Raw genomic sequence first — 111455 nt, 5'->3', positions numbered from 1 at the left:
CGCTTGGGTAGGTCGCAATGCCGCGCCCCTCGATGACGCCATTGGCCCAACTGCCCTCATAGCTTGACTTGTCGGGGTAGGTAATCTTGCCCTGCCCATTCGCCAAATCGGCCACCAATTGCCCCACATAAACAGAACCGTCCGGGTAAGTAACTGTGCCCTCACCCTCAATCCGCCCGTCAACCCACGGCCCTGCATAAGCAAAGCCATCCGCGCGTTTCAAGCTGCCCTGCCCGTGACGCTGGTCGGCTTTGAAACCGCCGTCATAGACGTCACCGTTGGTGTATTTCATGCGCCCCTGACCATCACGCGCGCCTGCAATAAGCGTCCCCGTGTAAGTATCACCGTTGGCACGGCGTTGAACGCCTTCCCCCTCCATCTGGCCCGCGATCCAGCCGCCCTCATAGGTCAGCCCGTCCGGCATCACCAACTTGCCTTGCCCTTGGCGCATGCCACCTGCCATGTCTCCCTCATAGCTTGCCCCATCTGGATACGTGATCGTCCCCCGACCACCCTTTACTCCGGCGATCCACTGGCCCTCGTAGCGGTAGCCGTTCGGGTTCACCATGACGCCAAACCCGTGATGCTGCGCATTCAAAAATTCGCCCTCGTAGCGCACTCCATTGGCATAAACGGCAATCCCGCGCCCGGTAATTTTGCTTCCCGCCCAGTCGCCTTCATAAGTCCCACCGTCGGCAAAAATTATCTTGCCAAACCCCTGCGGCTTCCCTGACGTAAACTGCCCCTCGTAAAGTGACCCATCGGGAAACCGCGCGGACCCCTGCCCGCTGATTTCCCCGTTCACCCAATTGCCGGAATACTCATAGCCATTTGGCAGACTGAAAATCCCCTGCCCATGCCGTTTGCCCTCTTTGAAGGCCCCCGTATAAATGCCACCGTCCTCGTACTGCTTGGTGCCTGTGTCCTGCGCAAAAACAGGGAAGGCAGCAAGGCCGAGGCAAAACAGGGATACAAGACTTAGACGCATGGGCAGGTCTCCAAACTGGCATTTCGCCCGAAGCCTAGTGGAGCGCCCCATGCCTGACAAGCAATCCCGCCAGACTTCTTTGTGCAACAACAAGGCTGGAAGCCCATAAAACATCATGCGCGCCGCAGGCGCCCCGTTTGATCGGCTCACCTTCGCCTCTTTCCCTTCGCTGCGAGTCTGCTAAATGTTGGCGGACTTAAAAGGACCCCATCCATGAGCGACCAATTCCGCCTAACCCTTGCACAACTAAACCCAACCGTTGGCGATTTTGCAGGCAACGCCGCCAAGGCGCACGACGCATGGAAACAAGCCAAAGACGCTGGCGCGCAGATGGTGGCCTTGCCCGAGATGTTTATCACCGGATATCAAGTGCAAGACCTAGTCCTCAAACCCGCCTTCACCCAAGCGGCAATGGCAGCCGTCGAGCAACTGGCACTCGATTGCGCCGATGGGCCAGCCGTGGGCATTGGCCACCCGCTGCTCATCGACGGGGTGCTCTACAACGCCTACTCCATTTTGGACGGCGGCAAAATCAAAACGCGCATGCTCAAGCACGAGTTACCAAATGATGGCGTATTCGACGAGCGGCGGCTCTACGCCCATGGCCCGCTTAGCGGCCCCTACTCCATTGGCCCGCTGCGCATCGGCACACCCATTTGCGAGGACGCGTGGCATGAAGAGGTCTGCGAAACCCTCGCGGAATCCGGTGCGGAAATTTTGCTGGTGCCCAATGGCTCGCCCTACTATCGCGACAAACTCGACACCCGCATGAACCATATGGTGTCGCGTGTGATTGAGAATGAAATGCCGTTGGTCTACCTCAACATGGTCGGCGGCCAAGATGATCAGGTTTTTGATGGCGGCTCCTTTGTGCTGAACAAAGGCGGCAAGCTGGCCCTGCAAATGCCCGTTTTCGACGAAGGTATCACCCATGTCGATTTCACGCGCACCGCAGACGGGTGGCACGCAGTTGAAGGGAGCAAGGCGTCCCTGCCCGACGACTACGAGCAAGATTACCGCGTCATGGTCGAGGCCCTGCGCGACTACATGCGCAAAACCGGCTTCAAACAGGTTTTGCTTGGCATGTCCGGCGGCATTGATTCCGCGCTGGTCGCGGCCATCGCCACAGATGCGCTTGGCGCTGACAATGTGCGCTGCGTGATGCTGCCGTCTGAATACACGTCCGAGCATTCACTGGAAGACGCCAGTGAAGCCGCCGAACTGCTGGGCGCGCGTATTGATACCGTTTCGATTGCAGGGCCACGCGCCGCCGTGACGCAGGCTTTGGCCTCTCTCTTTGAAGGCACCACGCCCGACACGACCGAGGAAAACATCCAGTCCCGCCTGCGCGGCGTGCTGCTGATGGCGCTATCCAACAAGTTTGGCGAAATGCTGCTGACCACCGGTAATAAATCCGAAGTTGCGGTCGGCTACGCCACAATCTATGGCGATATGGCGGGCGGTTATAACCCGATCAAAGACCTGTATAAAATGCGCGTATTCGAGACCTGCCGTTGGCGCAACGCCAACCATCGCCCATGGATGATGGGACCGGATGGCCCCGTGGTGCCGCAGCGTATCATCGACAAACCGCCCTCAGCCGAGCTGCGCCCTGACCAGAAAGACGAGGACAGCCTGCCGCCCTATGAGGTGCTTGATGACATCCTCGATCGCCTCGTGGATAAAGATCAATCCGTGGCCGAAGTGGTCGCAGCGGGCCATGATCGCGCGGTAGTCAAAAAGATCGAACACCTGATTTATATCAGCGAATACAAGCGCTTCCAATCCGCCCCCGGCCCGCGATTGACCGACAGCGCCTTCTGGCTGGATCGCCGCTACCCCATTGTCAACCGCTGGCGCGATGACAGTTAGTGGCGGCAAAAACGTCCTGATCCTAGGGGCCTACGGGCTAATCGGGTACGGGATTACGAGGCACCTTTTGGCAAGCGGCCACCACATCACGGGGCTTGGGCGATGCCCTGAGACAGCTCACAAAGTACTGCCGAATATTACATGGCACATTGCCGATGTTGCCTCGCTCACCTCTCCCTCGGACTGGGACAGCCTGCTCAGCGGGCAAGCTGTCGTGGTGAACTGTACCGGTGCGCTGCAAGATGGGCTGGGCGACAGTTTGGAGGCCCTCCACCACCACGCCGTTGCCGCCCTTGCCCAAGCCTGCGCGGCGAATGATGTGCAACTGATCCAAATTTCTGCTGCGGGTGCGACCCTTGATGCACCCACCCGGTTCCTCACGTCAAAGGCGCGCGGGGATGCTGCGATCAAAACCTCCGGGGCGCAGTTTCAGATATTTCGCCCCGGACTTGTTCTTGCGCCGCATGCCTTTGGCGGCTCAGCCATGTTGCGAATGTTGGCAGCCGTCCCGCGCATTCAGCCAATGGCCATGGGCGACGCCCCGATCCAAACCACCTCGCTTGCCGATATTGCTTTGGCGGTCGATGCCGCTGTGAACGGTAAAATACCATCCGGTTTCATCGGTGATCTGGTCGAGCCCACTGCCCATCCGCTTCGGGACGTGGTGTCCCAGACGCGCAATTGGCTGGGTTTCGGCACCACCTATCGTGAGGTTGCAATCCCCAACATCATCACAATGCTATCTGGAAAAATTGCCGACGGCCTGTCCCTGTTGGGCTGGCGTTCACCGCTGCGCTCCACCTCCCTCGTGGTGCTACGCAATGGCGTAAAAGGTGACCCAAGCGCATGGAATGCTTTGGGGTTGCACACCATATCACCGCTAGCGGAAACCCTCGCGAAAATGCCTGCGACAGCTGAGGATCGTCTATTTGCACGCATGTCATTACTGATGCCGCTCCTTGTGGGAACCTTGTTTTTCTTTTGGTTGGCTTCAGGGTTAGTTGGCTTGGCCAATATCCAAACCGCTGCCCTAACACTTGAAAATGTAGGCTGGCCCCACGCCTTAGCAATAGCCAGTGTCGCATTTTGGGCCGTGGTCGACATCGCTGTTGCCTGTGCCATAATTGTGCGGAAAACCGCTAAATCTGCCTGCTGGGCGATGATCCTTGTGAGCCTGATATACCTTGTGGCCTCGACCCTGTTCACCCCACATTTATGGGCTGATCCGCTCGGACCGTTAATCAAGATATTCCCCAGCATTGCACTGGCCTTGGTCACCCGAATAGCCCTGGAGATCCGCTGATGGAGTGGCTTGATCTGCTGCGTCTTGCCCATGTTCTTGGGGCCTGTGTTCTGATCGGCACAGGCGCGGGCATCGCCTTTTTCATGCTCATGGCCCACCGCACGGGCAACCCTGCCATCATCGCGCACACAGCCTCTGTTGTGGTGATCGCAGACACGCTTTTTACCGCCACCGCCGCCATCTTTCAGCCAATCACGGGAACGGCGCTTGCATGGGCGATTGGTTGGCCATTTGACGAAGGCTGGCTTGCCCTATCCTTGATCCTATATGTTTTCATCGGCATCTTTTGGATACCCGTCATATTCATCCAGATCAAAATGCGTAACGAGGCCATCAAGGCCGTAGAAACCGACCACACCCTAAGCCCGCGCTATCACAAATTATACAAGGTCTGGTTTGCCTGTGGCGTTCCCGCCTTCTTAGCAATTATTGCCTTGCTCTGGCTGATGTTAAGCAAACCTCCAATCGGCATCTAACTGGCGACCCCACGCCCTTGTGATTTGTCTGGCCCTGTCTAGTTTGGCACGAGTTCGTGCATGACCTATTCAAAACCCTTACTGACCGCCGCCCTTATCGCCCTTGCCAGCCCTGCTGCTGCCTGCGGAGCGGATACCGATTGCGTGCTGGGCGAGCGGACCTACCGCGTTGCAATGCCCGAAGGCCATGATGGTGCAACACCCGTCGGGGCGATCGTGTTCTCCCATGGCTATCGCGGCACAGCGCGGGGACTTATGCGCAATGGTAATTTGCGCCGTGTCATCTCGGATATGGGGCTAGCCTTCATCGCGCTGAAATCGAAGGAGGACGATTGGGTCCTGCCCAATTCGCCACGCCATATGGACAGCAGCGGTGCGGACGAATTCAACTATGTGGATGCGGTGATTACAGATGCTTCGGCGCGCCTCCCGATTGATACCGACCGGATGATGGCAACGGGCTTCTCTGCTGGTGGCATGATGACGTGGAACCTTGCTTGCGCGCGGTCCGATCTGTTCGCAGGGTTCGCCCCGATCTCTGGCACGTTCTGGTTGGAACCGCCTGCGAATTGCGACGGGCCAATTGCCAGCATCGTCCACTTTCACGGGGACAATGACCCGACCGTCCCGCTAAACGGGCGGCCAATTTTGAACACGCATCAAGGCAAAGTGTCTGACGCGCTGGACATGTACCGCAACTATGGCGCGTTCAAAGCGGCACAGCCAAACAGCACCAACCGGCTAACCTGCAAAAACAGCAGGAACGCGGCGGGCGACGTTTTGGACTTTTGCATGTTCAAGGGCGGCCACAGCTTTCGCAGTGAATACCTGCGTTATGCGTGGGAGAGGTTCGAGGCGGCCGGAAAACTCTGACCGCCTCGCTTGGTTACAGCATCATCTGATAGCTCATCGGCACATATTCGAACCCGTCATCCTTTGTGGCGACATAGCCCATGGCGGGAAACGGCATGTGATAGCCCACCATCGCAACACGGTCAGCGGCCAACATTCCCAGCACCTTGCGGCGTGATTTGGCCGCTTGTGTCTTATCCATATCAAAGCGCACCTCCCAATCGGGTTTGGCCAGTGACCAAACAGGGTGGTTCGCGAGGTCCGCGATCAGCATCAACTGCGCGCCATTGCTCTCGATCATATAACCCATATGGCCCGGGGTATGCCCCGGCGCGTCCATCGCGGTGATGCCTGACGCAACCGCCGCACCGCCCTCGATCATTGTCATTTTCTCAGACAGCGGCGCGACCTTGGACTTAAACCCTTTGTTGTCGGCCTTGGACCAGTGATTATGCTCGACCGCGCCCGTAATGTAGGATGCGTTTTTGAAGGTCTCCTCGGCGCCGTTCATCAGCCCGCCGATATGGTCGCCATGCATGTGGGTGATGACCACTTTATCCACCTGATCCGTGGTGTAGCCTGCGGCTTCCACCGCGGCGGTGATACCTTTAGCGTTCAATCCGGTATCAAATAAGATCACCTCAGAGCCGGTATTGATTAGTGTCGGCGTGAAGAAAAATTGCACCTTATCAACGGGCAAAAACGCCTCTTGCGAGGATTTGGAAAACTCCTCCGGGCTGACATTCATTCCGAAAATACTTTGCGGGTCCTCAATGGACGACGTGGCCGCCAACAAGGTCGTGACTTCGAACTCGCCAAGCTTCACCCGGCGGGATTTGGCAATATCCATGCCTTTCATCTCGGCTTTGGCGGTGGCTACATGCGGCAAAGCCGCCGATAGCGGCAGGCTGGCCCCCATGGTCAGGGCCGCGCGTCTGGTCATTTTCATTGGGGAAACTCCTTTGTGGGAAAGTCATGCAGGCAGCAAACACCCCTTTGTGATCCAAGGCCAATCAAGAGGAGGTGAACACCTGCGCATATGGACAAATGCGGGGCTTTGTGGTTCACGACCTCCAACCCCAGCAAGGACCGCCCCATGACCATCACTCGCTTCGCCCCCTCGCCCACCGGCTATATTCACGTAGGCAACCTGCGCACTGCGCTGTTTAACTACCTGATCGCACGCAAAGCTGGCGGGCAGTTCATCTTGCGCCTTGATGACACCGACCCAGTACGCTCAACCCAAGAATATGCCGATGGCATCAAGGTTGATCTGGAGTGGCTTGGTATCGAGTGGGACCGCGTCGAGACGCAATCCTCGCGCCTAGACCGCTACATGGCTGCCGCCGACGCGTTGCGCGCCAATGGTCGGTTTTACGAGGCGTTCGAGACTCCAACCGAGTTGGACTTGAAGCGTAAAAAACAACTCAACATGGGCAAACCCCCAGTCTATGACCGCGCAGCACTGGACCTGTCAGACGCAGAGAAAGCCGCCCTACGCTCCGATCGCGGCACCGGAGTATGGCGTTTTAAGCTGGACCAAGAGCGTATTGAATGGGCTGACGGCATTGTCGGCAATATTTCTATCGACGCGGCATCGGTATCTGATCCGGTGTTGATCCGCGGCGATGGGCAGGTGCTTTACACGCTGGCATCGGTTGTGGACGACACCGAAATGGGCATCACCCATGTTGTGCGCGGCTCCGATCACGTTACCAACACGGCGACGCAAATCCAGATTATCACCGCTCTTGGGGGCACGGTCCCCAGCTTTGCACACCACTCACTTTTGACCGGACCACAGGGCGAGGCTCTCTCGAAACGCCTTGGCACGCTTAGCCTGCGCGACTTGCGCGAAGCCGGTGTTGAGCCGATTGCGCTGCTGTCGCACATGGCGCGCCTTGGCTCTTCTGACCCGATTGAGCTGCAAACTTCCATGCAAGACCTTATCGACGGGTTTGATCTGTCTAAGTTTGGCGCGGCCCCGACCAAGTTTGACGAGCAGGACTTGTTCCCCCTGACCGCGCGCCACCTGCATGGCCAAACTGCTGAGCAAGTCAAAGCTGACCTTGATGCATTGAATATCCCCGCCGATCAGCAAGAAGCGTTCTGGAATGTTGCCCGCGAAAACATCACCACCCGCAAGGATATCGCAGGCTGGTGGGATCTGTGCCTGAACGGTGCCGACCCGGAGATCGACGACGAGGACGCAGATTTCGTGAAAGATGCGTTGGCGCTGCTACCCGATGGCCCCTACACCAACACCTCTTGGTCGGAATGGACCGGAGCGGTCAAGCAAGCATCCGGGCGCAAAGGGCGCGGGCTGTTTATGCCGTTGCGCAAGGCGCTCACAGGCATGAACCACGGCCCCGATATGGGCTCACTGATGCCCTTGCTGCAAAAGATCAAAGCAAAAGGCTAACCAAAACATCTCCGCTGGTGGCTGCGCTAGCATAGCAAAAAAGCCTCCGGCGGGAATGTTTTCGCAAGATGAAATACACAGTGCCAAACAAAAATGGAGTGCGCCGTGAGGCGCTCCTTGAGGTCAGGTGCCGCTCACCCAGGCTTGCAGTAGGGCCAGAGCCGCGGGGCTGTCCCACTCGGCCTCTCCCTGCATTCGGCCAATTTCCAGCCCATCAGGACCAATGAGCACTGTCATTGGCAGCCCCGCGCCGCCCATGTCGCGGATCAGGGCCATTTTAGGATCAAACAGCTTTGGTAAATGTTTGATATCCTTTTTCACAAAGAATTTATCAATTGCAGGTCGGGCATTGCGCCCTGTCGCGATTGTCACAACCTCAAAATCAGTGCCTCCCAGCGTCGCATCAAGACGTTCCAGTGACGGCATCTCTTTCACGCAAGGCGCGCACCAAAGCGCCCAGAAGTTCACAAGCACATGTTTTCCACGGTAGCTCGATAAATTTACGGTCGCCCCATTTGCATCCGTGAAACCAAGCTCAGACACCGCGCGCGGCTTTGCATGGAAGCGAATTTGGCCCAAATCACCCTGCGCCAGCGCGATCAGCGCCCCCGTATCTGCAACCACAGGGTTTGCACCTAGGGCTAGGCCCGCGTATAGCACCAAGAACTTCAAATACCGCATTTCACTTCTCCAAAGAGCCAGCCAATGACCGACCAAACAAAAGACGCATCTAACGCCATGTGGGGCGGGCGCTTCGCCGCCGGTCCAGACGCCATCATGGAAGCAATCAACGCCTCCATCGGATTTGACCAGCGTTTCGCCCGCCAAGACATTGAGGGCTCCCGCGCACATGCCGCCATGCTTGGCGCCAAAGGCATCATAACGGGTAACGATGCAAAGACGATCAGGGAAGGCCTCCTCACGGTCTTGTCAGAGATCGAGACCGGAAAATTCGCTTTTTCGACTGCTCTGGAAGACATTCACATGAATGTGGAGGCACGTTTGCGCGAAATTATCGGCGAGCCTGCCGGGCGTTTGCATACTGGACGCTCGCGCAACGATCAGGTCGCATTAGATTTTCGCCTATGGGTGCGCGACCAGATGGACGCCGCGATTGAGGGCATAAAGGCCCTACAAACCGCTTTGGTCGCACAGGCCGAGGCGGGCGCGGATTGGGTGATGCCCGGTTTCACCCACCTGCAAACCGCGCAACCCGTGACATGGGGCCACCACATGTTGGCCTATGTCGAGATGTTGGGCCGTGATGCCTCGCGTTTCACAGATGCGCGCGCGCGGATGAACGAATCGCCCTTAGGTGCGGCAGCGCTTGCAGGCACCTCTTTCCCGATTGACCGTGACATGACCGCCGAAGCTTTGGGTTTTGACCGCCCTGCCGCCAACTCTTTGGACGCAGTGGCAGATCGGGACTTCGTGCTGGATTTCCTCAACGCCTCCTCCATTTGCGCCATGCACCTGTCGCGCTTGTCCGAGGAGTTGGTAATCTGGTCCTCCGCCCAATTCCGCTTTGTGACACTAAGCGACAGATTTTCCACTGGCTCATCCATCATGCCACAAAAGAAAAACCCGGATGCGGCAGAGTTGATCCGCGCCAAGGTTGGCCGCATTTTTGGGGCCAATGTGGCGTTGATGATGGTGATGAAGGGCCTGCCGATGACCTATTCCAAGGACATGCAGGAAGACAAAGAGATGACGTTCGACGCCGCCGACAGCCTGATGCTGGCGCTCGCAGCAATGACGGGCATGATGTCAGACATGACTGCAAATAAGCCAGCGCTGGAAAAGGCCGCCGCATCCGGGTTCTCCACCGCGACCGATCTGGCCGACTGGTTGGTGCGCAGCCTGAATATGCCGTTCCGTGAGGCACACCATATCACCGGCGCATTGGTTAAGCTCGCCGAGGACAAAGACTGTGACCTGCCCGACCTTAGCCTTGCCGACATGACCGGAGTCCATGCCAAGATCACTAAGGATGTGTTTGATGTCCTTGGGGTGCACAACTCTGTCGCAAGCCGGACGAGCTATGGCGGCACTGCCCCTGACAATGTTCGCGTCCAAGTTGCCCGTTGGAAGGAAAAGCTGGTATGAAACATGTGATAATTATGGCTACCGCGCTCCTATTATGTGCTTGTGGTGTAGATGGTGAGCCGAGCACGCCAGAGCCTGTTGCAAAGACGACTTCTGGCATCACAATAAGCGGCCAAGCCAAGACGGGTGTTCGCAAAAAGTGGTAACACTGCGTAAAGTCGCTAAAATAGGCAATCCACCGCTGTCACTATCGCTTGCCAATAGACAGCAACACAGGTGAAGTGAATAAAGGCTGCACGTAACGTGCCGCTTGAAGGGTAATTGAGACCATGGAAAAAATTCCGATGACCCCTACGGGGTACAAAGCGCTGGATGGCGAGCTAAAGCACCTCAAGGTGGTAGAGCGTCCAGCCATCATTGTCGCCATCGCCGAAGCGCGTGAGCATGGCGATCTGTCCGAGAATGCCGAGTACCATTCGGCAAAGGAAAAGCAGTCCTTTATCGAGGGGCGCATCAAAGAACTTGAGGGCATGATCAGCCTTGCGCAGGTCATAGACCCTGCCACCTTGTCTGGCACGATCAAATTTGGCGCAACCGTCAAGATGATCGACGAAGACACCGAGGAAGAGAAGGCCTATCAAATCGTAGGTGAGCAAGAGGCCGATATCCATAAGGGGCTGCTTAATATCAACTCCCCTCTAGCACGCGCATTGATCGGCAAAGAAGAAGGCGACAGCGTCGAAGTGAAAACCCCCGGCGGCACTAAGGGCTATGAAATTTTAGAGATTAAATACGCCTGAAGGCGGCAGCAAGAGCAACACAGACATGGCAGATCAGCAGCAAGAAATCATCACCGACAAGCCCTTGGATCTGGGGGTATACGCCCGCCCTGATCGAGGGCTGGCAGCGGCGGATATTATTGCCATCGCCCTCTCGGTTATATGGCTCTTGTCGGTTGCAGTTTATTTCCTCGTCCTCACCCCTGCGCAAGAAACCACACGCGGCACCTTCCTTGTGGCCATGTTGGCGATTTTCTTGCCAATTGCACTGATCTGGATTGGGACCACAGTGGTCAAAACCGCCCGCGTCATGCGCGAAGAGGCCTCGCGGCTGCAATCAGCCATCGACGCTATGCGCCAAGCCTATGTTTCACAGGCCCAGACCTCTGGCATGGGTATTAAGCCCGCCGTGGAGCGTAAGCTTGACGAAATTGCAATCACCGCAAAACAAACCCAAAACACCGTCGCCACTTTTGCCACATCGCGCGAAACGACGGTAAGCCCGCCTGCGCCAACCCAGCCAGCACTGATCAAACCAGGCATCAGCGCCGACAGCCAACCGACACTGGCCCTTGGCACCCCATCCGAAGTTATGAGCCCACCCCTTTCTGTCGACGACTTCATCGGTGCGCTCGATTTTCCCGAAGACGAGAATGACATTGAGGGCTTTCGAAAATTGCGCCGCGCGCTGGCCGATCACGAAAGCTCTAAGCTGGTACGTGCCTCGCAAGATGTGCTGACCCTGCTATCGCAGGACGGCATCTACATGGATGACCTGAACCCTGACCGCTCGCGCCCCGAGTTATGGCGTCATTTTGCCAATGGGGATCGTGGCCCAGCAGTGGCTGGCATTGGCGGCGTACATGACCGCTCCAGCCTTGCGTTGGCCTCGGGGCGAATGCGCGCGGATGCGGTGTTTCGCGACGCAGTGCACCACTTTTTGCGCCAGTTTGACAAAACATTCGCCCGCTTTGCTGAAACCGCAACAGATCAGGACATCACCAGATTGGCCGATACGCGCACCGCCCGCTGCTTTATGCTGCTAGGGCGGGTGACTGGCACCTTCGACTAGTCAATTTTTCGCACCATTGTAGTGGCCTTGCGAAACTTGAACACCCGGTGCAACGGCCATGTATTTACCTCTCCACATGGCTCGAATCCTTGGCGCTCATACAGTGCCCGCGCCCGTGGGTTGGTGTCGATCACATCCAGCCTGACTTCTTGCAGACCCTCTTGCTTTGCCCGCTCGATGATTGCATCCAACAGGGCCGATCCGACACCTTGGCCGCGCGCATCCGCGTCCACAAAGATGCCGTCCATAAGCAGTTGTCCATCGGCCAAATCACGCTCTAACTGATCCAACAGCACGCCGCGCCAAAGCCCACCCAAAAGACCATATATAGCTGTTAAATCAGCCAGTTCACCACCAACCAGACCACCATCAGCAGTCTTAAATCCGGCGACGCCCAGCAAGTGATCCCCCTCAAGAGCGCAAATCGAAAACTGTGGCTGCAACACGGAGGACACAAATCTGAGCGCCTTTTCCTCCGGCCCCAGAACCATCCCTAGCTTGTCTGAGAACGCGCCCCAAAACAGCCGCGCAACAGTGTCGCGATACTGCTCCTCAAAACCCTGAACGATCTTCATCAAAGCCCAAAACTGCCATAGGGAATGTAGCGCACCATATCTCCGCACACGATATCCACCGCCGCGTCTGGCAGCTCTACTAACCCGTCTGACCAGCTTAGCCCCGAGATGCGGCCCGAGCCTTCCGAGGCGAACACCTCCACCGCGCCATCGCGCATTCGGGCGCGTAAATATTCCCGCCGCCCCGATTTTTTACATTTCTCAAAGGCCGCTGGCACCATGAACCCCTGCGGCGCGGCCCACGCCGCCCCCGCCAATTTCAAACAAGCCGGCCGTGCAAAGATCAACGCACACACAAACGCCGCCACTGGATTTCCCGGCAACCCAAGCACCGGCACGCCTTGCCACAGAGCCAACGCCAGCGGGCGCCCCGGCTTCAGTGCAATACGCCATGCCTGCAAATTCCCGCTCTCGCGCAGCAAAGCCGAAACGTGATCTTCATCACCCGCCGAGGCCCCACCAGACGTCAAGATCACGTCGCACTGCCCGGCCGCCAGATCAAGGCGCGCTCGCAACGTCGCGCGCTCGTCGCCCACATGACCTAGGTCCACGGCCTCAAAACCCCATGCCTGCGCCAGTTGCAACAACATCGGGCGGTTGGCATCATAGGTGCGGTCAGACGGAGCTTTCTCTGACGGGGCCACCAACTCGTCCCCCGTGGATAAAACGCCCACGCGCAACCGCTGGAATACAGGGACGCGATCCACCCCCAAAGCCGCCAACAGCCCCACATCTTGGGGCCGTACAACATGGCCCGCCGCGAACACCTGAGCACCCGCCACCACATCTTCACCCGCCTTGCGTGCATTCGCGCAGGCGCGCACCGGACCGCGAAATGCCACATGTGTCGTGGTCACAGTGCAGTCCTCTTCCAACACGACGCTATCAACGCCATCCGGCAATATCGCCCCAGTTAAAATCCGAATAGCGGAGCCTACGGGCACCGCTCCCACATATGCCATCCCAGCCGCTGCTCGCCCAGTGACCAGTGGTAAAACCTGATCGCCCTCGCCAGTTGCCACATGCGCAAACCCGTACCCATCAACCGCAGAATTTGGTGCTGGCGGGTTGGAGCGCCGCGCCACCACAACATCTGCCACCACGCGACCAACCGCCTGATCATGTGGCACAACTTCGATGTCTACCACCGGGGTCAGCGCCCCCTTCAGGCGATCCAGCGCCTCATCCACCGGCGTCCAAGTCACCCCAGCAGGCAGTGCAAAGCAATCGTCGCGCAGCTTCGGCGGACGCGGGGATTTCGCGCGCTTCATTGCAATCTCCATTTTTGCGTCTGCTCCAACACCAGCAATTCAGCCTTCAGTATCAGCATTTTCTACCCTCCAAGCCCAACGCGCTTTAGGATGAAATCAGCGATGCCCACGGTGTCATCCAAATGCAGTACAGGCACCCCGACGTCCGGCGTACTGTCGCTGGCTACCGCTTTGATTGTCTTATCGCCGGGCGCTATCAAAGGCTGCTCGGTCACCGCGCGGTGCGCTTCAATCTTGTCGTGGTTTTCGCGCTTGTACCCTTCGACCAAAATCAAATCCACCGGATCCAGCTTGGTTAGCAACTCCTCCATCTTAGGCTCGCTTGCCTCGCGAAGCTCGCTCATTATGGCCCACCGGTTTCGCGACGACAAAATCACCTGAGATGCCCCCGCCGCCCGGTGGCGGTAGCTGTCTTTACCCTCGTGATCCACATCAAACGAGTGGTGTGCGTGCTTGAGCGTCGAGACCGTCAGCCCCCGCTTGGTGATCTCTGTGACCAGCCGCTCCATCAAGCCAGTTTTGCCGGAATTTTTCCAACCAGTTACCCCGAAGACCTTCATATCATCCCCTCTGCACGCGTCATATCCTCAGGCGTATTCACATTGAAAAACGGATCAATGGTATCGACCGGGAACTGCGCCGTGACGCTGCCATGTTTATCGCTCCAAGCCACGACCTTACGCACGCCGTCTTTCAAAGCGGCACGCAAGTCCTCGCGCAGACCAACGGGCCATATTCCAAACGTTGGGTGGCGTGACATGCCCCGCGTCGGGTCCGGTGTCGCGGCCAAAGCAATCGGCGCATCTTCCGCAGCGAGGATCAATCGTGGCACCAGATCACAGGGGAAAAACGGCGTATCAGCCGCGGCGGTCACAATATGAGTATGGCCGCGCTCCGCCGCCCAATCCATGCCCGCCAGAACCCCGGCGAGTGGGCCCGGAAAACCCGCCACGCTATCGGCAATCACGCGCAATCCGTAGTCATCAAACCGCGCCGCATCCCCGTTCGCATTCAATGCCACTTCCGCCACCTGAGGCTCTAGGCGTGCGATCACGCGTGCCAATAACGTCTCCCCCCCCAAGGGCAATGCCCCTTTGTCGCCACCGCCCATACGGCGCGCTTGGCCGCCTGCTAGAATGACCCCTGCTGGCTGTTTCATCTGACGGCCTCATCATGCCATTGTACCATTTGATTGAAAGCAGTCATCGCAATATCCTGCGTCTCGAACGCGTCAATCGGAACCGGAAGCGCAACCGCGCCAGTACAAACTACGATAGCTCGTTTGCCTTTCACGATAGCATCGACGTCGCTCCACGCCATTCGCCACTCACTTTTCCCGCCCGCAAATACAAATTCCTCTGCACTAATTGAGAGACGCACGTGCCTGCCGAAACGCGAGGCGCCTGCCGCCTTTGCCGTCACCCAGTAAGTGCCATGGGTCAGCAACATCCCAGCAGCGCCAGCCACCACAAATATGGCGACATACCAAAGAGGATGCCAAAGCGAGACATTGCCGGTGAAACTGATCTCAACGAATAAAACTAGTGCCAAAAAGCCTGCCGGCACCAAAAGCCCCGCCACCAGCACATGCGCCCAAAGCAGCAGCTTGGATGGCCCCTTAAAAACAGTGCCTCCCGCCAATTTCATCGCTTCGATTGTGGTTTTAGTATCAGGTATATACTCCAACTCATATCTGCTCATGCAGCGCCCTTTCGGCCAGACTTTTTCGGCTCATCCGTTATTTTCGACACATCCGCATCCCAGATCAAGCGCTGCTCGCCAGACAGGCACACAAACCGTTGCCCGCGCATTCGCCCAATTAACGTCAGCCCAACTTGGCGCGCAATCTCCACCCCCCACGCGGTAAATCCCGACCGCGACACCAGCACTGGAATGCCCATCAGCGCCGTCTTGATTACCATCTCGGAAGTCAGCCGCCCCGTGGTATAAAGCACCTTATTGGCCGCCGTTGCGCCATTTACAGCCATCCAGCCAGCCACTTTATCCACCGCATTATGGCGCCCGACATCTTCCATATAGACCAACGGTTGCGCGCCTTGGCACAGCACCGTGCCGTGAATGGCACCTGCCGACAGGTACAATGACGGGACCGTGTTGATCTGCTTGGCCAGCGCATACAACTCCGAAGTCCGCACTTGCAAATCGGGCAAGGTCAGCCCCTCCAGCCCTTCCATCATATCGCCAAATACCGTGCCGATTGCACAGCCGGAGGTTCGGGTTTTCTTGGCAAGTTTCTCCTCGTGATCCGTCTCGAGCGCCGTGCGCACCACCACGGTCGCGATCTCCTCATCATAATCGATGCCCGTCACTTGATCCCCATCACTTACCATGCCCTGATTACGTAAAAAACCCAGCGCCAGATATTTGGGGTGATCACCAATCGTCATGGCGGTGACAATTTCGCGTGAATTCAGGTAGATCGTTAGCGGGCGTTCCTCGACCACACGCAGATCCACCTGCGCTCCGGTATGATCCGTTCCCGTAACCGCCCGCGTCAGGTCAGCGCGGTCGGGGTCAGGGGCCAATAGCCAACCTTGATCTATCATATCACTATTTGCCATTTGAACCCGCTCCCTAGGCGCATTAGCACTACTCTAGTTGCAACCTTAGAGGCACTCCATGTCCCCGACCACTACCAAAACCGCCCTGTGGCGTGGAGTTCGCGCCAGCCTGCCATTTGTCGTGATAATTGTCCCCTTTGCTATGTTGTTCGGCGTCGCGGCAACCGAGGCAGGCCTGCCTTTGGCCCAAGTCATGGGGTTCACTGTTTTGGTCATCGCAGGCGCTTCGCAATTCACCGCCCTGCAATTTATGACCGAAAACGCGCCGGTGTTGATTATCCTCGCCTCGGCGTTGGCGGTGAACCTGCGCATGGCGATGTATTCGGCCTCGATCACGCCCTATCTTGGCGACCAACCACTGTGGAAACGGGCACTACTGTCGTATATTTTGGTGGATCAAACCTACAACATGGCGATCCTCGAATATGAGGCCAATCCAGATCTGAGCACCGCGCAACGCACTGCATTCTTCACTGGTAGCGCGATCCCGATTGTGCCACTTTGGATCGGCTTCACTTGGGTGGGAGCCGCCTTAGGAGGGCAAATCCCGCCCGAATACTCGCTCGACTTTGCCCTGCCGATTGCTTTTCTGGCGATGGTTGCCCCCTCCCTACGCTCGGTTGCGCATATCGCAGCAGCCGCGACCTCGGTCATCCTCGCCCTCGCCCTTGGCTTCATCCCCCTCAACCTTGGGCTGCTCATCGCTGCACTTATTGCAATGATGGTCGGCGCCGAAATCGAGAGGCGCATGGCATGAGCTATTCTGACACAACTGTCTGGTGGATCATTGCGATCCTTGGCGTCGGCACATTTCTGATCCGGTTCTCGTTTCTGGGGCTGATCGGCTCGCGCCCGATGCCGCCATGGGTGTTGCGCCACCTGCGCTATACCGCCGTGGCAATTTTACCGGGCTTGGTCGCCCCTTTGGTGATCTTCCCCGCAGCTACAAACGGCACGCCAGACCCCGCACGCCTGCTGGCGGCGGCAGTCACTGTGGCTGTCGGCTACTGGACCAAAGGGGTCTTACGCGCGATGCTATCGGGGGCTGCGACCCTGTTTGCACTGCAATTTTTGCTTGGCTAGGGTTTCTTGCGCCGGTGACGCCGCCCTTGGGCGCGCGGGCGGGAGCCATCGAAATCAAGCCAGATCTTGTTTTTGTGGTATCCGCCGTGGACCAAATGACCGCGGGTTCGCACTTCTGGAAACCCTTTTGCCCAGTCGCGAAAAAGGTCATTTGTAACAATCCGCGCCTCTAGCTTTCGCGCAGCTTTCAACAGGTAAGGATCCGCCTGCATCCCCTTACCAACGACCATCACCTGACTAGGGGACAAGCCAAGCATCTGGGCGAAGTCATGGTCATGCTTATACCTATCAGACACAAGGTATCCCGCGTTAGCATCGAACATGACAATCGGCGTGTAGCCCTTCTCGACAAGTAGACAAACAGCATCATGAACCGCCTCAATTTTCGGAGACTGATCTTCCCAGTACATCACATTCGAGCCATCAATCAGAACATGGTTCTGCGGGGCGCATCGCTTGTGCCGCGACGCCCAGACGACACCAATCAAACAAAAAGCGGCAACGCCGATAATCAGGTAATACACCATGTAACGCGCTAAACTGGCAAAGCAGTTGTCTTAAACACCGTGCGCAGCGCAAAGCTGGACTGCATCTGCGCAACACCGGGTAAACGCGCCAATGAGCGTCGGTGAATGGCTGCAAAACCCTCGGTGTCTTCCGCCACCACTTTCAGTAAATAATCCGCCGTTCCCGCCATCAAATGGCACTCCAAGACCTCGGGGATTTTGGCCACCTCACGCTCAAAAGCCTCCAACACCTCGTCCGCCTGGCCGCTGAGCGTGATCTCTACAAAAACCGTCGTTGGTCGCCCGACTTTTCGTGCATCCACCATGGCAACGTAGTCCCGGATGATGCCGTCTTTTTCCAGCCGCTGCACCCGGCGATGACAGGCCGAGGCCGAGAGGTTCACCTTCTCGGACAGCTCCGCATTTGACATGCGGCCGGACTTTTGAAGCACTCGTAAGATACGTGCATCTGTGTCGTCAAATAATGGCAAACCATAAATTCCTTCGATTAATTCGCATACATGTGACTAAAACGTGCAAATAAGGTCACCTGCAAGGGATAAATTGCGAAAACTTACATCTCTAGCCGCGCTACTCTACGCGAAATTGCAATGGAGGATGCACACATGCTTATCGGCTGCCCGAAAGAAATCAAACCACAAGAATTCCGCGTCGGCATGACGCCTAACGCCGCGCGCGAGGCCGTAGCCCATGGCCACACGGTCCTTATCGAAACCCAAGCCGGTATTGGCGCGGGCTTTGATGATGCAGCCTATATCGACGCAGGCGCACAGATTGAGGCCACCGCCTCCGACGTTTTTGCCAAGGCCGAAATGATCGTAAAGGTTAAAGAGCCTCAATCCGTCGAGCGCAAAATGCTGCGTGAGGGCCAGTTGCTATTCACCTACCTGCACCTTGCGCCAGACCCCGATCAAACCCATGATTTGCTGGCCTCAGGGGCAACTTGCATCGCCTATGAAACCGTCACCGATGCCGCTGGCGGATTACCATTGCTGGCCCCAATGTCAGAGGTCGCAGGCCGCCTTGCCCCACAAGTTGGCGCATGGACGCTGCAAAAAGCCAACGGCGGGCGCGGTGTCCTGATGGGGGGCGTTCCCGGTGTTGGCCCGGCCCGTGTTATGGTTATCGGCGGTGGCGTTGTTGGCACTCATGCGGCCAAAATTGCCGCCGGGATGGGGGCAGATGTGACCGTGCTGGATCGCTCACTGCCGCGAATGCGCTACCTTGATGACGTCTTTGGCGGGCAGTTCAAAACTCAATACGCGTCTGCAGGCAACATCTCCGAATTAGCGACTGAGGCCGATATGGTCATCGGCGCGGTTTTGATCCCCGGCGCCGCTGCGCCCAAGCTGATCACCCGTGCGCAACTCTCCACCATGAAACCCGGCGCGGCCTTGGTGGATGTAGCGATTGATCAAGGGGGCTGCTTTGAGACATCCAAGGCCACCACCCACGCCGATCCTGTTTATGAAGTGGACGGCATCATGCATTACTGCGTCGCCAACATGCCCGGCGCAGTGGCCCGCACATCAACCATCGCCCTTGGCAACGCGACGATGCCGTTCCTGTTAGCACTGGCGGACAAAGGCTGGCGCAAAGCCTGCGAGGACGACCCGCATTTGCTAAACGGGTTGAATGTGCACGCAGGTCAATTGACCTATTATGCAGTCGGAAAAGCACTGGGGCTGGACGTGCTATCGCCTCAACTTGCACTTAAAGCTTAGTTAAAAAAGGCCCGCCGAAACTGGCGGGCCTTTTGATTTCCAAAGAGTGAAGGCTTACTTCTTCAGTGCAGCCAAAATATCCGCCAACAACTCTTCCTGAGTTGGACCAGCCGGAGCTTCTGGGGCGGCCTCTTCTTCGGCCTTAGCCGCCGCTTCTTTGGCTCTATTGACATAGCGCACCAGCATGAACACCACGAAAGCAATGATCACGAAATTGATGATTGCCATGATGAACGAGCCATATGCGAACACGGCCGCGCCGCTTTCGCGTGCTGCTTCCAGTGTCGCGCCTTCGGCAACATCACCCGACAAAACGCCGTAGCTGTTCACAAAATCAACCCCACCCATAGCCAAGCCGATGATCGGGTTAATCAGGTCGCCGACCAATGAGCTGACGATGGCAGTAAAAGCGGCACCAATGATGATACCAACAGCCATGTCCATGACATTGCCCTTGGCAATAAAGTCCTTGAATTCGTTAAGCATAGTTCCATTCTTCCCAAAAGTTGTTGTTCGACGCTTGTTTTTTCTATGCGCCTCTAAGCAGGTGCATAGCATTTTTGCGCACGTTTCCATCCCCTTATTAGGTTAAACCCAGCTCAGGTGACGGGGAAACCACTCCATGAAACATCCGTGCATTTCGTCTAAGTGTTTTGCTGACTGCGCTCCACGTCTAGGCGATCATGCCGCAGGTCAAAAGTGATCTTGCAATAGATCATCCACCAGCCCCTTGATAAACAAGGCAAAACAGTACCGGGGTATTCTTGAAACGATCCGCACTCACCCTAAAGACCACGTGCCTTGCCGGAGCCTTCAATAGCCTCATGGTTTTGGCGTTGTTACTTGGTATGATCTTGCCGCGCATGCAACCTATCTTGGCCGAGATCATTCCAGGTGTGCGGGTCATGGTGATTTGTACCGGTGACACATTAGTTACGATGACACTGACAGCAGACGGCACACCGGTTGAGACAAGTGACCCCATAGCCGAGAATTGCATTACGGCAACGCCACCCACCAACGCCCAGTCAGCCACCCGTTTTTGGCATGTTTTGGCCTCGGATTTCCGACATCATTTCACCATCCATACCGACCGGCTAGCCGATGCCAATCGCGCGGCCCTCACATCGCCCTCCCGTGCCCCTCCTGTTTTTGGCTAAAGCACTCACTTTTTCTTCAAGCCAATCACAGGAATATCTAAAATGACCGACATCCCATTGTCGGCATCGGATCGGTCTAACCTGACCTCCGGTGCCTTTTATCGTCTCGTATGGAAGTGGCACTTCCTCGCGTCTCTCTATGTCCTACCGTTCATGTTTGTGCTGTCGCTGACGGGCGGCATCTACCTCTACAAACCCCAACTCGAAGGCTGGCTATACGCTGATCGCCTGACTGTGGAGGCCGGCCAAACCCGCCAAAGCTACGAGGCCCAGCTTGCCGCCGTTGAGGCCACAGCCGGCATAACCCGCGTGCGTGGCGTCAAGACGTTTAATGACCCGGAACGCTCCACAGTGATCGAGTTTAATGACGCAAACAAAACCCGCTCCTACGCGTGGGTGGACCCATATACGGCACAAGTTCTTGCCGTTACTCCACGGGACGAAACCCTGATGCGGATGGTCAAAAAGTTCCATGGGGAATTACTGATGGGCAAGTTTGGCACCAAGTTCGTCGAGCTGGCCGCGCATTGGGCCATCGTGATGTTCATCACAGGGCTGTACCTATGGTGGCCACGTAGCCCGCGCACCCTGAAAGCTGCGGTGGCCCTGCCTGGCAAACCAAAAAACACGCGCGGCTGGTGGCGTCAAACTCATATGTTCACCGGCTTTTTAGCCTCAGTGTTAATCCTTCCAATCCTGTTCACCGGCCTACCTTGGACCGATGTATGGGGCGGCGGATTATCCTATATTCAAGCCCAAACCGACACCAAATCTAAAAGCCTGCGCTTTGGGGGTTCCGTGCCAAACTCCACCACCTCAGAGGGCCAAACGATCGCCATGGATCGCGTCTTTACCGTGGCCGCAGCACAGGGGCTAAAGCCGCCCTACGAGCTGCGCCCGCCGAAATCCGAAAAAGCCGCCTTTTGGGTTCGGTCCGCCAGCACCGCGCGCAGCGAACAAACGGAGTTGATCATCGACCAGTATTCTGGCGAAGTCCTCAAACGGCATGATTTCGACCAAAATCCGGGCGTTGCTAAAGCCGTATCCTGGGGCATCTCATTTCACCAAGGAGAGCTATACGGGTGGCTAAACGTCGTCCAGAACACCCTTGCAGCGGCGCTAGGTGCAATACTGGCAGTCTCAGGTTTTGCCGCATGGTGGATACGGCGACCCAAAGGTGAATTGGGCGTCCCCGCTGCTCCCGAGGCCTCAATTGGGGTTGGAATGGCTATCTTAATTCTAGCCCTAATGATCCTCCTACCGCTGATGGGAGTGTCGCTTTTGGTGGCTCTCGGACTTGACTGGCTGCTGTTTCGCCGCCTTGGCTGGTTCCGCGCACGCAGCGATTAAATCAACCGCAGCCTTCCCAAGTTAGATTTTGGGAAGGCTGCTTGCCTTATGCCTCGCTACTTCGGCAAGTCGCCAGTCAGCACATAGCGCAAAATATCTGCAACTTTGGCCGGATCATCGGTGACCGCCAATGCCGCTGCATCCACCTCTTTTAGCGCGTGTTGATGGTCCGCCCCGTGCACCACAATCAGGGATTTTCCCAAAGCAGCCGCGAAGCCTGCATCAAAGGCCGCATTCCATTGTTTGTATTTTTCGCCAAAGCGCACGACAACCACATCGGCCTCCGTGATGCCTTTACGGGTGCGGATCGCGTTCACCATCGCGCCCTTGTGGTCATGCCAGTATTTCTGATCCTCGGACCCTAAAATAGCGACCCCGCAATCATCAGAAGCCGCATGATCCGTCACAGGCGTATCAAAGCTAACATCAAGGCCGCGCGCGCCCTCGATAATCTGCTCTCGCCAATCAGAGTGAATTTCACCTGATAAATAAACCTTCAGCGCCATGGTATTTGTCCTTTTTCCAAGTTCCCCTAGAAATCGGCCCTATAGGCGCTGAAGGCAAGTCGTATTACCCGACAACAAAGATGGCTTCGCTCAGGTAGTGGCTCAAGAAGTCCCCATGGCTCACGCCATCCAGTGTCAGAGTGTCATTGAAGCCAATGTCAATCTCCGTACCGCCTTCACCATTGTCCGAGGAGGTAAGATCAACCTCGCCCGCAACAAACAGTGCAAACCACTCTGATCCGGTCATGCCGCCAACCACAAGCTCATCAATCCCAAGCTGGAAGTCAGTGATCGTTACATCAGCCGATTTCTTCGAGGACTGGTAGACGAACTCGAAAGTATCAGCACCAGTGCCGCCTGTCAGAATGTGGTCAGCACCTTTTTTCAAGCGCGCCACGATCAGATCATCACCAGAGCCACCATCGGCTGTGGAGGTATGATCGCCGGTGTTCACGGTGTCATTCCCAGCACCGCCATCAAGCGTGTTGTTTCCCTTGCGGCCGAAGATGAAATCGTCGCCAGAACCGCCGTCAATCACGTCGGCTCCATGGCCGCCGTCAATATAATCATCGCCGCCTGCGCCATTGATCACATCGTTGCCACGCCCACCAAAAACCCTGTCGTTTCCGTTCCCGGCGTTGATCACATCATCACCGTTCCCAGTGCGGATGTAGTCATTCCCCAGCCCGCCAAAAACGTCTTGCGATGTGTTATTCGTGATGATCGTGTCATCGCCATCGCCAGCCGAGATAACATATTGTGTCACCCCCGGAATGTCGAAAGCAGTCGTGTTAATGTAGTCATCCCCAATCGTACCGTGCAGTGTAACAATAGTCATTTACTTCCCCTCGTCGTACCAAACTCCACTAGAATCAGCGGAGCACCGCAGACGTTAACAAGGAAAAGCCATATGGTCGCCCGATTTGAGCCACATTTGGATCTAGAAAACGGGCTGTTTCCCAAATGGAAACGCCCGCCTCCCAAGTGAGAGGCGGGCAATTCAAGCTAAATTTTCAATTATTTCAAACTATTAGCGCATCGCTATAAGCCGCTGTAAACGCATCTATGTCAGTATCCTCAAAGGTCACCGTAAGCCCGCGATCCAAGCGTAGAACCATGTCATCGCCAGTTTGGGTTAATGTTGCAGCCTCATTCCCAGCCAAAAAGCTGGCCATGTAGTCATCACCGCTGACGCCCGCCACTACGAAATCATCTTCATCGAGATCAAAATCCGTAACTGTCACGAGCGACCGCTTTTTCACTCCGATGTTCACAAACTCAAAGCTGTCCGCATCACGACCACCGGTCAACGTATGCCAGCCGCCCTTGCGCGCATCCGCAATCAAACGGTCGTTTCCCGAGCCACCATGGGCAAGGGAGCCATGCACGCCTGTGTCAATCACATCATCGCCCGGGCCACCATATAGCTTGTTGTTCCCTTTGACCCCATAAAGGGTGTCGTCGCCATTGCTGCCGTGAAGAATATCCGCGCCCTGACCACCATAAATCGTGTCATTGCCCGTTTGGCCATAAATTTTATCGGCCCCGGCATCGCCATAGATGATGTCATCACCCGCGCCGCCATGCAGAGTGTCTTCGCCAGCACCCCCGTAAATTGTATCGACCCCCGAGGCACCGATTAAGAGATCATCACCTTCGCCGCCCACAATCCGATCATCGCCCGCACCGCCATTGATTGTATCGTTACCGGCGCCACCAAAGAGCTTATCCTTGCCGCCATGTCCGTTCAGGATATCGTCTTGAGCACTGCCGATCACCACATCGTCGCCTGACTTGGCCTGAACGATGAACCCATCCGTCACACTTGGGTAAAGCAGTGTCGTATCAATCACTTCCCCGTGACCAGTGCCCTTAATTTTATATGGCATGAGATGCCCTCGCTAAGTTACCACCGCCTCAAGCGGATGAAATCAACGAAATATTAACCAAAAGGAGTGTTGTTTCTTTGGCAATTTAATGGCGTTTCAATGGCCATGGTGCAGTCAGAAACTGGCGATGACCCCTTATCCGCGCAATACGCCGCCTGTCGCCTTCGCCACCTTTTCGATGATCTTGGCGCTCATGGCCTCAATCTCTTCATCGGTCAGGGTCTTATCGCGGGGCTGCATGCGCACGGTGATCGCCAGAGATTTTTTACCCTCGCCAAGCGAGCCACCGATAAATTCGTCGAAAACACGCACGCTCTCGATCAGCGCCTTATCCGAGCCAGCCGCAGCATTTACCAAGGTCAACGCCTCCACATCCGCATCCACCACAAAGGCAAAGTCGCGCTCCACGGCTTGCAAGTCTTGCAAGATCAACGCCGCGCGTGTGGCCATCTTGGCTTTGCGGAACGGAACTTCTGCGGGCCAAAGGGTGAAGCCCATCACAGGGCCTTTCACATTAAACGCGCTCAGAATTTTCGGGTGGATTTCACCGAACACGCCCAGAACCTTTTTCGGGCCAAGGCAAATTTTGCCATGCCGTCCGGGGTGCCACCACCCCTGAGCGCCACGCAATATCTGTACCTTCGCAGGCGCACCCATCGCAGCCAAAGCCGCCTCTGCATCCGCTTTCACGTCATACACATCGACAGCGCGCCGCGTGCCATGCACATCTTTTGGCCCTGTATTCCCGACGATCAGACCTGAGGCCAGCAAGTGCTGCTCCCCCGGCTCGCCACCGTGGAACGCCGGACCGACCTCAAACAGTGACATATCGTTAAAGCCACGCGCCTGATTGCGTGCCGCCGCCTGCAACAAACCGGGCAGTAGCGCCGGACGCATATGGCTCATCTCGCTGGAAATCGGGTTCTCCAGTCGCGTTGCATCTGTGCCGCCGCCGAACAATTCGGCCGATTTGGCGTCGATGAACGAATAGGTCACGCATTCATTATAACCAAGCGCCGCAATGGTACGCCGAACGATCTGTTCGCGTTTTTGCATCGGCGTCAGGATCGGCTTCGGAATCCCATCTGCGCGCGGTAAAGGGCGGCCAACCAGTTTGGTCAGTGAGGCAATCCGTGCGACTTCTTCCACCAAATCGGCCTCACCTTGAACATCTGGACGCCAGCTTGGAACCTGCGCCATGTCACCATCAAACACAAACCCCAGCGCCTCTAGTGTCGCGCGCTGCGTTTGCGCCGGAATTTCCATGCCCACCAAGGACTGCACCCGATCTGTATCCAGCTTATAGGCACGCGAATAGTCAGGCATTTTGCCAGCCATGACCACTTCGGACGGCTCACCACCGCAAAGGTCCAAGATCATACGTGTGGCGTGTTCAATCCCCGTAGGCGTCCATTCCGGGTCGATGCCGCGCTCAAAGCGGTACCGCGCGTCCGAGTTGATCTTCAACTTGCGGCCCGTGTGCGCCGTGCGGATCGCATCAAAGAACGCAGCCTCAAGAAACACATCCGTAGTGTCCTCGGTGCACCCCGAAGTGGCGCCGCCCATAATGCCGCCAAGGCTTTCAATGCCATTGTCGTCCGAAATCACAGTTACATCAGGACCAAGCGTATATTCCTTATCATCCAGCGCTGCAAAACTTTCGCCACCCGCAGACAGGTGAACTCGCAGGTTACCAGTCACCTTGTCCGCGTCAAACACATGCAGTGGGCGGTTGTTATCATAGGTAAAGAAGTTGGTGATATCGACGAGGGTCGAAATCGGGCGCAACCCGATGGCCTTCAGCCGGTCTTGCAGCCATTGCGGGCTAGGGCCGTTCTTCACGCCTTTAATCAACCGACCATAAAAGACAGGACACGCATCCGTGGCTTCTATGGTCACATTAATCGGGCATGGGAACATACCAGCCACCGGCTCCACATCCCGCGACTTCAAGGTGCCAAGCCCGCGCGCCGCTAAGTCGCGCGCAATGCCACGCACGCCCAAAGCATCGGGGCGGTTTGGGGTGATCGCGATCTCGATAACCGTATCAACTTTCGAGGGATCGTTCTCGGCCAGCCAATCAGTGAAACTCTGCCCTACCTCACCCGAAGCCAGCTCAATAATGCCGTCATGCTCCTCCGACAACTCCATCTCGCGCTCCGAGCACATCATCCCGAAACTCTCGATGCCGCGGATCTTTCCAACACCGATCGTGGTATCAATGCCCGGCACATAGACGCCCGGCTTGGCGATAACGACTTTGATACCTTCGCGCGCGTTGGGTGCGCCGCAAATAATCTGGACCTCGCCCTCATCGGTTTGCACCTGACAGACGCGAAGCTTATCCGCATCCGGGTGCTTTTCCGCTTTATTAACATATCCGATGGTAAAAGCGGACAAGCGCTCGGCAGGGTTCTCTACCCCTTCGACCTCTAAGCCTAGGTCGGTCAGTGCATAGGTAATCTCGTCAAGGCTCGCCTCGGTTTCAAGGTGGTCTTTTAGCCAGGAAAGGGTGAATTTCATGCCGCGCGCCTTCGTGTGTATAGAACATAATAGGTCAATCAACCCAGTCGACCCCGTGCTACCCCATCAATAAGGCAAGTGAAAGTGCTCGCAGACGCATCTGTCACCCCACAGATGTTAACGATTGTTCCGGTTAGCCTTAATCCTGCCACAATTTGGCACCAAGTTTGTCACAAGTGGGGCAGTTATTAGTGATTCTCAAATTCTGAGGTAGAGGTTATGAATTTTCTGTTCGACATTATGGCTTCGGTCTTCAAGCCGTCGCTGATCGCACTGACCATTGCTTTTGGTGTGGCCATCATTTCGTTTAACGACTCGCCCCTCACCGTGGGAGGTGACTCGATCGACCTCTCCAACTTGGGTTGCTCGGGACTGCTAAGCAAAATTTGTGGTCCATCGGGCATCCTGCGTTAAAATCCTCTGATTAAGCCAGAGGCTAACCGTTTTCCAAGGGCGGCGCTCATGGCTCATATCCCTCCAACATGTATGCTGCACATCGGTAAGACCGGTGGCAGCTTCATGCGTTCTATCCTGCGCCATAATGAAGACCGCTGGACCAAGCCTCTACATCTGCTAGGCCACGGTGCCACGCTCAAAGGAACTGCTAAACGGTTTGGGGCCGACCGAAAACTAGCTTTTGTAGTTCGCGATCCGGTTTCGCGGTTTTTGTCAGCCTTCTATTCCCGACAGCGACAGGGCCGCCCAACTTACCAATCACAATGGAGCGCCGAGGAAGCCGCCGCATTTTTGTGGTTCGAGACGGCCGAAGACCTCGCGTTTGCCTTAGCCTCAAAATCCCCGCGTGAAAAATCTGCTGCTTTGTTCGCCTTTGAAGCCATCCAACACCTGAAAGCCGACTTGCGGTTTTACCTGGGAAGCGCCGAGGCCGTTTTAGCAGAGCGCGAAAACATCATAATGTGCGTGGACCTGCCCCATATGGACGCTCACCTGTCGGCAATTTTGGAAAAGCTAGGCGTGCCGAATTACGACATGCCGCCAGAACCCAAACGTCACATAGCACCTGACCCTATTCCCGAACTCAGCGCACAAGCCGAAAAAGCCCTGCGTACGCATTGGTCCGAAGAGTTTGAACTATACGACGTCACCTGCAGTATCGCCGCCCAGTTGGGGTTTAGCGGCTAAGGCCGCCTGCCAGATTGGGTTGGTCCAGCGAGGCAAAACCATAGTGGCGCAACCACCGCAGATCGGAATCAAAGAACGCGCGCAGATCAGGGATGCCATATTTCAGCATCGCAAGCCGATCAATCCCGATCCCAAAGGCAAACCCTTGATACTCGTTCGGGTCAATTCCCGCCGCACTAAGCACCTTCGGGTGGACCATGCCGGAGCCCAGCACCTCCATCCAATCATCACCTTCGCCAATCTTCAATTGCCCATCTTTCCATGTGCATTGAATATCCACCTCTGCGGATGGCTCCGTGAACGGGAAGTGCGACGCGCGGAAGCGCGTTTTGATACCTTCAATCTCGAAGAACGCGCCGAAAAACTCTTCCAGAACCCATTTGAGATTGGCCATTGAGACATCTTTGCCAATCGCCAAGCCCTCAATCTGGTGGAACATCGGCGTGTGCGTTTGGTCGTAGTCCGCACGGTACACCCGGCCCGGACAAATAATGCGGATCGGCGCGCCTTGGTCCATCATTGAGCGGATTTGAACCGGAGAGGTGTGCGTGCGCAGCACATGCGGCGCGCGTTCGTCAGCTTCATCACGGTGCAGATAGAATGTGTCCATTTCACCGCGCGCAGGATGGTGACTAGGGATATTCAACGCGTCAAAGTTATACCAATCACTCTCAACTTGAGGACCTTCCGCCACAGCAAACCCCAAATTCGCAAAGATCGCTGAAACCTCTTCGGCCACTTGACTGACCGGGTGGATGGTACCAGCGGGGCGCCCACGGCCCGGCAAGGTTACATCCAGCCATTCCGTGCGCAGTCGTGCATCCAATGCCGCATCCGCCAAGCTTGCCTTTTTAGCCGCCAACGCCGAGTTCACTTCCCCCTTCAATGCGTTCAACGCAGGGCCTGCGGTTTGGCGCTCCTCAGGGGTCATTTTTCCAAGCTCGCGCATTCTCAGGCTAATCTCACCCTTCTTACCCAGCGCGGTCACACGAAGGTCTTCCAACATGGCCTCATCCGAAGCGTCGGCAATTAAGGTTAGATACTTGGCTTTCAGATCGTCCATGACGGCCCCCAGATTGGTGTCGCCTCCTGCTAGCCTTCGCTCGGTATGATTGCAAGTCGCCCACTATATGCACCTTTTTCACACAACATCCTGAAAAAATCGTCATTTTCACGCTTTAAAGCGTGAAAAATCCCACATTACGTTGACCAAAGGTTTCAAAACACAAAATAAGGTGTGATAATCTAAAATATAATCCACCAAAATAAGGTGGATACTACGAGGGAACGAAATGCAGTCCAGCCTATACTCCCATCGCCTTAAGGCGGTGCTACAGCATTCTGTGTGCGAGCTAGGCGTTACCTTGTCTATTGATGACGAGACCGCAGAAATTTCCCTTGCCGAAAACGAGGCACTAATCCGCGAGGCGGCCACTTTCTTAGGCATCAACGTCAACATCGAGAAATCAGGCGGGGCCACGACAGCAATATTTTATCGCTAAGTGACCCGAGGGGGAAAAATGAGTTTCTTAAAGAGTATGGTCAATTTCACCAAGCACCATTCCAACCAGCTAGGCCTTAGCCAGATTAGGCAGCGCGCCAAAGCTACGACTGACTTTCAGCGCACCATATTAGGTGCCTCTTTGGCCTTCATCGCGGTCGGGAGCATCGCCTTTCTTGGACTCCAAAAAATCACCGCGCCAACAGCCCCCTCCCCTACAAAAGCCACGTCACAATCAGCAAGCATCATGCAGCCGCAAGATACCGCACTGCAAATAGCCATGGCGCTGGAAATTCTACGCGAACGAGACGCCGCCAAACGCGCCCAACAAGCAAAAGCACCTCAACTCGCAAGCACGGTGCCAGCGTCCCTCCCTGAAACACCAACACTGGTGTCCAGCACCCCGCGCACTCCCAGTGTGTCGATTGAGCCCGAAGACGCCTCTGCCCAAGTCACCACAATCAACTCTGACCCCGCCTCTGCGCCCTGTTACGCTGAGGTGCTAAAAGTGGCCAAACAGTCGACCATTTTCTTCAAGATTGGCAGTGCACAGTTTGACTCTGACGACACCCCGTCCTTGCGCAAACTTGGGCTATTGATCGCTGACTGCCCTCAGGCAATCATCCATGTCACGGGCCATTCCGACACCTCAGGCAGTGACCTTGCGAACCTCAACCTAAGTTGGCAACGCGCCGATAACGCGGTCTCGGCCCTATCGGCCCTTGGCCTCAATACGGATAGGTTCGAGCCCATGGGCTTCGGCGCACGCTCTCCGCTATCACAAGGCGGAGCATCCGACAGTGAGCAAAACCGCCGCGTTGAATTCGTAGTCCTGCGCGCTCGCTAGATCTGCGGGAAGGGTAAGAAACATGCAAAATCTAATCGTCTTGCTCCTCGCCATGTTGGCCAGTGGTGCCATCGGTTTCTATGTGGCGCGCGAGCGCTATGGCCGCGGGCACAGCAAAACTCAAGGATTGGGCATTCGCCGGGTGCAGCGCCGCGCGCGCGAAGCAGAAACACAGGCCGCCAAGCTAAAATTCGAGCGGGACCGGCTTCACCGGGCGCGCCGCTAAGGCATTACCCTACACAGATATAGTTAGCTTTGTCGGCTCCGAAACCTCAACCATCAGGTCATGTAGCGCATCGAGCAAAGCATCGACATTCACAGTCTCTGGGTCAATTACCGTACTCGCAAAGTAGCGCAAGAAAATGGCACGACTTTGCTTATCCATGCCTTGGCGCAGCCCCATAGGCTGCGTTGAGAACAACCGTTCACGCACGTCAGAGAACGAGAGCAAAATAACATTTGAATGGCGCACATCACGCACGATCTGGTGGAACAGCGCCGACACGTCGACCCGCCCGCCTTCGATCACCTGCACGAAATAATCCCCGTTGTAGTGCAGCATTCCTGTTAGGCTCTGCTTTATATGCTTACGCTTGCAGCCCTTAATCAACGCATCGACGTCCATGTCTACGGACGGGTTGCGCTGGCTATAGTAAACTAATCGAGTGAGGTTCATGTCGGCCTCCGAAAAATACATAAAACAAGATGTAGTAGTTTCGCGCAGAGCCTACACCAAGATCAAGTGAAAACGGGCTTCATGGCTTGCCACAACAAAAAACGCCGCCGGATTTCTCCAGCGGCGCGTAATTTTCGGCCATCGTATGGGCGTATATTTATTAAGCCAGTGCGGCTTTGGCTTTCTCAACCACTGCCGCAAATGCGTCAGGCTCGTTCACAGCCAAGTCAGCCAGCACTTTGCGGTCAACTTCGATGCCAGCCAATGTCAGGCCATTGATAAAGCGCGAATATGTCAGCGCTTCGTCGATTGCACGGCAGCCTGCGTTGATCCGCTGAATCCACAGCGCGCGGAAGTTGCGCTTGCGGTTTTTGCGGTCACGGGTTGCGTATTGGTTGGCTTTGTCCACCGCCTGCGTAGCTACGCGGAAAGTGTTTTTGCGACGACCTTGGTAGCCTTTGGCTGCCTTAATGATCTTTTTGTGGCGTGCGTGGGTTACGACGCCGGATGTTACTCTGGACATATCAAATTCTCCTTAGCGCGCGTATGGCATGTATTTTTTAACGATCTTCTCATCTGCTGCGCAGAGAAGCGTCGTGCCGCGCGCGGTGCGGATAAACTTGGTAGAGCGCTTGATCATGCCGTGGCGTTTGCCTGCTTGACCAGCTTTGACGCGGCCCGAGGCCGTCATCTTGAAGCGCTTTTTAGCGCCTGATTTTGTCTTCATCTTCGGCATTTCCATCTCCTTAAAGATCGAGTGGTGTTGCGCGCGACTCGGCATGCCATTCGCCGGACGTGCGGTTGAAGGCGTTTCCTATGGGCAAATTCGCCCCTTTGCAAGCCTTGGATGCCAATCAAAGCTACTCTATCGAATAAAATCCGCCACAACCCCCGCAAATACATCAGGAAGGTCCGCGAAAGCATAGCCACCGGGTGAATTGTAGAGAGAAAAGATGATCATCCCCCCCGATATCACGGCAGCCACAGTCGCCACCCGAGGCGCGCCACCATCAAGAATAGCCGACAAAATAGCGGGAATTGTCAGCACACCAATCACAATGCCCAAAACAAGAATAAGATCGTAGTCCATAATCGCCTCCTTAATAAGGAATGCGGCAATCTATTCAGGATCGGAGCTATAAATCAACCGTTCAGCACAGGGTGCGACGCGAAGGATGTTTGTTGTTCCCGGCTGGTTGAAGGGCACACCCGCAGTAACCACGATCTGGTCATCCTCGGTTGCAAACCCGTCTTCGCGGGCAGCACGGGCGGCATTGATCACTGCGGTCTTAAAGCGCTCGACCTCACCTGCGGTCACGACGCAATGCGTCCCCCAGCTCAAAGACAGCCGCCGCGCGGTGCCAACCAATGGGGTCAGCGCAATGATCGGAACATGCGGCCGCTCGCGTGACACCAGCAAAGCCGTAGTGCCTGATTGGGTAAAGCAGCAAATAGCTTTAATATCGGTGGTTTCCGCAATTTCACGCGCCGCGACCACAATGCCATCAGCCACGGTGGTTTTCTTACCACCACGTTGCGCCGCAATGATGTCGGCATAATTCGCGTCGCTTTCCACCGAGATGGCCACATTATTCATCGTGGTCACAGCTTCGATCGGGAAGCTGCCTGCGGCAGATTCAGCGGACAACATGATCGCATCGGTGCCCTCGTAAATAGCAGTCGCTACGTCGGATACTTCAGCGCGCGTTGGCATTGGGCTGTCGATCATTGACTCCAGCATTTGGGTCGCCACGATCACCGGTTTGGCCACAGCACGGCAGCGGCGGATCAGGCGTTTCTGAATTGGCGGCACGTCTTGCACCGGCAGTTCAACACCAAGGTCGCCACGGGCAACCATGATACCATCCGACACCTTCAGGATCGCATCAAACGCCTCAACCGCGGCGGGTTTTTCAATCTTGGACAAGATTGCAGCGCGCCCATCGGCCAAGTCGCGGGCCTCCAGCACATCCTCAGGACGCTGCACAAAGGACAGCGCCAGCCAGTCGACACCCAATTGGCAGACGAATTCCAAATCCTTGCGATCTTTGTCAGACAGGGCCGCCAGCGGCAGCACCACATCCGGCACGTTCACCCCTTTTCGGTTTGATATAGTGCCGCCAACCGTCACCTCGCAATTGGCATAATCCGCGCCGCAATCTTTGACTTGGAGTTTAATTTTTCCGTCATTGACCAAAAGGTTAGACCCCGGCTTGAGCACGGCAAAGATTTCTTTATGCGGCAGTTGCACCCGCGAGACCGTCCCCTCGGTGGCGTCCAGATCCAGCCGAAAGGGCGCACCCACTTCCAGCTCTTCTTCGCCATTAGCAAACACCCCGACGCGCAGCTTTGGCCCCTGAAGATCCGCTAGAATGCAGATCGGGCGCCCGACGTCTTTCTCGACCCGGCGGATAATTTCATGACGCACTCGAATCTCGGAATGATCGCCATGGGACATATTCAACCGGAACACGTCCGCCCCCGCCTCAAACAATGCGCGGATCATCTCATAGTCATCGGATGCTGGGCCAAGGGTGGCCACGATCTTTACGTTACGTGTTCTTCTCATCTGGATCATCCCTTGGTCAGCTAATGTTAGCGGTATCATATGGCGGATATAGCGCAGGCCCGCAACTGGCGCTTGCCCGTATTGAAGGGTATTGTGCACACAATTGTAACAGGCAAACCAGCCGTGACCTCTGAAACCCACAAAAAAGACGCACAGCCAGCCCTAAAGGAACATGACCATGGACGCTCAAACACAGTTGGAACTTGAAGCCGCCGCCTTCCGCACCCTGCAAACCCACCTGCAACGCCGCACCGATGTACAAAACATCGACATGATGAACCTTGCGGGATTTTGCCGCAATTGCCTGAGCCGTTGGTATCAAGAAGCCGCCAACGTGCGCGGCATTGAGATGGACAAAGACCAAGCCCGCGAAACATTCTACGGCATGCCCTACGATGACTTCAAAGCGCAACACCAGACTGAAGCCACGGACGCCCAGAAAGCCGCCTTTGAAATCTCTCACAAAGACGCCATCTGAATGTTACTTTGGCACCATAGCGCCTTTGTGCTATGATGCCCGCAAAGGAGACCAAGGTATGAAACGCCTTTTACTTGCTTCCATATTGACCGCGCTGGCCCTACCCGCCAGCGCCAGCCAATCCCCGATGCGTGACCATGTTGCCCAAGAACTGCCAATCTGGGGCTACACTGACGTGGATGTCCAAACCCTAACGCGCCGACAGGTGGTCCATATCAACCACCTGCTTCACAGCAACAAATCGCCGTCGCAAATTCGCGGCAACATTGGTGCAGTTTTAGGTGACAGCATTCTGAAAATGCTGTTCGAGCGCAAATGATCCGCGCCGCACTCATCGCCGCCGCCTTAGCGCTGGCCACCCCCGCCATTGCCGCGCCGAACGCGCAGTTGGTGCGCTCGGTGCAGCACCGCCTGAATATTTTGGGCTTTCAGCATATTGACGCGGGCACGCTCAGCACAATGCAAATCTCGGCGCTGCATATGAAACTGCAAGGTCCCTACACGTCTACCTTCCGCCGGGTTCGCACCCAGCAAGAGGTGAAGGTTATTCTCGGATGGGAAAAGAAAGACGAGAAGAGGTAGCGCCTAGAGCGCTTGCTTCATGCTTTCTTCCAGATATATCTCACGCAAACGCGCCGCCGATTTACCCGGCTTACCGTCCCCCAAAGCAACGCCGTCGATCTCTACCACTGGCATCACAAAAGTAGACGCCGAGGTGATAAACGCCTCATCCGCGTCCTTGGCTTCCTCAATGGTGAAGGGGCGTTCCTCAACTTCCATCTGCGCAGATTTTGCATAGGCCAACACCGCAGCGCGGGTAATTCCATGCAAGATTTCACAGCCTAGGTTGCGGGTAATAATCTTGCCGTCTTTGACAATATAAGCGTTGTTGGAGCTACCTTCGGTCACATGGCCATCCTCAACCAGCCAAGCATCATCAACGCCAGCGGCCTTGGCCATCATCTTGGCCATCGACGGGAACAAAAGCTGTGTCGTCTTGATATCGCGGCGCGCCCAGCGCTGGTCATCCACGGAAATGATCTTCATGCCGGTGGCGATTTTGGGGCTGTTCAACAGGTTTGCAGTTTGAGTGAACAGCACGATGGTCGGCGTCACATCCTCTGACGGGTACACAAAATCCCGATCACCGGGATTGCCGCGTGTCACCTGTAAATAGATCATGCCCTCGACCAACTCATTGCGCTTAACCAACTGGTGGTGAACTTCCAGCAAATCCTCGGGGCTAATCGGGTTCGTCATGCCCAGCTCATCCAACGAGCGCTGCAACCGTGTCACGTGGCCCTCGAAAGCCAGTATTTTACCGCCCAGCACGGAAGTAACCTCATACACCGCGTCAGCGAAAAGGAAGCCGCGATCAAAGACCGAAACCTTGGCCTCGGCTTCAGGCAGGTAGTCCCCGTTCAGGTAAACGATGCGGCTCATATCTCTATCCCCATAGCTGAGGCGTTGGCGCATGGACGCCCGCCTCGTCAAAAATCAAAGGTTCCCTACGGTCTTCGGCCAGAAGCAGCGGGCCGTCAAGGTCGGTGAACGCCACACCCTGCGCCAAAATGGTTGCCGGAGCCATCGCCAGCGACGATCCGACCATGCAGCCCACCATCACGCCATAGCCCTGTGCCAACCCCGCGTCCTTCAAGGCCAAGGCCTCTGTTAACCCTCCGGTCTTGTCCAACTTAATGTTAATGACATCATATTTGCCCTTCAATGACGGCAAAGACGCGCGGTCATGGCAGGCCTCATCGGCGCAAACTGGCAAGGGGCGTTCAATTTCCGCCAGCATATCGTCTTCGCCCGCGGGCAAGGGTTGCTCCACCAGTTTCACCCCAAGACGCACCAAATGCGGTGCCAGATCCGAATAAACCTCGGCGGACCACCCCTCGTTTGCATCAATAATAATCGGCGTGTCCGGCGCACCACGGCGCACCGCCTCTAGGCGCGCCATGTCATCTGGCGTACCCAACTTGATTTTCAACAAAGGGCGAAAACTGTGCTTGCGCGCACTGGCTTCCATCGCATCCGGCTCTGCCAGCGATAACGTATAGGCGGTAATCTCGGGCTTAGGCGCGGGCAATCCCAACACGTCCCAGACCCGCACGCCAGCCTGCTTGGCCTCCAAATCCCACAACGCACAATCAACCGCGTTGCGCGCGGCCCCCGCAGGCAACGCCCCCTGCAAAGCTGTGCGTGTGATGCCAGAGGACAACGACAATATCTGGCGGGTCACGGAATCCAGCGTCTCGCCGTAACGGGCGTAGGGTACACATTCGCCTTGGCCCACCACACCGTCACGGGCCACGCGAACCGTCAGCACTTGCGCCTCAGTCCGAGAGCCGCGCGAGATGGTGAACACCTCGGCCAGTTTGAACACGTCCTTGTTAACTGTAATGCTCATCGCGCGCGCCTCCTTGGCTCAATCAAAGTGCTTCTAACGCATCTACCAACCGTTCCGCACCAAAGCGATAAGGATCTGTTGTTGGCAAACCCATCCGGGTCTCGACCTCCGCCAGATAGGCCTTCGCCTCATCCTCGCTCATATGCTGGGTATTGACCGAAATGCCAATCACTTCACACGCCGGATTGGGCACGCGGGCCAGTGTCAGCGCCATGTCACGCAGCGTCTCTAGCGTCGGCAAATCATAGCCCGGCAATCCGCGCATATGAGTGCGGGTCGGCTCATGCGCCAACACCAATGCGTCCGGCTGGCCGCCGTGGATCAACGCCATAGTCACGCCAGAATACGACACATGAAACAGGCTGCCCTGCCCCTCGATGTGATCCCAGTGATCCGCGTCATTGTCAGGTGTCAGATACTCAACCGCGCCCGCCATAAAATCGGCAATCACCGCATCCAATGGCACACCGCCACCCGTGATCAAGATACCGGTTTGACCAGTTGGCCGGAAGGTGGATTTCATGCCGCGTTTGCGCATCTCGGCATCCATGCACAGGGCTGTATACATTTTACCGACAGAGCAATCTGTGCCAACCGCAAGTACCCGCTTGCCCGTGCGTTTCTTGCCAGTCGCAATCGGGTAGGCCACGGACGGGATACGCACATCAAACAATGTGCGCCCATTCACCCGCGCCGCCGCTTGCAATTCATTCTCGTCACGCAACAAATTGTGCAATCCAGATGCAATATCGTAGCCTAAGTTCAGCGCCTCAACGAGCACCTCTCTCCAGGCTGTCGAGATAACACCGCCACGGTTTGCCACGCCAATCACCAGCGTTTTGGCACCCGCATCAAGCCCCTCTTGAAGGGTCATATCCGTCAAACCAACCGATGCACCACAGCCGGACAAGCGGAACTGGCCAATCGCATTCTCAGGACGCCAGTCTTTGATCCCTTGGGCCACTTTTCCTGAAAGCGCATCTGGCGCATCGCCGAGAAAGAGAAGGTATGGTGTCTGGATCATGGCGGTTCCCCGAGTAAATTAAATTCAACCGGAGCATATATTTATTCTTGTCGGAGATTTTCCGTAGACCTTCGCCTCAAGGGTTGTTTTTAGGCGATTTCACCGTAAGTCGCTAAATTTCTCGAAGATTCTTCGATTGAACCTCTCCGCCGGTGCAAACATCACCTGCTTCGAATCCTGCAAACCCGCCACCGTATCACTAATCACCCTCCTAGATCGTCCCAAATCTCTTCCACCCAACCCTTTATCACCTGCGCCTCTTCCCAGCGATTAGACAGCTCTCGCCCGTCTGCACCCGTCATTGCGTACTCGGGCGGACCAAGCTCGCACAGGAAAATACAGTCTCCATCCGCGTTGCGCGCGCGCCATGACGCCATCCCCTCGCGCCACCAGCCTTTAAACAACTCCACCCATTTCTGGTGCTGCGGAAAATCCAACGGCAGCTGAATTTGTTGACGGCTCGCCACCCGTCCCTGAAAACTGTCCGAGCGCGCAAGCACACGGCTGATCAACCCCATGTCATGATCACTCAATGGGTGCCAAAACTCCCGATCCACGACGTAATGAGACAGGTCCGCGCAAACCCTCATTTCAGGAATGCGATCGAGAAGTTGCAGCATCGTATAAAGGTCATTGGTGATGCAATTGCGGTGCGTCTCGAACTGAATCGGCATCCCAATTTTATCGGACATCTCCAACCACGCATTGATCACCGGCACCATATCATCCAGCGCAATCGGCATCACCTGCCCGATCACATCGACAAATGGCGCGCCAAAATCTTTGGCCATGAGAAGCGTGTCTTCAAGACTTCCAATCGTCTTGGGAAACGCCACAATCAAGGGCGTCAGCCCGTTCGCCTCCATGTGCGGGCGCACCGCATGGGCGACGTCCACATCCGACGCGCCCAGATCAATTGCCATGCCATCAAACCCGGCAGCTGCCACCATTTCGCACACCTGATCATAGGGCAGTTTCACCCCGGATTGATCATGCGGCTGCATGGCCCAAAGCGAGGTATAGGTCTGAAGCTGCCTCATTCCGCTGGTATCCGAGCGGAGCGGCCTCCGGTTAACGGAACGATCCAAACCTCATCCATCGGATATTGGCTCTCGTCCTTGGCGCGCAACTTTTGGATCACCTCCATCTGGAATTCGATCCAGCCCATGCGGTGTACCTCGCCTGCCTGCGCCTCGATCTTGGCATTCAAATCGCGCAGTTTCCAAAACGGCACGGCGGGGAATACATGGTGCGCGGTGTGATAGGGCATTTGCCAACACAACCAACGGATCAGCGCATTGGTGCGGGTGGACCGGGTGTTTTCAAAAATGTCATCCTCATGGGACAGGCCCAGATGCTCGATGGTATTTTGCAATTGATGAATGGGCTTGGTCAGCACCATTGGCAGCAGCCAAAACGTGACCGCCACCCAAGACCCCGCGACGATGCTAGCCGCCAAAATCAGCGCATAAAGGGCAAGATGAATTCGCGCTTCGCGGATGACTTTGGCCTCTTCTTCAGCGCGAATATATGGCTCTAGAATAATCCCGCGCGCACGCCTGATATTGCCGACAATACGGTTGCGCCAATAGGTGATGCCACTGAGCCAAAGCAAATAAGTGGTGAGTGTATAGGGTTCGCGCACCAACTCCCCGTCGCGCTCCCAATCCTGCGTATAAGTGTGGTGAGCGAAATGCATGACTTGATCAAAATCACGCGGGAACACCTGAATGAACCCGATAAAGCGCCCGAACAGCTCATTCAACTTGCGTGTTTTGAACACTGTAGCGTGGCTTAATTCATGCTGTGCGGCGTAAAGGAAATTCAACAAAACCCCCAAAGCCAACCCGCTAAGCCAAACCCACGATGTACCCATAGCCTGCGCGTGTAGCACTGCAACAATAGCAATTGCGCCAAGGTGGCTGGCCATTTGCAGCCCACCGCGCAGATCGGACCGCTCGTTAAGCGCGCGCAGCTCTTGCGGTGTTAAAAGCTTGCGGCGTGAAAATGTGGCATCCATCGCGGGTCTCCTTTGAGGTATCGACGGAGTTTGACCTGTATTATTTTTCATGTCATACGAATAATTATACAGTCAAACATGAACTATACTCATATGTTCCTCCCCTCCGCATCCGCCCTACAGGCCTTGGTGACGCTTTCGCGCACCGGATCAATCACACGCACCGCAGATGTATTATCCGTCACCCAATCCGCAATCAGCCACAAACTAAAAGCCCTAGAGGGTCAACTAGGCTTCACCTTGATCACCCGTGAAGGGCGCGGTGTGCGCTTAACGGAACGCGCCCGCCACTACGTGTCCGAGATCAGCCCAGCGCTGGATATTCTTGCCCGCGCGTCGAAAACCCAATCCTTATCCGGCTCATTAACCTTGAATGTCGCATCGGGCTTTGCATCAAGCTGGTTGGCATCCCGCCTTGGCAGTTTTTCAGCCAAGCACCCTGGACTGGCATTGCGTATCAATACCCCCCGTGGCTATGGCGATTTGGGCGCACGCCGCAACGATCTTTATATTAGCTTTCTACTACCCGAAGAAGCGCCTGCAGGCGCAACCAAGCTGATGGATGTCAGCTTCTTTCCAGTCGCGGCACCCTCTCTGGTTGGCGGACAAATATTAGCGGACGCACAGGCATTAACCCATTTCCCGCTGTTACACCTCGACAACAGACAAGACTGGCAAGGATGGCTGGACGACGTGGAAAACACCGTGATCACAGATCCCGGAATTGTGTTTCAGGACTTACAAATCATGGAAGCAGCAACAAAGGCTGGCCAAGGGATATCCCTCGGCGACAGCTTAACCAGTCGGGCTGCAATGATGCGAGGGGAGTTGATGCAAGTCCACCAACGAGAGCTGAAATCGCCACGCGCCTATTGGTTGGTGCCGGGAATTGCCCCCTTAAGCGAGGGCGCCAAGGCCTTCGCCGATTGGTTAACGGCAGAGATTAGTGCTGCGGAAGCAAAGCCACCGGCGCGGTAACGTCCCGCACAAAATCCAACGCCGGACCTTGAGCTGTGGCCGTATTGCGCTTGAATTCGAACACAACCGCCTCCCCATCAAGGGAAGCCGCGACGACCAAAGCCTGATACAAATGGCGCGCCCCATCATAGATATCGACCAAGCCGCGCAGCCGTGGGGCAAGCTCACGGTCTATGGAGAAATGGGTATCTTCTAGGTTAACGATCGGGATCATCTCATCACCCGCCCGCACCCGCAAACGGGTCTTCTTCGCCGATGCCTGCATTTGCGCACGGACTAAACCCTCGGCCACTTCTTTGGGCAGAAACTCGATCATGGCAGTGATTCCTTATGCTTTCCCTCTGGGGATACTGAACACAGGAGTCCTTAACATCAAGTTTTTACAACAATTTTACGAAACACGTACTTTCGGGCGTAAAACATGGGGCGTGTCCGGGTCATACAAAGCACTGTCACGGAAATCCTTCACCTCGGCCAAAGCTGGCCCCACAAGGACCAATGCAGTGCGCGTGATTTTCTCGGCCCGAACTTTTTCGCGAATATCTTTCAACGTCCCACGTAGAAAAATCTGGTCCGGCCACGACGCACGATAGGCCACAACAACAGGGCAATCTTCGCCGTAATACGGGATCAACACGCGCTCAATTTCTCGCAGCGCACGAATACCCAAATGGATCGCCAAAGTGGCCCCTGTGCGCGCAAAGTTTTCCAATGTCTCACCCGCAGGCATGGAGGTCGACTTCATCGACATACGCGTCAACACGATGGATTGCGCGATTTCCGGCACGGTCAGCTCTTGCCCCAAGGCCGCCGCAGCAGCGGCATAGGCAGACACTCCCGGGATGATTTCATAGTCGATCCCTTCCGCCTTGAGGCGGCGAATTTGCTCGGCGATGGCCCCATAAAGCGACGGATCACCCGAGTGAACCCGCGCCACGTCTTGTCCCTTGGCGTGGGCCTTCATGATCTCGGCATGGGTGTCATCCAGCGTCATTGGCGCAGTGTCCATAACCAAAGCGCCCTCCGGCGTGCCAGCCACAACTTCCGGCGGCACCAAGGAGCCTGCATAAAGGCACACGGGGCAACGCGCGATGATTTTTTGCGCCTTTAGGGTCAGCAGCTCCGGGTCGCCCGGCCCCGCACCAACAAAGTAAACGGTCATGAAGAAATCCCTGTCTTGGCCAAATCGCCATCAATTTTACGCGCATAACCGCGCGGCGTGTACATACGTGGACCTTCGCCCAATTGCGCCAGTTTGGAGTGGCTGGACCCGATTAAAACAACGGTCAGCATATCAACCTCATCGACCTCTAATTCGTCCAAGCGACGGTAGCGAACATGCTCTTCCGGGCGGCCCAGCGATGAGGCTAGCATAACCGGCGTATTGGCAGGGCGATGTTGCAGCAAAATGTCACGCGCCTCGGCCAGAAGCGTGCGGCGACGCATCGACACCGGGTTGTAAAAGGCGATCACAAAATCCCCTTCAGCGGCGGCATGCAAGCGCTTGATGATGTCTTCGCGCGGCGTCAGCAAATCCGACAGAGAGATGGCGCAAAAGTCATGACCCAACGGCGCGCCAGCCCGCGCCGCCGCCCCTTGCAAGGCCGACACACCGGGGGTCGAGACAATTTCGACACGCCGTGCTGCGTCCGACACGCCCATCTGGTCAGGGCCGCGATCCAACAGCTCGAACACCAGCGCGCCCATTGCGTAAATGCCCGCGTCGCCAGAGCAAATCAGCGCCACATTACGCCCCTCACCCGCGCGCTCCAGCGCGTAGCGGCACCGATCCTCTTCACCGCCCAGCGGGAAGTCAGACCTCTGTTTTCCGTATGCTAGCGGCCCTAACAGGTCGATATATAGCCCATAGCCAACCAGTTCTTCAGCCTGCGATATCAGGTGCGACGCCTCTGGCGTGCGCCATGAATGCTGCCCCGGTCCGATGCCGATAATCGACAGCTTGCCCCGCGCACGACCGCGCAATTCCGTGATCGGATCAGGCGCAAGAGCGATGGCGCAGGTCGCGCTTTTGGTCTTTTGTTTTGCCGCCATCAAGGTTGCCGCAGCACCCGCCCCAGCCAAGGCCGCCGCCTCGGAGACGCCATGGGTTCCCACCTCGGCAAAAACCACATCGGACGGGTTTTCCAGTCGCGAGGTCTCGCGCTCCAACATTGCCGCATCAAACACACGCACGGGTAAGTTCAACTCACGCGATAAAGCATGCACCGCAGGCTCGTCAGCTTTCAAATCCAGCGTATAAATCGCCTTGATCGCACCCGCTGCCAAGTTGGCCTCAGCCATCGTTTTGCGCACAAGTTCTGCTAGCTCTTCCGGCGCACAATTGCGCGCGCACCCGACCCCAAGCGTAGCGCGCTGTGGGTGAAACACCAAATCCGCCTCTGACGGCTCAATGGTGCACGCGATGGCCACGGCATCGCCTTTTGGCAAATCCGCCAACCAAGGTGCATCCCCCGAAACTGTCGCCCCGCCACCTGACAACAATGTCGCCATGACGTCTTTGGCATTGTCAGGATTGGCAAGCCTGTAGCCCAAAGGTGGCTCATCCAGCGCCACACCAAGCGCCACATCGCCAGCCGTGGTGACGGCGGCCGTCGCTTGCAACTCATCGGCAATTTTGGCCGCAAGGCGGTTCGCGCCGCGATGCCCACCAAGCAAAGGAACCACTACCGCGCCATCGTCCGAGATCGACACCAGCGGCGGCTCTGCGGTCTTGTCAGCCAGCACCGGGGCCACGGCACGGATCAAAATGCCCGACGCACAAACGCCAATGATCGGCGTGCCTGCAAGAAAAAGCATGCGCACATGATCCAGCGCATTTGGGAAGAACACCGCGGCCTCATCAACACGACCCTCACGACCGTGCACCGGGGCTGAAAGTAAGTGCGCCACGCGGTGCGCGACGGCCTCGCCAGCACGGTTAAGGCATAGGACAACGGGAGTTATAGCCATGGATCGGCCCCTTTGGTGAGCAGTATCATTGAAAAATATGGGGCCTTTTCAGGGGCCTTTGCCAGCGGCAGCACGACTTCTTCAGGCAAGGTCGCGCGCTCTATGTATTTGGCCTGATCGGTCAATCCAAGCGCCGCGATCACGCCGCGAATTTTCGGCAAGTGACGCCCGACCTTCATGATGGCCACGCTTTCGGCCCCCTCTATGCGGGCGCGCAGCTCGGCCTCGGGCAAGGGGCCGGGCAGAATTGTCAGACGCTCGTTGCGCGCAGCCAGCGGCATCTCGGCACGCGCGGCGCAGGCCGTGACCGAGGTCACGCCGGGGATGATCTGTGTATCGAAACGACCCGACAGGCGTGCAAACAGGTACATGAAAGAGCCGTAAAAAAACGGGTCGCCCTCACACAAGCAAACCACGTCACCGCCTTGCGATAAGGTTTCCTCGATCTGCTTGGCGGCAACATCGTAAGCCTGTTGGGCCGGCTCGCGTTCCGTTGACATCGGGATATCTATGCGAATTTCATGCACGTCCGGCGCAATAATGCCCGCCGCGATTGCGCGTGCGAAACTGTCCCCTCCCGCCAGCGTCGGATAGGCAATAACCTTCGCCGCACCAATAATGCGGGCGGCTTTCAAAGTCATCAACTCCGGATCACCGGGGCCAAGACCTACCCCATACAACGTGCCATTCATCGTTTCACAAGGCTCCACTGAGTGACGGTTCTAGATGGCTTCCACCCGGTTAAACGCCCCACAGGTTCAGCCCGTTGAACGCCAATTTTCACCAAACTGCCGCCATGTTGTTTGTGAAGCTGGATCAAGATCGCTTCACTTTCCAATGTCACCGCATTGGCCACCAAACGCCCCAATGGGCGCAGGTTTTTCCATGCAAGGTCGAAAGTCTCGACACTTAATCCGCCACCGATAAAAATCGCATCCGGCGCATCAAGATCACGCAACGCTGCGGGGACTTCACCCTCGATCAACTGCAACTTTGGCGCGCCCAGTGCCAATGCATTCTCGGCGGCCATTGCCCGCCTGTCAGCGCGCGGCTCGATCCCGATGGCGCGCGCGTAGCGTGCCGCGCGCATCCACTCGATCGCCACCGAGCCGGACCCGGTGCCGATATCCCATAAAAGCGCGCCGCGCATGGGCATCAGCTTGGCCACCGTCGCGGCACGGACTTCTTGCTTGGTCATAGTGCCGTCCGAGTGAAACAGGCTGTCATCAAGCCCCGGAACACGCGGCAAAAGCGCTGCATCGGCTGCCGCAATACAATGCACGGCAAGCGTATTAAAGGCAGGAACCTCATGCGCCCAATTCGCAGCCGTGCCATCAAAGCGCTGCTCGCGCGCACCGCCCATAGACGCAAGGACCGTCATCTGAGATTGACCAAAACCGCGATCAGTCAGGAATTTGGCAATTTGCGCGGGTGTCTCTGCACCAGTGGTCAGGATAATAAGCCGCTGGTCAGGTTGAATAAACGCCACCATCTGGTGGACCGGCCTGCCATGCACCGTCAGGGTCTCAACATCGGCAAGGCTCCAGCCCATGCGCGCGGCGGTTAGCTGGAATGCGGACAATTGCGGGTGGTAGACGATCTGCGAGGGATCAATCGAGCGCCCGATACGCGCGCCCACTGAAAACCACAGCGGATCCCCCGTAGCCAACACAACGACGCGCTTGCCCTTGTAGCGCTCAAGCGTCTCTATCAAAGCATCAAACGGTGATGGCCACGCAACACGAGTGGCCGCGATATTATCCGATAACTGGTGATGGCGGTCCCCGCCAATGATGACCTCGGCGGTCTCGACGATCGTGCGGGTTGCGGGTGTTAAGCCCTCCATCCCGTCCTCGCCAATGCCAACGATATGGAGCCATTTTTGCGTCATGAGGATACCTCCGGCAGGCCAGCCGCCAATGCGTTTACCGCAGCCGACGCCAGTGCCGAGCCGCCTTTGCGGCCCCTGAGCGCCACGAAATCACAGCCGCGTGGATTGGCCGCAAGCTCTGCCTTTGATTCCGCTGCGCCGACAAAACCCACAGGGAACCCCAAGATTACGGCGGGCTTGGGGAAGCCTTGGTCAATCAGGTCCAATAGATGAAATAGGGCGGTCGGCGCGTTCCCGATGGCCACAATAGCGCCTGCAATATGCGGCTCCCACAGCTCAACCGCCGCGGCCGACCTTGTGTTGCGCATCTTTGCAGCGCGGTCTGGCGTGCTGGGGTCGTTAAGGGTCACGATAACCTCATTACCGCGGGGCAAATAGCGACGGATAATTCCCGCACCAACCATTTCACAATCACACAAGATCGGCTTTCCATCAGCCAACGCCTGATGCCCCACAGTGTACGCATCCTCCGAGAACGCTAAGCGGTCCGCGATCTCAACCATCCCGCAAGCATGGATCACCCGTATGGCAAGGCGGTCCAGATCATTTGGAAAACGGTCCAGATTAGCCTCGGCGCGAACCGTTGCAAAACTTTGGGCGTAAATCGCTGAGGGGGTCTTTTCGTAGGGTCTCACGGGCACTCTCAAATTGCGAAGGCTGAGGCCTTCAGTGGTTATATTTTGGCCTTACGGGCGCTCTCTGGCCCATGCGGATGTTTAGCGTATGGATACGTCGCATGATGGTGGTCGTGATCATGGTGGTGATGGTGATCGTGGTGGTGAGCGTCACTATGCGAATGGTCGTGGTGATGATGGTGATGCCCCTCGACTTCAAGGCGGCACATGCCTGTGCAAAAGACATCACAAAGCGCGCAATCCTCAACGTTGGAGCCGGGTGCATTGGCCCCCTGGCCCTCCACATGGTGGTGATGCGATTCTTGCACCGCACCCACTTCGCCCTCAAATCCTAGAACTTCCGTGCGATACTTGCACAAGACACATGTGGGCGGTGCCACATCGCCAAATGCGGGATGATCAACTGGCGCAATCTTTTGCACTTCCTCATCCCCGATGGCAAGAACTTGAGTGCGATATTGGCAAATGCCGCAATTGGGCGGCGGGTTGCTTCCCATCTGCTCGGTGATCCGCTCTGCAAAGGTTTCCAACACGGACGGGTGGTCATTAAGGTAGCCTGCTTTGACGAACTCAATGTCGGTGTGCTCCGCCGCGACCTGATCGGTGAAGCCATAGATACGGTCAATCAAAATACCGGTGAACAGGAAATACGGAAACACCACGATGCGCTTATAGCCCAGCTTGGCGGCATGGCTCAGACACGGCTCTACCAGCGGGAAGGTGACGCCAGAATAGCCGACCTCGACCCAGCCAAAGCCCATGCCTTCGTGCAGCATCCGCGCAATTTTAGAGACGTTCCCGTTCGCATCCGGATCAGATGCCCCACGGCCAATAACCACAAGGCACGTCTGCTCATTAGAAACATGCGACACCGCATTGGCCGCATCGACAGCCTCTTGAATACGCTCGCCAGCGGCGCTGATCATCTTCGGGTCAACCCCAAGCTCGCGGCCATAACTGACGTCGACACCATGCTTGGCAGCATAGGTATTCAACACGGTGGGGATGTCATTCTTGGAATGCATCGCAGCAAACAACATGCCCGGCACCGCGAGGATTTTATCACATCCTTGGGCGCGCAACTTATCCAGCCCGTCGCGGATCACTGGGTTAGCGAATTCTAGGTATCCGTACTCAACCGGCCATTCCGGTGGCAGATAGGACGGTAATTTTTCGGCCAGCACCGAAAACTGATCCACTGCCGCCTGAGAGCGAGAACCGTGACCACAAATCATCACACCAATTTTGCTCATGCCGCTTCTTCCTCTTGACCCTCGGACGGCTCGGCCTCGGCCGTATCAGCATCCTTTTTACCCTTCAAAGCGCCCCAGATAGACACTGCAATCGCGGCCCCCAATGCCGCGCCTGCGACCCAATGGTCGTGGCTGGCCATCTCGCCCAAATGGCCAACATGTGCAAAGGCCGGAGCCCCAATCAACAAAAAGAAAAAGGTGACTAACATCCGGATCATGGCCGCGCCTCACTATCAAACATCCATAGGAAAAGGCTGGGGGCAACGACCCACATCACGACGATGCAACCGTTAGATCCCCTAAGTGGGTCGATCCGTGGGCTGCCAACCTCTCTGGGCACAATGCCCTCGTCTTGAGTCGTAGGTATATGGATTACAAACGCGCCCCGCAATGGGTCAGAGCGGCGCATAACGTCACATTTGCGCCCCCATCACAGCTTGCGCGCAGTTTCTGTGCACTGCTGCCAAGTGACAGCAGGCCAACTGGCAGGCTAAATCACTGGCAAGCAACAAAGGGGACCCCATGGGACAATTGGTTGACGGCACTTGGCACGACGTTTGGTACGATACTAAATCGACTGGCGGCAGCTTTAAGCGATCCACGGCAGGGTTTCGCAACTGGCTCACCTCAGATGGTCGCGCAGGGCCCACTGGCGAGGCCGGATTTACCGCCGAGGCTGGGCGTTACCACTTGTATGTCTCGGACGCCTGCCCATGGGCGCATCGCGCCTTAATTTTCCGAAAGCTGAAAGGCTTGGAGACCCTGATCGACACCTCCACCGTGCACCCGGACATGCTTGGGGATGGCTGGACCTTCGAGGCTGACACGCAAGGCGCCACCGGAGATACAGTGTACGGGCTGCCTTTTGCACGCGACATCTACACCAAGGCCGATCCGACAATTTCCGGACGGGTGACGGTGCCAATCCTATGGGACAAGCAGCGCGAAACCATCGTCAGCAACGAATCTTCCGAGATCATTCGGATGTTCAACTCTGCCTTCGACGGGATTACTGGAAACACTTTGGATTTTTGGCCCAAGGCACAACAAGATGCGATTGAGGCGGTAAACGCCCGCGTTTATGACACCGTAAATAATGGCGTCTACAAGGCTGGATTTGCCACCACACAATCCGCCTATGACGCAGCAATCGAGCCACTTTTCGACAGCCTAGATTGGCTGGAAGGCCTGTTGGGGGAAACCCGTTATCTGACAGGAGCCGCGATAACCGAGGCCGATTGGCGGCTGTTCACTACACTGGTGCGGTTCGATTTGGTCTACCATTTGCACTTCAAATGCAATCGCAAGCGGATCATTGACTACCCCAACCTTTGGGCCTTCACCCGTGAGCTGTTCCAATGGCCTGGCGTGCAAGAGACAGTGAATTTCCACCACATCGTGCGCCACTACCACTACAGCCACGACACGATTAATCCCAACCGCATCATCCCAGTGAACCCCACCCTAGATTGGCTTGCGCCTCACAACAGGGGCTAGATTAGCGTGCATGGTACTCGACAACCGCCGCCAAATCAGAAGGCGACGTGTTGGCGGGAACCATCGCACAGGCATTGGGCATGTAACGAAAGATCGACCCGTCCGAGAAAAAGCTGCTGCTCGTTACGAACACAACTTTAGCCTCGGGGCGCCGAAAGCTTGCGTAGTCGGCAATTGCCGATGCGTCACCCGCAAAGGAACGCAGATTAAGGTTAATCACAAGAACATCAAAGTGACGATCGCGTAGTCGCTCCTCTGCTTCTTCTTGGGTATGAACAAGGGTGACTTGGCATCCTAGGCGACCAACATGATCCGCCCAAATATTTCCAAGCCCACCTCCATTTTCGACGATGAGAACTTCCATAACAAACTCCGACCATAGGCGAGGGGTTGGCCGGTACACTTCCCAGTTTACATTATTGGTCCTGACGTTGCAGGACGCCTTATTGTGTGACGGCAATCCCTAACGAAGTATTAACAAACTGTCACTAAAGCCAATTCAAGTTGATCTTCTTGCGTATTTGGCAAAATTCCGCTTCATGTGCTTCTGACCGTAACATGGCACGAGATTTTTGATGACGACTTGGATCACAATTTGCGACACCTGCAAGCGCGATGACTGGGAAACTAGGGCCCCCGACGTGACGGACGGGGAGACCTTTGCCGATCTCATAGAGACCGCTGCCAAAGGAAAACCCGACGTTCGAACCCGCCGCCATTCTTGCCTGATGGGATGCGCGCGCGGGTGCAACGTGGCCATTCAAGGTGCCAATAAATTAACCTATACAGTTGGCGAGTTTGAAGCCACCCAAGAGGCCGCCGAGGCTGTCGTTAACTACGCCACTCTGCACGCCGAAAGCACGTCGGGCCAAGTCCCTTACAAACAATGGCCACAAGCCATCAAAGGTCATTTCATAACCCGCCACCCACCTCTGCCCAGCGATGACTAAAGCTCCACGAGATCACGGTGGCGGGCTTGATGCCGCCGCGCTTCAATATGGCGGTGACCGGTCGCGATGGCTCGACCTGTCTACCGGCATTAACCCCGTGCCTTATCCTATCGGTGACATCCCCGCCGAGGCATGGACAGCCCTCCCCGACCAAGCCGCATTTGACCGCCTTATCCATGCCGCGCGGCACTTTTGGAACGTCCCGAAAGGCGCGCAGATCGTGCCTGCACCCGGCGCGTCATCCGTCATTGCCCGCATACCCGGCTTACTGCCCCAAGGAAGCGCCTATATCCCCGGCCCCACCTACAATGAGCACGCCGCCGCCTTTCGCAGCGCCGGGTTCAACGTGACCGAAACCTCCACATCAAATGCCTGTGCACAGGTGTTCGTACACCCCAACAACCCGACCGGAGCCTTCGCTCCCGATCACGCCTTGACCGCAAACACCTTCACCATTCTGGACGAGAGCTTTTGCGACGTGACGCCAGAGCGCAGCCTGATCCAGCATAGCGACACATCCAACACCCTAGTCCTCAAAAGCTTCGGTAAATTCTGGGGGCTGGCCGGACTACGCCTCGGCTTTGCAATCTGCGCCCCCACCACTGCCATGCGGCTACGCGACATGATCGGCCCCTGGCCTGTCGCGGGTCCGGCGTTAACCATCGGCGCGCAGGCCTTGCAAGACACCACTTGGGCCAAGGCCACCCGCATCAGGCTCGCAAATGATGCCGACCGCATGGACAAGCTTATGGCAAAAGCCGGCGCATCTCTCATAGGCGGCACCACATTATTTCGCCTGTATGACGTGGGAGACGCGGCCGCATGGCAAGACCAGCTTGCCCGAAATCAAGTGTGGTCCCGCATCTTTCCCTACTCCTCGCGCTGGCTCCGCCTAGGTTTGCCCGCACCGGATCAATGGGACCAACTCGAGGCCGCACTGTGACGCTCGCCTTAGCCATGTTGCTCGACGCCTTACTCGGGGAGCCAAAGTGGTTATGGAGCCGCATCCCCCATCCTGCCGTCTTGATGGGAGACCTAATCTCGTGGCTGGAAACGCGCCTCAATAACGGCCCGAACCGACGCGCAAAAGGCGTGGCACTAGTGGCTGTTTTAGTGCTCGGGGCCATGATCATGGGGCAAGCCCTGTCAGCCTTCGGCCCCCCCGTTGAAATCATAGTTACGGCCATTCTTCTAGCTCAACGCTCCCTTGTTGACCACGTAGCCGATGTTGGGCGCGCCTTACGTCTGAGCCTGTCAGACGGGCGCATGATGGTCGCCCGTATTGTTGGCCGTGATGTCGCCCAGCTCGACCGCGCTGGCGTCATCCGTGGCGCAATTGAAAGTGCTGCCGAAAATCTCAGTGACGGTGTGATTGCCCCAATATTCTGGTTTGGCGTGGCGGGCCTACCGGGGCTTTTGGCCTACAAAATCATCAACACTGCAGATAGTATGATCGGCTACCGCACCACGCGCTACGCACAATTCGGCTGGGCCGCCGCGCGCTTAGATGATGTCGTGAATTGGCCCGCCGCACGGCTCACTGCGATCTTGATTGCAGTGTCACACACCCGCACAAGCGCAATGACCATCGCCATCCGTGACGCAGGCTTGCACCGATCCCCCAATGCGGGGTGGCCCGAGGCCGCCATGGCCTGCGTCCTTGATGTCTCGCTTTCTGGGCCACGCAGCTATGATGGCACCCTGCGCGAAGAGCCCTTTGTCTACCCCGAGGGCCGCCACGACCTGACCGCCGATGATATTGACGCGGCCGTTACCAGCCTGTGGCGAACATGGGGGCTGACCTTCGCCCTCGTTGCTCTCTGGGGGATGATTGCTTAGGGTGCTCCCGACCTAAAACCGGAGCTTCCATGCGTCACTTAATTCTTGCCGCCGCCTTGTCATTTACGGCCACAGTCACCCATGCAAATTGCGGAGGGAGCTGGAGCAATTTTATTGGGGGCTTAAGGCAAGAGGCGGTGGCCAAGGGGCATTCAAAGACTGCTGTAGAGCGCTTCTTCGCGGGCGCCCGGCAAGACCAAAAAGTGTTAAAAGCCGACCGCGCTCAAGGGGTATTCAAACGCGACTTTATTGATTTCTCCCGCCGGATCATTTCCAAAGGGAGGCTTAATAAAGGCCGCGCTAACGCGAAAAAATACGCTTCAACGTTCAAACGCGCACAACGCGACTACGGTGTACCGTCTGGTGTGTTGTTAGCTTTTTGGGCACTGGAAACCGATTACGGAGCAGTGCAAGGTGACTTTAATACGCTAAATGCACTCGTCACCTTAAGCCACGATTGCCGTCGCCCCGAACTGTTCCGGCCTCAAATTTTTGCAGCCCTCGAATTATTTGAGCGAGGTAATTTCAGCCCCAAATCCACAAAAGGAGCTTGGGCCGGTGAAATTGGAATGGTCCAAATGCTGCCCGAGGACATTATTGAAAATGGTGTCGATGGCGACGGAGACGGCAAAGTCAGTCTCAAAACCTCTGCCCCGGACGCGCTTTTGTCAGGGGCAAAAATGTTGCGATCTCTAGGCTGGACGCCGGGGCAGGCTTGGTTGCAAGAAATTAAAGTTCCCACGAAAATGGACTGGTCCAAGACCGGATTGAACACATCTCTCAGTGTAAAAGACTGGGCTTCCATGGGCGTTAAACCCAGGTCTGGAAAATTCCAGGGCGGGGTCGGTTCTATTATTTTGCCCATGGGTCGAAAAGGACCAGCATTCATCGCTTATCCAAATTTTCGCGTATATTTCGAGTGGAATCAAAGCTTTGTCTACGTCACCACCGCTGCATACTTTGCGACACGCCTTTCGGGTGCGCCCATTTACAACCCCGGCAAACCAGATGCAGGGCTAACTGATGCGAATATGAAGTCTCTCCAGAAAAAATTAGCAAAACGCGGCCACAATGTTGGGAAAATTGACGGCATCCTTGGGTCAGGAACACGTAGCGCTGTACAGGCCGAGCAAAAACGGCTCGGCCTTCCCGCCGACGCGTGGCCAACAATCACACTCCTTAAGAAGTTATAGTTTGCAAGAATACTTGGTTTTATCCATTTTTTGATGTACGCAGATAGAATTAACGCTGGGGAGCATTAAAAATGGCTAAAATCGATCTGAAATCACTGTCGTTGACAGAACTAAACGCACTGAAGACCCGTGTGGAAAAAGCAATTGAACGGCACGGGAAAAAACAAAAAGCAAATGCTTTAGCTGCGCTTAAAGCAAAAGCAAAAGAAATGGGCTTTTCATTGGATGAGCTGACAGGAACAAAGCCAGCAAAAACATCCGCACCAAAGAAAGCTGCGAAAGCCGCCTATCGTGATCCTAGTGACGCGAGCAAAACTTGGGCTGGCCGTGGGGCGCGCCCACTTTGGTTGAAAGAAGCTTTATCGGCTGGGAAATCTCTCGACGACTTCAAAATCTAGAGTTTTATTAAGGTGGCGAATGCCACTTCGAAATAAACACATTAGATACTTTCGATATGCAGGTGGTGGTCTTAGTTGACCATCGCCTCTGCCTTTTTCAGGTCTACCGATACCAATTGGGACACGCCCAATTCCGCCATCGTAACCCCAAAGAGACGGTCCATTCTCGCCATCGTCACCGCGTGGTGCGTGATAATCAAAAAGCGCGTATTGGTCCGGCGCGTCATCTCATCCAGCATGTCGCAGAAGCGGGTCACATTCGCGTCGTCAAGTGGCGCGTCAACTTCGTCGAGCACGCAAATCGGTGCGGGGTTCGCAAGGAATACAGCAAAGATTAACGCCAGTGCTGTCAGTGTTTGTTCGCCGCCCGAGAGCAACGACAGGGTCGATAATTTTTTGCCCGGAGGCTGGCACATAATCTCCAGCCCTGCCTCAAGAGGGTCGTCACTTTCGACCATAACCAGTTTAGCCTCGCCGCCACCAAACAAGTGTTTGAACAGGACTGAGAAGCTAGAATTCACTTCCTCAAACGCCGTCAACAACCGCTCGCGGCCTTCTTTGTTCAACGATGCGATGCCACCTCGCAAAGCGGAAATGGCAGCCTCCAGATCGGTCTTTTCCTTGAGCAAGCTATCATGCTCCTCGGACACCTCTTTGGTGTCCTCTTCTGCGCGCAAATTCACCGCCCCCAGCGCATCACGTTGGCGCTTCAACCGGTTCACGTCCGCCTCAATTTTCTCTGACGCGGGCATCTCCTCAGGGTTAATGTCCAGCGTTTCGAGCAAATCTTGTGGGGTCGTTTCCACCTCTTCAAAGATGCGATCTACCGCATAGGTCACGGTCTCTTTGGCCGCCTCTGCGCGGGCTTCCGAGCGCGCCCGTGCCTCCCGCGCTTCCGAGGCCTGCCGCTCCGCATCCCGTTCCGTTTGAATGCCCTCACGCAGGGCCGTTTCGGCCTCAACTAAATTGTCTGAGGCCGCCCGGCGACGCACCTCGGCTTCGCCAATTGCGGTGCTCAACTCATCTCGCTTCGCGGCCAGTTCAGCGGGGGCGGCGGATGCGTCTTTTAGCTCTGCTTCGGATGTCGCCTTGCGCTCTTCCAGCTCGCCAATCCGTTTACCAGCGGTCTCCAGTCGGTACTTCCAGCCACTCACCTCCGTGGTGATTTCTTGGCTCCGTTTGGTGCGCGCCTCGCCTTCGCGCCGCAATTCATCATGGGCCGAGCGCTTTGCCATCATCGTCATCCGTGCCGCCTCAACCGTCATTTTGACGTCCTCAACCTCGGCACGGGCCGCTCCCAAATCTCCAAGATCTGCCACGCCCGCATCGGCTTCACGTAACCGCTCACGCGCGGCCATGGCCTCCTCTTCATAACGCGTTACCGCAAGTTCCAAACTCTCCACCCGACCACCAGAGATAGATTTCTCACCCTCGGCACGCGACACCGATCGCGATGCATCCGCCATTGCCCGATCAGCATTTTTACGCGTTTCGCGTGCGTCGCGGTCAGCCTGCGCAGCCTCCGCCAGCTCTTTGATCAGTATCTCATGCGCCAACCGCGCGCCGTCCGCACGGGCAGTTGCACCTTCTAAGGCTTGTTTTAATTCTTCCAAACGGTTGAGCTGTTGCAGCCGCATTGCAGCCGCAGACGGCGCGTCATCTGCGCCGGTCCGAAACCCGTCCCAACGCCACACATCACCCTCAACCGACACCAACCGCTGGCCCGGCAGCAAAACTGCCTGCAAGCGGTTACCATCGTCCACCTCAACCAAACCAACCTGTGACATACGCCGTGCCAACACGTCTGGAATCGTCACGTAGCTGGTCAGTGGGGAAACCCCGTCCGGCAATGATTGTGCCTGCGCATAGGTCGGCAATCGCACCCAGCCGGTCAACTCGTCATCGTCAATTTGTGGGGCCCGCAGATCGTCGGCCAAGGCGGCACCCAGGGCCTTTTCATATCCCGACTTCACCTGAACAACGTCCAACAATTGGCCTTGCTCCGACGTGTCCCGATCCACAAGCCGCGACAGTGCGGTCGCCTCTGCCCTCAGCGCATTCGCCTCGGCTTCGGCCTCGGAGCGTTGCGAGCGTGCATCCCCCTCCCGAGTTTGCGCATCAGAGCGGCCAGTCTCAGTGGCAACCAAGTCGGCATCAGATTTTTCCGCCTGAAGGGATGCCAAAGACAGTGCCGTCTGAGCCGCGATTAAGGATGTGTCGGCATTGGTCGCAGCGGCCTGCGCATGGTCCACCGACGCGCGAGCCTTCAGTGCTTCATCCTCATAGCGGGTCAGCGTTTTGGTGGCATCTTCGCGCAAACGATGTGCTGACTGGTGACGCGCAGCCAAGCGGGCCACGTCTTCCGTATGCTCTGCCAATTGTGTTTCGCGGTCCTGCAAAACAGTCGCAGATTCACGCGCTTGCGTCGCGGCCCCGTCCAGCTTGCTCACATGCCCCTCAGACGCCTTCGCAATTTCGCGAGCTTCCCACTCAAGCCGCTCAATCGTCTCGCCTGCATCACGGTTCAACGCGGTCTCGCGCTCGATGTCACGCGCCAATTGGTCAATCCGCGCATTCAAAGTCTCGATCATTTGCTGCGCTTGGCGTTCCTGGTCGCTCAGCGTGTCGCGCTGAACTTGCAAGCGCTGCATCACTGCCGCCGCGATTGCCTCTTCCTCGCGCAGCGGGGGCAATACATCTTCCATGCCTTGGCGCAACTTGGCCACCTCACGCACCTGCGCTTCAGCGACCGCGGCCAGCTTAGTCCGCTCGGTTAACGTCTGACTGACTGTAAGGTTAGCATCTTCGGCCTCTTTCCAACGCCGGTACAGCAACATGCCCTCGGATTGGCGCAGATCTTCGCCAATCTCGCGGTATCGCGCCGCTTGTCGGGCTTGGCGGGCAAGTTGCGCCAATTGCGCGGCCAATTGCTCAACCACGTCATCGACGCGTGTCAGATTGGTCTCTGCCCCCTTCAACTTCAACTCCGCCTCATGGCGACGTTGATACAAGCCAGAAATCCCTGCGGCTTCCTCAAGAATGCGGCGACGCGCTTTGGGCCGTGCATTAATCAGCTCGGATATTTGCCCCTGCCGCACCAGCGCCGGAGAATGCGCACCGGTCGAGGCATCGGCAAATAACATCTGCACATCGCGCGCCCGCACATCCTTGCCATTGGTCTTATAGGCCGAGCCTGCGTCGCGTGTGATCCGGCGAATAATCTCCAGATTATCAAGATCATTGAACCCCGCAGGCGCAAGCCGCTCACCATTATCGATATGCAAAGAGACTTCGGCAAAGTTGCGCGCGGGCCGTGAGGAGGCTCCCGCAAAAATCACGTCTTCCATGCCGCCGCCACGCATCGCTTTGGCGCGATTTTCGCCCATGACCCAGCGCAGGGCCTCCAGCAGATTGGACTTGCCACAGCCGTTTGGCCCGACCACCCCCGTCAGCCCGTCCGCGATCACCAACTCCGTGGGGTCCACGAAGCTTTTGAAGCCATTTAACCTGAGTTTCGAAAAGCGCAATGCAGCCCCACCAGAATCGGATACTAATAGCCCATTGTTTTAATCATCACCCTTAAGTCAACGCCAAACCACTGCATATCGCCAAATTAGCGGGGTTATCCACAAGATGTTGAAATCTCCCTGCCGTATTCTACCAGTTATGCGGCGTAATCGCACTTGACCCGCGCCCCTGCTCCATCGCATGGTCGCCAAGCATGGTTTTCCGCACCGTGCAAAGCACAGCGGAAAAAAATGGGAATTCGGTGCGCGTGACCCAATCAGGGACGCAATGCCGAGGCCGCCCCCGCGACTGTATGCGGATAGCACCCTGCCACAAAGCCACTGGAGCAATCTGGGAAGGCGGTAGGATGCATCGACCCGTGAGCCAGGAGACCAGCCATGTGTATTGAAACCCATCCCGTCGGGTGTGACGGGTCAAGGAGATAGACATGAAAAACGACGCACAAGTAACCACACTGCAAGCCACCAAAACCACCGACCTGAGCCTCGCCAGCCTTCTAGGCGCCGCTGCTTTGGGCATGGCTTTGCTGTTTGCAACAGGCTTCGCACAGGCTTCCGTTATGCATGACACGGCGCACGATCAGCGCCATGCCATGGCATTTCCGTGCCACTAAGCCACATATAAACCCATGTTTAAAAATGTGTTGACCAGCGCTGTGTTCGCTGGTGTGGCCGTCGGCTTTATTGCTGCCGCGCTACAATTCTGGCTTGTCACTCCACTTTTGTTGGAAGGCGAACTTTACGAGTCCGGGGCGCGGGTGCATTTTGCCACCGACGCCTCCACCCAAAGCGTTGCAGGTTCACCGCCGCGCTTTGAGGACCCCATGCGTCACGCCATGACGGTTGGCTTCAATATGATCACCTTCACGGGGTTTTCCCTGCTGATGGTCGTGGGATTTGCCTTGTCAGAGCGCGGCGGCAATACCATCACCGCACGCCAAGGTCTGGTCTGGGGGCTTGCAGGCTTCATCGCCATGCAACTGGCCCCCGCTATAGGCCTTGCGCCAGAATTGCCCGGCATGGTCGCCGCCGAAGTGGCCGCGCGCCAAATCTGGTGGATATCAACCGTGCTTGCCACCATTTGCGGCTTGGCCTTGATCGCCTTCGCCCCAATGATGGGCGCGCTTGCGGGTGTTGCCTTGGTTGCACTGCCCCACATCGTTGGCGCACCGCATCTCGACACCTATTTTGGCGTAGCTCCACCTGAATTATCGGCTCACTTTGTCACCGCATCCCTCGGCAGCTCCGCTGTTGCATGGACGCTTTTGGGCTTCTTTGCTGCCACCCTTTGGACCCGCTTTAAAGAAAGCTAAACCCATGAAAACAAAAATTCCCGCAACCGTTGTCACTGGCTTTCTTGGCGCTGGCAAAACCACCCTTATTCGCCACATGTTAGAGAACGCCAAGGGGCGGCGCATCGCGCTTATCATCAACGAGTTTGGTGATCTTGGCGTTGATGGCGACATTCTAAAAGGCTGCGGGGATGAAACCTGCTCTGAGGATGATATCGTAGAGCTGTCCAATGGCTGCATCTGCTGCACCGTGGCTGATGACTTCATCCCTACCATGCAAAAACTGCTAGAGCGTGAAAACAAGCCCGACCATATCGTCATCGAGACCTCTGGCTTGGCCCTGCCACAACCGCTGATCCGCGCCTTCAACTGGCCCGAAATCTCCACCAAAGTCACCGTTGACGGCGTCGTCACCGTGGTCGATGGCAAGGCCGTCTCCGAGGGGCTGTTTGCCCATAATGTCGCCGCCATTGATGCGCAGCGCAAACTTGATGACAACCTCGATCACGAGACACCCCTGTCGGAATTGTTCGAAGACCAAATCGCGTGCGCCGACATGATCGTGGTCAATAAATCCGACCTGCTCAGCGAGGCGCAAGCCGACGCATTGGTCACTAAACTAAAGACTGACAGCCGCGATGGCGTGCAGGTCATACGCACCTCTATGGGCAAAATCCCCGTTGATGTATTACTTGGCCAAGGCGCTGGCTCCGAGCACGACCTCGACGCGCGCCACGAGGTCCATCACCACCACCATGACCACGATGATGATCACGACCACCACCACCACGACCACAGCCATGACGACTTCGAAAGCTTCGTTGTCACCCGCCCCGAGATCGCTGACCCCAAAGCCTTCGCCGCCCAAGTCGCAGACGTCATCCGCGCCCATAACATCTTGCGCCTCAAAGGTTTCGCCGCCGTCAAAGACAAGCCCATGCGCCTCACCTTGCAAGCAGTCGGCCCGCGCGTAGACACCTATTTCGACGGCCCATTAGGCGATGCCCCGCGTGAAACCCGCCTCGTCGTGATCGGCCAATCTGGCCTCGACCAAGTGGCAATCACCGCCGCGCTATCTGCATAATCCGCATGATTATCGAGCAAACAGACCCACGCGCCCCCCAAGCCATCGCATTACTGCACGCCAGTCACGCCCTGATGGAAAAGCTATTCCCGCCTGAGGATAATTGCTACCTCTCCATCACCGACCTCTGCGCGCCCAATATCCGCTTTTTCACCGCACGCGAAGGGGGCACGTTGCTCGGCTGCGGCGCGCTCAAAAACCTGCAAGCCTATGGCGAGCTTAAATCCATGTTCACCGCCCCCAGCGCACGCGGCAAAGGCGCCGCCTCCGCCATCCTAGTGCGCATCGAGCAAGACGCGCGCGCCCTAAACCTCAGCGCCCTCAAGCTTGAAACTGGCGATCTGCTCCATAACGCACATAAACTCTACGCCAAACACGGCTTCACCCTATGTGGCCCCTTTGGCGATTACGCCGCCAATAAAACCAGCCTCTTCATGGAGAAACCCCTCTAGGTTTCATCTTGGTAAAAATATTCCCGCCGGAGGCTCCCCGGCCAGCCAAAAGGCGCTCACATGCACCTCCTCGCCGCCACACCCGGAAACATAGATAACGGCCAAGAGCCCGTTGATCTGGGCCAAACGCCCGCCGATATCGTCTTCATTTCTGCCGCCGATACGGAACTCGCAGCCCTATCAGCTGCGCGCGGCGAAATGGCCAACCCTCCCAAACTACGCCTCGCCTCAATGATGCACCTGATGCACCCAATGTCGGTTGATCTCCATATCGAGGCCTGCGCCACAAAATCCAAACTGGTCATTGCGCGCGTGCTTGGTGGCACTGGCTATTGGAAATACGGGGCCGAGCAATACGCGGCCCACATGCATGATGCCGGCATCCCATTGGCCCTGCTTCCCGGCGATGATAAACCCGATCCAGAACTGCGCGCGCTCTCGACCATCAGCAATGAAGACTATGATGCACTTTGGGCCTATCTGGTTGAAGGCGGCCCGGCCAATGCTGAAAATTTCCTCGCCTATGCCCAGTTCATTATCACCCAAACCATCACCGCCAAATCTCAGCCTCCCCTGCCTGCAACCCCATTGCTGCGCGCAGGCGTATACTGGCCCGGCTCCGGCATCTGCGATCTCGCCGCCGCACAAGCCGCATGGACCCCTGATGCCCCTATTGTGCCGCTGATTTTCTACCGCGCGCTGGTGCAAGGCGCGGGGCTTAATCCGGTCAACCGCTTGGTCAAATCACTGCTGCGCAACGGGTTAAACCCGCTGCCAATCTTTGTGGCCTCGCTCAAAGATCCCATCAGCCTCGCCACACTGGAAACCCTCTTTAACGCCGCCCCGCCCGACATCATCTTGAACGCCACGTCCTTCGCCACCGGCTCACCGCATCAAGGTGACGCCACAATTTTCAACCCCCTCGCGGCACCTTTCGCCAACCAAGCCCCCACCTTCCAAGTGATCTTCTCCGGCTCAACCGAGGCCGCTTGGGCCGACGGCCTCACGGGCCTATCGGGGCGTGACATTGCCATGAACGTCGCCCTGCCCGAAGTTGACGGGCGCATTCTATCGCGCGCTGTCAGCTTCAAAGACGAGGCCTATTTTGACGAGGCAACGCAATGCCCCATCGCCACCTACCGCGCGCGTGGTGACCGCATTCAATTCGTCGCTGATCTGGCGGCAAACTGGGCAAAACTGCGCCGCACTAAATCCGAGGCGCGCAAAGTCGCGCTAATCCTCGCCAACTACCCCAACAAAGATGGCCGCCTCGCCAATGGCGTCGGCCTCGACACGCCCGCCGCCACCACCCATGTGCTCGGCCTGTTGGCACAAGACGGCTACACCATCGACAATCCCCCCACAGACAGCAAAGCCTTGATGGACATTATCATGGCAGGCCCCACCAACTGGCTCACGGACCGCGCGGAGCGCCAAGGCGGCGAGGCGCTCAGCATGGCCGCCTACAAAGCGGAATACGCCAAACTGCCCTACGCCCTGCGCCAACAAATGGAGGACCGCTGGGGCACGCCCGACACTGATCCCTTCTTTGACGGCACCGCGTTCAAACTGTCGATCCACCGCTTCGGCAATGCCGTCATCGGCCTGCAACCTGCGCGCGGCTATAACATTGACCCCACAGATACCTACCACTCGCCCGACCTCGTACCGCCCCATAACTACCTCGCCTTCTACTTCTGGTTGCGTCACGAATTTGGCGCGCAGGCCATCGTGCATATGGGCAAACACGGCAACCTTGAATGGCTGCCCGGCAAAGCACTGGCACTGTCAGATGAATGCTGGCCCGAAGCCGCCCTTGGCCCAATGCCGCATGTCTATCCGTTCATCGTTAACGACCCCGGTGAAGGCACCCAAGCCAAACGCCGCGCCCAAGCGGTCATCATCGACCACTTAACGCCCCCCATGACACGCGCCGAAACCTACGGCCCCCTCAAAGACCTAGAGGCATTGGTGGATGAATATTACGAGGCCGCAGGCGTAGACCCACGCCGGATCAAATATTTACGCCGCGAAATCCTAACCATGACATCAACCACCGGCTTGGATGAAGATATCGGCATGTCCGGCAATGAAGACAGCGATCTGGCCAAACTTGACGCCTATCTGTGCGAGCTAAAAGAGGCACAAATCCGCGACGGATTACACATTTTCGGCCAATCCCCCGAAGGCGTGCAAGCGCGCGATCTGACCATCGCATTAACCCGTGTTGCACGTGGCGATGGCACCGGGCCCGACGCCTCAATCATCCGCGCCCTAGCCGATGATCTAGACCTTAACTTTGACCCACTTTCCGCCGATATGGCCGCCCCTTGGGAAGGCCCGCGCCCCGACATTTTAGCAGGTGCCAAATGGCGCAGCACTGGCGACACGATCGAGCGCCTCGAAGAATTAGCAATCAGATTAATGGAGGGCGAGACACCTCCCGGCCCTGCAAGCAAAACGGTCATGGATCACATAAAAACCCATGTCACACCCACAGTTAACGCTTGCGGACCCATGGAAGGCGCGGGACTTCTCAGCGCGCTCAAAGGCCATTTTGTAGCCCCCGCACCCTCCGGCGCACCTACGCGCGGGCGCATGGATGTCCTGCCAACTGGGCGCAATTTCTTCTCGGTTGATAGCCGTGCAGTCCCAACACCCACCGCATGGGCCTTGGGGTGGAAATCCGCCAACTTATTGATTGAAAAACACCTGCAAGACCATGGCGATTGGCCGCGCAGCTTGCTGCTCACCGCATGGGGCACCGCTAATATGCGCACCGGCGGCGACGACATTGCACAGGCCTTGGCGCTGATGGGCTGCAAGCCAAAATGGGACGCCGCCAACCGCCGCGTCACTGGCTTTGAAATCCTGCCCATGGGCGTATTGGGCCGCCCACGCGTCGATGTCACCTTGCGCGTATCTGGCTTTTTCCGCGACGCATTCCCGCAACTTATCTCGCTGGTAGACAGCGCCGCACGCGCCGTGATGCAGCTAGACGAGCCAGCGGCAGATAACCCCGCCGCCGCGCGTTTTCAGACTGAGGGCGCATCGCACCGCGTGTTTGGATCCAAACCCGGTGCCTATGGCGCAGGCCTGCAAGCCATGATCGACGAGCGCCTTTGGGCCGACAAATCTGATCTCGCCGAGGCCTACCTAGAGTGGGGCAGCTACGCCTATGGCAAAGACGCGCAAGGCACCCGCGACCGCGCCGGATTTGAAGCCCGCCTCTCCCAAGCTGAAGCCGTCGTGCAAAACCAAGACAACCGCGAACATGACCTGCTTGATAGCGACGACTACTATCAATTCGAGGGCGGTGCAGCCGCCGCAATTGAAACTCTGCAAGGTCGCGCGCGCCCCATCTATCACAACGATCATTCGCGCCCAGATCGCCCCGTTATTCGCACCCTAGACGAAGAGATCGGCCGCGTTGTGCGCTCCCGCGTGGTGAACCCTAAATGGATCGATGGCATGAAGCGCCACGGCTATAAAGGCGCGTTCGAGATGGCCGCAACACTCGATTACCTCTTTGCCTTTGCCGCCACCACTGGGGCCGCCAAATCACACCATTTTGACCTCGTGCATCACGCTTTTCTCGAAGATGACGAGACACGCGAGTTCATCGCAGACCACAACCCCGCGGCCCTTCGCGAAATGGCCGAGCGGTTGCGAGAAGCCATTGATCGCGGGCTCTGGACCCCGAAGTCCAACTCCGCACACGCCCTGATAGAGGGGCTTTTGTGACCCGGATATTCCAAGCCCCGCCACATTATGACGCCAATGCAATTGTTGACCTCATCAAGGTGTCATTCAGCGAACAAATTGGGCGAGTTGATCCACCATCCTCTGCGCATGAGCTCCGCTCCACGGATGTCCAGACTCATTTGGACGCCCATATAGTTTGGGTTATTGAACATCAAAAAAGGCCAATAGCTTGCCTGTTCGCCGCGCCATTGTGCTGCGGATCACTCTACCTGAGCAAGCTCAGCGTTCACCCGCATCATAGGCGCAAAGGTTTGGCGCGCGCCCTTCTTCAAGCCGCACAAAAGACGGCCCGCAACATGCGCCTATCCTGCGTGAAACTGATATCTCGACCTGAACTTTGCGAGAACCACACCCTATTCAAGCAATGCGGATTTGAGAAATATGATGAGAGGAGTCACGCGGGATATGCTCGCATTACCGAATTTCACTTTCGCAAAACCCTTTGATATATCAGCACAAAATATCCGCCTCAACAATCGCGACATCCCCTCTGACCGAACTGCGTACCACCTCACACCCGGTCACTTGCTCAATTGCCGTGGCTCCAGCTGCAAAAATATCACGCGCCTTCGGCCTGAAAACAATGTTGGATCGGTATGCCTCCGCCCGAGTGCCGCTAAAATTGACGTCAAATTCATACGCACCCACCTGCGTGGATCCAGATCGACCACCCATCACACCAACACTAGGCGCCGCACAGGCTACTAAAATCAAGAGATGGAAATATGGCAAAAATCGCATGCTGAGCCTTCAAAACCGATGGTGAATATCAACACCAGCCTAATCCAATCAAGATTAACAAGCCGTTACTCCCTTTGAGCTTGCATCGAAACGCATCCTCCAACAGGCTAACCCAACCCTTTTCAGCGGAGACCCGACAATGCCCAGCGATACCCCCGAAGACCTTGCGCGTCACGCCTCTAAGATGGCCAAAAAGAAAGTCGCGCGCGATAAAATTATGGCCACAAAAACCGATAAGCGCGGCCTGATCATTGTGTATACTGGCAAGGGCAAAGGCAAAAGTTCAGCCGCCTTCGGGATGATCTTCCGGTGCATCGCCCACGACATGAAATGTGCTGTGGTTCAGTTCATTAAAGGCGGCATGAGCACTGGTGAACGTGACCTGATCCTCGACGAATTCACCGACACCTGCGCCTTCCACACGATGGGCGAAGGCTTCACGTGGGAGACCCAAGATAAGTCACGCGACATCGAGATGGCACAGGCCGCATGGGCCAAAGCCAAAGAGCTGATCCGCGACCCAAAAAACCATATGGTGCTGCTCGATGAAATCAATATAGCCCTACGCTATGACTATATAGACGTGAACGAGGTCGTCACTTTCCTCGCCGAAGAGAAGCCCGAAATGACCCATGTTGTTCTGACTGGCCGAAATGCCAAAGGCGCCTTGATCGACGTGGCCGATCTCGTCACCGAAATGGAGCTGGTTAAACACCCCTTCCGATCTGGAATCAAAGCCCAAATTGGGGTTGAATACTGACCCTACAATGAAAGGGCTGCACCTAGGTCAACCCAAAGCTGACTTTCCCCTTGGCGGGAATATTTTGCCCAAAGTGAAGGCCACTAATTAGTGGCCTTCAAATACTTCAGGGGACTGCCGTGTGTCTCCTGAAGAGGTTTCACCTATTTATTGGCCTGACCTGCAGCGCGGGTCTCAGATAGCGTCATACCGGTAGACAAAACCTCATCTGCTAACTGGACCTCAATCACCGACAGCACGCCAGCCGCGCGGGCATCTTCAAACGCCTGTGCGAAATCCTCGCTCCGAGTTACAGTTTGCCCCGTTCCACCATATGCACGCGACAAGGCCGCAAAATCTGGGTTAGCTATCTGAGTGCCAGACACCCGACCCGGGTAGCTCTTTTCCTGATGCATTCGGATTGTGCCGTATTTACCATTATTAACCACAACCACAACCACCGCCACGCCGTGCTGGATTGCCGTCGACATCTCGTTACAGGTCATCTGAAAACAGCCGTCCCCCGCAAAACAAACGACCACGCGGTCCGGGTGCTCCAGCTTGGCGGCAACCGCCGCTGGGAAGCCATACCCCATAGAGCCAGAGGTCGGCGCGAGCTGTGTGTGATACTTGCGATAGCGGTAATACCTGTGGACGAAGGCCGCATAATTTCCCGCCCCATTGGTCAAAATCGCATCATCGGGCAACTGTTCCGACAACCAAGGGATCACCTGCTCCATTTTCACCGGACCAGGCGTCTCTTTGGGCTGTTGCCATGCCTCGTAGTCAGCACGCGCATCGGCGCGCCACTCGGCCCAAACCGCAGGCTGCGTATCGCCCTCGACTAAGGCTGCAAGCAAAGCTGCGCTGTCACAAGCCAGCGCCACATCTGGCGCGTAAACATGGCCCGGCTCATCTGGGCTAGGGTGCACATGTATCAGAGTTTTATTCAAATTTTTCGGGTCCAAAAGCGTATACCCGTTGGTCAAAATATCGCCAACACGCGCTCCGATCACCAATAGTAAATCGGCTTCTTGCAACCGCTGCGCCAACGCAGGGTTCATACCCACGCCAAGGTCGCCAGCGTAATATGGGCTGTCATTGTTGAGGTAATCTTGGCGCCGGAACGGCACTGTCACTGGCAAATTTAGGCGCGCGGCGAACCGTTCCAAATCAGCCCCCGCCTGCGCCGACCAATTCGGCCCGCCCGCCACGACTAACGGCCGCTTTGCACGGCTCAGAAGTTCTAATATCCGCGACACATCCTGCGGCGCAGGCATTGCACGCGCCACTTGCACCGCAGGGCGGTCAGCGACATCAGCCATGGCCGACAACATGTCTTCCGGCAACGCCAAAACCACCGGACCGGGCCGCCCCGACATCGCCAATTGAAACGCGCGCGCAATGTACTCTGGCAGGCGTTCGGTCTGATCCACCTCCGCCACCCACTTCACCAAACCGCCAAATAGTTGGCGATAATCCACCTCCTGAAATGCTTCACGGTCGCGGTGATCGCGCGCAATTTGCCCTACAAACAACACCATAGGCGTGCTGTCTTGCATTGCCACAAGCAACCCCGACGACGCATTGGTTGCCCCCGGACCGCGCGTCACGAACGCCACACCGGGGCGGCCTGTCAGCTTGCCATGCGCCTCGGCCATCATCGCAGCACCACCTTCTTGGCGGCACACCACGTTTTGGATGCCACTGTCATAAAGCCCGTCTAGTGCGGCCAAAAAACTCTCGCCGGGGACAGAAAACACCCGTGTCACGCCTTGAATTTTCAGCTGATCGGCAAGAATTGCCCCGCCATGCCTAAGTGCCATTTTAATCTCCGGTTTGCCCGATTGCAGTCTTTGACAGACTTGCCCCGTTTGCAACGACAATCTATCGCAAAACCGACACCTCTATCAGGTTCCCATCAGGGTCGCGCAAATAGATCGAACATATCGCGCCCGCAGCCCCGTTACGCATTACTGGCCCCTCTTCTATCGCAACGCCCTGCGCCGCAAGGTGCTCCTCCCAGTCCTCCAAGGGCGCATCCGTCAAAAAGCACAGATCACCACTGCCCGGCATCGGCACCCGCCCGTGAGGCCGAAATTCCGCGCCAGCCAGATGCAGATTAATCTTTTGCTCGCCAAAGCGCAGTGCCGTGCGGATTGATCCGTCCGCGGGACGAAACTCCTCTACCGTCATGCCAAGCACGTCACGATAGAATGCAATCGACACGGCCACATCTGCCACCGTCAACACCAAGTGGTCGAGCTTGCGTAACATCGGGGTCATATATCACTTGCCTCTCGAAGGTTTGGCAGAGGATGATGCCCCCATGACCCAAGATCAAGCCCCCAGCGTGCAACATGACACCTTAGATCCGGCGCGCATAACTGCGCTCGCAGCCACCCTCGGCTTGCCAGATAACACGCCGCACGGGCTAAGAATATTGGCCCAGATGGGCCACCCGAAAACTGGAAAGATCATTCCTGACATGGAGCTACCAAAGCGCATGTGGGCTGACGGACGATTGCATGTTCATACCCCCCCGGTGCTTGGCTGTCCGCCTCCAAAGTTACTCCCTGCACCACGCCACCCGCAAGCAAGAGAGCGCTTCGTCTCATCACTCTGTACCACGACATCACCCAAGACGGGATGTTGCTCATCACCGAGGCGCAGGATCTCGTCTACCGCAAGGCAACCGCCCCAAACCTTGATGAATTTTGAGCGGGTCACGTTCTGCGCCAAACCCACCGCTGCGGGCCTATCCCTATGGGCGCGGGCAGATGACGGTCGCCAATGCATGACTACATCTGCGACATAGACCTACAAACAGGTCGCCGCCTGAAACGCAGGCGGGATATGATCCAAGCCATCCAACACCAGATCAGCCATCACCTCGCCCACCTTCGGGGCCATTCCAAAGCCGATTTTGAACCCGCCATTCGCAACAAAAGCACCCGCTTCAAACGGGTGCTTTCCCAACATCGGGGCACGCGTTTTTGATCTGGGGCGCACGCCAGCCCAACGCGCCAACACCCCCGCTCTGCCAAGCAATGGAACAGCCGCAACCGCCCGCGCAAGTAACTCATCAAGCTGCGCATCGGTAGACGCGGGCGCGTTGAAATACCGCTCTGTGGTTGATCCAACCGCGACCGTCCCGTCACTGTGCGGGATGATATGTATCCAATCCGTAAACAACTGCGGCAGCCCGCGTGCATCAAAATCCAGCAGTGCCGCCTGCCCCTTCTCGCCGCTGCCCACAGGCTGCGAATGCTGCGCACTCATCGCCTCCAACCCTTTGTAGCCCGTCGCATGCACCACCGCGCCTTCAACTGCACCTGTCCGCACAATCTCGCCACCTCTGGCCGCAATCGCGCCCGCCAAAGCAAGGCAGCCCTGACGCGGATGCACCCGCGCCGATAGCGTGTCAAAAACCACCTGTCCTGTTGGGCTATTCGGGCACCACTCACCGCTCGCCTCTTCCACGCGCCACTGCGCCGCGTCACCCCATAGCTCTTGCGCCGATAAGACCCGCTGTTGCGCCTGCGCCAACCCGCGCGCGTTTAACACAGGCTGCACCCGCCCCAGCCGCGCATAACCGGCCTTTAAGCCCGAGACCGCCTCAACCTCGTCCCAAAACCCCTGCGCCATCAGCAAGCTCTCAAGCTGGAACTGTTTCTTATCATCCCATCGCTCGGGCGCATGCGGAGCCAAGGCCCCCAATATCCCGCCCGATGACCCGGAGCCGACACCGTTTGGGTCAATCACCCGCACCCGCGCGCCACGCTTCACACAGGCCCACGCCACCGACAGGCCAAACACCCCCGCCCCCAATACTGTGACTTCCGCTCTGGACAAGACCGCCCCCTTTTGCTCAGTGTCGCTGGGTGACTTCCTAAGGCAAAGCATGATGAGCGACCAGACGGCACATATCGAATGGCGTAATGACGTCATTCCGGTCTCGACCCGCTTCGATGACCCGTATTTTTCGCTCGCCGGCGGCTTTGAGGAAACCCGCCACGTCTTCCTTGCGGGCAATGACCTGCCAAACCGCTACTGCGACGGATTTCACATCGCAGAGCTTGGCTTTGGCACGGGCCTCTCCATGCTCACCGCGCTGCAAGCGCACACAGGTCCCGGCCCGCTATATTTCACCAGCTTCGAGGCCTACCCGATGGCGCGCGCAGACATGGAAACCGCCCTCAAATCTTTCCCCGAGCTTGACGCCGTCCCGCTGCTCGATCACTGGCCCGACACCACCATTCGCACCGACCGCCTGCACGCCGACATCATCCTAGGCGACGCCCGCGAAACCCTTCCCCACTGGCAAAACAAGGCCGACGCATGGTTCCTTGACGGGTTTTCGCCCGCCAAAAATCCCGAGCTTTGGTCGCCAGAACTGATGCTGGAAGTTGGCCGCCACACAGCGCCAAAAGGCACCTTCGCCACCTATACCGCCGCAGGTCATGTGCGCCGGTCCCTCACTGATGCGGGGTTCACAGTCCAGCGCGTCCCCGGCTTCGGCCGCAAACGACATATGAGCATCGGACACATGCCATGAGCGGCAACGACACCAAACGCGGCATCATGCTCATGGTCGCCACCATGTTTATCTTTGCCATGCAGGACGGCATCTCGCGCCACTTGGCTGGCGAATATAACGTCATGATGGTGGTGATGATCCGTTATTGGTTCTTTGCCGCTTTCGTGCTGACCGTCTCGGCCAAACGGGCAGGCTCCATCGCCAATGCCGCACGCACCACGCAGCCGGTCTTACAAAACCTTCCGCGGCGTTTTGCTGGCCCTAGAGGTTTGCGTCATGGTCGCCGCCTTCACCCTTCTTGGCCTGATCGAGAGCATGGCGATCTTCATCTCCTACCCGCTCATTGTCGCAGCCTTGTCCGGGCCAATCCTCGGCGAAAAAGTCGGCCTGTTTCGCTGGGCAGCCATTGGCATCGGCTTTGTCGGCGTCATGGTCATCTTGCAACCCGGCGCGGGCGTGTTCAGCCCCTATGCGCTGGTCGCGGTGACCGCCGCGCTGATGTTTGCGCTCTACACTTTGCTCACCCGCTTCGCCGCGCGTAAAGACACCGCTGCCACCAGTTTTTTCTGGACCGGAATTGCAGGAGCCGTGGCCATGACTGCCATCGGCATCTGGTTTTGGGAACCAATGACCACCGCCGATTGGGCGTGGATGCTGGCGCTGTGCATCATGGGCGCGTCGGGCCATTATTTGCTGATCAAAACCTATGAGGTCGCCGAGGCTTCCGCCGTGCAACCTTTCGCCTATTTGCAACTGGTGTTCGTGTCGGCGATCGGGTTGCTCGTCTTCCATGAGACCCTGCGCACCAACGTCGTAATCGGCGCGTGTTTGGTGATATCTGCCGGGGTTTTCACCCTATGGCGCACGCGCCGCCGCTCTACTGCTTAAGCTGATCGCTAAGTTTGATGTCATCCACTCGCCCCGACAGCCGCGCGCGATATGGCGCAAAGCTCTCGGTCACGCGCATCACGTAATTGCGGGTCTCCCGGAACGGGATATGCTCGATCCAGTCAATCACATCCACCTGCGCGCCACGCGGATCACCAAACAAAGTGGGCCAGCGCTCGGCCCGACGCGGCCCTGCATTATAGCCAATCGACATCAGCACCGGGTTGGCCCCGAACTGCTTTGACAACTGCGCCAAATAGGTCGTGCCAAGGTGTGCATTATAGGCCGGGTCGCGTGTCAGCCGCGCCTTCTCGTAATCCACGCCGATATCGCGCGCAACATCGCGCGCAGTGCCGGGCATCAATTGCATCAAGCCACGCGCACCTGCCCCACTGACCACCACCGGATCAAACTCACTTTCACGCCGCGCTATCGCCAATGCAAATTCTTCGGGAATGTCCATTTTCATGCCCTGAGGCACCGACAAAGGGTAATAACCGTGGTAAATTTCATAGCCCTGCCGCGCACCCTGCTTGGCCAGCATCAGCGCGATATGCGGCTCGTTCCAGTCCAGCGCCATATCAATCATCTGGCCAATACCTGCGCGCGGCTGCGTCTCGGCCAGATGTACCAAAAACCGCTCGGCCAAATCGCGCAAACCAGCACGGTGAAGCCCCAAAGCCGCTTTAAAGACGCTTGAGTTGGTGAATTCCGCCACCCTCCAATCGTCAAAGCTTTCCTTACCCACCATCGCTTTGTCGCGCTCAACCCCCGCCTTCTCTGCGGCAAGCTGGCCATAAAACGACGACTGATACAGCGCGCCAAATTCATAGGCGGCCCCCGCCATCTGCGCATTGTCATCCGCCTCATATGCGCGGCCCAGCCAATAGCCCGCGCGGCCCAATGATATCGGCGTCTCGACCGCGGCCTGAAAGCGGTTGAAATGCGCCAACGCCTGTTTTGGCGCATCCAGTTTACGCAGTGCAATGAAGCCCGATAGCCATTCCAAATCCGCATAGGCAGACCCCGCCGTCAGGAAATGCTGCGAGGCCACAGCGTAAGCTTGTGCCGCCTTGCCATCGCGCATCAATTGCCGCGCCAACGAGCGTCGCCGGTCAGCCCATTCAATCGGCTGGCCCAGATCCAACACCGACAACGAGCGCTCTAGCAATATCTCTACCGCGCCCTCGGTGCGGCCTTTTCTTGCCCGCCAGTAAAACCGCTCGAACGCCAGCCCCGCGTCCTCAGACAATGCCGCAGGCACCGCCTTGATCATCGCATCCACACCGCTCTCGCGGCCTCGAAGCCCCAGCCGCGCTATGGCCAATTTGGCCCAAGCCTCAGGCACTAAATTGAACATTCGCCGCGCAGCACGCCCCTTGCCACGCCACAAAAGCATATCCAGCCGGACCGTATGGAGGCCCTTCAAAACGGTGTCATAGCGCGCCACGAACGCGTCATGCTCGGCTTGGGTCAGGTTGAATAATTGCCACGCGCGCTGCGCCTCGGCGATGGCTTCTTTACTGCGCCCTTTGGCATCCAAAGCCGCTATCAAACGCAGCGACCCCGTGCCTGTTTGTGGTGGTGTCGTGCCGAAAAACTCCAAGACCAACGCGGGGGCGATACCTGCTTTGGGGATCACATATTCGCACCGTAGCCGCGCCAGCTTCAATCCCGGCCAGTCCGCGTTACGATTCAAAAAACTGATGCATTCGCTGAAACTGGCCTGCCGCCCACGCAGGCGTAACCAACCCACAACATCGCGTGCGGCACCATCTGTCACCTTCGGGCGCAACACCTGCACACTTGTCCAGTTTTTCGCACCCGCCGCCGTCACAACCTGCGCCAAAACAGGCCGCTCTTGTGCCGCCACGCCGCCCACACAGCCCATCCAGACCGCCAAAACAGCAAGGCTAATTCGTGCAAACACCGCAACCCTTTCGTATGGTTCACCCTATAAAGTAGGGGCCACACCTTCCCTTGCAACTCACGTCAACGACATCAAGCCCCTTGCGGCGACCTTCCGCCAACGCTATCGGAGAAAAGCTACACTTAAACCAACAGGAGAACGTGTCATGTTCAAAGGCTCAATGCCCGCACTGATTACCCCGTTTAACAACGGCGCAGTGGATTTTGACGCACTCAAACATTTGGTTGAGTGGCATATCGAGCAAGGCTCGCATGGCCTCGTTCCCGTTGGGACAACAGGCGAAAGCCCAACCCTGACACACGAAGAGCATGACGCAGTGGTCGATTGCGTGGTCAAAACCAATGCAGGCCGTTTGCCCGTGATTGCGGGCGCTGGCTCCAACAATACTGCCGAAACCGTACGCCTTGTGCAGCACGCCAAACAAGTTGGTGCGGATGCCGCCCTTGTGGTCACGCCCTATTACAACAAACCCACGCAACGCGGCTTGATCGCGCATTTCACCGCTGCGGCAGATTGTGGCTTGCCGATCTTCATCTATAACATCCCGCCGCGCTCGGTCGTTGATATGACGCCCGAGACCATGGGCGAGCTATCCAAGAACCCCAACATCATCGGCGTGAAGGATTCCACCGCCGATATCTCTCGGGTGTCTCAGCAGCGCATCACTTGTGGCACTGACTTCATCCAGTTTTCAGCCGAAGACCCAACGGCTTTGGGCGCGCATGTGCATGGCTCTGTCGGGTGCATCTCGGTCACGGCCAATGTTGCCCCTAAACTGTGCGCCGAGTTCCAAAATGCAATGGCAGCAGGCGATTACACCAAGGCGCTTGGCTTTCAAGACATCCTTATGCCGCTGCATAACGCTATCTTCGCAGAGCCCGGCCTTGTTGGCGCTAAATACGGCGTGTCCCTTCTGGGCAAATGCACCGAGGACGTCCGCTCGCCGCTCACCACCCTTGAGGACAGCACCAAAGAGGCCATCCGCGCCGCCATGGTGAACGCTGGGTTGATCAATTAAGCGGGCCTTACAAAATAAACGGGTAAGCAGATGAAACTGCTTACCTTTTCCGACCTGCACCGCGATACCAACGCCGCGCGCACTATTGTGGAGGCCAGCGTAAACGCCGATATCGTCATCGGTGCCGGTGATTTTGCAACGCAAGAGTTGGGCATGAGCGATACGCTTGATATCTTGCTGCGAATCCAAACCCCGCTGATCTTTGTGCATGGCAACCATGATAACCCATCAGAGCTTGCGCAGCTTTGCGCCAACCATTCCAACGTCCATTACCTGCATGAGCAATCTGTAAAGATCAAAGGCGTCACGTTCTTTGGCTATGGCGGTCATACCCACCCTGACGGGGATGTAAGTCTGATCCGTTCTGTCAGTGAAACCCATGCCGCGCGCAGCCTTAGCGCCTGCCCTGATGATGCAATCCTTATCACCCATGCGCCGCCCTTTGGCACGGCAGACTTATATAAAGACGGCACGCATGGTGGTAGCACAGCCATTCGCGATGCGATCAAACGAAAGCAACCCCGCCTCGCCCTTTGCGGGCATATTCACCATGCTTGGGGGTCTGAGGGCAGCATTGGCGCAACGAAAGTCACCAACCTTGGCCCTGCTCCGGTTTGGTTTACCGCCTAAAGAGGCCGGGGTCTAAGGGGCTAGAGTCTAAAAGGACTGGGCCTAAAAACACACGCGAAAACGTTAGCGCAGAAACCCTAGTCACTTATCTTTTCAAACGTCAGCCTGTCATGCTTGTTGGCGTCGATAACCCGCCCTTGCCAAGTGATCACCTGCCTTTGAGGCGCACCCTCATTTAGCTTAATATCTATGGCCCACCCATTGGCAAACCCCTGCTGCATGCCAAAAATATTCGCGCACTCATATGACAGCTGCGTCTCATCACACACACCATCATAACAGATGCGATATTTGGGGGCGGCAGTCCTGCCCAAACTACCATCCTCAAAGTTTGCACAGCCCGCTGATGCGGATGTTCCAGCTAGCAACATCAATACAAGATAGAGTCGAATGAATTTCATGCACCATGGGTCACACCTAAACACCGCTCAGTCAACACGCGTGCGACCTTAGCATTGACCCCAGCGCATCGCGTCCCTACCTAGAACGCATTATGGCCAAGAAACCCAAATCAGCAGAAGATCGCAATTATAAGATCGTGTCGGAAAACCGCCGCGCGCGTTATGATTTTGCCATCGAGTATGACATTGAATGCGGCATGATGCTGGAAGGCTCCGAGGTTAAATCCTTGCGCAGCGGCCAAGCCCAGATCGCTGAAAGCTACGCGGCTGTGGAAGAGGGCGAGCTGTGGCTCGTTAACAGCTACTTCCCCCCCTATGAGCAGGCCAAAACCTTCGCCCATGAAGAGCGCCGCCGCCGTAAACTGCTGGTCAAGCAACGCGAAATGGCCAGGCTGTGGTCCGCGACCCAGCGCGAGGGCATGACGTTGGTGCCCCTAGTGCTCTACTTCAACCACAAAGGCCGCGCAAAAATCAAAATCGGTGTCGCCAAGGGCAAAAAGTTGCACGACAAGCGCGAAACCTCTGCCAAGCGCGATTGGCAACGCTCCAAAGCGCGCCTGATGAAAGATCACGGTTAAGCTTTACTGTTCACCCTCACAATTTCGCAACGGCGCTTGCCTCACCCGCTCCACAGGGATACCTCTAGGTTAACCACCTTGATCCCGGAGCCACACCCATGTCCGACGACCCCAAAACGCTCGTATCCACTCAATGGCTGCACGATCACATTCACACCCCTGACCTGCGCATCATTGACGCCTCGTGGTATCTGCCTGACATGAACCGCAACGGGCGCGCGGAATACGATGCCAACCACATCCCCGGCGCGCGCTTCTTTGATATTGACGATATCTGCGACACCCGCTCCGCGCTGCCCCACATGGCCCCACCGGTTGAAAAATTCATGTCCCGCTCACGCGCGCTTGGCGTCGGTGATGGGCACCAAATCGTGGTCTATGACGGCGCGGGGCTGTTTTCTGCGGCCCGCGTTTGGTGGCTTTACCGCTTGATGGGCAAAACCGATGTGGCCGTGCTGGATGGTGGCTTTCCAAAATGGTTGGCCGAGGATCGCCCGACCGAGGACATGGCCCCAATCCACAAAGAGCGCCACATCACCATCCATCGCCAAGCCCACCTTGTGCGCGATGTCACGCAAGTTGCGGCCGCCTCCAAGCTGGATGATCACACCATCCTTGATGCGCGCGGTGCCCCCCGCTTCAAAGGCGCGGAGCCAGAGCCGCGCGCAGGCTTGCGCGCAGGTCACATCCCGACCTCAAAGAATATCCCCTACAAGTCCGTCCTCAATGCCAATGGCACGATGAAATCACACTCTGATCTGCTCGAGACATTCCACAACGCAGGCGCGGACCTCAAAAAGCCAGTTATCACCACCTGTGGCTCTGGCGTTACCGCCGCAATTCTCAGCCTCGCGCTGGAACGGATCGGCAACCGAAATCACTCGCTCTATGATGGCTCTTGGGCCGAATGGGGCCAATTTGATCAACTCGCAGTGGAGACCGGATAATGTTCAATTCCCTCAAAGCCCAGCCAGCCGATAAAATCCTATCCCTGATGGCCGCCTTCCGCGAAGACCCGCGCGAGGCCAAGATTGACCTTGGCGTTGGTGTCTACAAAAACGCCGATGGCCAGACCCCGATCATGCGCGCCGTCAAAGCCGCCGAGCAGCAGCTTTGGCAGGTTGAGACCACCAAGAAATACACAGGCCTTGCCGGTGATGCGGGCTATCATGATGTGATGCGCACGCTGATTTTGGCCGATAGCGTGACCAAAGACCAAGTCGCCGCCGCCGCAACGCCGGGTGGCACGGGTGCTATCCGTCAAGGACTAGAGTTGATCAAAATGGCCTCGCCAAAAGCCACTATATGGCTGTCCGCACCGACATGGCCAAACCACCCCTCTATCGTCAAATATCTTGGCATGCCGATGGCCGAATACCGCTATTTCGACAATGACACGCGCGCCGTTGACTTCGCTGGGATGCTCAGCGACCTAGACGCCGCCAAGCCCGGTGATGTGGTGTTGCTGCATGGCTGCTGCCACAATCCGACCGGTGCAAACTTAAGCCAAGCACAATGGCAAGAGGTCTCGGACCTGCTTATTGCCAAGCACCTGATCCCCTTCGTGGACATTGCCTATCAAGGCTTTGGTGATGGGCTTGACGCCGATGCATATGGCCCCCGCCTGCTGGCCAAAACTCAGCCAGAAATGCTGATCGCCGCCAGCTGTTCCAAGAACTTTGGCGTCTACCGCGAACGTGCAGGTCTGTTGATGGCTGTCTCGCAAGACCCTGAAAAAACTCCACTTAATCAAGGCACTGTCGCATTTTTGAACCGCCAAAACTTCTCGTTCCCACCAGATCACGGCGCACGCCTTGTCACTATGGTGCTTAATGACGCCGCCCTGCGCGCTGATTGGCTCGGTGAGTTGGAAAGTATCCGAACAGGCATGCTGACTTTGCGCCAATCGCTGGCAGATGCTTTACGCCAGCGCACCAATTCTGACCGCTTTGATTTCCTTGCCCAGCATCGCGGCATGTTCTCGCGCCTTGGCGCCACCGAGGCCCAGGTCGAGCAAATGCGCGAAAGCCACGGCATCTATATGGTCTCGGACAGCCGCCTCAATATCGCGGGCCTGAACGAGGCTTCGATCCCGATCCTTGCCGACGCCATCATCGCCGCCGGGGTCTAGGCGCGCTCGATATGAAATGAGATGGCGGCGCGACCACACGCAGGGCTCTGCGCGAAAAGCTCTCCCCGCGAGACCCTATGCCCCTAACGTTTGTCGCGCACTGGTTGCATAAATTTCTCCGGCGCTTCCCAAGTTCCCGGAACATAGCGGTTCGCCCAAAGGCACATCTGCTGCAAAACCCCTTGAAGCATGCGCCCCTTTTCGCTCAGCGCATATTCATAGCGCATCGGCTTGGTTTGATAGGGCGTCTTGGTCACCAATCCGTTTTGCTCCATCTCCTTCAAGCGTGCTGCAAGAACATTTGTGGTTATCCGCTCGGGCGATTGCAAAAATTGCGCGTAGCGTGATTTCCCAGTGAGCATGTCGCGTAAAATGACAAACGTCCAACGGTCCCCAGCAATATCAAGTGTGGATGAGATCGGACAAAGAGAGCGTTGCATTCAGATTTCCTTAGGAAAGTATTGACTTGCAATTTACAAGTCGAATAACTCTTATTTATCAAAATAATAAGAATCGGATATGCCCATGTCAAACGGTTTCAGCGGAAGCTGCCTATGTGGAAATGTGACCTACACGAGCGATGTCACCCCCGCTATCGTCGCACATTGCCACTGCGTCGATTGCAGAAAATCCAGCGGCACGGGGCACTGTACACATACCGTCATTCCCGCCGCGGCACTCCACGTAAAGGGCGAGGTAAAATTCTATGATCACCCCGCCGATAGTGGCAATATCGTCAGCCGGGGATTTTGCCCCAATTGCGGTTGCGCGGTATTTTCCAAAAACTCGGCCATGCCGGAAATGGCCTTCCCACGCGCCTCAAGTTTGGATGATCCGGAAGTTTTAGCACCCCAAATGGTGGTCTATGCCAGCCGCGCACCGTCATGGGACCATGTTGACCCGTCACTGCCAAGCTTTGCAGAAGTCCCCGAGGGCGGGCCTGCCAAAGTCATTGCCGACGCCCAAAAGTAATTTCGACAGATCACTCCAACGCCGCGCTTGGCACTCTCGTTTAGCGCAGCTATCTTGCACCCTATGATACGCATTATTCTCATCACATCGCTGCTGGCCTTGGCCGCCTGTTCGTCCTCTGTCCCCGAGGCCGCGACGCCGCGCGCGGACACCATCCCCCTGCATCCCAATGAGACGCCTCAACTGCGCATCCTCATCAATAAATATGCCGACCTCTACGAGGTCCCCCGCGCATTGGTACACCGCCAAATTATCCGCGAAAGCACCCATCGTCCCAGTGCCCGTAACGGGCCGTATTATGGCCTCATGCAAATTTTGCCAGCCACCGCGCGCGGCATGGGGCATCGCGGATCACCTGACAGCCTGCTCGATGCCGAAACCAACCTGAAATACGCCGTCAAATATCTGCGCGGCGCATGGCTTTTGTCAGATGGCAGCTTTGACACTGCGGTAAAATGGTACTCACGCGGCTACTACTACGAGGCCAAGCGCCAAGGCATGTTGGTTGAAACCGGCCTGCGCCCCGGCTGAACATATTTGCGGCACGTCCACCCCCCATGATAGACGCTGCCCGCCGCGTTACCCCTTGCCATAGGGCCAACAGCCCGCTAAATGCGCGGTCCGGAACACAAGTCTCCGCTACCTTGTCTAAAAAACGGAAATAAAATTATGACACGTCTTCTTCCCGGCATTATTGCCATGGCCATCACTGTTGTGGCCTCAAATATCCTCGTTCAATTCTTGCTTGGTGACTGGCTCACTTGGGGGGCTTTCACCTACCCGTTTGCATTCCTCGTCACTGATGTAATGAACCGCATCTACGGCGCATCCGCCGCACGTCGCGTTGTTTTTGCAGGCTTTTTAGTCGGCATCATCTGCTCTCTTATTGGCTCTCAGATCATGTTGGAATATGGCCCTGCCGTGCCATTGCGCATCGCTATAGCCTCTGCCATCGCGTTTCTTTCGGCACAACTCTTGGATGTTTCGATCTTCAATCGGTTGCGCTCTGGCGCTTGGTGGAAAGCCCCGCTGGCCTCAACAATCATTGGCTCTGCCGTTGATACCGCATTATTCTTCACCATCGCGTTCTCGGCCTCTGTGAGCATATTTGGCGCAGGCAATGATGCTGCAATTTCATGGGCTTGGGACGGCGTTCCGCTATTGGGACAAGGTGCAATCCTGCCGCTTTGGGTCTCGCTCGCCATCGCCGATTGGGGCGTGAAACTGGCCATAGCCCTGTGCGCTTTGGTCCCTTTCCGTATGATTGTTGGAAAAGTTTCACACAAGGTCGTGTAGAAAAAGCTTGAGTTATCCACAAGATGTGGCAACCTGCTTGTATAACAGCAATCATTGAAAGGAGGTGCCCATGTCTAAAGTGATATTGGAGCAAAGTGTCAGGCAAGGTACGGAGGTGCGTGTCTAGGGGCAGCCCCCTAACTCACACCGAGGTACCGGTCATGGCGCCAACCTGACCCACCTCCATGATATCCCGGATTGGGCGCCCCTGCTGTGGGCGCCCTTTCTTTTTGTCCCCACGGATCTTTTGTCCCCACGGAATTAACCCGTACACAAATAACCCCCTATACATCTGCGACTAAGGGGCGTATGCCGCCAATCTTGCGGTGCGCGCTCAGGGCACGGACCGCTTTTATGTGGCCGATAGGGGTGGCTGCTATTTCCTTTTTGCCCTGATCAGAAAGACGTGACCCGTGATACAAACACTTGCCGACGCGCTCGAAGAGCGCGGCTATGATAAACTGACGCCCGTACAAATTTCCGTAACCGACGCCGAATTAGGCGAAGCAGACCTTCTGGTTTCTGCACAAACCGGTTCTGGTAAAACAGTTGCCTTTGGCCTTGCCATTGCACCGACATTACTGGGCGAAGACACAAAATTTGATCGTGCCGCCGCGCCGCTCGCCTTGGTCGTCGCCCCCACCCGCGAACTTGCATTGCAAGTTAAGCGCGAGCTGGCATGGCTCTACGCCAAAGCAGGCGCCATCGTGGCATCGTGCGTTGGTGGTATGGACATGCGCGAGGAGCGCCGCACACTCGCACGCGGTGCCCATATCGTTGTGGCAACACCGGGACGCTTGCGCGACCACATCCAGCGCGGCTCGATTGACCTCAGCCAAGCACGCGCTGTTGTCCTTGATGAAGCCGATGAAATGCTTGATCTGGGCTTTCGCGAAGACCTCGAATTCATCCTCTCCGAAGCGCCTGATACCCGTCGCACATTGATGTTCTCCGCCACTGTGCCGGCCTCCATTGCGCGTCTGGCCAAAAGCTATCAGCGCGACGCCGTTCGTGTTGCCCCCAAGGCCGAAAGCTCGCAGCACGCCGATATCGAATACCGCGCCATGACAGTTGCTCCGCGCGACTCGGAAAACAGCCTGATCAACGTATTGCGCTATTACGAGGCCCCAACAGCCATCGTATTTTGCAACACGCGCGCCATGGTTAACCGCCTGACAACCCGCTTCTCAAACCGTGGCTTTTCAGTCGTGGCACTGTCGGGTGAGTTGTCCCAAAACGAGCGCTCGCACGCCTTGCAATCCATGCGTGACGGTCGCGCACGCGTTTGCGTCGCCACCGACGTGGCGGCCCGCGGGATCGATTTGCCAAACCTAGAATTGGTTATCCACGCAGAGCTGCCAAACAACCACGAGACATTGTTGCACCGCTCGGGCCGAACTGGCCGTGCGGGCCGCAAAGGCGTTAGCGCATTGATCGTTCCAACCAAGATGCGCCGCAAAGCCGAGCGCCTGTTGCAAAGCGCAAAACTCAAAGCCGACTGGAACGATGCGCCCTCCGCAAGTGACGTGAATGAGCGCGATAACGAGCGCCTGTTTGCGGACCCAGTTTGGAGCGACACCCCCTCCGAGAGTGAAGCAGTTCTGGTCGCACAATTGGCCGAACGTTTCTCGACCGAGCAATTGGCAACAGCCTATACCCGCTTGTTCCGCGCACGCCAATCCGCCCCAGAAGAGTTGGCACCGTCTGGCTCTGAGGCTGCAAAAGCGCGCCCTGCATTTGGCGCAAGCGTGTGGTTCTCGATCTCGATCGGGCGCAAAGACAACGCTGAACCCCGTTGGCTGCTACCTGCCACGTGTCGCGCTGGCGATCTGACTAAAGATGATATCGGCGCAATCCGCATTCAAGAGAATGCCAGCTTCGTCGAGATCCTAAAAACCAGTGTTGATGGGTTCCTGAGCGCGCTTGGTGAAGGAATGAAACTAGAAGAAGGCGCCATTGTTACCCGCCTTGATAAGGCCCCTGATTTTGCCTCAATGCCGCGTGGTAGCAAACCTAGCTACGACAGAAAACCTGGCGGCAAACCCGGTGGCAAACCTGCCTATAACAAAAAACCATATGACAAAAACCCGGGCGCTAAGCGGTCGTATAATAACGACTACGACACGCCCCCTCGCCCAGCCGCAACAGAGCAGCCACGCGGTGGCAAATCTTTAAGTGATGCACGCCCTGAAGGTGCCGTGACGGGTCATAAAAAGCCATATGAGAAAAAGCCTTACGAGAAAAAGGGCGACAAACCTGCTTATGATAAAAAGCCCGGCGGCAAGAAGCCGTACGAGGGCAAGGGCGACAAAAAGCCATATGAAAAACGTGGCGACAAGCCTGCTTACGACAAAAAACCGTACGAGAAAAAATCTGGTGACAAACCCGCCTATGACAAAAAGCCCGGCGGCAAGAAGCCGTACGAGGGCAAGGGCGACAAAAAGCCATATGAGAAACGTGGCGACAAGCCTGCTTACGACAAAAAACCGTACGAGAAAAAATCTGGTGACAAACCCGCCTATGATAAAAAACCCGGCGGCAAGAAGCCATTTGGCAAACCTTCTGGCGGCGGTGGCAAGCCCAGCGGCAAGCCTGGTGGCAAGCGACCAGCAAGCGCCAATGACACCTCCAAACGCTTCACACCTCCGGGTGGCAAGCCACGCAAACCTCGCGTTGGCAAAAACAAACCATAAGTCGCATATTTGATCTGAATTTCCGATCTGTATATTCACGGCCCGGATCATGGGGTATTGAAGCCTCATGATCCGTGTGAATGACACCATAACCATCGAAGACTGGGAACTTAGCGAAAGCTTCACCCGCGCCCAAGGGCCGGGTGGGCAAAACGTCAATAAGGTCTCTACGGCAGTCGAGTTACGCTTCGAGGCCGGACGATCCCCCAACCTGACCCCACAAATCAAAACCCGCCTCAAGCGTTTGGCTGGACGCCGTTGGACAAATGAAGGCGCGCTCATCATTTTTGTGCAGGACACCCGCTCTCAAGCACGCAACCGCGCCCTCGCCTCGGACAAGCTCCGTGACATCATCCTCAAAGCATTGGAAACCCCTAAAAGGCGGATCAAAACCCGACCGACTTTAGGCTCTCAGCGCCGCCGCATCACCGCCAAGAAACAACGCGGAGAGATAAAATCCCTGCGCGGAAAAGTCGGTAAAGACGACTGAGGTAACCCACACATCTGGGTCAGACGAACACGTCCATTTCCTCTTGCACGCCGACGCCAAAGACCCGCTTATAGCGCGCAATCTCGTCATCTGGGCCCATTGCTTTGCGTGGATTATCCGACAGTTTCACCGTGGGGCGACCATTGGCAGACACCGCTTTGCACACCAACGAGAACGGAACCAGCCCGTTGTCGGGCACCAATCCTCTGAAATCATTAGTCAAAAGCGTTCCCCAGCCAAACGACACCCGCACGCGCCCCGTAAATTGAGCTTGCAACTCAATGATCTTTTCGACATCCAGCCCATCCGAGAAAATCACCAATTTCTGCGTAGGATCTTCGCCGCGCGATTTCCACCAGCGAATGGCGCGCTCCGCCCCTTCTGCCGGATCGCCACTATCAATGCGCATCCCCGTCCAGCCCGCCAGCCAATCCGGCGCGCCGGACAAGAAGCCATCTGTGCCATAGGTGTCAGGTAGGATAATCCGAAGATTGCCATCGTGCTCCTCGTGCCAATCCCTGAGCACATCATAAGGAGCTTGGCGTAGCGCCTCATCACCATCTGCCAAAGCCGAATACACCATAGGCAATTCATGCGCGTTGGTGCCGATTGCCTCGACCTCATGGCGCTTGGCAATCAAGCAATTCGATGTGCCCACAAACTTCTTTCCAAGCCCCTCGTGCATCGCCTGGACGCACCAGTCCTGCCACATGTGACTGTGACGCCGCCGCGTTCCAAAGTCGGCCACCCGAAGGTTCTCAACACTTTGCAACTGCTCTACTTTCTCCCAAAGCCGGGTCATGGCGCGAGCATAGAGCACTTGCAACTCAAACCGCCCCATCCCTTTCAGAACGGCTCGCGTCCGCAGCTCCATCAAGACTGACAGCGCCGGAATTTCCCACAACATCACCTCGGGCCATGTGCCCTCGAATGTCAGCTCATACTGACCATCTCGCTTTTCCAAATGATAGGCAGGCAGCGACATATTCTCGAACCACTCCATGAAATCAGGACGGAACATTTGCCGCTTTCCATAGAAAGTATTGCCCCGCAGAAAAGTGCTTTCACCGCGCGACAGGGACAATGTTCGGATATGGTCTAACTGCTCACGCAGCTCGCCCTCATCCACCAAATCAGCTAGCCTAATATCCTTAGAACGATTGATCAGCGAGAAGGTAACGGAGGTATCACGCTTGTTGCGAAACACCGATTGGCACATCAAAAGCTTGTAGAAGTCAGTGTCGATCAGAGACCGCACAATAGGGTCGATCTTCCACTTGTGATTGTAAACGCGTGTCGCAATATCAACCATCGAATGTCACTCCAGACTTCATCATTCCATCAAGCGCCTCATCCAACGAACCTTCAAGGTCAATCGCACGGCATAACGACTTGTTAACCGTGACGCTGAACCCCAAATTAGCCCCATCCACCGCTGAAAAATTCACGCAGTAATCCAAAGCCAAGCCCACCATGGTCAGTTTTTCAATGCCACGACTGCGTAAATACCCCTCCAACCCCGTGGGAGTCTTGCGATCATTTTCAAAGAATGCCGAATAGCTATCGACCGCCGGGTTGAACCCTTTGCGGATAACAACCTGCGCAAAATCTGTGTGCAAGCTTGCATGAAACTGCGCCCCTTGGCTGCCCTGCAAACAGTGGTCCGGCCATAACACTTGCGCGCCATAAGGCATCTGAGTGACCGAAAATGGCGCGGCATCCTCGTGCGATGACGCAAAGGAGGAATGCCCGGCGGGGTGCCAGTCTTGGGTCAGTACCACCGTCTGAAACTGCGGCATTAAAGCGTTGATTGGGGCAATAATTTCATCCCCGGTCGCCACTGCTAGCGCACCACCCGGGCAGAAATCATTCTGCACGTCGATCACGATCAAAGCTTCATTGGCTGCACGCATTAACCACCCTCCTTTGGAGTTTCCCGAACTTGCTAGGGGCAAGGCCGCGTTGCGTCAACTACCCGCACTTGATCTGGCCGCGATGTGATCGTAAAGCATGCCCATGTTTACAATAGCTGCACTCTATCATTTCACCCGCTTCACCGACCCCGACGCTTTGCGCCCGCCCTTGGTGGCATTGTGCGAGCGCGAAAATATTCGGGGCACATTACTTGTTGCCAAAGAAGGCATTAACGGCACCGTCGCGGGAAACCGAGCAGGCATCGACGCCTTGCTTGCCCACCTGCGCGCCCTCCCCGGGTGTGCGGATTTAGGGCATAAAGAATCGACCGCCTCAGCCCAGCCCTTCAACCGTATGAAGGTCCGCCTGAAACGTGAAATCGTGACCATGGGCCAGCCGGATGTGGACCCCCTCGCCGGAACAGGCCATTACGTCAAACCCGCCGATTGGAGCGCCTTAATCGCGGCCGGAGACGTCGCCGTTATCGACACCCGCAACGACTATGAAATTGCCATTGGTACTTTTGAGGGCGCAATTGACCCCCAAACCAAAAGCTTCGGCGAGTTTCCCGCTTGGTGGCAGGCGAACAAAGATCGCTTTCACAATAAAAGAATTGCGATGTTTTGCACCGGCGGTATTCGCTGCGAAAAATCCACCAACTATCTCTTGGGGCAAGGCGTTGAAGACGTCTACCACCTGCAAGGCGGCATATTGAAATACCTCGAAGATGTGCCGGAAACCCAAAGCAGCTGGAACGGTGAATGCTTCGTTTTTGATGGCCGTGTCTCTGTCGGCCACGGCTTGAAAGAGGGCGAGCTGAAACTCTGCTACGCCTGTCGGCGCCCGCTACAACCCGAAGACCTGCGCCTTAAAGAATACGAGCCCGGCGTCAGCTGTCACCACTGCCTACACGAAACCTCTGCCGAGGATCGGGGCCGGTTCCGGGAGCGCCAAAAGCAAATCAAGTTAGCCGCGAAACGCGGTGACCAGCACTTAGGTTAACGCGTCCCGACCAAAGCGCGGCGTATCTTTCGCCCCATCGCCTGCGCCCCGCGCCGCGCGATCATTCCAGCGGTGAAATCATTGCGGAAAAACCGCACCAGCTCATCCGCCGGCAAGCGGCGCATACGCGCCACAGAGCGGTCCCAGTCTTGCGGTGTATAGGCGCCTGCGCGCTTATTTGCCTCGAACCCAATCCGATACTGTAGCGCAAGTTTGCGGCGCACATTTCGCTCCCAGCGCTTCAGCGCCACAGGGCTGCGTTGCCCTAAGGCCTCGCCCAACGCCCGCCCCTGCTCAATACACACCCGGATGCCTTCGCCCAATGTCGGAGTGGCCATATTTGCGCTATCCCCTACGCGGATAACCCCCTCATGCACCAAGTTTGGCGTGAACGCGACAGACGGAAGTATCCCGGAGTTTACGTGGAATTTCGTAGGCTCAGGCAACCCCATCCGCTCCAAAGCCCCACTTTCTAAAAACTTGTGCATCACCTCTTTTGGAGACATCCGCGAAACTGGGTGGATCACCCCAACGCCCAACCTTAAACTGCTCAACCTAGTGGGAAATGCCCATCCGTATCCTGTCGGAGTTGCGGACCCAAAAAACAAGGCCGCCCCGCTCGAATCATGACCCGGGGCATCAAACTCATATTCAACCCCAATCCCACGCCGCACCGGTGGGGCCCCTAAACCGAGACTTGCCAGCGCGGCACAGTGCCAGCCTGATGCATCTACAATCTGGTGCGAGCGAATAGTGATTTCCCGTCCCTCACGCCTAAGATGCGAAACAAACCCACTGCCTTTGCGCTCTGATCTCAAGTATTTTGTGGCGCACCAAACCTGCGCATTGGACTGCTCGCCAAGCCAGCGGTAAAGCCCCGTCACATCTAAAACAGCCATTGGATTTGACGACAGGTCCAACTCAAAATGTTCATTATCAGAATAAATATCGGCGCGGTTCACACGGTGCGCCAAAGTAGCAGGAAGGCCCAATTTTTGCGTATCACTGATCCAACAACCACCCGATGTGCGAACCGGTTGCCCTATCTCGCGGTCTTGGTGCACTAAAATCGCTGACAAATCTGTTGGTAATCTCGATGCAACCGCCAACCCTGCTGGGCCGCCCCCAATGATCAAAATTTCTGTTTCATAGTGCTCTGCCATGTATTCTTATGACATGCCACATGGGCTAAATGAAACGGCAATTATGCGTCTCATTTAGCCCCTCAAGAGTTCAACTCGGTTATATAAGTCGCAACCTGTCTTGCAGTTTTTCCCTGCAACTTACGCAACTCACTCAACCTTTCGGCTTTAGACAGCTCAAGCAAATGCTTTGCAATCAATGCCGGATGTTGCGTCAATATATTGGCCGCCTTAGGCTGTTCTTCCCCGCGCTTCGTCACTTCACGCTCAGGCTCCACTCCTCCCCGCGTAGGCAGGTTTTTTGACTTCTCAGATGCAATCTTAGGCTCTGCAAGCTTCCGCACCAAATTTGCTAATGCCTTGCTCATATCAGGGGGAGGATCTTTTTTCTCAACGGGTCGCACCGCCGTGCGGGCCAAATCCTGGAAAAAAGGATGTTCTGATGTCTTAGCGAAATCCGCTCCCAACATCGATACAAGCATACGAGCCTTCCTGACCTGAGAAGGCGATGGGATTCGTTTCTCTTTTTCACCAGATGACGGGATCGGGTCAACAGATTGAGGCATTACATATAACTCCTGACGAGCGCGCTGGAAATCAAGCTCCACCCATCGGCGACCACAAAAAAGGCAAGCTTAAACGGTAGGGACACGACAGAAGGTGGAACCATCATCATCCCCATGGACATTAGAACTGCAGCAACAACCAAGTCGATTATTAGAAACGGCAAGAAGACAAGAAACCCAATCTGGAAGGCTCTCTCAATTTCACTCAGCATGAATGAAGGAATTAAAATGGATAACGGGGCGTCACGCGGGGCAACCTCTTCTTGCAAGGGCCTAAGGTCATGTAAAGATTGGAATGTATCCATGTCCAACCGTGCAGCCATAAACCCTCGAAACGGGTCCAATGCTTTGGGAATAGCCTCTTCGACAGTCAAAACACCATCGCTTAGTGGCTTCAAGCCAGACACCCAACTTTCTGTAAAAACTGGGTCCATGACAAAGTAAGTCAGGAACAGTGCCAAACTGACAATTAACATGTTTGGCGGGGCTTGCTGCAAACCAATTGCCTGCCTGAGGATCGACAATACCGTGATAACAAACGGAAAGCACGTAATCATGATAGCTATCCCAGGCGCTAGGCTGAGAACCGTCATCAAGGCCATTAATTGCATGGCTCGCGCACTTAGGCTGGTGTCATCTCCAAGGGAAATTGAGATGTCTTGCGCTACAGTTGGTGAGGCCAAACTTGCAAGGAGACCAAAAATAACTGCCGCTTGATAAACCCGCCGACTAACTAGCATTATGCAAGACCTGATGCAGTATCACCGACAACGGTAAGGCGAACCGATAGCCCCGCATCGTCCCCATCCGTAGACGTTTCAAGAAACCCTTTTGCGATGAGCTTATCACCAACATACAACTCAACTGGGTCATCGACCGAACTATTGAGTGGCAACACGGAATCGGGTGCAAGCTCCATTAAATCTTTAATTGTCGGGCTAACCGACCCCACGCAAACACGAAGGTCAACATTAACACCCTGAAGCAAATCATCATTTGGATTGGCAGGATCAGGCATGTGCAGCCTCCTCTATTTTTGTTGCCCCGAAGAACGTGTCCACACATTCACGGAGTGCATCTAACGTGGCCTCAAGATCGACACGCGTTTGACCATCGTTTAACTTCAAAACTACTTGCGAATTGGTTAATGTCTGCTCCACTTCTATAGAGATCGGAAAGTCTACAGACGCCTCAAGTAACTCTTTCAACATACTTTCTGTTTCAGGCGCACAGCAAACAACCACATCGTGCTCGATGTTATCCGCCAACGCGCCCAGCACCTCGACGACACGCCCCCCTAAACTATGTGAAATGAGTTGAGGTAAGACGGCTTCGATCATAGCTTGGAGCACCGGGCGAACTGACTGCATGACATGCTGTCGTGCTTCAAAATACGTAAAATTCAATTCCTGAAGCGCTGCGGAAAGGCTTTCTCGAACGTCACGGTCGTTGTCTGCAAGTGAATCGATTCCATCTTGCCATCCACACTTGTACCCATCGTCAAATACCCCGCGCTGAGCATTGGTATCGACCTGCCCACTTTCACCTTTGGCCATTGCGGCCGTTTTTCCGGATGAGAAATCTTCTAGAAAAGTCATTCCATTCATTACACTGTCACCTCCGGGGCTTCGATCCAACTCTTCAAAACTTCAACCGTTTCGTCTTGCCGTTCATCAATCAAAGACTTTAACCGCTCAACTGGATCATCGGGAAAGTTCGCGGCGCTCCCCCCAGCGGATACAGCCAAACTAGCGCCGCTTGTCTGTGCAGGGAGCAGTTCTGTTGTTCTAGGCCCCGGCGGTAACGCAGTCAGATCTTGGGGTGGCGCAAGGAGGTCCGGCGTAGGCAGCTCGTTTAAGGGAGGAAGCTCTTGTCTCGAGCCCAACAAAATTGGACGAAGCACAAACAAACCCAAGGTAAGGACAACTATCGCAGCCACCCCGATTTGAGCTAACCCCATAATATCAAGCGGCCGAGACGTAACCCATCCATTTTCGGGGGTTTCAACCAAGGACGGGTCAGGGGACAAGTCCATTGATCTTAATGTCACAGAATCTCCACGTTGCTCATCAAAGCCAATTGCCGACTTCACTAGAGCTTCCAACGCGACTAGCTCTTCTTCCCCGCGAGGCTCCCAAATCTCAGTTCCCGTTTCATCAATTCGCCTCGTACCATCGACTAACACAGCCACTGTCACGCGTTTAATGGAGCCGGCGGTTCTGTGAATCTCTCGAGTTGTCTCAGATATTTCGTAGTTAACAGTTTCGCTACTGTCAGAGTTTTGCCCGGATTGTTCACCACCACCCTGCCCCCCTCCTTCTGGAAGATTGCTCGCGACCGTAACGTCTCCACCACCTTGATTGCTTGATGAACCCGATGATTCTTGAGTGTTTGTGCTTATTGCCACGCGGCTGCCTGGATCCACCTTGCGCTCGATAATACTTTCTTCATCGGTTAAAGTATCCACATTCACTTCAACCACGGCCCCGCCAACTCCAGTTCGCGCAAGAATCAAACGCTCAACATTTTGTTTGAGGCGGGCCCCGTGTTCCAGTGCGGCGCGAACAGGTGTGTCTTGCCCAGACTGCATCATTACCACGCCTAAATCAGCATTGATAATAGCCACATCCTCTGGCTTCAAACCAGAGACAGCCGCCGCAACCAAAAATCGAACGGCGTCGGCCGTACCATCGGTGATGTTTCCTCCATTCCCTCTAATGGACACCGATGCAGTTGGTACAGAAGATCTACGAAAAGGAGTTTTTACGGCCTTCGCAATATGAACGCGCGCAGCGCTAATTTGAGGGTTGGCAACAATAGTTCTCGCCAACTCACCTTCCTTCGCCCGAAGATAGGCCGCGTCAAACATTTGGGATGTCGTCCCAAACCCACTCAGCCCATCCAAGAGCTCATAGCCATCTCCGCTGTTAGCTGGCAGCCCGTTACTCGCAAGAGTTAACCGTAATTGGTCACGCCGAGACTCATCCACATAAATTGCCCCCCCCCTTACCTCATAAGGAACGTCCTGCCCCTCAAGCTGGTCTATGATCTCCCCTGCTGCGCTCGGGGCTAGTCCGCTATATAGCAGCCCCAAATTCGGGGTCATTGCGGTTCGGGTAAGAAACAAGACCCCCAAAATTACAATCACAGCGGAGCCAATTGTCAATCCGCGCTTACCCGCATCCATTGTGGCCCAAGTATCTTGAAATTTCTGCACAGCAGAGCCTCTCATTTTTACGAGTCATTCTAACTCGTTGAGCACCACTTAAAGTGATCAGCCTTAACAATCGGTTAGTCGATTGGGCGCTATAGCTGAAAAAAAGCGAAAGAGAATCGGATGGCTGACGAAATTGATGCTGAAGGTGCAGAAGCACCAAAAAAGAAGAGTAAGATGGGGCTGATCATAGGTCTTGTTCTCGCTATCGCTGGCGGCGGCGGCGCATTCTTTGCCGTGCAAACGGGCATGATTCTTGCCCCTGCAGAAGAAGACACCACACATGCCGAGGCCGAAAAGACTGAACCTTTACCAGCTATTAGCTTCGTTCCTATCGACCCTATCGTTATCACGGTCGGCCAGGGCGCAACGCGGCAACTCAGGTTCCGTGCGGAATTAGAGGTCACTCCAGAGCGAGCCGCAGATGTAGCCTTACTCATGCCCCGAATTTTAGACGTCCTGAACGGGTACTTACGTGCAGTAGATTTGGGCGAGCTTGAGAACCCGACATCATTAATAAAACTTCGGGCCCAAATGCTCCGCCGCATCCAAATTGTAACGGGTACTGGCCATGTACGTGACCTTCTAATCACCGAATTTGTATTTACGTGAGGATTAACCGTGGAATTTATAGCTGATATTCTCTTAGGATTTGGGGCCATTTCTGCAGCATTTTACTGCTTTATCCTGTCCCGAAAAATCAATCGGTTGAAAGGATTGGATCAAGATCTTGGCGGGGCAATTGCAGTCTTATCTAAACAGGTAGACGAGATGACTCAGGTACTAACAACAGCACAAAGCTCTGCAACTGAATCCGCAGATGACCTTGCAGCCAAGACGGCTTCCGCTGCTGCAGTAACAGAACGCCTGGAGCTTATGATCGCAGCCCTCCAAGGCCTCCCCGACGAAGACGTGGAGATAAATACCCCCGAGGCAGACGCAACACTTTTCGTCCGAAACCCTTCCCGTAGAGCAGTACAATGAAACGAAGTAGACCCAAACAATCCAAAGGAATTTTAACCCTTGTGGTCGCAATTTTGCTCACCTCAGGTAGCATTCGGTTGGGCTCGGTTGGTTTTGCCCTTGCCAAAGAGGCACCGGAAGACAGTGCGCAAACTGTCCAAGACAACTCCGCATATAGTAATGAAACAAAAGAAGACATTAAAGCACTCATGGAAATCCTAAATGCTCGAGAGAGTCTAATTTTTTCTCGCGAGAAAGAGCAAAACTCCCGCCAAGAAGCATTGGATGAATCTGAAGAAATAATCCGTCAAAACCTCAAAGAATTAGAAGATGCTGAGAAACGTCTCTCAAGTACAATTCAGACAGTAAGTGGAGCCTCTGAGCAAGACGTTCATCAGTTAACTGCCGTATATGAAGCCATGAAAGCAAAGGATGCAGCCTTGCTTTTCGAGCAAATGACACCTGAATTTGCGGCAGGTTTCCTCGGCGAAATGACCGCAGCTTCTGCTGCGGGGATCATGTCCGGGCTTACTGCAGAAAAAGCTTATGAGGTCAGCGTTGTGCTGGCCGGGCGGAATGCAAAAGCACCTCGAAAGTAACGAAAAGTTCGCTGAAGTTAAAGTAGCAGTAATCGGAGCAAAAAATGGTTGGAATCATCGGTGTTGTCGTCGTGCTCGTCATGGTATTTGGCGGCTACCTCGCTGGCGGGGGCAAGATGGCTATCATCCTGAAGTCACTACCTTTCGAATTCACCATGATTGGTGGTGCCGCCGCCGGCGCATTCCTGATCAGCAATGATATGTCAGCAGTGAAACACACCATTAAAGATCTAGGAAAGGTATTCAAAGGCCCGAAATGGAACAAACAAGACTACCAAGATCTCCTGTGTCTGCTGTTCGAACTCCTTCGGGTCGCGCGGCGCAGTCCTGTTGAGCTTGAACCACACATTGAAACACCGGATGAGTCATCAATTTTCACTACCTATCCAAAAATTTTGGCAGACCGAGAATGCGTCGAATTAATCTGCGACACCCTAAGATCTGCCGGAATGAACTATGACGATCCACATCAGGTCGAAGAAGTGCTCGAGAAACGAATTGAAGGCAATGTTCATCACGATCAGCATTCGAGCCACGCATTGCAAACAATGGCAGATGGCCTTCCTGCACTAGGAATCGTCGCTGCGGTTCTTGGTATTATTAAAACAATGGGGTCGATTGATCAGCCGCCTGAAATTCTGGGAAAGCTCATTGGTGGCGCCCTTGTTGGTACATTTCTTGGGGTATATCTCGCTTATGGCTTTATTGGCCCGTTTGCAGCAAAGGTGAAAACAGTGGTCGACGATGAGAGCCACTTTCAGTCTCTAATACGGGAAATTTTAGTGGCCAACCTACATCAGCATTCAGTCAATATTTGCATCGAAGTTGGGAGACAAAACACTCCAAGCTCCCTTCGGCCATCATTTTCAGACTTGGAAGAAGCATTAAAAGACGCAAAGAAAGAGGCCGCATGAAATACATTATATTTGCATTTCTGGCCTTATTTTCAACTTCCGCCCATGCCGAACCTGCAGTGGTTAAGTCCGGTGAGCATAGCAAGTTCAGCCGGTTAGTATTATATACTGGGTCAGCTCAAGTTTGGGACAAGAAAAGGGACGGACGGGTTGTTACCATTACACTAAATGAATGGACCTCTGGATATGATCTCTCCGAAGCTTTTGATTTCATTCCGAGAAGTAGAATTTCCAGCTTAAGGAGCACCCCCTCAGGGATTGAGATTTTTTTAGCTTGCGACTGCTCAGTTGAGGTTGAAAGCATAGACAGTGGCGGCCTGAAAATTGATGTAGCAGACGAGGATCTCACAAAAAACCAAGCCTCCCCTCCTTTTTTTGGTTCAACTGACACAACCATTAATACATGGCCGAAACCTGAGGGGTTCCTTCTTCGCGGAAACCCAACGAGGGCAACAAGCAAATTGAGGGCCCGTCTTTCCGAGAAAATTGGAAAATCTGCAAGCCAGGGAATTCTCGAAGCGCTCGTGAAAAATGGGGTTAAAGAGGCGCAAGAATCCCCTCCCCCGGACATCGAAAGTTTCTCCATAGAGTCACATGAGCGGACCCGAACAACATCAGCCACAGAACGTGCGTTGCGCGCACGCGCGGGAAAAGATGCCACAAGAAAAACTAATGTGTGCCCTCCTAAAAAATACGGAGATATCAACAATTGGGGCACCGACGAACCCTTTACAGAGCAGCTTTCTGAGCTTCGTAGAACACTCTTCGGTGAGTTCGATCAATACACCGAAGAACAAGTGGTAAAACTAGCTCAGCTATATCTTTTCTTTACTATGGGTGCAGAAGCAGAAGCCGTCCTTCAAGGTTTAGGTGGCGCGGGTGCAAAAGTGCAATTCCTCAAGGAAATTTCCTTCATACTAGACACTTCGGCCCCATTCCAATCCCAATTTCATCTCCCACAAAATGGTTGTGGTGGTATGATGTCAATTTGGGCAGCACTTTCACACGGCCCCGACATGCCAATCCATGCGGCGCAAGCAAAAATCATTTCTGAGAGCTTCACCAACCTCCCACATCACCTTAAAACTCACCTTGGGCCACCATTGATATCTCGCATGAATTTAGATGGCCAAAAAATTTCTGCAAGTATCATCCAAAATTCGTTAACCCGAGAATCTATTGAGAACCCATATGAAGTTTTATCCCATTCGAAATTCAAAGCCCTGCCCGAGAAAAAACTCCGCGATATAATTAAAAAAAATGTTCCTGACACCCCATTTGCAATTTTAGCACTACTCGACCAAGCTCATAAGCGTGGAGAAGCTATAGACAGCGAAACTCGCCACGTTGCTGAATCGTTTTCCATACAGTTACGAGGGGAACCTGTCGCTGAAAAATTATTAATCTCCCTAACAAAAGATACAGCCATCATGGGCGATCATTCCGTGGCCATGAAGGTTGCCTTGGATATCTTCGACTTCACAATAGCTGCAGAAGTCACGTCATTCATCGTCGACAATGCAGTTACTCATGCTGAGAATGTCAATCTCGCCCTCTTCATTATGTCGCTGAAAAAAACTTCAAGGCTAGGGCATGTATCTAGCTCACAAATTTTGAAGATAAACGAGCGGTTAGATAAAATGGGGCTTCCTGACTTACTCTTACACAACTCACCCATGCCAACATCTGCCGGTGAGAAGGTGCAAGCGGCGGAACACCTTCAGCGCCCCATAGATAAAAATAATGACACGCAAGAAAATACAACGAATGCACTCCCCTCTCCCTCAAGCAACCCCATTTCGATCACATCTACTGAGAAGTTAATCGAAAAGAGTCATATATCGCGAGAAAATATTCTCTCGAAACTCAAAAAAACATCCCTACAGGAGCCCAAATAACAGGTCAGTTAACCAGTTTTTATTCTCTCTCCAATTATCCTTGCCTACTAAATCATCATTTTGAATAACTCGCGATCAAGGCACATCTCTGAGATGAAAATTCTATTTCAACCCACTGTTATCCTCGCAATATCACTGATGTCTATCATCATAATGATGGTACTACCAATGCCTGCATGGGTGTTGGATTTGGGATTAGCAGCATCTTTTGGATTAGCCATTATGATGTTTACCATCACACTTTTTCTAGAACGCCCCCTAGATTTTTCCTCGTTCCCAACAATTTTACTAGCATCTCTAATGCTCCGTCTTTCTCTAAACATTTCTTCGACAAAACTAATCATTGGAGAGGGGCACACAGGAACCGGAGCTGCGGGGGATGTTATTGAGGGCTTCGCAAACTTTGTAATGGGAGGCAGCGTTTACTTGGGGCTCGTCGTTTTTAGCGTCCTACTAATTGTAAACTTTATAGTCATTACCAAAGGGGCAACTCGCATGGCCGAAGTTGGCGCGCGTTTCGCCCTAGACGCAATGCCGGGAAAACAATTAGCCATCGATAGCGACATGTCAGCCGGGGCCATTGATCACAATGAAGCAAAAAACCGCCGTGAAAGGGAGCAGGCAGAAACAACTTTCTTCGGTTCCTTAGATGGGGCCTCTAAATTCGTTAAAGGTGACGCGGTTGCAGGCCTCCTCATAACGCTCCTGAACTTAGTAATGGGTTTAATTATTGGCATCACGTCCCACGGCATGCCAGCCGGTCAAGCATTTGAAACTTACGCAATTTTAACCGTTGGCGATGGCTTGGTGACACAAATTCCTGCGGTAATAATTTCCATCGCAACAGCGCTTCTTCTTGCACGCGGTGGGACGAGTGGATCAACTGACGTCGCACTAATCGAGCAAATCGGAAAACACCCTGCAGCGCTTGCTACTGTTGGCGTATTGATGACTTTTTTTGCATTAGTTCCCGGACTTCCATTCATTCCATTCGTCTTAGGCGCCGCAGCGCTGCTGGCTTCTGCCTATTATTTCACACGAAAACACACACAAACTCCAGTCGCTCCGGCCTTGGATCCGATCGAGAAGGCGCCGGAAAAATCCATGGGCGACATTCTTGACTTGGATGAAATTCATGTCGAGTTCTCACCCGATTTAGTTATGATGGCTTTAGACCCAGCAACGGGGCTTGAGGCCCGAATAGCAAACATGAGAAATCATGTGGCAACCACTTTTGGATTGGTTCTTCCCGACATTAGACTAACTGACAACGCGTCTTTGGATTCAGGAATTTATCGGATCAGAATCCATGGCGTCATCAAGGCCGAAGACAAACTATTACCAGATTCAGTACTGGCCCTTCTTCCAGCAGGAGTGCCTGACATCTTTGATGGAGAGCCCGTACGAGAGCCTGTCTATGGTGCCCCTGCGAAGTGGATGGGGCGAAAATATAAAGAGGATGCGGCTTTAGCCGGGTGTACTGTTGTAACTCCTCCAGAAATTTTAGCAACGCATTTACTAGAGGTAATTAAAAACAATTTCTCTCGTCTACTGAGCCTACGTGGATTACGTCGAATTCTTGATGAGTTTACAAACCTTTCAGACCCCAATCGAAATGAAGCAAACAAGAGAATTTTAGGAGAATTAATTCCAGAAAAAGTTACGGCAGAAACGTTGTTGCAAGTTTTGCGACTTTTACTGGATGAACAAATCTCCATACGCAACCTACCAGTCATCCTCGAAAGTATAGCAGAAGGTCGATCAATCTATTCGACTGCAGATGGGCTGTGCGAGCATGCTCGGCAACGCCTCGGCGCGCAACTTTACGCTGACTACAAACGTGAAGACGGTTCACTTCCATTAATCAAGCTTTCACCAGATTGGGAAACTTTATTCAATCAATACCAAATCCCGAACTCCAACCCACCTGAAGTAGCCCTTCCACCCGAAGATTACGCTAGATTAGCAGCGGGGGTATCTGAAAAAATGGAACGCCTTAACGAGAGCGGCGTCTTCCCCGGCTTGGTCACGTCAGTTCAACATCGACGTTTTTTGCGACTCTTTCTAGTCAACCACGGAGTTTCAGCCCCTGTTTTTTCTTTCGAAGAATTTTCTGCCGATGCCCGCCCGGCGATTGTGGGGATGGTAGCCGCTTGATTAACAACATATCAACAGTGACCGGAATCGCAGAAGCGAGCGTATGGGCGTTCTCTCTTATTTTTTTCCGCATCGGGGCAGCTATGGCCTTCTTACCCGCATTTGGAGAGCAAGTGGTTCCAATGCGAATCAAACTCGCTGCAACCATATCATTCTCATCCATTATCACTCCATTTGTATGGGATAATTTCGCGAGCAGTGAACTTACAAAAAATTGGCTAACTTTAATCGGACCTGAGGTCGTGTCTGGTCTGTTAGTGGGTTTTGCTTTCCGCTGCATGGTTTTTGCCTTGCAAATCGCAGGAACCATCGCAGCTCAGTCCACTTCCCTCTCACAGTCCTTTGGTGGCGGCCTAGGAGTTGACCCCCAACCCGCACTTAGCACATTACTTGTCGTTTCAGGCCTGTGCCTCGCAGTAATGCTTGGCTTACATATTAGGGTCATTGAACTATTTCTGAGCAGTTACACAATATTTCCTATCGGACATTGGCCGGGCACAGGCATAGCAGCAGAGTGGGGAATCGAAACCATTTCGTACATCTTTGGGTTAGGTTTCTCGCTAGCCGGGCCCTTCATTATTTCGTCGATGATCTACAATTTCGGCCTCGGCGCAATAAATAAAGCGATGCCACAACTCATGGTAGCATTTGTCGGAGCTCCCGCTATTAGCTTTGGGGGGCTAACATTGCTTTTCCTTGCAAGCCCCCTAATTTTACGTGTTTGGGGGCGCGCACTAGAAATCAGAGTGAATTTTGATGGCGCCGGTTTCTAATGAGTAGCCCAGCAGAAAATGGGGAAAAATCACACGAAGCTACACCAAAGAAGCTGCAAGATGCCCGAAAAGAAGGAACTATCCCTAAGTCAAATGACATTTCCACTGCGGCTTCTTATCTTGGATTGCTAATCTCATTTACTTTCATTGGCACAATAAATTTATCTAAGTTTGCCTCCAATATGAGCGCATTCCTCTTATTTCCAGAGAGATTTTCCTTACATACCCTTGATCCAGACAAGAGTGTAATTTTTGATCATATCGCCAATAAAATCATGTCGCCCATAATTTTGATCTTCATTACCCCTGCCATACTAGTTTTGCTTAGCTTAACTGTGCAGCGGGCGATACTTTTCTCTCCATCCAAGATAAAGCCAAAGATGAGTAAAATATCTCCGATATCGTCAATTAAAAATAAATTTGGGCCGAGCGGGCTATTTGAATTTGGTAAATCTACAGTAAAACTTATTGCTGTAAGCTTATTAATGATTTGGTTTTTAGCGAACAACTTAGAGCTAGTGATGCAAACAACTTCCCTCTTACCACCCCAAATCCTTGCAACCATTGGGAGGCAGGTTACCTCCTTCATCACAATCATTTTCATCATGTCCTTACTTGTCGGCAGCATTGATTACATGTGGCAAATTGCAGACCACATGCGGAAGAACAGGATGTCAAGAAAAGAGATAGAGGACGAAAGCAAAGAAGCCGAAGGCGACCCTCACCATAAACAAACTCGACGCCAAAGGGCATATGAAATCGCCATGAACCAAATGCTCTCGGATGTTCCTGAGGCTACAGTCGTCATAGTTAACCCAACACATTTCGCTGTGGCTTTAAAGTGGGACCCCTTGCTGGAAGGCATCCCAATTTGCGTTGCGAAAGGGGGGGATGAAATAGCAGCTAGAATTCGCGAAGTCGCAATGCAATCTTCCGTGCCAATTCACAGCGACCCGCCAACTGCCAGAGCATTATTTGCACGAATCGAGATTGGCGAAGCAATCCATCCAGAGGACTATCAAGCCGTTGCGGCCGCTATTCGTTTTGCCCAATCCATGCGCAAACAGGCAAATTACCAACCATGAAAGCAAGTGACCTCATCCCATTGCTCGAAGCAAAATATAAGAAGGACCAGGCCAAACTCGCCCGCGTGAATGCACGGGTGGCTAATATAGTTTCTCAACGTATGGAGCTTAGCTCCCCTCTCCCATCAGACCCTTCGCTTCAAAATTCGATCTTCACATCTCGTGCTCGCGCACACCATATCTACTGGAGGAATCTCGAGGTGAAAAAACTGCTTGCTTTAGAACTCGAAATACGTCCCGAACTCAACGTCGCTAAAGCCGCTTTGAAGCTATCATTTGGCCGACTTGAGGCATTAAAATCTGCGATTAATAATAGCCTTTAGATGCCTTGCCACGGTACCATTGCAGTGTCACTGAAGCTTGGTCTTGTCCCGATTTAGTTCTGATCTTTTTCGAGCGATATTCGCAATGAAGAAGATTAATATCGGCCCCAAGATACAGCTGAGAGACCTGGGCCCGCCAGTCGGACACCGTCGGGTCGGTCGGTTGATGCGTGAGAACGCGATCAAGGTTGTCCGAACCCGCAAGCATAAAGTCACGACTGACAGCAATCACCGCTTCAATATTGCGCCTAATCTGCTGGGGACATCTCCTACATCTGGACGAGCGAGGGTCGGCGAATGTGGCTGTAGCGCTTCGTCAACCACCCAAGGACTGCAATAGGTTCTACAATCCGCGCAGACGGCATTCATCCCTTGGTGGGAAAAGCCCCTTGGCATTCAAACCAAAGGCTGCCTAACATGAACTAAGAGACCCGAACTTTTGTACAGCAAGTCCAGTCAGGATATCTGGTGAAAGTGATGATTGCAGGTCATAATTCTCCTTGATGTTTGTAGGAGCCACGGTCAGGGAACGAGCGAATACTACGGTGCGGGCGAGGCGCACAACGGTGATATCAGTCTTTGGCACGTTTACGAATTACCGCAGTCAATTGTGTAGCGAGGGCCCCATTCAAAGATCGCGTCATGGTCAAAACAGACTACAGGCCTTTAAGCGTTCTTCGAGATGAGACCGCTCGGCAATCGGCAATCCTCTTTCTGCAACCTGCTGGTTTGGCGCCGGTTACAAAAAGAGACCATAAGGGAATAGTGTTTAACCCTCCATTCCCAAGGTGCTGATGTCAATTTTTGAAAAGGTATGCTCGTTCAACAACGCGATAATGGCGTCCTGATCGTTGCCATCCACACCCCCAAGCCGCTCTTTCCACGCCGCTTGGCTGTCGAGAAAATCCGGATCAACGCTTCAGGTGGATCAATGTTGTCAGATCAACCAGCGCACAATCAATAGAGCCACGTTGCATGCCGGTGTAGACATCCGAGAACGGCACGCAGACTGGAATTCCACCGATGCTTTCAACCCAAGCGACCTGCGCGGCCCCTGCGGTCCGGAATTTCATTCCCGCCGCCTATGACAGATTGCAAACTGGGCTGGAACAAACGAAATTGTAGGTCGCGGTTGCGAATCCGGGCCCAACCACCACGCTATTGTGGGACCATTCGGCGTAGATATCCGGATCGGTCATGATCATCTCGGTATAGGCGAAGGCGGCAGCGTGGTGATTGTCCGACACGAAGGACGCGTCGATAAGCACGTTATTCAACAGCAGTTCAGCAGGTTGATACCTACCACGCAAAAACCACCTTTGGCCTTTGATTGGATATCGTGATGGACTGGACACCAGAACTAATCGGGTAAGACCTTTTTGGTCACAGGGGCCAACACTGGCCTAGGATATGAGACCGCCCTCGAGCTTGCAAAAAAAGTCGGCACACGTGATCCTTGCAGGGCGAAAAGAGCAAAAGCTGTCCGAAGCCTGTAAGCGTATAGTCAGGGTGGTTCCTGCGGCTAAACTGAGCATCCAAGCTATTGATCTTAATAGCATTGAGGCCGTCAAATCTTTTGCCGAGGGGTTTGCACTGAGTGGCTATACTCTTGATGTACTGATCAATAGCGCTGGTATCATGTTCCCGCCGCCAAGCCAGACCGTCGATGGGTTTGAGGCGCAGTTTGGGGTGAACTTGAACGGCAGATTGACGCGAGCGGCTTGGATGTTGTTTCAACCGCGTGTCACCCTGGCGTCAGCAAGACCGAATTGTTGCACACCGATAGGCCAGAAATGATCGAGGCCGTGGCTTACATGGAGGCGAATCACGGTGCATTTTCAACGAGGCTATTGGAAAGTTCGCCCATACTGGCCCCACGGCGAAGGTGAGGTTAATAGGGTTCCAGCCCCAGAATTTGTAGCTCCCTATGCCATAGAGGGAAAAGCTGGATCCGCACTTTGAGCTTACGCAGAAAATAAAACTGATATTACTTTCGGTTTTTAGGTTTCCAAGGACCGGCTGGAACAGTCGACCCTTAACGGAGCTTTCTAGGCTGCTTGACACCGTAGTGCAGCGCTCAAGAGGCAACTTTTGTAATTCCACTGTTTTTGATTTCGCGGTTTTCACCGAAAAAAATCACAACAGCGCGTTAACATCTTTGAAGAAACCCAAATCTTTGCGAAAAGCAACAATCCTGTTCGCTGACTCAACTTGGGTCCACAGAATACCTTCAGCAGCATAGAAGCCGACGACGCCAATCAGTGCCACCACCTGAAATTCGGCGGCGCGCGACGATGGATACCGAAATAATGGCCCTTTAAAGGGGCCAACTCTTCATAGTTCTTTTTAGTAAATGGTAGGTGAAATCATCAAATCAAATGCGATGTAATATTTGATTTATCCCGCACTCGACTGCTCAATTGGCATACCAAATCACGCGCACAGGCCCCGCAACAGTACTGTTTCTGATAATGCCTTCAAACTTGCCGTATTCACTTACGTTACCCAAATCGGATTTGACCACGCCCGTTTCCCGCTGCGATCTATAATTGTGACACGAAGCCACGGTGAGTCATTGAGTCGTTCAAGCGGCAGCACCGCCCTTGTCATCGACATGCCATGAACCGTCGCCATCGACGTACCTTTACCCATTGCAATGACCGTTGCCGCCGCGCTGCATTCGACCTCAACACGATCATTATAAACCTGAACATTATGGATTTGCGGACCAGTACTTGAATAGAATTCCCCAGCTTTAAGGGCTGCAAGCAACGCCTCGGGGGAATTTTCTGTGGCTTTCACCATCACCCAACCGCCAAAGAAATCGGGGGTGTTGAAATGAGCGTCATCCGTGGCAATCAGATTTAACGCCCGACCTTCGTTGAGCATATGTTCCAGCGTCAAAAACCCGTCACCGCGATCGTTGTCGACCACGCAACCGTGATTATAAATCTCGACAGCATGGGCGGCTTCGATCATGCGGGCATCGGCGCGTGTCATACCAGACCAATGCGGGTGTGCAATTGCTACGAATGCACCTGCGACGCGGGCGCGCTGCGCGAGAGAACCTCCAGTTTCAGAGCCCTCAATCGCCTTAAAATGAGGTGCATTGGGGGGGGAGAAATCCAGAGGCAAGCCCACAGCAACGATATGCCAAAGATTGCCGTTTTCCATCACACCGGAGTGCAATTCAGCGCCAATTAGCGTGGTAAAATCATCGTCACGATAGGCGCCGGTATCAGTGATCGGATAGTCAAACAGCCCGACGCAATGATCCGTCAACGCGATAAAATCGTAACCCTCTGCCTTATAACGGCGACATACTTCTTGGGGGTCAAGTACGCCATCAGAGCGTGTAGAATGCGTGTGCAGGTTCCCGCGGAAAAACTTACCAGGGGCGGCGAAAAAATTCGTTGTCATGGCACAGGCTTTCAAACGTGGGTCTAATATGTCTAAAGTTAATAATGCAAAATGGCCTTCTTATTGCAAGGTGAAATTGATGTGGAATGAACGGTATGATTGTAATTGTTGGAGGGGGTGTGATCGGGCTGTCGCTGGCATTTCGACTATTGCAAGTGGGAGAAAAGGTAACCGTCATTGAGCGCGGTGAACTTGGGCATGGGGCAAGTTGGGCTGCGGCTGGGTATTTAGAACCCGCCTTGAAGGAAACCCAGATGAGCCGCAATGAATGGCTCTCATTGGGCATGTGGCCGCAATTTGTGCGTGAGATTGAGGACTGCTCGGGCGAGGATGTAGATTACCAGACGCAAGGCCAATTGCGTATCGCCTATCCAGAAAATAAGGCGAAAATCCGTGCTGATTTTGAGGCGCGCAAAGCGGCGGGGTGGCAGGCAGAGAATGTGTCAGCAAAGCAATTGCGCGCGTTAGAACCAGCGTTGAGCCATGATATTATCGGCGCTTCATACCTGCCACAGGTGCATTGGGTTGATGGCCGCAAACTATGTCAGGCACTGGCGGGGGCGGTGCTGAAATTGGGAGGCACGATCCATCAGGGGCAAACTGTTGGGCGGGTCATGGCGCAGCACGAGGCCGTTACAGGAGTGCAAACCGATGCAGGTGATATTGGCGCAAGCGTGGTTGTCATTGCGGCTGGGTATCAGTCGGATTTGATCAAAGATTTGCCAACAGACTTACCAAAATCAACTGGAATAAAGGGGATTATTCTGACGTTGGCGGGGGGGAATACCACAGGGCTGCGTCATTTGATTAAGCGCCCAGATGGCATTTTGTGCCCGCGTGGTGATGGGCGAATTTTGGTAGGTGTCACCCGCGACGCCGGTAATTTTTCAACCCAGGCAGAATCCGAGCCTGTGGCGAAATTATTGCAAAGCGGCTTGCGCGCCATGCCCAGATTGGCGGACATGGCGCTTACTGAAACCGTAGTTGGGTTTCGTCCCTACGCGTGCGGCAACGATGGCTCTTGTATTGGCGAAAGTACACAAATCGGCGGTCTATTCCATTCGCTTGGGCATGGCGCGGACGGCTATCTGCGCGCGCCATTTTATAGCCAAGCTCTCACAGAGATGATTATAAAATCTGGCTAAGGAAGTTCTGGGTACGCTCGTGCTCTGGGTTCTCAAAGAAGTCGGTAGGGTTGTTGCGCTCAACAATTTCGCCTGCATCCATAAAGATCACTTCGTCGGCGATGGTTTTGGCAAAGCCCATCTCGTGGGTCACCACAATCATCGTCATACCCGTTTCGGCCAGCTCGACCATCACATCGAGCACCTCTTTGATCATTTCTGGATCAAGCGCCGATGTTGGCTCATCAAACAGCATAATTTTTGGGTTCATGCAGAGCGAGCGCGCAATCGCAACACGCTGTTGTTGGCCACCAGACATTTGACCCGGAAACTTGTCGGCTTGCTCGGGAATTTTCACCCGCTCAAGATACATCATCGCGGTTTCAATGGCTTCGGCCTTGGGCATTTTACGCACCCAGATTGGGCCGAGCGTGAGGTTTTCCAAAATGGTCAGATGCGGAAACAGGTTAAAGTTTTGAAACACCATGCCGACTTCGGTACGGATGTGATCAAGGTTTTTCTGGTTTTGCCCCAGCGTGATCCCATCAACAATGATCGCCCCCTCTTGATGTTCTTCCAGCGCATTGATGCAACGGATCAGCGTCGATTTTCCCGAACCGGATGGCCCGCACACAACAAATCGTTCGCCTTTATGCACCGTCAAATCAATGTTCTTCAGCACATGAAACTGGCCATACCATTTGTTCATGCCCTCAATTTCAATCATCACCTCGGTGGAGGCAGCGGAGGCCAGTTGGCCAGTGGCTTGTGGATTGTTCATAGTATTTTCCTCGCTCAATGCGCGTCGCCAGCGGACAGTTTCGCTTCAAGATGCCGGCTGTATTTGGACATTGAGAAGCAGATGATAAAGAATAGGATCGCGCCGAAGACCAGCGGCTCTTTATGGAGCCCCAGCCATGGCACATCTTTGGAGATAGACCGAAGCATCCCAAGCAGATCAAACAGCCCGATGATCGATACCAGCGTGGTATCTTTCAGCAGCCCGATCAGATTACCCACGATATTTGGAATCATATGCTTGAGCGCCTGAGGCATGATGATCAGCCCCATCGTGCCCATATAGCCCAGTCCGATGGTGTGTGCGCCTTCAAACTGGCCTTTGGGAATGGCTTGTAGCCCCGCCCGCACAATCTCGGCCATATAGCAGGCGTTAAACAAGATCACCGCGATGATCACTTGCACCAACTTATTGAGCACAAAGCCCTCGGGCATGAATAGCGGGAACATGGTGGTTGCCATAAACAGCACGGTGATCAATGGCACCGAGCGGAACACTTCGATGAAGCCCGTTGAGAGGACTTTGACCACGGGCAGCGAGCTGCGCCGCCCTAAAGCAAGTATGATGCCAAATGGCAGTGATGACGCGATGCCCACCCCAGAAATCACCAGCGTCAAAAACATGCCGCCCCATTTGGTCCATGTGACAAACTCAAGTTCCCATGTTGATGCCCATGCGCAAGCGATCAAGAACAACACTGCGCCAAGGCCCAGCAATATGTTGCGCTGAACCTTATCAGGCGCGTTGGTTTTGCCCGTGACGTTCAATATAAACGCCCCCAACCCTTGGTCTTTGAACAGACCCACCAGCATGTTGGCCATGTTGATCACGAACGCTGCGACCGCACCGCCAAGCATGATGGTCATGAATATACCAGTGCTACCGCCAGAAAACATGTAACCAGCAAGGAATGGGTAGAACACCACAACGGTCGCCGCGATTGCGACCTTGCCGCGCACCTTTGCCATCCATACCGGTGCCATCCAAGCAACAAGCAGTAAACCGCCCCAGTTGATCCGCCAAATCTCTTCGCGCGGGTATCGCCCGTAAAAGATGTTGTCGAACCAGTCAATCACACCAGCCCAACAGGCACCGTGAAGGCTAAAGTCATAACACTCGCGCCGGTTCTCGGCGACGAATGTGGCATCCATATAGCCCCATCCGACAACGCCGCGCAGCGTGAGATAAATAATATAGAGCATGAAGACCGTCAGCAGCGAATTTGCCACCGAGCTAAACATATTCTTGCGAAGCCAACCCATGATAGAGGTTTCAGAGATTGGCGCAGGCCGTGCATTTGACGGTGTTGCTGTAATAATAGCCATGATTAGCGCTCCACCAATTGTACACGTTTGTTATAAATATTCAGGAAAAACGAGATCGTCAGGCTGACAGCCATATAGAAGGCCATCGTCAGACCAACAATTTCGACCGCATGCCCGATTTGGTTGAGTGTCGTCTGCATAAACAACGACACGACATCAGAATAGCCAATCGCAACCGCCAGTGATGAATTCTTGACCGCGTTCATCCAGTTCGAAATCATCGGCGGCACGATAGCCGGCATCGCTTGGGGAATGATAACCAAACGCATCACCCGCCCCGGTTTAAGGCCAATACCCATCGCGGCGTCATGCTGGCCGCGATTGACCGACAAGATGCCAGCCCGCACAGATTCTGCGATATGGGCCGCGTGATAGATGCTAAGTGCAACCAGCAGCGCAAGGAACGGAGGCGGCAATGATGTGCCGCCGCGGAAGTTAAAGCCGCGCAGCTCGGGCACATTCCATTCCAGCGGTTGGCCGGTAAGGAAATAGACGACAAGCGGCAGGCCAATAATGGCGGCGAGTGATATCCATAATGTGTTGGTTTGCGTGCCAGAAGCGTCTTGCATCTTCTTGGCGCGGCGCCGGTAAATAATCACCCCGATCACAGCGATGACGAAGGTCGCGGCGGTCATCCAAAACAGCCCGCCATATATTGGCGTTGGCATATAGAGACCGCGATTATTGAGCATGACCCGGCCGGTGCCAAAGGACAGATCAAGTGAGTTTTTGACCATAGGCAACAGGCTGAACACGCCAATATACCAAAATACAATCTGGATCAGCAGCGGGATGTTGCGGAAAATCTCGACATAGGCCAGCGCGGTACGCGCCACCAGCCAGTTTTTTGACAGACGCATAACGCCGATAAAGAAGCCAAAAACCGTGCTAAGCACAATCGCCAACACCGAAATCAACAGCGTGTTTAATATGCCAATAAAGAAAATTCGTCGGTAGGTATCGACACCCGGAGTATACTCAACAAGTTTGAAACCAGCATCGAAACCAGCCGTGGTGTCAAAAAAACCGAAGCCAGTATTCATGCCTCTAACTTCAAGGTTATGAGCGGTATTTGTGAACAGGTAATAGCCCAAATAGCCGACGATCCCCGCTGTAAGTATTTGATAAAATACCGAGCGCACCCGTCTGTCTTGGAAAAAGTTAAACTCTTCTTTGGGCCGCGCCCGCACAGCAGGCGTTCCGTCGGTTCCGGTCGTCACATCAATCACCCCTCTGTTGTCGTTTTACCGAACTTATGGCCGGCTTAAAACGGATAACGGCGGGCCAATTATGACCCGCCGTTAGTATTTTTAGCGCATTGGTGGAGAATACATCAGACCGCCATCGGTCCAAAGTGCATTCAAAGAACCAGCACGTTCGATGCCGATACCTTGCTCACCGCTGCCCATATAAGCTTCATAAATCTCGCCGTAGTTGCCGACGTTCTTGATGATGTTGTAAGCCCAATCTGCTTCAAGGCCGAGGCCCTCGTGCAGGTTGCCTTCAACGCCCAACATACGACGCACGTTTGGATTGGTAGAGTTGTCGCGCATATCGTCGACATTGGCCATTGTGATGCCCAGCTCTTCAGCGTTGATCAAAGTAAAGATGGACCACTGAACCACATCACGCCAAGCGCTGTCACCGTGACGAACCGCAGAAGCGAGTGGCTCTTTGGACAGGGTTTCAGGCAAGATCATGTGATCGGCAGGTGTTGGGAAGGAGGCAATGTTGCCAGCCATTGACGACTTGTCGCCAGTTACCGCATCACAGCCGCCATTGAGGTATGTGTCATCACGAACATTATAGTCCTCGAATGTCACGTTAGAGATGTCCAGATCGTTGGTCCGGCTGAAATCAGTCAGATTCAACTCGGTTGTTGTACCTGTTGTTACACAAACTTTGGCGCCAGCAAGATCCATCGCGCTAGTGATGCCGCTATCGACGCGGACGGTAAAGCCTTGGCCATCGTAGAAGTTTGGTGACAAGAAATCGAGGCCCAGCTGCGTGTCGCGGGACATTGTCCAAGTAGCCGTACGTGACAGCAGGTCGCTCTCGCCGTTGGCAAGTGCTGTAAAGCGTGCTTGCGAGCTAACTGACTGAATTTCCAGTGCGGCTTTATCGCCGAAGATTGCAGATGCAACCGCCTGGCAAACAGCCACGTCGAGGCCATACCAGTTGCCCTCGGAATCGAGGTTATAATAACCAGGTGAAGGCTGGCCAACCTGACAACGCACATGGCCGCGCTCTTTTACGATCTCCAATGTGGTGTCGGCAGCGACAGTTGTTGCACCAGATGCGGCCAGAACAGCAAGCGCTGCGACGGACGTAAATTTGTTGCGAAGTTTCATACATTTTCTCCCTAATGTTTTTGGGTCAAAGGGAGGTTAATCCCTTTGACGTTTCAAAAGATTAGTAGAACGAGCGTATTACGGCAACGATTCGGCGTATTTGGATCAACTCACACGTGTTAAGGAAGAGAATTAAGCGCCTCTATCAACTGACTAATTTCCGCTTCTGTATTGTAGTAATGTGGGGCGGCGCGCAGCATGACGGGCAACGACCTCACCTGTGCATCAAGTAATGTGCTGCTTGGATGGGTGACGCTAATATTGATCCCTTGCGCCCGTAAAGCCTTTACCGCAACGCTGGGATCGAGCCCCTCAATCGTAAAACTGACAATGGCACAATGGCGCGACCCAGCGTCGTGAATTCGAGCGCCATCGATAGTTTTGAGACGCGAGCGCAGAAAATCAGTCAACCCCCAAGCCCGTTCTTGAATGGCCTCGAGCCCCAGATCCATCGCGTATTCCACCGCCGCCCCAAGCCCCGCGCGCAAAGCATAAGCATTTTCCCAGTTCTCAAAACGGCGCGCATCGGGGCGCATTTCATAGCTCTCTGTATCCACCCAAGGCGCGGCAAAATGGTCAATCACCACAGGCTCCATCCCAGCAATCAACGCCTCGCGCACATATAAGAACCCAATCCCGCGCGGGCCACGCAGAAATTTACGCCCCGTTGCGGTGAGAAAATCACAGCCCAACTCTTCGACATCCACAGGCATCTGACCAACCGCCTGACAAGCATCCAATAGATACGGCACATTATACTTACCCGCTATTTTCCCCACCTCAGCCGCGGGGTTAACCAGCCCGCCATTGGTCGGAATCCATGTGATCGAAATCAGGGCCGCTGGGGCGGCGAGCATGGCCTCCAACGCCACCACATCAATCGCCCCGCTGGCATCATTTGGGATCACCTCAATCACAATGCCGTCGCGTTTTACACGCTGCAAATAAGCGACATAATTGGCGGCATATTCCGCCTGACAGGTCAGCACTCGATCACCGCGTTTCAACGGCAACGCATAAAACGCCTGACACCAACCAACGGTCGCATTTTCAACGATCGCGATCTCATTCGGGGCTGCCCCGATCAAACGGGCGACGCTGGTATAAACCCCATCCAACATGGAGCTTTCTTGTGTTGCAGCCTCGTAGCCACCGATCGCCGCCTCGAGGTTTATGTGATTTATCATCGCATTCACCACACATTGTGGCATCAGCCCGGCCCCCGACGCCAACAGGTGATTTACGTGCCTCACACCAGGCGTCTGCGCCCTAATTTCTTCAATATTCAGGGTCATAATTTTATCTTACTCCAGAGGGGCGAAAAAGGCAGTATCGCGTCCAGTTACTTCGGCCCATAGTCGGTCTCCATACATAAAATGCCACCATTCATCAGGATAATTCACCATGCCCGTCGCCTCCATCGCGGCCACCAACATATCGCGATTTTTGCGCAATTCTGGCGAGACAGGCCAATCGGTCGGGGCCACGCCAGTGAGGCCTTTCATCGCGCCGCCAAAGTCCAACTCGCGGCGATCCGCATAGGCCAATTTAACATCCACCGCCGCGCCCGCCTGATGCCCGCTGCCATGCCCATCAGGCGGCGCGACCCAGCGTGACGCCTCTTTATAGACCCGCACCTCGTCCCAATCTGGGTTATCTTGCGTGATGTGCGCAAACACTGGCTTCCACAATTCCCACTGACGCGCCCGTGTTCGAAATGCATCAAAAACCATCAAACAAAGCCCATCAGGCAATGCATTTGCACAGGCCATAACCTTTTCAAAAACAACCCGCCGAATACGCCAATCCGTTGTTTCCAAAGGGTTCAGCAACAATTTGTCAGTTTCGACAAAGCTCACCAAATCAATTGGATTTTCCCGTTCGATCACCTTGACCATTGTATACTCCTCAAAACAGAATTTCTATTCAATTATGCTCATACCAAATGGCATGACGCCTTTCGCTTAGGGCATACCTAATTCCATTTGGTATGAGCGCAAACCCCTGTCGCATTTGTCTTCAAGTCTGCGAGGAACGTAAGTCTTTCGATATGATATTGGTTTTGTCCCGATTTAGTTCTGGTCTTTTTCGAGCGATATTCGCAATGAAGAAGATTAATACTGGCCCCAAGATACAGCGACGAATTCAGACGTGATGCGGTTCGCATAACGACGAGCAGCGGGGTGACGCGCGCCCAGGCTGCATCGGATTTAAAGATATGGTCGAAACCTTTTTCAAATCCCTGAAAGCCGAACTGATCTGGTGGCAGAAATGGGAAACCCGCAGGCAAACAGAAGGAGCAATAATCCAATACATCAATGGGTTCTACAATCCGCGCAGACGGCATTCATCCCTTGGTGGGAAAAGCCCCTTGGCATTCAAACGAAAGGCTGCCTAACATGAACTAACAGACCCGAACTTTTGTGCCGCAAGTCCAGTAAACGCCTAACCCGGTCATTAGCTGACTTCGCAAAACTTGTTGAGCGCATGGAGGCTGCCGGATGTTCGTTTGTATCGGGTACCCAGTCCTTCAATACTTCATCCTCAATGGGGCGCTTGACGCTCAACATGTTACTTTCCTTCGCCCAATTTGAGCGCGAGGTCACCGCTGAACGTATCCGCGATAAAATCGCTGCCTCAAAGAAAAGGGGTTGTGGATGGGAGGCCAATACGGTCCGTATAGTATTCGAACTATACTAGACCAAAGGCAGTCTGAACCCGGTAATGCGAGAGGCCAATACTTCGGGCCTCCGGTCGAAGCGACATGTATTCTCAACTGGTCGTACTCAAGGCAACAACCCGTTTAGTCGCGGTCAAATCTATAGCCTGTTGTGCAATCCCATTTATCTCGGTCTGATCCGACATAAGGACAAGGTCTGGCCAGGCAAGCACGACGCTATTCTGGAGCAAGACACTTGGGATCAGGTCCAAACCAAGCTTCAGAATGCAAGCAACAGAACTCGCGAAAAAAAATGGTACTAAAGATCAGAGTGGCGCGCCAATAGGGGCCTCGGTTTTGATGGGGAAGTTCAAAGGCGAAACAGGCGATTGGCTAACCCCGACTCATACTCAGCGTCATGGCCGTCGCTTGCGCTATTATGTTTCCAACAGATTGTTTTCTGGTGGAACCGATCCAAAGGGTTCGCGTCTGTCAGCATCGAATTTTGAGAAGGCTGTTGCTAAAGTAATCGCTGATCATCTCACTTCTTTGGCAGGCTGTCATAAACTGCTCAACACTGTTTCTGTGGTAGAGTCCGAGACTACATCAAAAGCAGGGGTAGAGTTGGCGCATGCACTCCAATCAACGAACCAGAAACTTTTATGAGAGAACTGAGGTGCCCCTAGTTTTCTAGACGCCTGCTTTGTTCATTCTCTGGTGTTTTGTTTCATAGTCAACTGGTGACAGCATCCGGTTGTTCGTGTGCTTGCGAGTTGGGTTGTAGA

Annotated in this window: 120 protein-coding genes, 3 pseudogenes and 1 riboswitch (1 of these 124 running past the window's edge); of the genes and pseudogenes, 64 read left to right on the top strand and 59 right to left on the bottom strand. The window is 55.1% G+C overall.

The window, feature by feature from the left end; genetic code table 11:
- Window positions 1-988, bottom strand: the 5' portion of a protein-coding gene (locus AC3Y7R_RS11245; protein ID WP_490042289.1) for an MORN repeat-containing protein. It extends 464 nt beyond the left edge of the window; only the first 988 of its 1452 coding nucleotides appear in the window; the start codon lies at window positions 986-988; the stop codon falls past the left edge of the window.
- A 213-nt stretch (window positions 989-1201) separates the two neighbouring features.
- Here AC3Y7R_RS11245 and AC3Y7R_RS11240 point away from each other — a divergent pair, with 213 nt between their 5' ends.
- Genes AC3Y7R_RS11240 through AC3Y7R_RS11225 form a run of 4 tightly spaced genes read left to right on the top strand, consistent with a single transcriptional unit; the run spans window position 1202 to window position 5512 of the window.
- Window positions 1202-2860 carry an NAD+ synthase gene (locus tag AC3Y7R_RS11240; protein WP_490042141.1) on the top strand — a complete coding sequence of 553 codons (1659 nt, stop codon included), beginning with the start codon at window positions 1202-1204 and terminating at the stop codon, window positions 2858-2860.
- The gene (locus AC3Y7R_RS11235) at window positions 2850-4163 is read left to right on the top strand and encodes an SDR family oxidoreductase (RefSeq protein ID WP_490042140.1); all 1314 of its coding nucleotides are present in this window, start codon (window positions 2850-2852) and stop codon (window positions 4161-4163) included. The genes AC3Y7R_RS11240 and AC3Y7R_RS11235 overlap by 11 nt, the downstream gene beginning before the upstream one ends.
- A complete protein-coding gene (locus tag AC3Y7R_RS11230) occupies window positions 4163-4639 on the top strand; it encodes a DUF2269 family protein (protein ID WP_490042139.1) in 477 nt (158 codons plus the stop codon). The genes AC3Y7R_RS11235 and AC3Y7R_RS11230 overlap by 1 nt, the downstream gene beginning before the upstream one ends.
- Before the next feature lie 60 nt (window positions 4640-4699).
- Complete coding sequence (locus AC3Y7R_RS11225; RefSeq protein ID WP_490042138.1) at window positions 4700-5512, top strand: CE1 family esterase; 813 nt, start codon at window positions 4700-4702, stop codon at window positions 5510-5512.
- A gap of 13 nt (window positions 5513-5525) precedes the next feature.
- Here AC3Y7R_RS11225 and AC3Y7R_RS11220 read toward each other — a convergent pair whose 3' ends face one another.
- Window positions 5526-6440 (bottom strand): MBL fold metallo-hydrolase, encoded by a 915-nt coding sequence (locus tag AC3Y7R_RS11220; RefSeq protein ID WP_490042137.1) that lies wholly within the window; start codon window positions 6438-6440, stop codon window positions 5526-5528.
- A gap of 147 nt (window positions 6441-6587) precedes the next feature.
- Here AC3Y7R_RS11220 and gltX point away from each other — a divergent pair, with 147 nt between their 5' ends.
- Window positions 6588-7913, top strand: coding sequence for a glutamate--tRNA ligase (gltX, locus tag AC3Y7R_RS11215; protein WP_490042136.1), 1326 nt, complete (start codon window positions 6588-6590; stop codon window positions 7911-7913).
- A 123-nt stretch (window positions 7914-8036) separates the two neighbouring features.
- Here gltX and AC3Y7R_RS11210 read toward each other — a convergent pair whose 3' ends face one another.
- Complete coding sequence (locus tag AC3Y7R_RS11210) at window positions 8037-8594, bottom strand: TlpA disulfide reductase family protein (protein WP_490042135.1); 558 nt, start codon at window positions 8592-8594, stop codon at window positions 8037-8039.
- A 24-nt stretch (window positions 8595-8618) separates the two neighbouring features.
- On the opposite strand from AC3Y7R_RS11210, the gene argH reads away from it, so the two are divergent.
- The 3 genes from argH (at window position 8619) to AC3Y7R_RS11195 (ending at window position 11810) form a co-directional block, all read left to right on the top strand.
- Window positions 8619-10019, top strand: coding sequence for an argininosuccinate lyase (gene argH, locus AC3Y7R_RS11205; RefSeq protein WP_490042134.1), 1401 nt, complete (start codon window positions 8619-8621; stop codon window positions 10017-10019).
- A gap of 269 nt (window positions 10020-10288) precedes the next feature.
- Window positions 10289-10759 carry a transcription elongation factor GreA gene (gene greA, locus AC3Y7R_RS11200; protein WP_490042133.1) on the top strand — a complete coding sequence of 157 codons (471 nt, stop codon included), beginning with the start codon at window positions 10289-10291 and terminating at the stop codon, window positions 10757-10759.
- A gap of 25 nt (window positions 10760-10784) precedes the next feature.
- Window positions 10785-11810, top strand: a complete 1026-nt coding sequence (locus AC3Y7R_RS11195; protein WP_490042132.1) for a hypothetical protein — start codon at window positions 10785-10787, stop codon at window positions 11808-11810.
- Here the strand turns inward: AC3Y7R_RS11195 and AC3Y7R_RS11190 are convergent.
- The 6 genes from AC3Y7R_RS11190 to fdhD all read right to left on the bottom strand — a co-directional run bounded on the left by AC3Y7R_RS11190 (window position 11807) and on the right by fdhD (window position 16238).
- Window positions 11807-12385: a GNAT family N-acetyltransferase gene (locus tag AC3Y7R_RS11190; protein ID WP_490042131.1), complete on the bottom strand. Its 579-nt coding sequence runs from the start codon at window positions 12383-12385 to the stop codon at window positions 11807-11809. The genes AC3Y7R_RS11195 and AC3Y7R_RS11190 overlap by 4 nt on opposite strands.
- Entirely contained in the window at window positions 12385-13656 is a 1272-nt protein-coding gene (locus AC3Y7R_RS11185; protein WP_490042130.1) for a molybdopterin-binding protein, read from the bottom strand. The genes AC3Y7R_RS11190 and AC3Y7R_RS11185 overlap by 1 nt, the downstream gene beginning before the upstream one ends.
- Before the next feature lie 62 nt (window positions 13657-13718).
- A complete protein-coding gene (gene mobB, locus AC3Y7R_RS11180) occupies window positions 13719-14216 on the bottom strand; it encodes a molybdopterin-guanine dinucleotide biosynthesis protein B (protein WP_490042129.1) in 498 nt (165 codons plus the stop codon).
- On the bottom strand, window positions 14213-14815 hold the full coding sequence (gene mobA, locus AC3Y7R_RS11175; RefSeq protein WP_490042128.1) for a molybdenum cofactor guanylyltransferase MobA: 603 nt from the start codon (window positions 14813-14815) through the stop codon (window positions 14213-14215). Before mobA ends, mobB begins: the two co-directional genes overlap by 4 nt.
- Entirely contained in the window at window positions 14812-15357 is a 546-nt protein-coding gene (locus tag AC3Y7R_RS11170) for a hypothetical protein (RefSeq protein ID WP_490042127.1), read from the bottom strand. The genes mobA and AC3Y7R_RS11170 overlap by 4 nt, the downstream gene beginning before the upstream one ends.
- Complete coding sequence (gene fdhD / locus AC3Y7R_RS11165) at window positions 15354-16238, bottom strand: formate dehydrogenase accessory sulfurtransferase FdhD (protein ID WP_490042126.1); 885 nt, start codon at window positions 16236-16238, stop codon at window positions 15354-15356. Before fdhD ends, AC3Y7R_RS11170 begins: the two co-directional genes overlap by 4 nt.
- A 58-nt stretch (window positions 16239-16296) precedes the next feature.
- Between fdhD and AC3Y7R_RS11160 the strand changes: the two genes are divergently transcribed.
- Window positions 16297-16995 carry an AzlC family ABC transporter permease gene (locus AC3Y7R_RS11160; RefSeq protein ID WP_490042125.1) on the top strand — a complete coding sequence of 233 codons (699 nt, stop codon included), beginning with the start codon at window positions 16297-16299 and terminating at the stop codon, window positions 16993-16995.
- A complete protein-coding gene (locus AC3Y7R_RS11155) occupies window positions 16992-17321 on the top strand; it encodes an AzlD domain-containing protein (RefSeq protein ID WP_490042124.1) in 330 nt (109 codons plus the stop codon). The genes AC3Y7R_RS11160 and AC3Y7R_RS11155 overlap by 4 nt, the downstream gene beginning before the upstream one ends.
- Here the strand turns inward: AC3Y7R_RS11155 and AC3Y7R_RS11150 are convergent.
- Window positions 17318-17848 (bottom strand): NYN domain-containing protein, encoded by a 531-nt coding sequence (locus AC3Y7R_RS11150; RefSeq protein WP_490042123.1) that lies wholly within the window; start codon window positions 17846-17848, stop codon window positions 17318-17320. The two genes, AC3Y7R_RS11155 and AC3Y7R_RS11150, sit on opposite strands and share 4 nt — an antisense overlap.
- Window positions 17849-17856: 8 nt before the next feature.
- The gene (locus AC3Y7R_RS11145) at window positions 17857-18318 is read right to left on the bottom strand and encodes an Lrp/AsnC family transcriptional regulator (RefSeq protein ID WP_490042122.1); all 462 of its coding nucleotides are present in this window, start codon (window positions 18316-18318) and stop codon (window positions 17857-17859) included.
- Between the two features lie 135 nt (window positions 18319-18453).
- On the opposite strand from AC3Y7R_RS11145, the gene ald reads away from it, so the two are divergent.
- On the top strand, window positions 18454-19572 hold the full coding sequence (gene ald, locus AC3Y7R_RS11140; RefSeq protein WP_490042121.1) for an alanine dehydrogenase: 1119 nt from the start codon (window positions 18454-18456) through the stop codon (window positions 19570-19572).
- A 54-nt stretch (window positions 19573-19626) separates the two neighbouring features.
- Here the strand turns inward: ald and mscL are convergent, their stop codons facing one another.
- The gene (mscL, locus tag AC3Y7R_RS11135) at window positions 19627-20058 is read right to left on the bottom strand and encodes a large conductance mechanosensitive channel protein MscL (RefSeq protein WP_490042120.1); all 432 of its coding nucleotides are present in this window, start codon (window positions 20056-20058) and stop codon (window positions 19627-19629) included.
- A 278-nt stretch (window positions 20059-20336) separates the two neighbouring features.
- Between mscL and AC3Y7R_RS11130 the strand changes: the two genes are divergently transcribed.
- Together AC3Y7R_RS11130 and AC3Y7R_RS11125 are read left to right on the top strand one after the other, a co-directional pair.
- Window positions 20337-20732, top strand: coding sequence for a hypothetical protein (locus tag AC3Y7R_RS11130; protein ID WP_490042119.1), 396 nt, complete (start codon window positions 20337-20339; stop codon window positions 20730-20732).
- 42 nt (window positions 20733-20774) lie between these two features.
- Entirely contained in the window at window positions 20775-22082 is a 1308-nt protein-coding gene (locus tag AC3Y7R_RS11125) for a PepSY-associated TM helix domain-containing protein (RefSeq protein ID WP_490042118.1), read from the top strand.
- 56 nt (window positions 22083-22138) lie between these two features.
- Here the strand turns inward: AC3Y7R_RS11125 and AC3Y7R_RS11120 are convergent, their stop codons facing one another.
- The 4 genes from AC3Y7R_RS11120 to pheT form a co-directional block, all read right to left on the bottom strand.
- Window positions 22139-22588, bottom strand: coding sequence for a YtoQ family protein (locus tag AC3Y7R_RS11120; protein WP_490042117.1), 450 nt, complete (start codon window positions 22586-22588; stop codon window positions 22139-22141).
- 64 nt (window positions 22589-22652) lie between these two features.
- Window positions 22653-23426 (bottom strand): calcium-binding protein, encoded by a 774-nt coding sequence (locus AC3Y7R_RS11115; RefSeq protein ID WP_490042116.1) that lies wholly within the window; start codon window positions 23424-23426, stop codon window positions 22653-22655.
- A 184-nt stretch (window positions 23427-23610) separates the two neighbouring features.
- A complete protein-coding gene (locus AC3Y7R_RS11110) occupies window positions 23611-24477 on the bottom strand; it encodes a calcium-binding protein (RefSeq protein WP_490042115.1) in 867 nt (288 codons plus the stop codon).
- Between the two features lie 135 nt (window positions 24478-24612).
- On the bottom strand, window positions 24613-27000 hold the full coding sequence (pheT, locus tag AC3Y7R_RS11105; RefSeq protein ID WP_490042114.1) for a phenylalanine--tRNA ligase subunit beta: 2388 nt from the start codon (window positions 26998-27000) through the stop codon (window positions 24613-24615).
- Window positions 27001-27219: 219 nt separating this feature from the next.
- Between pheT and AC3Y7R_RS11100 the strand changes: the two genes are divergently transcribed.
- Both AC3Y7R_RS11100 and AC3Y7R_RS11095 read left to right on the top strand, forming a co-directional pair.
- Window positions 27220-27414: a hypothetical protein gene (locus AC3Y7R_RS11100; protein ID WP_490042113.1), complete on the top strand. Its 195-nt coding sequence runs from the start codon at window positions 27220-27222 to the stop codon at window positions 27412-27414.
- 48 nt (window positions 27415-27462) lie between these two features.
- Entirely contained in the window at window positions 27463-28143 is a 681-nt protein-coding gene (locus AC3Y7R_RS11095; RefSeq protein WP_490042112.1) for a hypothetical protein, read from the top strand.
- Here the strand turns inward: AC3Y7R_RS11095 and pheS are convergent.
- Entirely contained in the window at window positions 28133-29206 is a 1074-nt protein-coding gene (pheS, locus tag AC3Y7R_RS11090) for a phenylalanine--tRNA ligase subunit alpha (RefSeq protein ID WP_490042111.1), read from the bottom strand. The two genes, AC3Y7R_RS11095 and pheS, sit on opposite strands and share 11 nt — an antisense overlap.
- A 301-nt stretch (window positions 29207-29507) precedes the next feature.
- Here pheS and AC3Y7R_RS11085 point away from each other — a divergent pair, with 301 nt between their 5' ends.
- The 3 genes from AC3Y7R_RS11085 to AC3Y7R_RS11075 are packed head-to-tail and all read left to right on the top strand — an operon-like array spanning window position 29508 to window position 30717.
- Window positions 29508-29645 (top strand): hypothetical protein, encoded by a 138-nt coding sequence (locus AC3Y7R_RS11085; RefSeq protein WP_490042110.1) that lies wholly within the window; start codon window positions 29508-29510, stop codon window positions 29643-29645.
- 18 nt (window positions 29646-29663) lie between these two features.
- Window positions 29664-30491: an OmpA family protein gene (locus AC3Y7R_RS11080; RefSeq protein WP_490042109.1), complete on the top strand. Its 828-nt coding sequence runs from the start codon at window positions 29664-29666 to the stop codon at window positions 30489-30491.
- A 22-nt stretch (window positions 30492-30513) separates the two neighbouring features.
- Window positions 30514-30717 carry a hypothetical protein gene (locus tag AC3Y7R_RS11075; RefSeq protein ID WP_490042108.1) on the top strand — a complete coding sequence of 68 codons (204 nt, stop codon included), beginning with the start codon at window positions 30514-30516 and terminating at the stop codon, window positions 30715-30717.
- 9 nt (window positions 30718-30726) lie between these two features.
- Here AC3Y7R_RS11075 and AC3Y7R_RS11070 read toward each other — a convergent pair whose 3' ends face one another.
- The 5 genes from AC3Y7R_RS11070 to pyk all read right to left on the bottom strand — a co-directional run bounded on the left by AC3Y7R_RS11070 (window position 30727) and on the right by pyk (window position 33736).
- Window positions 30727-31167, bottom strand: a complete 441-nt coding sequence (locus AC3Y7R_RS11070) for a BLUF domain-containing protein (protein ID WP_490042107.1) — start codon at window positions 31165-31167, stop codon at window positions 30727-30729.
- A gap of 160 nt (window positions 31168-31327) precedes the next feature.
- A complete protein-coding gene (gene rplT, locus AC3Y7R_RS11065; RefSeq protein ID WP_394197547.1) occupies window positions 31328-31690 on the bottom strand; it encodes a 50S ribosomal protein L20 in 363 nt (120 codons plus the stop codon).
- A 12-nt stretch (window positions 31691-31702) separates the two neighbouring features.
- The gene (gene rpmI, locus AC3Y7R_RS11060) at window positions 31703-31903 is read right to left on the bottom strand and encodes a 50S ribosomal protein L35 (protein WP_490042106.1); all 201 of its coding nucleotides are present in this window, start codon (window positions 31901-31903) and stop codon (window positions 31703-31705) included.
- Window positions 31904-32032: 129 nt separating this feature from the next.
- Window positions 32033-32257, bottom strand: coding sequence for a hypothetical protein (locus AC3Y7R_RS11055; protein ID WP_490042105.1), 225 nt, complete (start codon window positions 32255-32257; stop codon window positions 32033-32035).
- Window positions 32258-32287: 30 nt separating this feature from the next.
- Window positions 32288-33736 carry a pyruvate kinase gene (gene pyk / locus AC3Y7R_RS11050; RefSeq protein WP_490042104.1) on the bottom strand — a complete coding sequence of 483 codons (1449 nt, stop codon included), beginning with the start codon at window positions 33734-33736 and terminating at the stop codon, window positions 32288-32290.
- 178 nt (window positions 33737-33914) lie between these two features.
- Here pyk and AC3Y7R_RS11045 point away from each other — a divergent pair, with 178 nt between their 5' ends.
- Genes AC3Y7R_RS11045 through AC3Y7R_RS11035 form a run of 3 tightly spaced genes read left to right on the top strand, consistent with a single transcriptional unit; the run spans window position 33915 to window position 34796 of the window.
- Window positions 33915-34214, top strand: a complete 300-nt coding sequence (locus AC3Y7R_RS11045) for a DUF1244 domain-containing protein (RefSeq protein ID WP_490042103.1) — start codon at window positions 33915-33917, stop codon at window positions 34212-34214.
- A gap of 58 nt (window positions 34215-34272) precedes the next feature.
- Window positions 34273-34533 (top strand): hypothetical protein, encoded by a 261-nt coding sequence (locus AC3Y7R_RS11040; RefSeq protein ID WP_490042102.1) that lies wholly within the window; start codon window positions 34273-34275, stop codon window positions 34531-34533.
- Window positions 34530-34796, top strand: a complete 267-nt coding sequence (locus AC3Y7R_RS11035; protein ID WP_490042101.1) for a hypothetical protein — start codon at window positions 34530-34532, stop codon at window positions 34794-34796. The genes AC3Y7R_RS11040 and AC3Y7R_RS11035 overlap by 4 nt, the downstream gene beginning before the upstream one ends.
- A gap of 3 nt (window positions 34797-34799) precedes the next feature.
- Here the strand turns inward: AC3Y7R_RS11035 and AC3Y7R_RS11030 are convergent, their stop codons facing one another.
- From AC3Y7R_RS11030 to AC3Y7R_RS11010, 5 genes are all read right to left on the bottom strand, one after another.
- Window positions 34800-35657, bottom strand: coding sequence for a D-amino-acid transaminase (locus AC3Y7R_RS11030; protein ID WP_490042100.1), 858 nt, complete (start codon window positions 35655-35657; stop codon window positions 34800-34802).
- 4 nt (window positions 35658-35661) lie between these two features.
- On the bottom strand, window positions 35662-36627 hold the full coding sequence (gene dgcA, locus AC3Y7R_RS11025; protein WP_490042099.1) for an N-acetyl-D-Glu racemase DgcA: 966 nt from the start codon (window positions 36625-36627) through the stop codon (window positions 35662-35664).
- A 22-nt stretch (window positions 36628-36649) separates the two neighbouring features.
- Window positions 36650-37651 carry an N-acetyltransferase DgcN gene (dgcN, locus tag AC3Y7R_RS11020; RefSeq protein ID WP_490042098.1) on the bottom strand — a complete coding sequence of 334 codons (1002 nt, stop codon included), beginning with the start codon at window positions 37649-37651 and terminating at the stop codon, window positions 36650-36652.
- A 203-nt stretch (window positions 37652-37854) separates the two neighbouring features.
- On the bottom strand, window positions 37855-38691 hold the full coding sequence (locus AC3Y7R_RS11015) for a sugar phosphate isomerase/epimerase family protein (RefSeq protein WP_490042097.1): 837 nt from the start codon (window positions 38689-38691) through the stop codon (window positions 37855-37857).
- Window positions 38688-39671, bottom strand: coding sequence for a fatty acid desaturase (locus tag AC3Y7R_RS11010; protein ID WP_490042096.1), 984 nt, complete (start codon window positions 39669-39671; stop codon window positions 38688-38690). The genes AC3Y7R_RS11015 and AC3Y7R_RS11010 overlap by 4 nt, the downstream gene beginning before the upstream one ends.
- Window positions 39672-39764: 93 nt before the next feature.
- Here AC3Y7R_RS11010 and AC3Y7R_RS11005 point away from each other — a divergent pair, with 93 nt between their 5' ends.
- Window positions 39765-40649: a LysR substrate-binding domain-containing protein gene (locus AC3Y7R_RS11005; protein ID WP_490042095.1), complete on the top strand. Its 885-nt coding sequence runs from the start codon at window positions 39765-39767 to the stop codon at window positions 40647-40649.
- Here the strand turns inward: AC3Y7R_RS11005 and AC3Y7R_RS11000 are convergent.
- The 8 genes from AC3Y7R_RS11000 to AC3Y7R_RS10965 form a co-directional block, all read right to left on the bottom strand.
- On the bottom strand, window positions 40615-40965 hold the full coding sequence (locus AC3Y7R_RS11000) for a hypothetical protein (RefSeq protein WP_490042094.1): 351 nt from the start codon (window positions 40963-40965) through the stop codon (window positions 40615-40617). The two genes, AC3Y7R_RS11005 and AC3Y7R_RS11000, sit on opposite strands and share 35 nt — an antisense overlap.
- A gap of 75 nt (window positions 40966-41040) precedes the next feature.
- Entirely contained in the window at window positions 41041-41811 is a 771-nt protein-coding gene (cobM, locus tag AC3Y7R_RS10995) for a precorrin-4 C(11)-methyltransferase (RefSeq protein ID WP_490042093.1), read from the bottom strand.
- Complete coding sequence (cobJ, locus tag AC3Y7R_RS10990; RefSeq protein ID WP_490042092.1) at window positions 41808-43619, bottom strand: precorrin-3B C(17)-methyltransferase; 1812 nt, start codon at window positions 43617-43619, stop codon at window positions 41808-41810. Before cobJ ends, cobM begins: the two co-directional genes overlap by 4 nt.
- Window positions 43610-44311 carry a precorrin-2 C(20)-methyltransferase gene (cobI, locus tag AC3Y7R_RS10985; RefSeq protein ID WP_490042091.1) on the bottom strand — a complete coding sequence of 234 codons (702 nt, stop codon included), beginning with the start codon at window positions 44309-44311 and terminating at the stop codon, window positions 43610-43612. The genes cobJ and cobI overlap by 10 nt, the downstream gene beginning before the upstream one ends.
- Window positions 44308-45510 carry a precorrin-6y C5,15-methyltransferase (decarboxylating) subunit CbiE gene (gene cbiE, locus AC3Y7R_RS10980; RefSeq protein WP_490042090.1) on the bottom strand — a complete coding sequence of 401 codons (1203 nt, stop codon included), beginning with the start codon at window positions 45508-45510 and terminating at the stop codon, window positions 44308-44310. Before cbiE ends, cobI begins: the two co-directional genes overlap by 4 nt.
- Window positions 45507-46145, bottom strand: a complete 639-nt coding sequence (locus AC3Y7R_RS10975; protein ID WP_490042089.1) for a precorrin-8X methylmutase — start codon at window positions 46143-46145, stop codon at window positions 45507-45509. The genes cbiE and AC3Y7R_RS10975 overlap by 4 nt, the downstream gene beginning before the upstream one ends.
- Window positions 46146-46183: 38 nt before the next feature.
- The gene (locus AC3Y7R_RS10970) at window positions 46184-47398 is read right to left on the bottom strand and encodes a sirohydrochlorin chelatase (protein ID WP_490042088.1); all 1215 of its coding nucleotides are present in this window, start codon (window positions 47396-47398) and stop codon (window positions 46184-46186) included.
- A complete protein-coding gene (locus AC3Y7R_RS10965) occupies window positions 47395-47616 on the bottom strand; it encodes a DUF6732 family protein (RefSeq protein WP_490042087.1) in 222 nt (73 codons plus the stop codon). The genes AC3Y7R_RS10970 and AC3Y7R_RS10965 overlap by 4 nt, the downstream gene beginning before the upstream one ends.
- Window positions 47617-47920: 304 nt before the next feature.
- Between AC3Y7R_RS10965 and AC3Y7R_RS10960 the strand changes: the two genes are divergently transcribed.
- Window positions 47921-48895, top strand: coding sequence for a glutathione S-transferase family protein (locus AC3Y7R_RS10960; protein ID WP_490042086.1), 975 nt, complete (start codon window positions 47921-47923; stop codon window positions 48893-48895).
- Between the two features lies 1 nt (window position 48896).
- Here AC3Y7R_RS10960 and AC3Y7R_RS10955 read toward each other — a convergent pair whose 3' ends face one another.
- Window positions 48897-49259 (bottom strand): hypothetical protein, encoded by a 363-nt coding sequence (locus tag AC3Y7R_RS10955; RefSeq protein ID WP_490042085.1) that lies wholly within the window; start codon window positions 49257-49259, stop codon window positions 48897-48899.
- 211 nt (window positions 49260-49470) lie between these two features.
- Between AC3Y7R_RS10955 and AC3Y7R_RS10950 the strand changes: the two genes are divergently transcribed.
- The 5 genes from AC3Y7R_RS10950 to AC3Y7R_RS10930 all read left to right on the top strand — a co-directional run bounded on the left by AC3Y7R_RS10950 (window position 49471) and on the right by AC3Y7R_RS10930 (window position 53275).
- The gene (locus tag AC3Y7R_RS10950; protein WP_490042084.1) at window positions 49471-49845 is read left to right on the top strand and encodes a DUF1636 family protein; all 375 of its coding nucleotides are present in this window, start codon (window positions 49471-49473) and stop codon (window positions 49843-49845) included.
- Complete coding sequence (gene cobD, locus AC3Y7R_RS10945; RefSeq protein WP_490042083.1) at window positions 49838-50788, top strand: threonine-phosphate decarboxylase CobD; 951 nt, start codon at window positions 49838-49840, stop codon at window positions 50786-50788. Before AC3Y7R_RS10950 ends, cobD begins: the two co-directional genes overlap by 8 nt.
- Window positions 50761-51684, top strand: a complete 924-nt coding sequence (gene cbiB / locus AC3Y7R_RS10940) for an adenosylcobinamide-phosphate synthase CbiB (RefSeq protein WP_490042082.1) — start codon at window positions 50761-50763, stop codon at window positions 51682-51684. Before cobD ends, cbiB begins: the two co-directional genes overlap by 28 nt.
- A 29-nt stretch (window positions 51685-51713) precedes the next feature.
- Complete coding sequence (locus AC3Y7R_RS10935) at window positions 51714-52877, top strand: lytic murein transglycosylase (RefSeq protein WP_490042081.1); 1164 nt, start codon at window positions 51714-51716, stop codon at window positions 52875-52877.
- Between the two features lie 71 nt (window positions 52878-52948).
- Window positions 52949-53275: an H-NS histone family protein gene (locus AC3Y7R_RS10930; RefSeq protein ID WP_490042080.1), complete on the top strand. Its 327-nt coding sequence runs from the start codon at window positions 52949-52951 to the stop codon at window positions 53273-53275.
- A 71-nt stretch (window positions 53276-53346) separates the two neighbouring features.
- Here the strand turns inward: AC3Y7R_RS10930 and smc are convergent, their stop codons facing one another.
- The gene (gene smc / locus AC3Y7R_RS10925) at window positions 53347-56802 is read right to left on the bottom strand and encodes a chromosome segregation protein SMC (RefSeq protein WP_490042079.1); all 3456 of its coding nucleotides are present in this window, start codon (window positions 56800-56802) and stop codon (window positions 53347-53349) included.
- A gap of 178 nt (window positions 56803-56980) precedes the next feature.
- A riboswitch (cobalamin riboswitch) is annotated at window positions 56981-57197 on the top strand.
- Window positions 57198-57230: 33 nt separating this feature from the next.
- Here smc and AC3Y7R_RS10920 point away from each other — a divergent pair.
- The 7 genes from AC3Y7R_RS10920 (at window position 57231) to cobO (ending at window position 64896) form a co-directional block, all read left to right on the top strand.
- A complete protein-coding gene (locus AC3Y7R_RS10920; protein WP_490042078.1) occupies window positions 57231-57416 on the top strand; it encodes a CbtB domain-containing protein in 186 nt (61 codons plus the stop codon).
- Window positions 57417-57431: 15 nt separating this feature from the next.
- Entirely contained in the window at window positions 57432-58115 is a 684-nt protein-coding gene (locus tag AC3Y7R_RS10915) for a CbtA family protein (protein WP_490042077.1), read from the top strand.
- A 4-nt stretch (window positions 58116-58119) separates the two neighbouring features.
- The gene (gene cobW, locus AC3Y7R_RS10910; protein WP_490042076.1) at window positions 58120-59178 is read left to right on the top strand and encodes a cobalamin biosynthesis protein CobW; all 1059 of its coding nucleotides are present in this window, start codon (window positions 58120-58122) and stop codon (window positions 59176-59178) included.
- Between the two features lie 5 nt (window positions 59179-59183).
- Window positions 59184-59630: a GNAT family N-acetyltransferase gene (locus AC3Y7R_RS10905; RefSeq protein WP_490042075.1), complete on the top strand. Its 447-nt coding sequence runs from the start codon at window positions 59184-59186 to the stop codon at window positions 59628-59630.
- Window positions 59631-59690: 60 nt separating this feature from the next.
- On the top strand, window positions 59691-63374 hold the full coding sequence (gene cobN, locus AC3Y7R_RS10900) for a cobaltochelatase subunit CobN (protein WP_490042074.1): 3684 nt from the start codon (window positions 59691-59693) through the stop codon (window positions 63372-63374).
- Window positions 63371-63841 carry a GNAT family N-acetyltransferase gene (locus AC3Y7R_RS10895; RefSeq protein WP_490042073.1) on the top strand — a complete coding sequence of 157 codons (471 nt, stop codon included), beginning with the start codon at window positions 63371-63373 and terminating at the stop codon, window positions 63839-63841. Before cobN ends, AC3Y7R_RS10895 begins: the two co-directional genes overlap by 4 nt.
- A gap of 434 nt (window positions 63842-64275) precedes the next feature.
- Window positions 64276-64896, top strand: coding sequence for a cob(I)yrinic acid a,c-diamide adenosyltransferase (gene cobO / locus AC3Y7R_RS10890; RefSeq protein WP_490042072.1), 621 nt, complete (start codon window positions 64276-64278; stop codon window positions 64894-64896).
- A 143-nt stretch (window positions 64897-65039) separates the two neighbouring features.
- Here cobO and AC3Y7R_RS10885 read toward each other — a convergent pair whose 3' ends face one another.
- From AC3Y7R_RS10885 to AC3Y7R_RS10875, 3 genes are all read right to left on the bottom strand, one after another.
- Window positions 65040-66701, bottom strand: coding sequence for a thiamine pyrophosphate-binding protein (locus AC3Y7R_RS10885; protein WP_490042071.1), 1662 nt, complete (start codon window positions 66699-66701; stop codon window positions 65040-65042).
- Between the two features lie 61 nt (window positions 66702-66762).
- Complete coding sequence (locus tag AC3Y7R_RS10880) at window positions 66763-67161, bottom strand: VOC family protein (RefSeq protein ID WP_490042070.1); 399 nt, start codon at window positions 67159-67161, stop codon at window positions 66763-66765.
- 534 nt (window positions 67162-67695) lie between these two features.
- Window positions 67696-68730: an NAD(P)/FAD-dependent oxidoreductase gene (locus tag AC3Y7R_RS10875; RefSeq protein WP_490042069.1), complete on the bottom strand. Its 1035-nt coding sequence runs from the start codon at window positions 68728-68730 to the stop codon at window positions 67696-67698.
- 52 nt (window positions 68731-68782) lie between these two features.
- Between AC3Y7R_RS10875 and mnmC2 the strand changes: the two genes are divergently transcribed.
- Together mnmC2 and AC3Y7R_RS10865 are read left to right on the top strand one after the other, a co-directional pair.
- Window positions 68783-69433, top strand: coding sequence for a tRNA (5-methylaminomethyl-2-thiouridine)(34)-methyltransferase MnmC2 (mnmC2, locus tag AC3Y7R_RS10870; RefSeq protein WP_490042068.1), 651 nt, complete (start codon window positions 68783-68785; stop codon window positions 69431-69433).
- A pseudogene (locus tag AC3Y7R_RS10865) lies at window positions 69430-70303 on the top strand (DMT family transporter). The gene mnmC2 and the pseudogene AC3Y7R_RS10865 overlap by 4 nt, the downstream one beginning before the upstream one ends.
- Here AC3Y7R_RS10865 and AC3Y7R_RS10860 read toward each other — a convergent pair.
- Window positions 70293-72233, bottom strand: coding sequence for a lytic transglycosylase domain-containing protein (locus AC3Y7R_RS10860; RefSeq protein ID WP_490042067.1), 1941 nt, complete (start codon window positions 72231-72233; stop codon window positions 70293-70295). The pseudogene AC3Y7R_RS10865 and the gene AC3Y7R_RS10860 sit on opposite strands and share 11 nt — an antisense overlap.
- 145 nt (window positions 72234-72378) lie before the next feature.
- Between AC3Y7R_RS10860 and dapA the strand changes: the two genes are divergently transcribed.
- The 5 genes from dapA (at window position 72379) to AC3Y7R_RS10835 (ending at window position 76991) form a co-directional block, all read left to right on the top strand.
- Window positions 72379-73251, top strand: coding sequence for a 4-hydroxy-tetrahydrodipicolinate synthase (gene dapA, locus AC3Y7R_RS10855; RefSeq protein ID WP_490042066.1), 873 nt, complete (start codon window positions 72379-72381; stop codon window positions 73249-73251).
- A gap of 30 nt (window positions 73252-73281) precedes the next feature.
- The gene (locus tag AC3Y7R_RS10850; protein ID WP_490042065.1) at window positions 73282-73881 is read left to right on the top strand and encodes a metallophosphoesterase family protein; all 600 of its coding nucleotides are present in this window, start codon (window positions 73282-73284) and stop codon (window positions 73879-73881) included.
- A gap of 493 nt (window positions 73882-74374) precedes the next feature.
- Entirely contained in the window at window positions 74375-74860 is a 486-nt protein-coding gene (gene smpB / locus AC3Y7R_RS10845; protein ID WP_490042064.1) for an SsrA-binding protein SmpB, read from the top strand.
- A 98-nt stretch (window positions 74861-74958) separates the two neighbouring features.
- Window positions 74959-75807, top strand: a complete 849-nt coding sequence (gene sseA / locus AC3Y7R_RS10840; protein ID WP_490042063.1) for a 3-mercaptopyruvate sulfurtransferase — start codon at window positions 74959-74961, stop codon at window positions 75805-75807.
- The gene (locus tag AC3Y7R_RS10835) at window positions 75807-76991 is read left to right on the top strand and encodes an amino acid aminotransferase (protein WP_490042062.1); all 1185 of its coding nucleotides are present in this window, start codon (window positions 75807-75809) and stop codon (window positions 76989-76991) included. The genes sseA and AC3Y7R_RS10835 overlap by 1 nt, the downstream gene beginning before the upstream one ends.
- An 83-nt stretch (window positions 76992-77074) precedes the next feature.
- Here AC3Y7R_RS10835 and AC3Y7R_RS10830 read toward each other — a convergent pair whose 3' ends face one another.
- The gene (locus AC3Y7R_RS10830; RefSeq protein WP_490042061.1) at window positions 77075-77431 is read right to left on the bottom strand and encodes a winged helix-turn-helix transcriptional regulator; all 357 of its coding nucleotides are present in this window, start codon (window positions 77429-77431) and stop codon (window positions 77075-77077) included.
- 85 nt (window positions 77432-77516) lie between these two features.
- Here AC3Y7R_RS10830 and AC3Y7R_RS10825 point away from each other — a divergent pair, with 85 nt between their 5' ends.
- The 5 genes from AC3Y7R_RS10825 to arfB all read left to right on the top strand — a co-directional run bounded on the left by AC3Y7R_RS10825 (window position 77517) and on the right by arfB (window position 82442).
- Window positions 77517-77963, top strand: a complete 447-nt coding sequence (locus AC3Y7R_RS10825; protein WP_490042060.1) for a GFA family protein — start codon at window positions 77517-77519, stop codon at window positions 77961-77963.
- Window positions 77964-78026: 63 nt separating this feature from the next.
- Window positions 78027-78494, top strand: a complete 468-nt coding sequence (locus AC3Y7R_RS10820; protein WP_490042059.1) for a transglycosylase SLT domain-containing protein — start codon at window positions 78027-78029, stop codon at window positions 78492-78494.
- Between the two features lie 138 nt (window positions 78495-78632).
- Window positions 78633-79259, top strand: coding sequence for a queuosine precursor transporter (locus AC3Y7R_RS10815; protein WP_490042058.1), 627 nt, complete (start codon window positions 78633-78635; stop codon window positions 79257-79259).
- Between the two features lie 413 nt (window positions 79260-79672).
- Complete coding sequence (locus AC3Y7R_RS10810) at window positions 79673-81952, top strand: DEAD/DEAH box helicase (RefSeq protein WP_490042057.1); 2280 nt, start codon at window positions 79673-79675, stop codon at window positions 81950-81952.
- Window positions 81953-82019: 67 nt separating this feature from the next.
- Window positions 82020-82442 (top strand): alternative ribosome rescue aminoacyl-tRNA hydrolase ArfB, encoded by a 423-nt coding sequence (arfB, locus tag AC3Y7R_RS10805; RefSeq protein WP_490042056.1) that lies wholly within the window; start codon window positions 82020-82022, stop codon window positions 82440-82442.
- A 19-nt stretch (window positions 82443-82461) separates the two neighbouring features.
- Here arfB and pncB read toward each other — a convergent pair whose 3' ends face one another.
- Window positions 82462-83754 carry a nicotinate phosphoribosyltransferase gene (gene pncB / locus AC3Y7R_RS10800; protein ID WP_490042055.1) on the bottom strand — a complete coding sequence of 431 codons (1293 nt, stop codon included), beginning with the start codon at window positions 83752-83754 and terminating at the stop codon, window positions 82462-82464.
- Window positions 83747-84355, bottom strand: a complete 609-nt coding sequence (gene pncA, locus AC3Y7R_RS10795; protein WP_490042054.1) for a bifunctional nicotinamidase/pyrazinamidase — start codon at window positions 84353-84355, stop codon at window positions 83747-83749. Before pncA ends, pncB begins: the two co-directional genes overlap by 8 nt.
- Before the next feature lie 103 nt (window positions 84356-84458).
- On the opposite strand from pncA, the gene trhO reads away from it, so the two are divergent.
- Window positions 84459-85358 carry an oxygen-dependent tRNA uridine(34) hydroxylase TrhO gene (trhO, locus tag AC3Y7R_RS10790; RefSeq protein WP_490042053.1) on the top strand — a complete coding sequence of 300 codons (900 nt, stop codon included), beginning with the start codon at window positions 84459-84461 and terminating at the stop codon, window positions 85356-85358.
- Here trhO and AC3Y7R_RS10785 read toward each other — a convergent pair.
- The 6 genes from AC3Y7R_RS10785 to fliF all read right to left on the bottom strand — a co-directional run bounded on the left by AC3Y7R_RS10785 (window position 85355) and on the right by fliF (window position 90253).
- A complete protein-coding gene (locus tag AC3Y7R_RS10785) occupies window positions 85355-86521 on the bottom strand; it encodes an NAD(P)/FAD-dependent oxidoreductase (RefSeq protein ID WP_490042052.1) in 1167 nt (388 codons plus the stop codon). The genes trhO and AC3Y7R_RS10785 overlap by 4 nt on opposite strands.
- A gap of 62 nt (window positions 86522-86583) precedes the next feature.
- A complete protein-coding gene (locus AC3Y7R_RS10780) occupies window positions 86584-87066 on the bottom strand; it encodes a hypothetical protein (protein WP_490042051.1) in 483 nt (160 codons plus the stop codon).
- Window positions 87066-87806, bottom strand: a complete 741-nt coding sequence (fliP, locus tag AC3Y7R_RS10775) for a flagellar type III secretion system pore protein FliP (RefSeq protein ID WP_490042050.1) — start codon at window positions 87804-87806, stop codon at window positions 87066-87068. Before fliP ends, AC3Y7R_RS10780 begins: the two co-directional genes overlap by 1 nt.
- Window positions 87806-88084, bottom strand: a complete 279-nt coding sequence (locus AC3Y7R_RS10770; RefSeq protein WP_490042049.1) for a FliM/FliN family flagellar motor switch protein — start codon at window positions 88082-88084, stop codon at window positions 87806-87808. The genes fliP and AC3Y7R_RS10770 overlap by 1 nt, the downstream gene beginning before the upstream one ends.
- The gene (locus AC3Y7R_RS10765; RefSeq protein WP_490042048.1) at window positions 88077-88673 is read right to left on the bottom strand and encodes a hypothetical protein; all 597 of its coding nucleotides are present in this window, start codon (window positions 88671-88673) and stop codon (window positions 88077-88079) included. Before AC3Y7R_RS10765 ends, AC3Y7R_RS10770 begins: the two co-directional genes overlap by 8 nt.
- Window positions 88673-90253 carry a flagellar basal-body MS-ring/collar protein FliF gene (gene fliF, locus AC3Y7R_RS10760; RefSeq protein ID WP_490042288.1) on the bottom strand — a complete coding sequence of 527 codons (1581 nt, stop codon included), beginning with the start codon at window positions 90251-90253 and terminating at the stop codon, window positions 88673-88675. The genes AC3Y7R_RS10765 and fliF overlap by 1 nt, the downstream gene beginning before the upstream one ends.
- 150 nt (window positions 90254-90403) lie before the next feature.
- Between fliF and AC3Y7R_RS10755 the strand changes: the two genes are divergently transcribed.
- From AC3Y7R_RS10755 to AC3Y7R_RS10710, 10 genes and pseudogenes are all read left to right on the top strand, one after another.
- Window positions 90404-90892 (top strand): flagellar basal body-associated FliL family protein, encoded by a 489-nt coding sequence (locus tag AC3Y7R_RS10755; RefSeq protein ID WP_490042047.1) that lies wholly within the window; start codon window positions 90404-90406, stop codon window positions 90890-90892.
- 9 nt (window positions 90893-90901) lie between these two features.
- Entirely contained in the window at window positions 90902-91264 is a 363-nt protein-coding gene (locus tag AC3Y7R_RS10750; RefSeq protein WP_490042046.1) for a hypothetical protein, read from the top strand.
- The gene (locus AC3Y7R_RS10745; protein WP_490042045.1) at window positions 91261-91842 is read left to right on the top strand and encodes a MotE family protein; all 582 of its coding nucleotides are present in this window, start codon (window positions 91261-91263) and stop codon (window positions 91840-91842) included. The genes AC3Y7R_RS10750 and AC3Y7R_RS10745 overlap by 4 nt, the downstream gene beginning before the upstream one ends.
- Before the next feature lie 44 nt (window positions 91843-91886).
- Window positions 91887-92756 (top strand): flagellar motor stator protein MotA, encoded by an 870-nt coding sequence (motA, locus tag AC3Y7R_RS10740; protein WP_490042044.1) that lies wholly within the window; start codon window positions 91887-91889, stop codon window positions 92754-92756.
- A complete protein-coding gene (locus tag AC3Y7R_RS10735) occupies window positions 92753-94654 on the top strand; it encodes a hypothetical protein (RefSeq protein WP_490042043.1) in 1902 nt (633 codons plus the stop codon). Before motA ends, AC3Y7R_RS10735 begins: the two co-directional genes overlap by 4 nt.
- A gap of 93 nt (window positions 94655-94747) precedes the next feature.
- Window positions 94748-96811, top strand: a complete 2064-nt coding sequence (gene flhA, locus AC3Y7R_RS10730; RefSeq protein WP_490042042.1) for a flagellar biosynthesis protein FlhA — start codon at window positions 94748-94750, stop codon at window positions 96809-96811.
- On the top strand, window positions 96808-97584 hold the full coding sequence (locus AC3Y7R_RS10725) for a flagellar biosynthetic protein FliR (protein ID WP_490042041.1): 777 nt from the start codon (window positions 96808-96810) through the stop codon (window positions 97582-97584). The genes flhA and AC3Y7R_RS10725 overlap by 4 nt, the downstream gene beginning before the upstream one ends.
- On the top strand, window positions 97584-98669 hold the full coding sequence (locus AC3Y7R_RS10720; RefSeq protein WP_490042040.1) for an EscU/YscU/HrcU family type III secretion system export apparatus switch protein: 1086 nt from the start codon (window positions 97584-97586) through the stop codon (window positions 98667-98669). The genes AC3Y7R_RS10725 and AC3Y7R_RS10720 overlap by 1 nt, the downstream gene beginning before the upstream one ends.
- Complete coding sequence (locus AC3Y7R_RS10715) at window positions 98666-98992, top strand: hypothetical protein (RefSeq protein ID WP_490042039.1); 327 nt, start codon at window positions 98666-98668, stop codon at window positions 98990-98992. Before AC3Y7R_RS10720 ends, AC3Y7R_RS10715 begins: the two co-directional genes overlap by 4 nt.
- Before the next feature lie 115 nt (window positions 98993-99107).
- Window positions 99108-99298 (top strand): annotated as a pseudogene (locus tag AC3Y7R_RS10710) (IS3 family transposase); the annotation flags it as partial.
- A 605-nt stretch (window positions 99299-99903) separates the two neighbouring features.
- On the opposite strand, the gene AC3Y7R_RS10705 reads toward AC3Y7R_RS10710, so the two are convergent.
- Window positions 99904-100065, bottom strand: coding sequence for a hypothetical protein (locus tag AC3Y7R_RS10705; RefSeq protein WP_490042038.1), 162 nt, complete (start codon window positions 100063-100065; stop codon window positions 99904-99906).
- A 9-nt stretch (window positions 100066-100074) separates the two neighbouring features.
- On the bottom strand, window positions 100075-100302 hold the full coding sequence (locus tag AC3Y7R_RS10700; RefSeq protein WP_490042037.1) for a hypothetical protein: 228 nt from the start codon (window positions 100300-100302) through the stop codon (window positions 100075-100077).
- A 100-nt stretch (window positions 100303-100402) separates the two neighbouring features.
- On the opposite strand from AC3Y7R_RS10700, the gene AC3Y7R_RS10695 reads away from it, so the two are divergent.
- Window positions 100403-100789: an SDR family NAD(P)-dependent oxidoreductase gene (locus AC3Y7R_RS10695; protein ID WP_490042036.1), complete on the top strand. Its 387-nt coding sequence runs from the start codon at window positions 100403-100405 to the stop codon at window positions 100787-100789.
- Window positions 100790-101488: 699 nt separating this feature from the next.
- On the opposite strand, the gene AC3Y7R_RS10690 is transcribed toward AC3Y7R_RS10695, so the two are convergent.
- Entirely contained in the window at window positions 101489-102412 is a 924-nt protein-coding gene (locus AC3Y7R_RS10690) for a CehA/McbA family metallohydrolase (RefSeq protein WP_490042035.1), read from the bottom strand.
- Between the two features lie 86 nt (window positions 102413-102498).
- On the opposite strand from AC3Y7R_RS10690, the gene AC3Y7R_RS10685 reads away from it, so the two are divergent.
- Window positions 102499-103557: an NAD(P)/FAD-dependent oxidoreductase gene (locus AC3Y7R_RS10685; RefSeq protein WP_490042034.1), complete on the top strand. Its 1059-nt coding sequence runs from the start codon at window positions 102499-102501 to the stop codon at window positions 103555-103557.
- Here the strand turns inward: AC3Y7R_RS10685 and AC3Y7R_RS10680 are convergent.
- The 6 genes from AC3Y7R_RS10680 to AC3Y7R_RS10655 form a co-directional block, all read right to left on the bottom strand.
- Window positions 103541-104317 (bottom strand): amino acid ABC transporter ATP-binding protein, encoded by a 777-nt coding sequence (locus AC3Y7R_RS10680; protein WP_490042033.1) that lies wholly within the window; start codon window positions 104315-104317, stop codon window positions 103541-103543. The genes AC3Y7R_RS10685 and AC3Y7R_RS10680 overlap by 17 nt on opposite strands.
- A gap of 14 nt (window positions 104318-104331) precedes the next feature.
- A complete protein-coding gene (locus tag AC3Y7R_RS10675) occupies window positions 104332-105660 on the bottom strand; it encodes an amino acid ABC transporter permease (protein ID WP_490042032.1) in 1329 nt (442 codons plus the stop codon).
- A gap of 2 nt (window positions 105661-105662) precedes the next feature.
- The gene (locus tag AC3Y7R_RS10670) at window positions 105663-106880 is read right to left on the bottom strand and encodes an amino acid ABC transporter permease (protein WP_490042031.1); all 1218 of its coding nucleotides are present in this window, start codon (window positions 106878-106880) and stop codon (window positions 105663-105665) included.
- Window positions 106881-106970: 90 nt separating this feature from the next.
- The gene (locus tag AC3Y7R_RS10665; RefSeq protein WP_490042030.1) at window positions 106971-108011 is read right to left on the bottom strand and encodes an amino acid ABC transporter substrate-binding protein; all 1041 of its coding nucleotides are present in this window, start codon (window positions 108009-108011) and stop codon (window positions 106971-106973) included.
- A gap of 119 nt (window positions 108012-108130) precedes the next feature.
- Window positions 108131-109306 carry an aminotransferase class V-fold PLP-dependent enzyme gene (locus AC3Y7R_RS10660; protein ID WP_490042029.1) on the bottom strand — a complete coding sequence of 392 codons (1176 nt, stop codon included), beginning with the start codon at window positions 109304-109306 and terminating at the stop codon, window positions 108131-108133.
- A gap of 9 nt (window positions 109307-109315) precedes the next feature.
- On the bottom strand, window positions 109316-109909 hold the full coding sequence (locus AC3Y7R_RS10655) for a M15 family metallopeptidase (protein ID WP_490042028.1): 594 nt from the start codon (window positions 109907-109909) through the stop codon (window positions 109316-109318).
- Window positions 109910-110232: 323 nt separating this feature from the next.
- Between AC3Y7R_RS10655 and AC3Y7R_RS10650 the strand changes: the two are divergent.
- From AC3Y7R_RS10650 to AC3Y7R_RS10635, 4 genes and pseudogenes are all read left to right on the top strand, one after another.
- Window positions 110233-110409: pseudogene (locus tag AC3Y7R_RS10650) on the top strand (IS3 family transposase); the annotation flags it as partial.
- Between the two features lie 23 nt (window positions 110410-110432).
- On the top strand, window positions 110433-110711 hold the full coding sequence (locus tag AC3Y7R_RS10645; protein WP_490042027.1) for a recombinase family protein: 279 nt from the start codon (window positions 110433-110435) through the stop codon (window positions 110709-110711).
- A 24-nt stretch (window positions 110712-110735) separates the two neighbouring features.
- A complete protein-coding gene (locus AC3Y7R_RS10640) occupies window positions 110736-110993 on the top strand; it encodes a recombinase family protein (protein WP_490042026.1) in 258 nt (85 codons plus the stop codon).
- Window positions 110956-111336, top strand: a complete 381-nt coding sequence (locus AC3Y7R_RS10635; protein WP_490042025.1) for a hypothetical protein — start codon at window positions 110956-110958, stop codon at window positions 111334-111336. The genes AC3Y7R_RS10640 and AC3Y7R_RS10635 overlap by 38 nt, the downstream gene beginning before the upstream one ends.
- The last annotated feature ends 119 nt before the right edge of the window (window positions 111337-111455 follow it).

The organism is Litoreibacter sp., assembly GCF_058136045.1.
Note: the sequence above shows the minus strand (reverse complement) of the source record. Positions and strands in the feature narration are given on the sequence as shown.

Coding starts and splice junctions, on each gene's coding strand:
- AC3Y7R_RS11240 (WP_490042141.1), top strand. CDS start 1,202: ATGAGCGACCAATTCCGCCTAACCCTTGCACAACTAAACCCAACCGTT.
- AC3Y7R_RS11235 (WP_490042140.1), top strand. CDS start 2,850: ATGACAGTTAGTGGCGGCAAAAACGTCCTGATCCTAGGGGCCTACGGG.
- AC3Y7R_RS11230 (WP_490042139.1), top strand. CDS start 4,163: ATGGAGTGGCTTGATCTGCTGCGTCTTGCCCATGTTCTTGGGGCCTGT.
- AC3Y7R_RS11225 (WP_490042138.1), top strand. CDS start 4,700: ATGACCTATTCAAAACCCTTACTGACCGCCGCCCTTATCGCCCTTGCC.
- AC3Y7R_RS11220 (WP_490042137.1), bottom strand. CDS start 6,440: ATGAAAATGACCAGACGCGCGGCCCTGACCATGGGGGCCAGCCTGCCG.
- gltX (WP_490042136.1), top strand. CDS start 6,588: ATGACCATCACTCGCTTCGCCCCCTCGCCCACCGGCTATATTCACGTA.
- AC3Y7R_RS11210 (WP_490042135.1), bottom strand. CDS start 8,594: ATGCGGTATTTGAAGTTCTTGGTGCTATACGCGGGCCTAGCCCTAGGT.
- argH (WP_490042134.1), top strand. CDS start 8,619: ATGACCGACCAAACAAAAGACGCATCTAACGCCATGTGGGGCGGGCGC.
- greA (WP_490042133.1), top strand. CDS start 10,289: ATGGAAAAAATTCCGATGACCCCTACGGGGTACAAAGCGCTGGATGGC.
- AC3Y7R_RS11195 (WP_490042132.1), top strand. CDS start 10,785: ATGGCAGATCAGCAGCAAGAAATCATCACCGACAAGCCCTTGGATCTG.
- AC3Y7R_RS11190 (WP_490042131.1), bottom strand. CDS start 12,385: ATGAAGATCGTTCAGGGTTTTGAGGAGCAGTATCGCGACACTGTTGCG.
- AC3Y7R_RS11185 (WP_490042130.1), bottom strand. CDS start 13,656: ATGAAGCGCGCGAAATCCCCGCGTCCGCCGAAGCTGCGCGACGATTGC.
- mobB (WP_490042129.1), bottom strand. CDS start 14,216: ATGAAGGTCTTCGGGGTAACTGGTTGGAAAAATTCCGGCAAAACTGGC.
- mobA (WP_490042128.1), bottom strand. CDS start 14,815: ATGAAACAGCCAGCAGGGGTCATTCTAGCAGGCGGCCAAGCGCGCCGT.
- AC3Y7R_RS11170 (WP_490042127.1), bottom strand. CDS start 15,357: ATGAGCAGATATGAGTTGGAGTATATACCTGATACTAAAACCACAATC.
- fdhD (WP_490042126.1), bottom strand. CDS start 16,238: ATGGCAAATAGTGATATGATAGATCAAGGTTGGCTATTGGCCCCTGAC.
- AC3Y7R_RS11160 (WP_490042125.1), top strand. CDS start 16,297: ATGTCCCCGACCACTACCAAAACCGCCCTGTGGCGTGGAGTTCGCGCC.
- AC3Y7R_RS11155 (WP_490042124.1), top strand. CDS start 16,992: ATGAGCTATTCTGACACAACTGTCTGGTGGATCATTGCGATCCTTGGC.
- AC3Y7R_RS11150 (WP_490042123.1), bottom strand. CDS start 17,848: ATGGTGTATTACCTGATTATCGGCGTTGCCGCTTTTTGTTTGATTGGT.
- ald (WP_490042121.1), top strand. CDS start 18,454: ATGCTTATCGGCTGCCCGAAAGAAATCAAACCACAAGAATTCCGCGTC.
- mscL (WP_490042120.1), bottom strand. CDS start 20,058: ATGCTTAACGAATTCAAGGACTTTATTGCCAAGGGCAATGTCATGGAC.
- AC3Y7R_RS11125 (WP_490042118.1), top strand. CDS start 20,775: ATGACCGACATCCCATTGTCGGCATCGGATCGGTCTAACCTGACCTCC.
- AC3Y7R_RS11120 (WP_490042117.1), bottom strand. CDS start 22,588: ATGGCGCTGAAGGTTTATTTATCAGGTGAAATTCACTCTGATTGGCGA.
- AC3Y7R_RS11115 (WP_490042116.1), bottom strand. CDS start 23,426: ATGACTATTGTTACACTGCACGGTACGATTGGGGATGACTACATTAAC.
- AC3Y7R_RS11110 (WP_490042115.1), bottom strand. CDS start 24,477: ATGCCATATAAAATTAAGGGCACTGGTCACGGGGAAGTGATTGATACG.
- pheT (WP_490042114.1), bottom strand. CDS start 27,000: ATGAAATTCACCCTTTCCTGGCTAAAAGACCACCTTGAAACCGAGGCG.
- AC3Y7R_RS11100 (WP_490042113.1), top strand. CDS start 27,220: ATGAATTTTCTGTTCGACATTATGGCTTCGGTCTTCAAGCCGTCGCTG.
- AC3Y7R_RS11095 (WP_490042112.1), top strand. CDS start 27,463: ATGGCTCATATCCCTCCAACATGTATGCTGCACATCGGTAAGACCGGT.
- pheS (WP_490042111.1), bottom strand. CDS start 29,206: ATGGACGATCTGAAAGCCAAGTATCTAACCTTAATTGCCGACGCTTCG.
- AC3Y7R_RS11080 (WP_490042109.1), top strand. CDS start 29,664: ATGAGTTTCTTAAAGAGTATGGTCAATTTCACCAAGCACCATTCCAAC.
- AC3Y7R_RS11075 (WP_490042108.1), top strand. CDS start 30,514: ATGCAAAATCTAATCGTCTTGCTCCTCGCCATGTTGGCCAGTGGTGCC.
- AC3Y7R_RS11070 (WP_490042107.1), bottom strand. CDS start 31,167: ATGAACCTCACTCGATTAGTTTACTATAGCCAGCGCAACCCGTCCGTA.
- rplT (WP_394197547.1), bottom strand. CDS start 31,690: ATGTCCAGAGTAACATCCGGCGTCGTAACCCACGCACGCCACAAAAAG.
- rpmI (WP_490042106.1), bottom strand. CDS start 31,903: ATGCCGAAGATGAAGACAAAATCAGGCGCTAAAAAGCGCTTCAAGATG.
- AC3Y7R_RS11055 (WP_490042105.1), bottom strand. CDS start 32,257: ATGGACTACGATCTTATTCTTGTTTTGGGCATTGTGATTGGTGTGCTG.
- pyk (WP_490042104.1), bottom strand. CDS start 33,736: ATGAGAAGAACACGTAACGTAAAGATCGTGGCCACCCTTGGCCCAGCA.
- AC3Y7R_RS11045 (WP_490042103.1), top strand. CDS start 33,915: ATGGACGCTCAAACACAGTTGGAACTTGAAGCCGCCGCCTTCCGCACC.
- AC3Y7R_RS11040 (WP_490042102.1), top strand. CDS start 34,273: ATGAAACGCCTTTTACTTGCTTCCATATTGACCGCGCTGGCCCTACCC.
- AC3Y7R_RS11035 (WP_490042101.1), top strand. CDS start 34,530: ATGATCCGCGCCGCACTCATCGCCGCCGCCTTAGCGCTGGCCACCCCC.
- AC3Y7R_RS11030 (WP_490042100.1), bottom strand. CDS start 35,657: ATGAGCCGCATCGTTTACCTGAACGGGGACTACCTGCCTGAAGCCGAG.
- dgcA (WP_490042099.1), bottom strand. CDS start 36,627: ATGAGCATTACAGTTAACAAGGACGTGTTCAAACTGGCCGAGGTGTTC.
- dgcN (WP_490042098.1), bottom strand. CDS start 37,651: ATGATCCAGACACCATACCTTCTCTTTCTCGGCGATGCGCCAGATGCG.
- AC3Y7R_RS11015 (WP_490042097.1), bottom strand. CDS start 38,691: ATGAGGCAGCTTCAGACCTATACCTCGCTTTGGGCCATGCAGCCGCAT.
- AC3Y7R_RS11010 (WP_490042096.1), bottom strand. CDS start 39,671: ATGGATGCCACATTTTCACGCCGCAAGCTTTTAACACCGCAAGAGCTG.
- AC3Y7R_RS11005 (WP_490042095.1), top strand. CDS start 39,765: ATGTTCCTCCCCTCCGCATCCGCCCTACAGGCCTTGGTGACGCTTTCG.
- AC3Y7R_RS11000 (WP_490042094.1), bottom strand. CDS start 40,965: ATGATCGAGTTTCTGCCCAAAGAAGTGGCCGAGGGTTTAGTCCGTGCG.
- cobM (WP_490042093.1), bottom strand. CDS start 41,811: ATGACCGTTTACTTTGTTGGTGCGGGGCCGGGCGACCCGGAGCTGCTG.
- cobJ (WP_490042092.1), bottom strand. CDS start 43,619: ATGGCTATAACTCCCGTTGTCCTATGCCTTAACCGTGCTGGCGAGGCC.
- cobI (WP_490042091.1), bottom strand. CDS start 44,311: ATGAATGGCACGTTGTATGGGGTAGGTCTTGGCCCCGGTGATCCGGAG.
- cbiE (WP_490042090.1), bottom strand. CDS start 45,510: ATGACGCAAAAATGGCTCCATATCGTTGGCATTGGCGAGGACGGGATG.
- AC3Y7R_RS10970 (WP_490042088.1), bottom strand. CDS start 47,398: ATGAGCAAAATTGGTGTGATGATTTGTGGTCACGGTTCTCGCTCTCAG.
- AC3Y7R_RS10965 (WP_490042087.1), bottom strand. CDS start 47,616: ATGATCCGGATGTTAGTCACCTTTTTCTTTTTGTTGATTGGGGCTCCG.
- AC3Y7R_RS10960 (WP_490042086.1), top strand. CDS start 47,921: ATGGGACAATTGGTTGACGGCACTTGGCACGACGTTTGGTACGATACT.
- AC3Y7R_RS10955 (WP_490042085.1), bottom strand. CDS start 49,259: ATGGAAGTTCTCATCGTCGAAAATGGAGGTGGGCTTGGAAATATTTGG.
- AC3Y7R_RS10950 (WP_490042084.1), top strand. CDS start 49,471: ATGACGACTTGGATCACAATTTGCGACACCTGCAAGCGCGATGACTGG.
- cobD (WP_490042083.1), top strand. CDS start 49,838: ATGACTAAAGCTCCACGAGATCACGGTGGCGGGCTTGATGCCGCCGCG.
- cbiB (WP_490042082.1), top strand. CDS start 50,761: ATGGGACCAACTCGAGGCCGCACTGTGACGCTCGCCTTAGCCATGTTG.
- AC3Y7R_RS10935 (WP_490042081.1), top strand. CDS start 51,714: ATGCGTCACTTAATTCTTGCCGCCGCCTTGTCATTTACGGCCACAGTC.
- AC3Y7R_RS10930 (WP_490042080.1), top strand. CDS start 52,949: ATGGCTAAAATCGATCTGAAATCACTGTCGTTGACAGAACTAAACGCA.
- AC3Y7R_RS10920 (WP_490042078.1), top strand. CDS start 57,231: ATGAAAAACGACGCACAAGTAACCACACTGCAAGCCACCAAAACCACC.
- AC3Y7R_RS10915 (WP_490042077.1), top strand. CDS start 57,432: ATGTTTAAAAATGTGTTGACCAGCGCTGTGTTCGCTGGTGTGGCCGTC.
- cobW (WP_490042076.1), top strand. CDS start 58,120: ATGAAAACAAAAATTCCCGCAACCGTTGTCACTGGCTTTCTTGGCGCT.
- AC3Y7R_RS10905 (WP_490042075.1), top strand. CDS start 59,184: ATGATTATCGAGCAAACAGACCCACGCGCCCCCCAAGCCATCGCATTA.
- cobN (WP_490042074.1), top strand. CDS start 59,691: ATGCACCTCCTCGCCGCCACACCCGGAAACATAGATAACGGCCAAGAG.
- cobO (WP_490042072.1), top strand. CDS start 64,276: ATGCCCAGCGATACCCCCGAAGACCTTGCGCGTCACGCCTCTAAGATG.
- AC3Y7R_RS10885 (WP_490042071.1), bottom strand. CDS start 66,701: ATGGCACTTAGGCATGGCGGGGCAATTCTTGCCGATCAGCTGAAAATT.
- AC3Y7R_RS10880 (WP_490042070.1), bottom strand. CDS start 67,161: ATGACCCCGATGTTACGCAAGCTCGACCACTTGGTGTTGACGGTGGCA.
- mnmC2 (WP_490042068.1), top strand. CDS start 68,783: ATGAGCGACCAGACGGCACATATCGAATGGCGTAATGACGTCATTCCG.
- dapA (WP_490042066.1), top strand. CDS start 72,379: ATGTTCAAAGGCTCAATGCCCGCACTGATTACCCCGTTTAACAACGGC.
- AC3Y7R_RS10850 (WP_490042065.1), top strand. CDS start 73,282: ATGAAACTGCTTACCTTTTCCGACCTGCACCGCGATACCAACGCCGCG.
- smpB (WP_490042064.1), top strand. CDS start 74,375: ATGGCCAAGAAACCCAAATCAGCAGAAGATCGCAATTATAAGATCGTG.
- sseA (WP_490042063.1), top strand. CDS start 74,959: ATGTCCGACGACCCCAAAACGCTCGTATCCACTCAATGGCTGCACGAT.
- AC3Y7R_RS10835 (WP_490042062.1), top strand. CDS start 75,807: ATGTTCAATTCCCTCAAAGCCCAGCCAGCCGATAAAATCCTATCCCTG.
- AC3Y7R_RS10830 (WP_490042061.1), bottom strand. CDS start 77,431: ATGCAACGCTCTCTTTGTCCGATCTCATCCACACTTGATATTGCTGGG.
- AC3Y7R_RS10825 (WP_490042060.1), top strand. CDS start 77,517: ATGTCAAACGGTTTCAGCGGAAGCTGCCTATGTGGAAATGTGACCTAC.
- AC3Y7R_RS10820 (WP_490042059.1), top strand. CDS start 78,027: ATGATACGCATTATTCTCATCACATCGCTGCTGGCCTTGGCCGCCTGT.
- AC3Y7R_RS10815 (WP_490042058.1), top strand. CDS start 78,633: ATGACACGTCTTCTTCCCGGCATTATTGCCATGGCCATCACTGTTGTG.
- arfB (WP_490042056.1), top strand. CDS start 82,020: ATGATCCGTGTGAATGACACCATAACCATCGAAGACTGGGAACTTAGC.
- pncB (WP_490042055.1), bottom strand. CDS start 83,754: ATGGTTGATATTGCGACACGCGTTTACAATCACAAGTGGAAGATCGAC.
- pncA (WP_490042054.1), bottom strand. CDS start 84,355: ATGCGTGCAGCCAATGAAGCTTTGATCGTGATCGACGTGCAGAATGAT.
- trhO (WP_490042053.1), top strand. CDS start 84,459: ATGTTTACAATAGCTGCACTCTATCATTTCACCCGCTTCACCGACCCC.
- AC3Y7R_RS10785 (WP_490042052.1), bottom strand. CDS start 86,521: ATGGCAGAGCACTATGAAACAGAAATTTTGATCATTGGGGGCGGCCCA.
- AC3Y7R_RS10780 (WP_490042051.1), bottom strand. CDS start 87,066: ATGCCTCAATCTGTTGACCCGATCCCGTCATCTGGTGAAAAAGAGAAA.
- fliP (WP_490042050.1), bottom strand. CDS start 87,806: ATGCTAGTTAGTCGGCGGGTTTATCAAGCGGCAGTTATTTTTGGTCTC.
- AC3Y7R_RS10770 (WP_490042049.1), bottom strand. CDS start 88,084: ATGCCTGATCCTGCCAATCCAAATGATGATTTGCTTCAGGGTGTTAAT.
- AC3Y7R_RS10765 (WP_490042048.1), bottom strand. CDS start 88,673: ATGAATGGAATGACTTTTCTAGAAGATTTCTCATCCGGAAAAACGGCC.
- fliF (WP_490042288.1), bottom strand. CDS start 90,253: ATGGATGCGGGTAAGCGCGGATTGACAATTGGCTCCGCTGTGATTGTA.
- AC3Y7R_RS10755 (WP_490042047.1), top strand. CDS start 90,404: ATGGCTGACGAAATTGATGCTGAAGGTGCAGAAGCACCAAAAAAGAAG.
- AC3Y7R_RS10745 (WP_490042045.1), top strand. CDS start 91,261: ATGAAACGAAGTAGACCCAAACAATCCAAAGGAATTTTAACCCTTGTG.
- motA (WP_490042044.1), top strand. CDS start 91,887: ATGGTTGGAATCATCGGTGTTGTCGTCGTGCTCGTCATGGTATTTGGC.
- AC3Y7R_RS10735 (WP_490042043.1), top strand. CDS start 92,753: ATGAAATACATTATATTTGCATTTCTGGCCTTATTTTCAACTTCCGCC.
- flhA (WP_490042042.1), top strand. CDS start 94,748: ATGAAAATTCTATTTCAACCCACTGTTATCCTCGCAATATCACTGATG.
- AC3Y7R_RS10720 (WP_490042040.1), top strand. CDS start 97,584: ATGAGTAGCCCAGCAGAAAATGGGGAAAAATCACACGAAGCTACACCA.
- AC3Y7R_RS10715 (WP_490042039.1), top strand. CDS start 98,666: ATGAAAGCAAGTGACCTCATCCCATTGCTCGAAGCAAAATATAAGAAG.
- AC3Y7R_RS10705 (WP_490042038.1), bottom strand. CDS start 100,065: ATGAAATTCCGGACCGCAGGGGCCGCGCAGGTCGCTTGGGTTGAAAGC.
- AC3Y7R_RS10695 (WP_490042036.1), top strand. CDS start 100,403: ATGAGACCGCCCTCGAGCTTGCAAAAAAAGTCGGCACACGTGATCCTT.
- AC3Y7R_RS10690 (WP_490042035.1), bottom strand. CDS start 102,412: ATGACAACGAATTTTTTCGCCGCCCCTGGTAAGTTTTTCCGCGGGAAC.
- AC3Y7R_RS10685 (WP_490042034.1), top strand. CDS start 102,499: ATGAACGGTATGATTGTAATTGTTGGAGGGGGTGTGATCGGGCTGTCG.
- AC3Y7R_RS10680 (WP_490042033.1), bottom strand. CDS start 104,317: ATGAACAATCCACAAGCCACTGGCCAACTGGCCTCCGCTGCCTCCACC.
- AC3Y7R_RS10675 (WP_490042032.1), bottom strand. CDS start 105,660: ATGGCTATTATTACAGCAACACCGTCAAATGCACGGCCTGCGCCAATC.
- AC3Y7R_RS10665 (WP_490042030.1), bottom strand. CDS start 108,011: ATGAAACTTCGCAACAAATTTACGTCCGTCGCAGCGCTTGCTGTTCTG.
- AC3Y7R_RS10660 (WP_490042029.1), bottom strand. CDS start 109,306: ATGACCCTGAATATTGAAGAAATTAGGGCGCAGACGCCTGGTGTGAGG.
- AC3Y7R_RS10655 (WP_490042028.1), bottom strand. CDS start 109,909: ATGGTCAAGGTGATCGAACGGGAAAATCCAATTGATTTGGTGAGCTTT.
- AC3Y7R_RS10640 (WP_490042026.1), top strand. CDS start 110,736: ATGCGAGAGGCCAATACTTCGGGCCTCCGGTCGAAGCGACATGTATTC.
- AC3Y7R_RS10635 (WP_490042025.1), top strand. CDS start 110,956: ATGCAAGCAACAGAACTCGCGAAAAAAAATGGTACTAAAGATCAGAGT.